The sequence below is a fragment of the Streptomyces sp. NPDC018610 genome (assembly GCF_044391765.1).
Classification (GTDB): domain Bacteria; phylum Actinomycetota; class Actinomycetes; order Streptomycetales; family Streptomycetaceae; genus Streptomyces.
This window is the reverse complement of sequence record NZ_JBISAL010000002.1, coordinates 65928-181270: the sequence shown is the minus strand read 5'-3', so window position 1 is coordinate 181270 and position 115343 is coordinate 65928. Positions and strand designations below refer to the sequence as shown.

Sequence of the window (115343 nt, the reverse complement as noted above, 5' to 3'; positions counted from 1 at the left end):
GGATGGACGCCGCGAGCGTCAACCTCACGGAGAAGGACGGCAAGCCCTCGTACAACATCGCGGCCGTACCCCACGCCATGCGCCTGACCGACTCGGGCACGTTCATCCACGGCAACTACTGGGGCGCCGACTCGGTCTTCGGCAAGCTCAACACCAGCCACGGCTGTGTGGGCCTGAAGGACGCCAGGAACGGCGGCGACAGCAAGCAGCCCGCCGCGTGGTTCTTCGACCACTCGCTGATCGGTGACGTCGTGATCGTCAAGAACTCCGACGACACCACCAAGCTGGCCCCGGACAACGGGCTCAGCGACTGGAACATGCCGTGGAGCCAGTGGGTCGCGGGCAGCGCCACCGGCTGACGCCGGGCCGCCTCCCTCGCACCTGACCGCGAACCCCTCCCGTCGGGCGGCGGCCGACACCACGTCGGCCGCCGCCCGGCGCGTCGGGGTGCCCGGGCGGTCCCGGCCCGGGAATCTGCCGCTGTCCCGGGTGCCGCTCGCTTCGCCCGGTGACCGGGCGCAGCGGTGACTTCGGCGCCTGGGCCCCTGAGCCTGGAACTCCCCGCGTTGGCGGCTGTCGCCGGGGCACGATCCGTACACGCGCCGGCGGCCTGTCACGGCCGCCGGCGAACCGGAGACTCTTCGGCCCGCAACCCGCGTGACCGTCGGTGACGGCCGTGATGTCGGGGCCGAGCGGATGCCCCACTATGCGTATCCCACGGCGTGACGCAGCGCTGGACAACTCGGCTGGCGGGGCGAGCTGTTACTGGTACGGACCTGTTGACGCTGCATACCGGTGATGATTCACTCCGTCTCTGAGAGCGCTCTCTCGCGGTTGGGGACCAGCCGCGGTCCCGTATGCCCACCATGTTCAGGGAGAGCCGTGTCCGTGATTCCCTCTCGTCGTGCCATGCTCCGCGGGGCGGCTGCCGCTGCCGCAGCGGTGCCGCTGGCCGGCGCCACCGCAGGATCCGCCTTCGCGTCGCCCCCCGCCTCCGCCGCCGGCCCGGGCGGCCACGGCGGCGCCGGCCACGGGACGGCCGGTCTGGGACGGAACGTCCTGGTCTTCGACCCGTCGATGGGCGACGCGGCGATCCAGGCGCGGATCGACGCCGTGTTCGCCGTCCAGGAGTCCAACCAGTTCGGCACCGAGCGCTACGCCCTGGCGTTCAAGCCGGGCACGTACAACGTCGAGATCAACGTCGGCTTCTACACCCACGTACTGGGGCTCGGCGCGAGCCCCGAGGACGTCGTGATCAACGGTCATGTGACCGTCGACGCCCAGTGGTTCGAGGGAAACGGCACCCAGGACTTCTGGCGGGCCGCCGAGAACCTGACCATCGTGCCGCCGGACGGGCTGGACCGCTGGGCCGTCGCCCAGGCCGCACCGATGCGCCGCGTCCACGTCAAGGGCAACATGATCCTCATGCCGAGCCCGCCCGGAAACGGGTGGTCCAGTGGCGGTTTCCTGGCCGACAGCCTGGTGGACGGCCGGATCGACTCGGGCTCGCAGCAGCAGTGGCTGTCGCGCAACGACACCATCGGCAGCTGGACCGGCTCCAACTGGAACATGGTCTTCGTCGGCGTCCAGGGCGCGCCCGCCACATCCTTCCCGACCCCGCCCTACACGACCGTGGACCGCACCCCGGTCATCCGGGAGAAGCCGTTCCTGACCGTGGACCGCCACGGGGCCTACCACGTCTTCGTCCCCGCGCTGCGCCGCGACAGCACCGGCACCTCCTGGGCCCACGGGCCGGCCGCCGGCCACAGCGTCCCGCTGACCGAGTTCCACGTCGCACAGCCGGGCGACTCCGCCGCGAGCATCAACGCGGCGCTCGCCAGGGGCAAGCACCTGCTGTTCACCCCGGGCGTCTACCCGCTGTCCGCGCCGCTGCGGGTGTCCCGCCCCGGCACCGTCGTCCTCGGCCTCGGCCTGGCCACCCTCCAGGCCGTCAGGAACAACGCGCTCATCGAGGTCGCCGACATCGACGACGTCTCCGTGGCCGGCGTCATCCTGGAAGCCGCCTCCGCCAGTTCCCCCGTGCTGCTGCGCGTCGGCGACGGCCGCAGCCGCAAGAACCATGCGCACCGGCCCACCGCGCTCTTCGACATCTTCCCGCGCATCGGCGGCGCCGTCTCCGGCGGCACCGAGGTCAGCATCCGGATCGACAGCAACGACGTGATCGTCGACCATGTGTGGGCCTGGCGCGCCGACCACGGCCTGGACGGCTCGGTCGGATGGGCGGTCAACCCCGCGGGCGTCGGCTTCCTCGTCAACGGCGACCGGGTCACCGCCTACGGCCTGTTCGTCGAGCACCACCAGAACTACGAGGTGCTCTGGAACGGCAACCACGGCCGCACCTACTTCTTCCAGAACGAGCACCCGTACGACGTCCCGACGCAGTCGGCCTGGCGACACGGCGCCACCAACGGTTTCGCCGCCTACAAGGTCGCCGACCACGTCACCGAGCACCACGCCTGGGGCCTGGGCAGCTACGCCTTCTTCAACCTGGAGGCGAACATCTACACCGACCGCGCCTACGAGGTCCCCGACACCCCCGGCGTCGTCCTCACCTCGCTGATGGACGTCTGCCTCAACGGCGCGGGCGGCGGCGGCATCCGACACTGCGTCAACAACACGGGCGACCCCGTCGAGAACGGCTTCGGAACCTACAGCATGAAGTCGTACTCGAACGGGGTCGGCACGGTCTGACCCGCGCCTTGCGGGCACCGTTGCCTACGAGGCGCACTCCGCCCACACCGTCTTGCCGGGTCCGCCGTCGGCGCGGGGACTCCAGCCCCAGCGCTCGGCCAGGGCCTCGACGAACAGGAGGCCGCGCCAGCCGTCGCGCGGGCCGGCCTCCGGGGTGTGGGCGGACAGGTGAGGGAGGCGTTCGCCGCGGGTGTCGGGTGCATATGGCCGCGTGCGGCTCTACACGCAAGGGGTCGTCGTCCGGGGCCGCCGCTGCTATCGGGAGCCTTCTGCGGAGCATTCGACAGCGGATCACCTGCTGGCCCGACCCTGGGGGACCACCGTCCCTCACCGAGGACAGGCAGGTATTCTTGATCACATCGTCATAGCGGCCCGACGGGCTTCCGCTCCGCCTCGGTGGAGTCTCGAAGGACATGCCCCCACCCGCACGAGCTACTTCGTGCTGCCTGGGGGAAGTCCTTGCTGTTCCGCGAGTCCGCACACACGATCGCTGCCCGGGCGCTGGACAGCTCGCTGTACCTCCACCTCACCGAGCAGTTCGTCCACATGCACGGATATCGCCCCGGCACCTCCGAGGTCCGTTCCTGGGAGCGGAGCATCCCCGCACTGGCGGGTGTACTCAACGACGCGGGACTCGGTGAGGTGGAGGTGATGCTCGAGTACGCGCTCCCGCTCAACAGCAAGCGCGCCGACGCCGTGCTGGCGGGAGTGCACCCCGTCACGGGCGAGCCGTCGTACGTCGTCGTCGAACTGAAGCAGTGGAGCCAGGCCGAGCCGGACGAGGACGACCCGGCCCTCTGCCGGATCGATGCCTACGCGCATCCCGTCCTCAACCCCATCGAGCAGGTGCGCCGTTACTGCGAGTACCTCGTCAACTTCAACGGTGCCGTGGCCGAGCACCCGAGCCGGGTCAGTGGCGTGGCGTATCTGCACAACGCGACCGAATTCGGTGTGGGCGCCCTTCGGGCGGTGGAACTCGACGACCGTGGTCAGCTGTTCACGGGGGAGCGGCGTGGTGAGTTCATCGACCATCTCCGCTCCAGGCTCAGCGACAAGGTGCCGGGGGCACGCCCGGCCGACGAACTGCAAGCGGGCAGGACGGTGCCGTCCAAGCAGCTGATGTCGGTCGCGGCCCAGGAGGTGCGTGAGCGCGAGCAGTTCGTGCTGCTGGATGAGCAGCAGGTCGCATATCGCATGGTGCTCAACGCCGTCCGCAAGGCCAAGCAGTCCGACCACAAGGAGGTAGTGGTCGTCACCGGAGGCCCCGGCACCGGCAAGAGCGTCATCGCGCTCTCTTTGCTCGGGGAGCTGTACCGGCAGGGGGTCCCCGCCCTGCACGCGACCGGCTCCCAGTCCTTCACCAAGACGATGCGCAAGGTCGCCGGCACGCGCAAGCGCGAGGTGCAGGACCTGTTCAAGTACTTCAACAGCTTCATGACGGCCGAGAAGAACGCCCTCGACGTCCTGATCTGCGACGAGGCCCACCGGGTCCGCGAGACCTCGGCCAACCGCTACACACCGGCGGCTCACCGAACCGGCAAGCGGCAGATCGACGAACTCATCGACGTCGCCCGTGTCCCCGTCTTCCTCCTCGACGAGCACCAGGTGGTGCGCCCCGGTGAGATGGGCACCGTCGAGGAGATCGAGGCGGCTGCGGCCGGGAAGGGTCTCGAGTGTCATGTGGTGCCGCTGGAGAGCCAGTTCCGTTGCGGCGGAAGCGACGCCTACCTGCGTTGGGTGGTGCGCCTCCTGGATCTCCTGCCGGGCGGGCCGGTGATATGGGAACCCGACGACCGCATGCAACTGCTCGTCGCCGGCAGCCCGCGGGAGCTGGAGGAGTTCTTGGAAGCGCGCCGGGCTCAGGGATACGGCGCACGCATGTCCGCCGGCTACTGCTGGCCTTGGTCCCCGGAGCCCAAGCCGGGTGACCCGCTACCGGCCGATGTGGTCATCGGTGACTGGGCCCGTCCTTGGAACCTCCGCGGCGAACGCTCCGTCTCCGGCGCGCCACCGTCCGCCCTGTGGGCCACCGACCCGGCCGGCTTCGGCCAGGTCGGCTGCGTCTACACCGCCCAGGGCTTCGAGTACGACTGGTCCGGCGTCATCATCGGCCCCGACCTGGTCTGGCGCGGCGACCGCTGGGTCACGGACCGAACGGCGTCCAAGGATCCTGTCTTCAAGAGGTCGACCTCGGATGCCGACGTCGACCGTCTTATCCGCAACACGTACAAGGTGCTGCTGACACGGGGCATGATCGGCACGATCGTCTACTCGACGGACCCGGAGACGCGGGAGAAGTTGCGTCAACTCGTGGGAGGTTCGAAGCGGGACCTGGCTTTGGCCTGACCGCTCCCGTCCATAGGGCCGGGTCCTCCCGCGCATGGCGTGATCAAGCCGCTCACTCTGCCTGAACGGACTGATTTCCGCTCCTGGTTACCGGGCCGAGCCGGTGCGTGCATAAGATCCCCGATACCGGTTGCGGCCCGACGGGCTTCCTGCATGGACACGCCCCCACCCGCACGAGTCACTCGTGCTCTGGGGGATCCTCCTGGTGTCCATGCTCCTGCTGCGATTGGCGGCACGGGACCTGCTCGCTCTGAACGCACGGCGCCGCCTGGTGCCCCACCTCGCGGCCCGCTGGGTGCACTTCCAACGAGGTGAGTCCTCCGTCGGTGAGCGCTCGGCGTGGGCGCGCAGCCTCGTCTCGCTGGCGGAAGACCTGGTCGCTGCCGGACGCGGCAACGTCGAGATGATCGTCGAGTGTTCGCCCACCGTGGACGCCGCCCACGGGTCAGCGACAACACACGGCCAGATCGATGTGGTCCTCGTGGGCAGGCACCCCGCGGAAGGAACCCTCTCCGTGCAGCTCGTCGAGCTGAAGCAGTGGTCGTCGGTGACAAGGGTGGAGGCCGCGACGGCTGATCTCGTCCATGTGCCGGGGATCGAGGAACCCGTCCCTCATCCTGCTCTTCAGCTCGGTCAGTACCACGCGCTGTTCACCGGTCCTGATGGTCCGCTGAACGGATTGCAGTTCGAATGCGGCGGATTCGCCTACCTGCACAACGCGACGGACGAGTCCGTCCGGCCACTGCTGGGTGTCGACGCACCCACGGGGCCTTGTGCCCGCACGTACACGAGCGACAGTCGGGTCAGACTTCTCAAGGATCTGCGGTGCCACTTCACCGAAGAGGACGACTGCTCGGCGGCCGAGTACATCCTGCACCGGATGAACCTCCGGAACACGCCGCTGCTCGACGCCATGGTCAAGTCGAACGGTGAGGACACGGTCTTCACTCTGAGAGGTCGGCAGAAGAAGGTCGCCGACGAGGTGCTCGAGGCTTCGGAACTGATTCTGGACGCCCCGGGCCGGGAGGCGTTGGTCCCTCGTCCGCAGCGTGCGGTCTTCCTGGTCACCGGTGGAGCCGGCACCGGCAAGAGCGCCATCGGACTGCAACTACGAGCCGATTTCGAAGCCGCCGGCCGAACGGTGAGGTACGCGAGCGGATCGCGGGCCTTCAACGCCGCGATCAAGGAGAACGTCGGGTACACCGAGACCGAGTTCCGTGAGCGCTTCGCGTACTTCAGCAACTTCGTGAACCCGCCGGAGCCACCCTTGGACGCGCTGATCTGCGATGAGGCGCACCGGCTGCGGGACAGGACCACGCACTGGCGGCTGCCCGCGGAGAAGCGGGGTACCAAGCCGCAGGTGGACGAACTCATCGAGGCGTCCCGCCTGACCGTGTTCTTCCTCGACGGGGCTCAGACCGTGCGCCCGTACGAGGTGGGCACGGCAGAACTCATCGAGGACGCCGCGCGACGGCATGGTGCCGTCTTCCGCCACTACCGTCTGGTGGAGCAGTACAGGTGCGGAGGCAGTGACGCCTACATCCGCTGGGTCCGTGCGCTGCTTGGTGTCTCACCGCAGGAGGCGTACGAGTGGGTCCCGGACGGCCTCATGCACATCGAGGTCGTCGACACGCCCGGCGAGCTGGAGCACATCGTCCGCACCGAGTTCGATGCCGGTGCGACCGCCCGGATGGTGGCGGGATATTGCTGGCCCTGGAGCAAACCGGACAGGGACAAGAACCTCGAGAACGACGTGCGCATCGGTGACTGGCACCGCCCGTGGAACTCCTCGAGCGAGTCCTTCTGCGCCAACGGCGAGCCGCCGTCGAGGATCTGGCCCGTGCATGACGCCGGTATCGGACAGATCGGCTGTGTCTACACCGCTCAGGGGCTCGAGTGGGACTGGTGCGGGGTGATCATGGGCGACGACATGGTCTGGCGCACCGACCGGTGGGTGTTCCAGAGAGGAAGGCAGCGCAAGGACCCGGATGCCGGGGTGATGCGGGTGTCGAAACCGGGATCGCTCGATCCGAAGGTGCGCACGAGCACCCTCGACGACGACGCCTTCGCCCGCTGCGTTCGCAACGCTTACCACGTCCTGCTGACCAGAGCGAGCCGGGCGACCGTGCTTTACTCCACCGACGAGGAGACCCGGCGGCACCTCAGGGAACTGGTCGGGGAGACCGATGTGCACGGGCTCCGACCGACCCAGGAGTCCATCCCGCCCGATCTGAGGATCGCCCGGCACGTCGGGGGTGGGCGGGGCCGCAGGGCGCGGCGGGCGCGGAACAGGGAGAAGCGGAAGAACGAGATGATGTTGTTCTGAGCCCTCGGATCGCTGTGGAGTGGCGGGCCCCCCGGGAGCCCGCCACTGGCCTGCCTCAGAAGAGCAGGTGTGCTGCCGACATCATGGCCGCCACCAACAGGTTGGCGACCACATTGATGGCGACGTCCGCCAGGATCTTGCGGAACCGGGCGTGACGCGCAGGCTGGTACTCGACAGGAGCCATGGGTGACCACTCCTTGGTGGTGAGCAGGAATGGTGGGGGGACGGCCCACCGGGCATCCGCTCACACACCGCACGCACGCGTACGGCGATTCACCACCACTGCTCACATGCCGCAGAGAGGCACATGAACTCCGCACTCGTACCCCTCCGGGAGGATGCGCAGCACATGTCACTCTACTTCACGCACAGTTGTACGGCTCTCTGGTTCGGCGACCAGTACCACTTCGCAGGCGGACGCGGACTTCGCGGAACCGGTGAAACGTGGAGCGGTCGGGACCGAGGGCATCAGCGTCGAACAGCCGAAGGAGCGGTACGGCGAGGAGATCACGAAGCCGACGCCGAACGCCTGTCCGCGCACCAAGGGAAACGGCCAATTCGGGGCGAAGCCCCGAGTTCCACGGCGGAAGGACCGCGAAGCGGGCGCTCGTCCTCGCAGAACTGACCAGCAGTGCCACCTGGCGGGTGCTTTGCCCGCTTTTGTCATCGAACGGGTCCCCCCACCGCCGGTGTCGGTGCGACGTGGAGCAGGCCGTTCCTCTCGTGCGGGACGTATGTCCTATAGTCCCGTCCTTCACCGCCTCTTCTCATGTCCCATGCAACCACTAGGATGCGCAGCGAGGGCCTGACCATGGGTAACGGCGGCCCTCGAGGGACACGAGGAGTGGGGAACAGGCATGCGGGAAGGCCGGTGGGTCACGGTCACCGAGTCCGAGTTCGAGCACGAACGCCGCGGCCTGGAGGCGATCCGGGAGAAACTGCCGGACGCCGACCCCTGGCGTGCCTGGTCGAACTTCACCTTCACCGCCAACACCGGCCACGTCCGCGAGGTCGACCTGCTGGTCGTCGCCCCCGGCGGCCTGTGCATGATCGAGCTGAAGGACTGGCACGGCTCGGTCACCTCCGAGAACGGCACCTGGGTGCAGACCACGCCCGGCGGCTACCGCCGCACGCACGGCAACCCGCTGCACCTGGTCAACCGCAAGGCCAAGGAGCTGGCCGGCCTGCTCGCCCAGACCGGCGCCAAGCGGGTCTGGGTCGCCGAGGCGGTCTGCTTCACCGACAACAGCCTCCGCGTGCGGCTGCCCGCCCACGACCAGAACGGCGTCTACACTGTCGGCGAGCTGGTCGACATGCTCAAGCAGCCCCCTGCCGACGAACGCCGCCGCGTCACCGCGATCGGCTCCCGCGAAGTCGCGGCGGCCCTGAAGAACATCGGCATCCGCAAGAGCGACGCCCAGTACAAGGCCGGCCCGTACGAGCTGGAACGGAAGTCCTTCGACTCCGGAGAGACCTGGGCGGACTACCTCGCCCGCCACAGCGACCTGCCCGAGGCCGCGCGCGTGCGGATCTACCTCAGCGAGCGCGGCTCCGACGCCTCCCTGCGCCAGTCCGTGGAGAACGCCGCCCGGCGCGAGGCCGCGGTGCTGGGCCGGTTCAAGCACCCGGGCGTCGTCCAGCTCAAGCAGTACTTCCCCTCCGGGCACGCCGCCGGCCCCGCGCTGATCTTCGACTACCACCCGGACACCCTGAAGCTGGACGAGTACCTGGTCCGGTACGGCGAGAAACTGGACATCCTCGGCCGAATGGCACTGGTCCGCCAGCTCGCCGAGACGATGCGCTCCGCGCACGCCAGCCGCATCCACCACCGCGCGCTCGCCGCCCGCTCCGTCCACGTCGTCCCCCGGCCACGCGGCCGGAAGGGGCAGGCGGTCGGGGAGGAGGCCGCCTGGCTCACCCCGCAGCTGCAGATCTCCGACTGGCAGATCGCCACCCAGCGCAGCGGTGACTCCTCGCAGGGCCAGGGCATGACACGGTTCGCGCCGACCGCCCTGTCCGCCATGCACCTGTCCGACGACGCCGACGCCTACCTCGCCCCGGAACTCACCGCCCTCCACCCCGACCCCGTCTACCTCGACGTGTACGGGCTAGGCGTCCTCACCTACCTGCTGGTCACCGGCAAGGCCCCGGCCGCCAGCCAGGCCGAGCTGCTGGCCCGCCTGGAGGCGGGCGAGGGCCTGCGCCCCAGCTCCCTGGTCGACGGGCTCTCCGAGGACGTGGACTTCCTGGTGCAGGCCGCCACCGCCTACCGGCCCGGCCAGCGCCTCTCCAGTATCGACGAGTTCCTGGAGCTGCTGGAGGTCGTCGAGGACTCCTTGACCGCCCCCGCCGCTGCCCTCGACGGGCAGGGCGAGGAGGAGACCGGGACGACCGTCGACAAGGACCCGCTGGAGGCCGTCGCCGGTGACGTGTTCGCCGGCCGGTGGGAGGTCCGCCGCCGTCTCGGCACCGGCTCCACCAGTCGCGCCTTCCTCGTGCGCGATCTGGAGGCGGAGACCCGCAGGACGCGCCCGCTGGCCGTGCTGAAGGTCGCCCTGTCCGACAGCCGCGGCGAGATCCTCGTCCGCGAGGCCGAGGCCATGCGCCGCCTGCGCCCCCACTCCGGCATCATCCGCCTCGTCGAGCCCGAGCCGCTGCAGATCGGCGGCCGCACCGTCCTGGCGCTGGAGTACGTCGGCGACGAGCGCGACGACGGCGGCCAGGCGGCCGAGGGCGCGGCCCGCCCGCGCCGCCGCGAGGAGACCGTCGCCCGCCAGCTCCGCGAGCACGGCCGCCTCCAGGTCGACCAGTTGGAGGCGTACGGCGACTACCTCTTCGGCGCCGTCGACTTCCTGGAGGGCGAGGGCGTCTGGCACCGCGACATCAAGCCCGACAACATCGCCGTCCGCGTCCGCCCCAACCGTACCCGCGAACTGGTCCTCATCGACTTCTCGCTGGCCGGCTACCCGGCGAAGAACACCGACGCGGGCACCGAGGGCTACCTCGACCCCTTCGTCGACGTCATCACCCGCGGCTCCTACGACTCGCACGCCGAGCGGTACGCCGTCGCCGTCACCCTGCACCAGATGGCCTCCGGCGAACTGCCCAAGTGGGGCGACGGCAGCGTCCTGCCGCGCATGACCGACCAGAAGGAGTGGCCGCACCCCACCATCGCGGCCGAGGCCTTCGACCCGGCCGTGCGGGACGGGCTAGTCGCCTTCTTCGAGAAGGCCCTGCACCGCGACGCGGGCAAGCGGTTCCCCGAGCTCAAGCCGATGCGGGACGCCTGGCGCAAGGTCTTCCTGGACGCCTCGCAGACCGTCCCCTCCAGCCACCGCGCCCGCCCCGCGGCCGCCGCCGACAGGACCGCACCCGCCGAGGGCGCCGCCGCGGCCATCGCGGACGCCGAGCCGGAGACCGCCGAGCAGCAGCGCGACCGCCTCGCCGCCGAGGTCACCCGCGACACCCCCCTCACCGTCTCCGGCCTCACGCCCACCGCGCAGTCCTTCCTCTACGGCCTGGGCCTCACCACGGTCGGCGAACTCCTCGACTACAGCCGCCGCAAGCTCGTCAACGCCCCCGGCCTCGGCGCCAAGACCCGCAACGAGGTCCAGCAGCGCCAGCGCGAATGGGGCGAGCGGCTGCGCGAGATCCCCGTCTCCCCGCTCACACCGAAGGGACGCGCGGAGGCGAAGGAGGAGCTGGAGCAGCTCACCGCCGCCGAGTCCGCCCTCGTCGGCCGGCTCGCGACAAGCGAGTCGGCGGGCGCGCTGTCCGCCCGCACCCTGCGCTCCGTCAGCCTCGACACCCTCGCCACCGTCTTCGTGCCGGCCGTCAACAACAACGGCTCCAACCGCAACAAGGCGGAGATGGTGCGGCTGCTGCTGCGCCTGCCCGACGAGCACGGCGTCCTGCCCGGCATCGGCGTCTGGCCGAAGCAGAAGGACGTCGCCGACGCGCTCGGCCTCAGTCACGGCCGCATCCCGCAGATGCTCAAGGAGGAGCGCAGGCGCTGGAAGGCGGAGCCCGCCGTCCAGGCACTGCGGGACGAGATCATCGACCTGCTGGAGGGCATGGGGCGCGTCGCCTCCGCCGTGGAGATCGCCGACGCCCTCGCCGTAAGGCGCGGCACGCACCTCGCCGGACGCGAGCAGCGGCGTGCGATGGCACTGGCGGCGGTGCGGGCCGTCGTCGAGATCGAGCAGCTGGTGCCGCAGGAAGCCGAGTTCCAGCACCAGCCGAACCGCAAGGCGACCGACGAGTCCCTGGGCGCCGGCCTGCTCGCCCTCGACGTCCGCGAGAACGACGCCCCGGACACCCCGACCGCGCCCGGCCTGCTCGACTACGCGACCCGCCTCGGCAAGACCGCCGGCCGGCTGGCCGAGCTGGACACCCTGCCGACGGCCGCGACCGTCCTGGCCGAACTGGGCGCGCTGACGGTCCCGCCCGGCGCCGTCGACTGGGACGAGCGGCGCATGGTGGAGCTGGCCGCCGCCGCGTCCGTCAACGCCGCCGCCACCCCGCGCCTGGAGATCTACCCGCGCAACCTGTCCCTCGTCCGGGCGCTGCGCCTCACCCAGGCCGGGCTGAGCCGCAGGATCGACGGGGTTCCGGAGGGCCGGCAGCCCGGTCTGACCGGCGAGGACGTGCACGAGCGGGTCCGCTCCCGCTTCCCCGAGCTGGTCGTCCCGGACGGCCGCGGCGGCACGACCCACGAACTGCCGACCGGCGGCCCGCTCACCAAGGCCCTGCGCGACGCCGGCTTCGAGCTGTCGCTGAGCATGCGCGAGGACACGGGCACGCTGCGCTACCTGCCGACGCGGGTGGACGACGCCTCCAGCTACCTCACGGCGGGCGCGTGGCGGCAGTCGACGCGCACCGGCACGGTGACCCGGTACGCGGACGACCCGCAGCTCGCGGAGGCGGTGCGCGCGGAGGAACGCCTCCTCGCCTCGGCCCGCCGGGACGGGTACCGGGTGCTGACCGTACGGCAGCAGCTCGTGCGGGACGCCGTACGGGAACTGGGGGCCGAACGGCTGGGCGCACAGGCCCTGTCGGTGACCGAGCTGTTCCTGGAAGCCCTGCACGGCCAGGTCACTCCGGGCACCAAGCCGACCTGGGAGACCCTGCTCAAGGCGGACGCCGCCGAGCCGGGCTCGAAGGGCGCGGTGCGGTTCGCGGAGTACGCGCGCACGGCGTGGGGCTCGGTCGAGCCCAGGATCGTGGAGCTGCTGGGCGACGGTGGCGGCGGTGCGGGTCCGGTCCTGCTGACGGAGGCCGGGGTGTTCGCCCGGTACGACGCGATGGGCGTCCTGCACCGGCTGGCGTCGGCGGCCCGGCGGGGTGGGCGGGGGCTGTGGCTCCTGGTCCCGCAGAGCGACCCCTCGCGTGAGCCGAGGCTCGGGCAGGTGGCCGTGCCGTACCAGGCCGGCCTGGGGGAGTGGATCCAGCTTCCGGACGCATGGGTGGGCAACGAACACCGCGGGTCCGGCAAGGTTGTGGCAAGTGGTGTCGAGGGAGACGCGAAGTGATCGACCGCAAGGCTCTGTTGGACGACCTGAAGCAGCAGGTCAAGGCGGTCGAGGCCGACCTCGGCAAGCAGGTGAAGGCCCTCGGTGAGGTCGGCGCGCGGCTGCGGGCCGAGTACGACCAGGCGCGCAAGCTGGGGCGTACGGCGGCGACGTGGAACTCGTGGCTGGACGAGCGGGTCACGCAGGTCGCGGTGGCGTGGGTGCTGGGGTCCGTTTTCGTACGGTTCTGCGAGGACAACCGGCTGATCCCCGAGCCGTACCTGACGGGGCCGGACGGCGACCGGCGCGAGCTGGCGGAGTCGCGGTACGACGCGTACGTGGAGTCGGACGACAACCCGACGTACCGCGGCTGGCTGGAGAAGGCGTTCGACGAGCTGGGTCAGGGCCAGGCGGGCCGGCTCCTCTTCGACAAGCGGCACAACCCGCTGTACCAGGTCCCGTTGTCGCACGACGGTGCGCGGGAGCTGGTCGAGTTCTGGCGCCAGCGCGACGAGGCGGGTGTCCTCGTCCATGACTTCACGGACCCGCTGAACGAGGACGGCACGGAGGGCTGGGACACGCGGTTCCTGGGCGACCTGTACCAGGACCTGAGCGAGGCCGCCCGGAAGACGTACGCGCTGCTCCAGACGCCAGAGTTCGTGGAGGAGTTCATCCTCGACCGGACGATGAACCCGGCGGTACGGGAGTTCGGGTACGAGGAACTGAAGATGATCGACCCTACGTGCGGGTCGGGGCACTTCGTGCTGGGGGCGTTTCGGCGGTTGGTGCGGCTGTGGGCGGAGGGGCAGCCGGGGAAGGACGTGCACGAGCGGGTGCGGGCCGCGCTGAACTCAGTACATGGTGTGGACATCAACCCGTTTGCGGTGGCTATTGCACGTTTCCGGCTGCTGGTGGCAGCGATGGCGGTGAGCAGCGTGTGGACACTGACGGAAGCCGCAAATTACGAGTGGCCAATTCACTTGGCGTCAGGCGATTCCCTGATTAAGGCCCGACAGCTGGAGTTGACGCTTGGTGGGGATGAGGTCGAATCGGGCGACCCGCTGGCCTCGTTCGCCTACGCCACGGAAGATTTGCAGGATCATCCGGGAATCCTTCAACAAGGCCGCTATCACGTGGTAGTGGGTAACCCTCCCTACATCACGGTCAGCGACAAGAAGTTGAATGCGCTGTATAGAGAGTTGTATGACGCATGTGCAGGCACATACGCTCTCTCTGTCCCGTTTGCGCAACGTTTCTTCGAGCTGGCCAAGCATGGTGATGTCCATGGGCATGGGTATGGTTTTGTTGGGCAGATCACGGCGAACTCTTTCATGAAGCGCGAGTTCGGCAAGAAGCTTGTCGAAGAATTTTTCCGCGATCGAGTTGAACTCATGGAGGTTATTGACACGTCAGGTGCTTACATTCCTGGTCATGGTACGCCAACGGTTATTCTAGTCGGAAAACGACGCAGTGGAGCTGGGCGGTCCAAGACGGTACGTACCGTGCGCAGTGTGCAGGGCGAACCTCAAGCGCCTGAGAGCCCGGAAAATGGCCTGGTTTGGTCTGCAATTGTTAGTCACGTAGATAGGCCAGGCACTGCGACGCCGTGGATCTCGGTCGATGATCTCGATCGGCAGCGTTACTTTGCTCGACAGCCATGGATTTTGGCCGACGGCGGTCTTGAGTTGAACGAGGCAATCAGTCAGCATTCACTCTCCAGCCTAGGGGAGCATGCGAAGAGGCTTGGGTATGTAGGTATGACGGCTGCGGACGAAGTCATGATTCGCGCGCAACGGGCGTGGCCAGCCGAAGTGACGAATTTCTTGAGGACCGTCATTTCTGGGGAGGAGGTGCGAGACTGGAATGCTAAAAGTCAGAACCGCGCCTTCTATCCGTACTCGGAGAGTAGGGTGCTGATCAGCCTGCCTTCCGTGGTGGCGGCATCGTCGGCGCTCTGGCCTTATCGAACCGAACTGGGAGGGCGAGCAACCTTCTCCGGGGTAAGCTACTACACCGCTGGGCGGCCTTGGTGGGAGTGGCATCAGCTTCCAAAAGACGAGGGCACTCACAAGTGGCTCATCTCCTTTGCGCGTGACTCTTCGCATGGCCAGTTCTGTCTTGATCGTGGACAATCTCTCTTCAAGCAGACTGCTCCGGTCATAAAATTGCCTGCGAATGCTACCGAAGCGCAACACCTTGACTATCTGGGGGTACTTAATAGTTCCACCGCTACATTCTGGCTCAAGCAAGTGAGTTATCCCAAGGGTGGTGACCCGGTCGGGGGTGAAGGGGCTCGTGTTAGCGCTCATCCCTGGTCTGATCGCTATGAGTTTACGGGCACTAATGTGGCGAAATTGCCGCTTCCGGTGAAATTTCCGCTAAAGCTCGCTACCAGGCTAGATAGCCTTGCTAAGGAGCTTGCTGCTAAGAGTCCTGTAGCTGTGAGCTGTGGGGAAGATCTTTCTGTCGGTGTTCTCCGCAAAGCCCGCAAGACCTGGGAGTCGACCCGCGCTCGCATGATTTCCATGCAAGAGGAGCTGGACTGGCAGGTCTACTCTCTCTATAACCTCCACTCCGAAGACCTGCGCGTCTCCGAGGACCCCGACGACCCCAACATCCCCGAACTCGCCCTCGGTGAGCGCGCCTTCGAGATCGTGCTCGCACGCCGTGTTGCCGCAGGCGAAGCCAGTGACGAGTGGTTCAAGCGGCACAACTCCACCCCCATCACGGAGATCCCCGCCCACTGGCCCGCCCCCTACCGCGAAATCGTCCAGAAGCGCATCGACGCCATCGAGTCGAATCGTGCCATCGGCATGGTCGAGCGCCCCGAGTACAAGCGCCGCTGGGCCACCGAGGGTTGGGACGCGCTCCAGGAGAAGGCCCTGCGCTCCTGGCTGCTCGACCGGATGGAGACCCGCGACCTCTGGTTCGACGAGGGCGGTCAGCCCACCATCCTCACCCTGGCCCGCCTCACCGACGAGCTCTCTCGCGACGAGGACTTCGTCTCCGTGGCCAAGCTCTACGCGCCTCACAAGGAACTGGCGAAGGTCGTCGCTGAGCTGATCACTGACGAGCACGTGCCGTTCCTCTCAGCGCTGCGCTACAAGCCCTCCGGACTGAAGAAGCGCGCGGACTGGGAAGAGGTGTGGGACCTCCAGCGCAAGGAGGACGCCGCTCCCGACGAGCTGGCCAAGCGGAAGATCCGTGACTCCATCCCCGTGCCGCCGAAGTACACCTCAGCCGACTTCCTCCGCCCGTCCTACTGGAAGGCACGCGGCAAGCTGGACGTGCCCAAGGAGCGGTTCATCTCCTACGGGCAGACCAACGCCGCCACCCCCGAGCTGTACGGCTGGGCCGGCTGGGACCACCGCGAGCAGGCGCAGGCCCTGGCGACGTACTTCACCAACACCGCGCTGACCACCGAGGAGATCACCCCGTTCCTCGCCGGCCTGCTGGAGCTGCAGCCGTGGCTGTCCCAGTGGCACAACGAGTTCGACATGCTCTACAGCGGCTCCCCGGCGGACTTCTTCGCCAGCTACCGCCAGCAGAAGCAGGGCGAGCATGGACTTACCGACGACGACCTCCGTGGCTGGCGTCCTCCGGCTGCGACTCGTGGGCGTCGCGCAGCAACGAAGAAGTAGCCAGAAGTAGATCGGCATCCGTCGGTTCAGGGGCCACCCGGTGCGTGAGCGGGTGGCCCTTTGCCTGCACGTGCAGCTCCGCCCACACGGTCTTGCCCGGGGCTGCTGGGCGAGGGCTGACGCCCCAGTCGTCCGAGAGGGCGGCGACGAGGAGCATGCCCCGGCCGGACTCGGAAAGGGAGTCGGCCGCCGGGGGACTGGCCGGGGGCCGCTTCTCGGCGCGAGTGTCGGTCACCTCGATGCGGAAGGTGTCCTCCACCAAGGTGAGTTGGACGTGAAAGTCCCGGCCGGGGACGTGGCCGTGGCGTACGGCGTTGGCGGTGAGTTCCGCGGTGATGAGGGTGAGCGTCTCGTTGACCGGGCTCGCGTAGGGGTGGCCCCAGTCGTCCAGGCGGTGCGAGACGAGTCGGCGGGCGAGGCGGGCACCGCGCGGCGTCGAGGTGAAGCGCATGGTGAACTCGCGTTCGGGCGTGGGGTGCTGCGGCATATGCCCATTCGGGGGAGTTGCTGACTTCATGGAGTTAACCGTGAAGGACTCTGCGTAGCGTTGACCAGGAGCGATGAGCTGACGGGTGGGGGCTGTACACGCGGGCGGTTCGCTTGTACGTGGTGTTGGGCGTGACCGATCCCCGGGCCCCGAGTTGGCTGACTGGGCGGGTGTGCGAGAGGAGCTGCGACGTGGACGACGAGGTTCAGCAGCCGGAGTACAAGGTCGGGACGGGCATTCTGTGCTTGTTCGGACGGCAGTTGAAGCTGTTCCGGGAGCGGGCGGGGATGGACCGCGCGAGGTTCGGGTCGCTAACCGGGTACTCGGCCTCGACGATCGCGTCGTTCGAGCAGGGCAGACGTATCCCGCCGCCGAGGTTCATCGACCAGGCGGATGAAGTGCTCGGGGCAGGCGGGGTGTTGAGCGCTGGCAAGGAGGAGGTGGCTCGGGCTCAGTATCCGGCGTTCTTCCGGGACGCGGCCAGGTTGGAGGCCGAGGCGGTTGAGCTCCACGTGTATGCCAACCAGGCGGTGCCGGGGCTGTTGCAGACGGAGGAGTACGCGCGGGCCGTCTTCATGATGATGCGGCCACCTATGGATGACGAGCTGATCGAACAGCGAGTGTCCGCACGCCTGGCCCGGCAGGAGATCTTGTCTGGCCGTGACGCGCCGCTCGCCAGCTTTGTCATCGATGAGGCCGTGTTGAAGCGTCCCATCGGAGGGCGGGAAGTCCTGCGTGGCCAGCTCGAGTACATCCTTCTGACGAGGGAGCGGCGCAACGTCGAGATCCAGGTGATGCCACTCGACCGTGAAGAGAACGCTGGTATGGCTGGTCCCTTCACCTTGATCGAGACGAAGGAAGGGCGGAGGATCGCGTACGCCGAGGTACAGAACGTGAGCCGCCTGCAGACGGAGCGGGAACGCGTCCGTGCGCTGGAGGCCAAGTACGGGATCATCCGGGCCCAGGCCTTGACCCCTCGTGAATCAGTGGCGTACGTAGAGAAGTTGCTGGGAGAGCCATGAACACGCACGTACATCAGCCGCCCATAGAGCAGTTGACGTGGCGCAGGAGCAGCTACAGCAGCGAAGAAGGCGGCGAATGCGTAGAGGTAGCCGCCACCCCCGCCAGGATCCACGTCCGCGACTCGAAGGACACGACCCGAGCCGCACTGGCCGTGGACCCCACGGCCTGGACCGAGTTCGTCGTCTTCGCGGCACTCTGAACAGACGCGGGGCCCTCGGCAAGTGCACCGCTTGCCGAGGGCCCCGCGCACGTCCGCTCCCGCGACACCTTCAGCCCTGAGCGGCCCTGGCCGAAGTCGTGGAGTCCTGCCGGGTGAACCCGGTCTGCGCACCCTTCGGTGCGACGAAATGATCGCGTCCATCCCGCCCGCCGCGTGATGGACGGGTGGCTCAGCCGGTCACCGAGTACCGGGAAGACCCATCTGAGGCGGGCAGTACAGCCCTACCCTTTGCCCACCTTGATGAGAAATTTGCCACCCCTTGACCCGGATCGCGAGGGCGAACCGGCTTGGTGAACTACCGTCTTCGGGCCGGTCAGCCGACTCAGGGGGAGCAGAAGACGCCATGGGCGACCACAGCGACGGCAAGATACTCGACATCAAGATCGCCGATCTGAAGGCGACGGCCCCGCAGTTCCACACGCACAGCTCCGACCTGGCCAAGGCGCTGACCAAGCTCAAGACCGCTCTGGCGGCGGCCGGCTCGCCGTGGGGTGACGACGAACAGGGACGGAAGTTCCACGAGTCCTACGGTCCGCACGTCAAGAGGATGGAGACCGCCGCCGGGATTCTCGCGCTCGGCCTGGCCAGCATCGAAGCGGCCATGACCGACATGGCCGACGGTCACATCGACAACGAACTGCTGGTCCGCTCGATGTTCAGCAAGATCCAGCCCGCCCCGCACGACGGCAAGGGGAACACGCGGTGAGCGCGGCCGACAAGGCCAAGGAGATCGTCCAGGACCTGACCGGCATGTGGTGGCCGGATGCCGACGAAGGGGGGTTGCGCGACGCGGCCAAGGCCTGGCGGGACTTCGCCGACGACCTCGAAGACGTGACGGCCGCCGCGAACAAGTCGGCGCGCGGCATCATCGAGCACAACAAGGGCGAGGCGATATCCGCCTTCGACGACCCGTTCTGGCGCCGCTACTACTACGGCGGCCACGGCTGGCTCCAGGACATGATCGATGGCGCCCGCGACATGGCCAAGGCCCTCGACCAGTACGCCGACGTCGTCCACAAGGCCGTCAAGCATCTGGAACACGAGCTGGAGATCGTCGGTGCCACCATCGTCGCCGGCACAGCCCTCGCGGTCTTCACGCTCGGTATCTCCGAAGGCGCCGCGGCAGCCGCCACCGCCTCGATCCTGGAGCTGTCCGCCACGCTCGGCGTGACCGTGTCCACCGAGATCGCCACCATCGCCGGCACCACCCTGGCCACGGCCGCCATCGGTGGACTCGAGTCGATCACCGTCGACCTCGCCGTCACCCAGCCCGTCGCCATCGCCACCGGCGAGAGCAAGGGCCTCAGCCTCGACGAGGTGAGCAACTCCGCCCTCTACGGCATGGAGTACGGCGGCGCCTTCGGAGCTGGCGGCAGCACAGCCCGAATCGTCGCCGAGAACGGCGGAATGGAGGGCCTGTTCAACGGCTTCCGACTGAACAGCGCGGCCCTCGACGAGATGGGCAAGTCCCGTACCTGGAAGCTGATCCAATCCCCGGACTCGAAGATTCCCGCCGCCCCGGCGCGGGCCGGCGACTACGAGCTGGTCTCGGGCGACCCGGTCTATTACGGAAAGAACACCACGACGGTCGGCTACGACAACGCCACCCTGAACAACCTCGAACGCGTCCGCCGCATACCCGGAGTGCACGACGTGATCGTGCACGGTACCGACAGGGGTGTCTTCGCTGCCGGCCGTCTGAACGCCGCCGGGAAGAACCTGACCGACTTCGAGGTCAACCCGCACCACATCGTGGACGCGATCCGCAGTAACCCCGAATACAGGGCTGGCCAGCCGGTACGCCTGGTCTCCTGCCACTCCGGTGCCGACGCCCGGCCGCCGGAAATCCCACTCGCCCAGACCGTGGCCGACGAGCTCGGCGTCCCCGTGACAGCGCCCACGGACAAGGTCGGCACCTCGCCCGACCTTGGGCTCAACCAGACCCCCACCATCGGCAACAATGGCTACTGGCGTACCTACCTGCCGACGATTCAGCACTAGGTGGCAGGCATGACTGGAGACACCATGATCGAGCAGGCGGGGTTCTACCGAGAACTCGGCGGAGCCGACGACGGAGCGGCCGCCCCCTCCCTTCGGGACGCCGCGCGCAGCACCGGCGAGCGGGACGAAGAACGACTGCTCGCCTACCTCGAAGCAAGCCACGAGATTTACACGGTCATGGGCGCCGAGCGCGACGTCATCGCCGACGACGTCTGGATCACCGGCGCCGGCTCCCTGATCACGGACGGCACCTACGTGTGGCCCACCGAACTCGCCTACTACGTACGGCGACACCACGTCGCTTTGCTCCCCGAGTTCGCCGCCCACATCCGGGCGAGGAACTACGTCAGCCCCCCGGTCCCCCGCGAACAGGCCCTGGCGATCTTCGAAGAGTGCCTCGGCGAGAATGCCAGAGCCACCGCGGCGGCCGACGCAGCCACGGCCAAGGGCTTCTTCATCTGGTATCGGACCGCCCTTACCCGCGCTTCCGCTCAGAACCTGATCGACCAGCTGGCGACCTCGGGGCTCTTCGTCCAGCACCCGCTCACGGGCAATCTCTTCGGCTTCCGCGACACGGTCCAGGGCAAGCGAGAGCCGCTGGTGGGCGGGGTCCACACCCTTCTCTCAGCGCTGACCTCGGACGAGTACCGAAATGTCGAGTTCCAGGGCTGGATGGGGCGCGACGAGTCCCTTGCCGTGACCGTGCAGTGCCTGGACGGCAATATCCAGAAGCTCGTCTTCCAGATCAGCGATATCCCTGCTCCTGACCGCGAGGACGCAGTCGCCACCCTGGTGCGCACGCTCGACCAGGACGCGGCCGACTGCCGCGGGTTCGTCATCGACCGAGCCGGCGTATCCGTTTCCCAGGACTGGGACCGCGTCCTCGTCGGCGACGGAGGGCACTTCACCGTGTGGCCCGACACCGTCGGCATCCTCCGGGACCGCGTGGGCGACCATCCCGAGCTGGCCGACAGCAAGCCGACTGCTTACGGCCCGCTCGACGTCTTCCACCGTCCGTGAACCGTCCGCCGACAGGACCCGCTCGGCGCCTCGCTCTGTGCCCCTTGGTACTCCTTCCACGTCACGTCGAAGCGCACGGAGCCGGCGCCGGCACTCAGGCCCACCCACGTGTCACCGGCCGAGCAGCCCATCGCCACCCTCAAGCCCTGGTGGCTGCTGCGCGCGAACTACGGTGCTCGACCACCCGGATCACCAGCCTCGTCCAGGCGGCCCTCATCCTTCATCCGGCCGGCTCGGAGCGGGGATGGAGAACGCTCAGTGCATGCCGGCCCTTGGAGCGCGGAGCTCCTGTAAGTTCCTGCCATGAAGCAGGGTAAAGAGGTCGAGAACCCCGAGTCGCGTTTCTTCACGGTGCTGTTGGCGGCGGCGAAGCTTCCGGGCGTGCGTATCCACAGGGAGGCGTACCTCCGAAGCGCGCTGGCTCGCCACTGCTCCGAGGAGGAGATCCGACGAGCTGTAGAAGAGACTCCCGCCGCGGCGGGCATCACCGTCGAGCTCCTCGACAAGATCGCCAACGACTCCATCCGCTACGAGACCGCCAAAGTCAGCGCTCTCTCGGCCGCCGCCGGGATACCCGGCATCCTCGCCCTTCCCGCCACGGTGCCCGCCGACGTGGCCCAGTACGTCGGCCACATGCTGCGCATCGCGCAGAAGCTCGCCTATCTCTACAGCTGGCCCGATCTGTTCTCCGACGAGGGCGACGACGTCGATGACGCGACCATGGGGGTGCTCACGCTGTTCTTCGGCGTAATGTTCGGCACCCAGTCGGCGAACGTTGCCGTGGGGAAGGTCGCCGGGATGATGTCGAAGCAGGTCGCGAAGAAGCTGCCCCAGAAGGCGCTCACCAAGGGTGTCATCTACCCGCTCGTGAAGAAGTCCGCGGCTTACCTCGGCGTTCAGATGACCAAGCAGTCCTTCGCGAAGACCGTCTCCAAGGCCATCCCCCTCGTAGGGGCCGCCGTCTCCGGCGGGCTCACCTTCGCGACCTACCTGCCGATGGCCAAAAGACTCAAGAAGCACCTCGCCGGCCTGCCACTGGCGGACCCGTCGCGCCGAGTGACGGAGGAGGACGTCGTGGACGGCGAAGTCGTGGAGGAGTACGAGTCCTTCGCCTCGGCGGACGCCGAACCGCACGGCGCGGACACCACTGCCGTCAAGCTGGAGGAGCCCAGGTCCTGATGCGCGAGTGCCCTCCTGGCTGCCCGAGGCTCCGGCCTTCCGTCTTCGACGGAGGTGCGGGCCCGGGGTCGCCGGCGCTACGCCTGTTCGCGATGCGCGTGTCCCGGACGTACGCACGCAACGCCATCACCGTGGGTTCAGGGATCGGTGGGCCGAGACGATGACGTTGTGGGCGTCAACCCCGTACACCGCCGACTCGCCGAGGGTCTTCCGGACCTTTCCGTAGAGCGCGCTGTTGTCGGCGTCGTCCAGGCACAGCCCGGCGTGCCGGTCCTCGGCGACGACCAGGCGGTCGTCGAGCACCCAGAAGCCGTTGGCAGGAACGATCTTGACGGGCGCCGCGGAGGGGATGACGCCCAGCCCGACCGTGGCCATGCCGATCATGCCGTTGAGACGGTCGAGTCGGCTCGCCGGCACCGAGGGCGGGCAGTCCAGCGATCCGGCGCCGGGGGCGGCGCACGACAGGTCGAAACCCCGGCCCCCTGGCCGACGGGCCCACCCGAAGTGGTTCAATTCTCATGAACATGTAAGTTCATGTGGCATCCATCCGCTCCACTCCGTCTCCATGTCTCTCGGGGGGACGATCTCCGTGCTTCACCGGAAATACTTCGGCGCGCTGGGCGCTGCCGCCCTCTCCCTGGCGCTTGCCGCGTGCGGCGGCGCCGCCACGCCCACGGCTGCGCAGCCTGCCACGCCCAGCAGCTCCGCCGCGGCCGGCCCGGAATCCTCTTCCCCGACTCCCCACGCGGCGCTCCTCACCAAAGCCCAGCTCACCTCCGCTCTGCTGCCGTTGTCGCAGATGCCCGCCGGCTGGTCGACCGACGGCGACTCCGGCTCGGGCGACAAGACGTTCTGCGACTACCACCAGCCGCACAAGGCGCGGATTCAGGTCTCCCGCAGCTTCCAGAAGGGCGGAGGGCTGACCGCCACGGTGGCGACCGTGGGCATCCGGCAGTACGCGAGTGCGAGCGACGCCGCCGAGTCGTTCACCGCGATGGAGAAGGCGCTCGAGACCTGCCACCAGGAGACCTATCAGGGGTCCGTGCTGAAGTACTCGCCGATGAGCGTGGACAAGCTCGGCGACCGGTCCTTGGGCGTACGCATCGACAGCGACGGCACCACGCTGCTCCAGCAGTTCACCCTCGACGGGCCCGCCCTGATCAACGCCGGCGCCGGCGGCCTCACGAACACGGATGCCGACACGGCCACCAAGCTCCTGCGTGACCAGGTCGACCGGTACGAGGCCGCGGCCCGCAAGTAGGCCGGGCTGCGAGAGCCGCACATCGCCGAGCGATGACGGGTGGACGGACGGTCACACCGAGGACCGGGGCGGTCGCGTTGAGGAGGGAATCGAGCTGATGACCGTGTCGTCGCGCGGCGGGAACGCGGCCTGGGTTCCGAGCATCCCTTCACGGTCGTGGGCCGTCGGCTGCTCGACGAGTACCGATCGGGGCGACGGCGCCCGCCGCGACCGCCCGGCGGATGACGGCGGGGGCGTGACGAGGTTCAGCGACCGGAGTGCGGAGCCGGTCGTACTGGCGCAATGTCCCCGCCGGCACCTCGGCGACAGCCTGGCGTCCCCGGTGCCGGCCCGTGCGCCCGGCGCTTGTCAACCCGCTCACGCGGGGTCGGCCCGCGGTGACCGTCGGCGTTCGGGCGTCCGTAGGATGGGGCAGGCCGTGGGTGCCGCTGCCCTCCCCGTACCGGGAGGGCGGACACTCCGGGGAAGCGAAGTACGAAGGGGGACGGTCCGTGTTCGGCTCAGAGCTTCACGACCAGGACGCGGTCGGCGCACAGCTTGCGCATGTCGTCCTCGTCCGACGTGAACACGGTGACCGGGCCGCTGTGCCGCAGGGCGACGGCGGCCAGGGCCGCGTCGATGGCGTGCTTGTGGCCGTGCAGGCCCGCCTCCGTCAAGAGCCCGGTCGCTTTCTTGGCGATCTCCTCCGTCACCGGCTCGATACGGATCTTGGAGAGAGCCCAGTGCCACTTCGGCAGGTGGCGCGTCGGGTCGTATGCCTCGATGAGAGTCATGGAGGTGGTGACGACCGGGATACCCGCATCGTCGGCGTGCCTCAGGTAGGCACCCATGCGACGCCCTCCGCGCATCCACTGGGAAAGCCCTTCGCTGTCGAGTACGTAGATCCGGTTCCCGGTCATGCGGCATCCCGCTTCTGCCCGTGCCGTTGCTCACCGGCTTCGTGGGCCCCGGTCCGCTCGGTGTGCCGCCGCTCCAGGTCGCGGTGCTCGGCCTCCACCTCGGCCAGTTCCGCCTCGGTGATCTCCCCGTACTCGGACTCCCACCACTGCACCGCCTCGTGCAGACGCTCCTGCTCCCGCTGGCGCTCTATGGCGTGCGTGACATAGCGGCTGAAACCGCCGGGGCCGACCTCGGCGCGGATGGCCTCGGCCAGCTCTTCGGGGAGCGTCACGGTGTACTTCTTGGTTGCCATACCATCGACCATACCGACGGTTCCGAAGAGGCTGCCAGCCCGGACGGACAGCTTCACACCATCGAGTGCGCCGCTGAGTGCGCGTAGAGGACCTCCACAGAAGGAGAGCGAGACACCCCATGGCCCAGCAGCCGCTCCTCCGCGATGTCATCGACATCAAGGAGTCCATCTCCACCTCGGACTTCGTGCTGTCCCTCGCCGAGGCGACGACACCCGAGGGCGCCCAGCACGCGCTCAAGGACTACGTCGTCACCGAACGGCTGCTGGAGAACTTCGACGAGGCGCTGAAGCTCATCAAGTCCGCGCTGGACGGGCACCGCTCGAAGGCGGCGTATCTCCACGGCTCGTTCGGTTCCGGTAAGTCGCACTTCATGGCCGTGCTGTACGCGCTGCTCAGCGGCAACCCGGCCGCCCGCGCCCGCACCGAGTTCGACCCGGTGCTGACCAGGCACGACTGGCTGAGCACCGACGGCAAGAAGTTCCTGCTCGTGCCGTACCACATGCTCGGCGCGAAGGCCCTGGAACAGCGGGTGCTCGGCGGGTACGTGCACCACGTCAAGAAGCTCCACCCGCAGGCGCCGACCCCGCAGGTGTACCGGACCGACTCCCTCTTCGACGACATCCGCGCGCTGCGCGCCAGCACGGGCGACGAGGCCGTCATCCGCGGCCTGGGCGGCAGCGGCGCGGGCGACGACGACGAGGACGAGTGGGGCGAGGGCTTCGCCTGGACCCCGCAGCTCCTGGACATCGCGCTCGCCGCCGAGGAGAACCACGAGGCGGGCGTCCCGCTCAACCTCACCAATCCCTCCACCCCGGCCGAGCTGCGCGCCAAGCTGGTCAACGACGCCGGCACCAACCTCCTGCCCGGCTTCACCAAGAACGCCGCCGAGGACGAGCACGGCTTCATCTCCCTGGACGCCGGTCTGTCCGTCATCGCCGAGCACGCCAAGTCGCTCGGCTACGACGGCCTGATCCTGTTCATGGACGAGCTGATCCTGTGGCTGGCCACCCTCATCCACAACGAGAAGTTCGTGGCGCGCGAGGCCAGCAAGATCACGAACTTCGTGGAGGGCGGCGACGCCCGCCGCGCCATCCCCGTCGTGTCGTTCATCGCCCGCCAGCGTGACCTGCGCGAGCTGGTCGGCGAGGAGGTGTCCGGCGCGGCGGAGTCGTCCATCCAGGACACGCTGAACCTGGCCTCCGGCCGGTTCGACAAGATCACCCTGGAGGACCGCAACCTTCCGCAGATCGCCCACGCCCGCCTCCTCAGGCCCAAGGACGACGAGGCGGCCAAGCTGGTCGTCGCGGCCTTCGAGCAGACCAAGCGGGTCGGTCCGCAGGTCTGGGACACCCTGCTCGGCTCGGAGAAGGGCACCACCGGCGCGGACGCGGAGTCGTTCCGGCTGACGTACCCGTTCTCGCCGGCGTTCATGGACACCCTCGTCCACATCTCGTCCGCGCTCCAGCGCTCCCGCACCGGTCTGAAGCTGATGGGCCAGCTCCTCGCCGACCACCGCGACGAGATCCGCCTCGGCCAGCTCGTCCCCGTCGGCGACCTCTACCCGGTGATCGCACAGGGCGGCGACAAGCCGTTCACCGACAGCCTGAAGGTCGTCTTCGAGGCCGCCGACAAGCTCTACCGGACCAAGCTGCGGCCCTACCTGCTCAGCTCGTACGACATCACCGAGGACGACGTCGAGCAGTACCGCAACCGGCCCGAGTCCCTCACCGACCCGAAGAAGCTCAACGGCTGCCGGATGTTCACCGGCGACAACCGGCTCGTGTGCACGCTGCTGCTGTCGGCGCTCGCGCCCAGCGTGCCCGCGCTGTCCGAGCTGACCATCCGGCGGCTCGGCGCGCTCAATCACGGGTCGGTCCTCGCCCCCATCCCGGGCGCCGAGGTCGGCATCATCAAGAACAAGGTCGCCGAGTGGGCGGCCCGGTTCCCCGAGATCAAGGAGACCGGCACCGACGCCAACCCCGGCGTCCGCCTCGAACTCTCCGGCGTCGACGTGGACTCCGTCATCGCCAACGCCCAGGTCAACGACAACCCGGGCAACCGCGTCGCCCTCGCCCGCCGCCTGCTGTCCGAGGAACTGGGCGTCGAGCACGGCCAGTTGAGCGACCAGCTCAGCTTCACCTGGCGCGGTACCGCCCGCACCACCGAAATCGTCTTCGGCAACCTCGCCGACGAGGACGAGCTGCCCGACCACGACCTGATGCCCCAAGAAGAGGGCCGCTGGCGCATCGCCATAGACCTCCCCTTCGACGAGGGGGAGTGGGGTCCGGTCGAGGACGTCAACCGCATCCAGCGGCTGCGCGAACGCCAGCAGGGCGAGCGGTCCCGCACCGTCGGCTGGCTGCCCGCGCACCTGTCCGCGCAGCGTTTCGCCGACTTCCGGCGCCTCGTCGTCATCGACAAGGCCCTCGCCGACGAGCACCGCTTCGACACCCAGTACGCCGGCCACCTCAACGCCGACAACCGCAGCCGCGCCAAGGGCCTCCTCGAAACCCAGCGCGAGGCCCTGCTCAAGCAGGTCAAGGGCGCCTTCAAGCAGGCGTACGGCCTCGCCCAGAAGCAGGCCGCCGACGTCGTGCCCGACTTCGACGACCACCTCGTCGCCCTGCCCGACATCGACAGCCTCACCCTGTCCTTCGGGCAGAACATGCACGACGGCATCCGGCACGTCGCGGGCAAGCTGCTCGCCCACCAGTACCCGGCCCACCCCGACCTCGACCCCGACGCCACCGGCACCGCGGTCAAGCCCGCCGACACCAAGAAGGTGTTCACCCACGTCCGGGCCGCTGCCGAGGCCCGCGACGGGCGGGTGGAGGTCCCGGCCGCCGACCGCAAGCTCATGCAGCGGATCGCCGGGCCGCTGCGCCTCGGACAGCAGAAGGAGGCGTACTTCGAGCTGTCCCGCTACTGGGCCGACCACTTCCGGCAGCTCGCCCGCTCCCAGGGCGTCACCGGGGACCTGTCCCTGATCACGCTCACCGACTGGACGGACAAGCCCGACCCGCGTGGCCTGCCCGACTTCCTCGCCCGGCTCGTCGTCGCCGCCTTCGCCGAGATGGACGACCGGGTGTGGGTGCGCGGCGGCACCGTCCTAGACCCCGCGCCCGAACTGACCGCGATCAAGGACCACGACGCGCTGCGCAGCCAGCCGCTGCCCGCCGAGTCCGACTGGGACACCGCACGGCAGCGCTTCGAGACGATCTTCGGAGCGAAGCCGCCCGCGCTGCGGCGCGGCCGGATGGTCAACCAGTTCGCCCGCCAGATCGTCGAGGCCGCCCGCGCCCACCGGGACCACGCGGCCGACCTGGTGCACCAGCTGGAGGCCCACGCCACCTTCCTCGGCCTCGACCAGACCGCCGACACCGGACGGCTCGCCCTCGCCCGCCGCTCCCTGGAACTGCTGGACGCGCTCACGGCGGAGGCCGGCAAGGGCGCGGCCGGAGCGAAGAAGACGGTGGAAGCCCTCGCCTCCTTCGACCTGGGCGAGGCCGGCGCCGACCGGTACGGCACCTCCGTCAAGAAGGCCCGCGCCGTCGCCGAGGCCGTCGCCTCCGCCCCCTGGTCCACCCTGGAACTCGCCGCCGGACTCGGCCCCGAGGGCGAGGCACTGCTCGACTCGCTGCGCAACGTGGCCCGTGACGACCAGCGCACCGCCGACCTGCGCGACGCCCTCGCCCGCACCCAGCGCGAGGTCGTCGCCCTGATCAAGCGCACCCAGGCCGCCGCCACCCCGCCGCCCGCGCCCGTCGCACCGCAGCCGACGGCCGGTGACCTGTCCCTGGACACGCCCACCAGCGATCCGCGCATCCCGTACACCCCGTCGAAGGAGACGCCGCCCTCCCCGGCGAGCGCCGACGGCACCGCGCGGAAGTCCGGACGCCGCAGCACGATCGTGTCGCGGGCCGCCGCCGACCTCCAGGCGGAGCTGGCCGAACTGGCCGCCCGCCACCCGAACGCGACCATCGAGATCACTTGGCAGGTCATCGAATGACGGACACCGCCGCCGCCGCGCCGGGCGCGGTCCGGCTGAACACCGCGACCGTCACCCAGTACCTGTCCTCGCAGTCGTCCCTCGCCACCTCCCTGACGGGAGAGGAGCAGGGGCGGCGCCGGATCGTGCTGCTGCGGTCCGCGCCGCAGTGGGACGGCCCCGCCGAACCCGTCTGGGGCGACGGCCGCACGGCCGGCGTCGTGGTGGCGCCCTCCCCGCTCGCCGTCCACGAACTCGTCCTCGATCACCTGGCGGGTCGCCGCCCCGGCCCCGCCGTCCTGGTCGTCCTCACCGACCGCGAGCAGTACGAACTCGACCCGGCGATCATCGCCCGCGTCCACAAGCTGCGCATCGACACGGTCGACAGCTGGGACGTGGTCCGTGAAGCGTTCGGCGCCCGGCAGATAGACCCCCGGCTCAAGGACGTCAACTGGGCCGCCGAGGCCCTGCTCGACGCCACCCCGCCCGGTGGCTGGTCGGCCGTGCCCGGCGGCTGGCTGTCCCGCCAGTACGCCCTCACCGCGCTCGCCCAGCGCCGCCTGCGCCTGGGCCGCTACGACACCGAGGGCGGCACGCGCCGCCCCGGCGACGACCGGCTCGACGCCCAGGCCCTGCTGCACTGGTCGACCCGGCCCGGTGCCCCCGAACGGTTCCTGACCCTGCGCGGCCCCGAACGAGCCGGACTGGCCGCCTTCCTCGGCGAGGAGGACCAGGCGGGCCTCGCCGGACGCGCCCTGCTCGCCCTCCTCGACGCCGAACGCGGAGCGGACGCCGCCGCCTTCGGCCTGGTGTGCGCGGCTCTGTGGCAGCACGCCGAACCCGCCCCGGAGACCTACCGGGCCAGGGGCCGCGCCGAACGCTACTTCGGCGACCAGCCCCCGGCGACCGGCGACCAGCTCGACACCCTGGTGACCGTCTTCGGACGGGCCGCCGAGGAGCACGTGACCACGCTTCTGGCGAGCGGACACCGCACCGGCGGCACCGGCGCCGACCAGGCCCGCGAGGCACGTCGCACCGTCGGCATCGTGCTCGACCGGGCGTCCGCGCTGGCCCGCCAGTTCGGCGCGGAGCAGGCCGTGGAGGCGAGCCCCGTCCTGCGCGGCGGGCTCGAGGCACGCTTCACCGCCGTGGGCCGAGCCCTCGCGGCGGGCGACCCGGCCGCGGTGTCGGACGCCGTCCGCCGTCTGGAGGACCACCGGCTCGCCGCCGAGCCCGACGAGTCCGCGCGCATCGAACGCGCCCGCATGGGCCGGCGCCTCGCCCGCTGGCTGGCCACTGACCCGCCCGCCGACGCGCCCACCGTCGCCGACGCCATACGGCGACACGTCGCCGAGACCGGCTGGGCGGACCTCGCCCTGGAGCACATCGAGGCCGGCGGCGACCCGGACCCCGTTCTCAAGGCCGCCTACGACACCCTCGGCACCCGCGTCAGGGACCGGCGCCGGCAGATCGACGCGTCCTTCGCCCGTTCCCTGGCCGCCTGGACGCAGGCCGGCACCCAGCCCGGCTCCATGCTCACCGTCGAGACCTTCCTCGACCGCGTCGTCGGCCCGGTCGTCCGGCGCGGGGAGGAACGGCGGGTGCTGCTGCTCGTCCTCGACGGCATGAGCGCCGCCATCGCCAACGAACTCGGTGAGGAACTTCGCCGCTCGTGGGCCGAGTTCGACCCGCTGCCCGAGGGCGACACGCCACACCGGCGGGCGATGGCCGCCGCCCTGCCCACCGTGACGGCCGTGTCCCGCACCTCCCTCTTCGCGGGTGCCCTGATGAAGGGCGTCCAGGCCGACGAGAAGCGGCTCTTCCCCGCACTGAAGCTGTGGGGCGGGGCCCCGGCCGCCGTGTTCCACAAGGACGACCTGCGCACCGAGACCGCGGGCGACACCTTCGGCCCGGCGCTCACCGAGGCACTCGGCGACGGAAGGACCCATGTCGCCGTCGTCCTCAACGCCATCGACGACCGGCTCGCCAAGGAGCAGAAGCTCGGCGACGGCGCCTGGCGGATCGACGACGTGCCCGGCCTGCGCGACCTGCTTCGGGTGGCGGCCACCCAGGGCATGGCGGTCGTCCTCACCAGCGACCACGGCCATGTCGTCGACCGGCACGGCACGAAGGTCGACATCACATCGGAACCCGCGTCCGCCCGCCACCGCCTGCCCGGCGATGGACCGCTCGCCGAACGGGAGATCGCGCTGTCCGGACCGCGGGTGGTCTGGCCCGGCCCAGGTGCGTCCGTCGTCGCCCTGTGGGACGCCGACTCCCGCTACACCGCTCTCAAGGCCGGCTACCACGGCGGGGCCTCACTCGCCGAGGTCACCATCCCGGTGCTCGCCTTCCTGCCGTTCGGTGCGGAACCCCCCAAGGGGTGGCGGGAACTGGGCGACCAGCGGCCGGACTGGTGGGCCCTGGAGGAGACCGGAAGGACGCCGTCGGCGAGTGAGCCCACCATCCGGCCTGCGGCCGGAACGGGCTCCGCTCCCAAGAAGCCGACCGGGAAGGTGAAGAAGGAACAAGCGGAGGTCGCCCGGACCCACGACGCGCTCTTCGATGTCGCGCTGACCACCGGGGGAGACGACGCCCTGCTCACCCCGACCGTGGTCTCTAGAACCGAGACGCTGGTGACGGCGCTGCTGGACTCGGAGACGTACCAGGCGCAGCTCGGCGGACTGGCCCGCAAGCCGCAGCAGGAGCAGGTCCACAAGGCGCTCGCCGCCCTGCTGGACGCGGGCGGCACCCTGCCCGTGACCGCGCTCGCCCAGCGCGCCGGCATGCCCGTCACCCGGGGCGACGGCTTCGCAGCCGTCCTGCGGCAGCTCCTCAACTACGACGGCGTACAGGTCCTGGAGACCCTGCCGGACGGCCGCACCCTACGGCTCCACGAGGCGCTGCTGTGCGAACAGTTCGCCCTCGGAGCGGGCTGACGAATGGCTCGGGGCGCCTCCGCCATGGAGGCACCCCGAGTGCGGTCCGTCGTCAGACGGCGGTCTCACCCGCGCAGGAGGTGAACGCGGGCACCGAACAGCCCTCGCCACCGAGCCCGCTCCCTTGAAACGGGCTCGGGACGAGGGCTGCTCCTGGTGTCGGGGTACGCGGAACGCCGGGGCTGCGAGGTGCGGGACACCCGCACGAAGACGGCGCGGGCCGAGATCGCGTGCCCGCCGTGGGGAGCGGCCACGCCCCGCTACCTCACGACGCGAACGCCCGCAGCACTTCCGCGAAGGTCGTCAGCTCGCCGATCATCTCCGGCGGAAGCGGCTTCTCGTCGAAGTGGGCGATCCGGTTGCGGATGTCCTTCACCCGCTTCAGCAGGCCGATGAACTGCTCCCGGGGCATGTTGTGCCACTTCAGCGCCTCCCAGTTGCGGTCGGCCCGCTCGGCGAGGGACTGTTTCGTCTGGTCGCCGTCCAGGAGCCGCAGGTAGTCGCCGAACATCAGGTCCGACACCTGCCCCGTGCGCTGCTCCGGTTTCTTGTTCGTCTGGACCGCCTTGATGGTCTCCGCGTCCAGTGCCGCGCCCAGGCAGCGGCGCAGCAGCGACTCGATCTCGCCCACGATGAAGAAGGGGCGCGCGGCCCCCTCGAAGCGTTCCGTGACGTCCGTGGCGGTGACGATGCCCGAGAGGCAGCCGTCGTCGCCGCGGACGAGCAGGTAGCCGTGCTCGCGGATGACCGGAAGGACGGCGAAGAACTCCTGGCGGGCGTCGAAGACGGGCAGTGAGTCCTTCTCCATCGCGTTGTTGAGGGTGGCCGGCTTCCCCGCCTCGTACATCTTGGCCACGGAACCCCAGGTGACGACCCCGTGGACCTGCGCCATGCCGGTGGTCACCGGGATCTGGGAGAGGCCCTTGGTGCGCATGAGGAAGGTCGTCTGGGACAGGGGAGTGCCGGGACCCACGGACACCAGACCGCGCCGAGCGGACGGGATGTCGCCGAGCAGCAGCCGCTGCGGCAGGGCGTGCGACGGCAGGGCCTCGTCCGTCGCGTCGGCCTCGTCGTCCGCGTCGGCCGGCGTGCGCTGTGCGGGAACGGCCGCCAGCGGCACGACGTCGACGGTGCTGCGCAGACCGCAGACGGCGAAGTCCGGCAGCGTGGTCAGCCCGGCGTCCGTCAGGGCCTGCGAGATCCGGTGCACCGTCCGGTGGTCGCGGACCCTGACCTGGAACAGGTCGAGGATCTCCTGCACGGACACGGTCCTGCCCTTGAGCGAGGTGACGTCCTGCTCGTGAGGCCTGGTCGTCATCGGGCGTCGTCCTCCGGCAGGTCGCGGAGCATCGTCTTCTTGCCCATGACGGAGTGCACTAGGTCCTGCAACTGCTTGGAACGGTCACGGTAGAAGCGCTCGTAGTCGTTCTCCCGCAGCGCGTCCGGATCGATCAGGTGGGTGGTCAGGACGTCGTCGAACCACTCGGGACGCATGTCGGACGCAGCGATCAGCGTGGACAGGTACGACGACGGCGCCCCCGTCATGTCCATCGCCGCGCGGTAGGACAAGGGGGTCTTGTTCACGATTGAACTCGTGGGCAGGCCATGGCTGTTACCCCGCCGGAACCACGTCTTGGGGAAGATCTGCCGAATGTCCACGCTGTACTCGTCCAGCCGACCGGGACTGAGCGGAGCGTCCGTGTGGTGCCAGTCCACCGCCCCCTGCTTGATCAGCAGGGCGTAGATTCCCTTGTAGGCGGCGCTGTTGCGAGTGGTCAGGCTGTCGAGGCGGTCGGCGAAGAAGAAGGCCTCCGTGACCGTCTCGGGCGCTTTCTCGTCCTGCGCGATCCAGGGGACGAGCTGCTCGACGTCCTTGGTGAAGCGCGTCTCCGTGGAGCCGCCGTACATCTCCCCGAGCACCCCGCACCAGTACCACTGTTCGATCCTCTCCTCCGCCCCCAGACCGTCCGTCGCCGTGTCGAGGATGGCGCGGACGGCCGCGAGGGGGACGAGCTGCGTCTTGTACGGCAGGTCGGCAGGGCGGACGATGCACTGCCGCTCCAGGAAGTCGCCCACCCAGGCGAAGGCGTCGGCGAGCTTGGGCGCCAAGCGCACGAAGTCGACCAGGGGAAGGTCCAGCAGGTCGCGGCGCTTGCAGGACACCGTTGCCCCGAGTCCCTGCTGCTTCCGCTCCCAGGTGCGCACCAGCGCGATGGCCTGCAGGAAGTCGATGCTGCTCAGCCCGTTCTCGAGGCCGCTCTCCAGGCGGCCGAAGACGGGGAACTTGCTCGCCAGCGCCTGCTTGATCTCCCGCCAGACCTCGGGAAGCTGGTAGTAGTCCCCGGTGCGTTCGACGTAGTCGCGGTCCCCGGCGTAGGTCGCGGTGAGCAGCTCGAAGACGTTCAGGGGCACACCGCCCGTGTTGACCCGCTCGAACACCGCGCAGACGGCGTCCATGGAGGTGGAGGCGGCCAGCCGGATCATCGGGACCTGGAAGGCGCGGACCTGCTGGAGGACCGCCTCGTCGAACTGGCCCCACAGGTCCCAGTTCCGGTCCTCGTCCGCCTTGATGTACGCCTTCTTCCACTCGTTGACGCGCTGGGCGTCGAAGACGAAGTGCAGAGGGAAGAGGCCGGCCGTGCACTCGGCCTCGGTGGTGCTCAGGTCCAGCACCACGGTGCGGTTGAAGTCCGTCCGCAGCACCTTGTCGGCCGGCACGGACACGACGGCCTCGTCACGGTCCGCGGACGGCCCGACGGCCTTCGCGATGTCGACGTAGTACCACCGCTGGATGGGCTTGCCCCGGGCGTCCGCCGTCTCCACCGGGGCGTCGAGCCACAGGGCCTGGAAGAGGGAGGTGAGGCGCTGCTGTCCGTCCAGCAGCAGGAGGTCGGCCGTGGGATCCCCGTCCGGCCGCGCGCCGGTGAGGGTCCGGGACCGGAACCGGGTGGCGCCACCGGTCTGCAGCGTCATCACGACACCGAGCGGATAGTCCAGCGTGACCGTCGCGATGATCGCCCGGATCCGGTCGTCATCCCACTTCCAGTTCCGCTGGAAGTCGGGCAGTTGTAAGGACCCCGAGGCGACGTCCGCCAGTACGTCCTTCAGCTTCACGTTGTCGAGCGCCGCCATGTGACTCCACTTCCCGCCTTGTTGCCTGTACGGAGAGTGATTCCAGCAGCGCTCTGCGGTGACGGTCAAGCCGGTTGACAGAGAAACGAGATCATCGCGAGGGTCATCCGGCAGAGGTGTCAGGACCAAGGCTTCGAAGAGAGCGACAACGGGCGCGCCGCGGCCTGCGGCGAACGAGGCAGCCAGGGGCGGCCCGCCGTCGGCGGATGACACGGCTGCCCATTTTTGACTACCGGATCTCCGTCGATACCGGGTCGAGGAAGAAGAGGCACTGAGCCGCGTTGAATTCGCCCACCTCTGCGACGAAGCGGAACTTGTCGCCCGCGCCGACGGCGGCGGGAACCTTCTTGCCGGTCAGCTTCAGGTCGGAGATGTTGACGTCCTCGTACTTGAAGGCCGGGCCGACTGCCGTGTTCGGCCCCTTGTCGCCCGGGCCCAAGAGGATGTCGAAGCGGGTGTCGTAGTCACCGTGGTGCGCCATGTTGACGATCGAGCCGTTGAACGCGACCGTCTGGCCCTTGTGCCTGGTCGCGAAGTCCATGTTCGCGTCGTCGCAGTGATCCGTCTTCAGCAGCGCTGCGAACTCCAGGTCGTTCTGAGGGGTGATCACCTCAGCGGTGGCCGACTCGGCCACGGTCGGAGTCGGAGCAGCGACAGGCTTCTCGCTTGCAGTGGCCGTCGAATTGTCCGACTCGTCCTTCTTCTTGCCTCCGCCGCTGAGTGCGGAGGCGACGCCGATGACGACGGCCAGCACCACGAGGACGGCGGCCACCGTGCCGATCAGGAGCCGCGGCAGCGGCTTTTTCGGCCGACGGAAGTTGAGGGTGGAGCGAAGCGGGCCCTGGGCCTCTTCCACGAGCTCCCAGCCGTCCTTCTGCATCTTCGAGATCACCAAGCCGCCGGTGCCGCGAACTGCCCGCACGGTCTTGTACTCGTACTTGATCTCGTCGGCCATGCGACTCCACGCCCCAGGATGAACTGTCCGTACCAGCTGCCTCCCGAGCATATGTGGCTCTGGGCGCGGCCGTCGTCCCCGCGATCTTCAGAAGGGTGTTCCTCCCGTTGCCTGCGAACCGGGCATCGTGACCGTCGCGGAAGCCCTGGTGCACAGGGGGATGGGACACTGGTCCCCGTGAGTACCACCGGATCCAAACGCCCCGCACAGGTCAGCGCGGCCCGCCGCCGTACCGTCATCGACGCCCTACGCCGTGGGGCCGTACCCGAGAGCGGGCTCGACCTGCTCGCCACGGGGCTCGACCGGTTCGAGGCGGCCCTCGACGCGGAACTGGACGCCGTCGCGTCGGGCGGGTCCGTGTTCAAGGCCGTGCGCGGTGAGTACGGTTCCGGCAAGACGTTCTTCACCCGCTGGCTGGGGGAGCGGGCCAAGCGGCGCAACTTCGCCGTGGCCGAGATCCAGATCTCGGAGAACGAGACGCCGCTGCACAGGCTGGAGACCGTCTACCGGCGACTCACCGAACGCCTCACCACCTCCAGCTTCCCGCCCAGCGCCCTGCGCCCGGTGGTCGACGCCTGGTTCTACGCCCTGGAGGAGGACGCCCTCGCCGCCGGCGCGACAGAGGAGGAGCTGCCCGGCGAGGTGGAGAAGCTGCTCGTGGCGCGGCTCGCCGAGGTGTCCCGGCACGCACCGTCCTTCGCCACCGCCCTGCGCGGCTACCGGGCCGCGCTCGCCGAGGGCGACGAGGCCACCGCCGCGGCCGTACTCGCGTGGCTCGGTGGCCAGCCGCACGTCGCCGCCTCCGCCCGGAGGTCCGCAGGGGTGCGCGGCGACCTCGACCACTTCGGGGCGCTCGGCTTCCTGCAGGGCCTGCTCACCGTGCTGCGCGACTCCGGGCACACCGGACTCTTCGTCGTCCTCGACGAGGTCGAGACGCTCCAGCGGGTCCGCTCCGACGCCCGCGACAAGGCACTCAACGCGCTGCGGCAGCTCATCGACGAGGTGCACTCCGGCCGTTTCCCCGGTCTGTACCTCGTCATCACCGGCACACCGGCCTTCTACGACGGTCAGCAGGGCGTCCAGCGACTGGCCCCGCTCGCTCAGCGGCTCGCCACCGACTTCACCACCGATCCGCGTTTCGACAACCCCCGCGCCGTCCAGATCCGCCTGCCCGGCTTCACCCAGGAGTCCCTGGTCGGCCTGGGCATCACCATCCGAGACCTGTACGCGGATGCGGCCACGTCACCCGAGCGCGTGCGGACGGTCGTCGACGACGTCTACGTCGCGGACCTAGCACGGGCCGTCGGTGGAGCGCTGGGCGGAAAGGTCGGAGTGGCGCCCCGGCTGTTCCTCAAGAAGCTCGTCGGCGATGTCCTCGACCGGGTGGACCAGTTCGACGACTTCGACCCCCGTCGGCACTACAAGCTGACCGTCGCGAGCAGCGAGCTCACCGACGTGGAGCGGAACCTGGCCGCCGCGGTCACCGGCGGTTCCGCGTCCGCCGACGACATCGACCTGGAGCTGTGATGACGGACGCCGCCGGCCCCGCCGGGACAGGACCGGCCGAGGGAGAGGCCGACGTACTCGACCGGCTCGACCCCGTCGTCCTGCACCACATTGTCAACACCCTCGGCTGGCCCGACCTGCGCCCCCTCCAGCGGGCGGCGATCACCCCGCTCATGGACGGCGAGGACGCCGTCCTCCTGGCGCCGACGGCGGGCGGCAAGACGGAGGCGGCCTGCTTCCCCCTGCTGTCGGCGATGGCCGAACAGAGGTGGACCGGCACCTCGGTGCTGTACCTGTGTCCGCTCAAGGCACTCCTCAACAACCTGGTCGGCCGTGTCGACACCTACGCTCAGTGGCTGGGGCGGCGCGCCGCCCTCTGGCACGGTGACACCAAGGAATCGCAGCGCCGGCGCATCCGCACCGACGCACCGGACATCCTGCTCACCACGCCCGAGTCGCTCGAGGCGATGCTCATCGGCGTCAAGACCGACCATGCGAGGCTGCTGGGCGGCGTACGGGCCGTCGTCGTCGACGAGGTGCACGCCTTCGCGGGCGACGACCGCGGCTGGCACCTGCTGGCCGTACTGGAACGGCTCGAACGCGTCACCGGGCAGCCCATCCAGCGCATCGGCCTGTCCGCGACCGTCGGCAACCCGGAGCAGTTGCTGCAGTGGCTGCAAGGGGCCGGAACGGAGAGCCGTACCGGGCAGGTCGTGGCCCCCGGGGTCGTACTGCCCGCGCCCGGCGGGACGGACAGCGGCGACGAGGCCACCGCGGAGCAGCCGCCCAGGCCGGCCGGCGAGGTGGAACTCGACTACGTGGGCTCCCTGGACAACGCCGCCAAACTCATCGCGGCCCTGCACCGGGGCGAGAAACGGCTCGTCTTCTGCGACTCGCGCCGACAGGTCGAGGAACTGGGCGCCGCTCTGCGCGCCCGCGAGGTGACCGTCTTCCTGTCTCACGCCTCCCTCTCCGTCGACGAACGGACCCGTTCCGAACAGGCCTTCGCCGAGGCCCGCGACTGCGTCATCGTCTCCACCTCCACCCTCGAACTCGGCATCGACGTCGGCGATCTGGACCGTGTCATCCAAATCGACTCACCGGGCACCGTCGCCTCTTTCCTGCAACGCATCGGACGCACTGGCCGGCGCGCGGGCACCGTGCGCAACTGCCTGTTCCTCACCACCCGCAAGGACACCTTGCTGCAGGCGGCCGGGCTGCTCCTGCTGTGGGCACGCGGCTGGGTGGAGCCGGTCCTCCCGCCGCCCGAGCCGCGCCACCTCGTGGCCCAGCAACTGCTCGCCGTCACCCTGCAACAGCACAAACTGGGCGACCAGTTGTGGGACCAGCAGTGGAACGGCCTCGCCCCCTTCGACCACTCCGCCGCGCCGATCCTGCGCCACCTCACCGACGAGGGCTTCCTGGACACCGACGGCGGCATGCTGTTCGTCGGGCCGGAGGCGGAACGACGCTTCGGCAAGCGGCACTTCATCGAACTCACGGCGTCTTTCACCGCCCCCCCACAGTTCACCGTCCTTTCCGGCCGCACCGAGATCGGCCGTACCGACCCGAGCGTCCTCACCGAGGAACGGCCAGGGCCCCGGCGACTGCTGCTCGGCGGACGCAGCTGGCAGGTCACCTACATCGACTGGACGCGCAAACGCGTCTTCGTCGAACCCGCCGACGGCGGCGGCATCGCCAAGTGGATGAACGGCGGCATCGCCGGCCTCTCCTACGCCCTCACCCGCGCCATGCGCGAGGTACTGCTGGGCGAGGACCCGCCCGTGTCCCTCACCCGCCGCGCCGGAGCATGCCTGGCCGAGCAACGCGAGAGCGACGCACCCGACACCGTGCGCGCGGGCGGCACCCTCGTCACCCGCGCCGGCACCGACGTCCGCTGGTGGACCTGGGCCGGCTACCGCGCCAACGCCACCCTCGCCGCCACCCTGCAATCGGTCACCGATCCCCTGCAACGCCCCACCGACTGCTGGCTGCGCCTGCGCGAGGACCTCACCCCTGCCGACTGGCGCGCGGCCCGCGAGAACGTCGACGGGAACCTGGTCCTGCCGGACGTCGACCGGCGCGCCGTACGCGGCCTGAAGTTCTCCGCCGCCCTCCCCGAACACCTCGCCGTCACCACGGTCGCGGCCCGCCTGGCCGACTTCGAGGGCGCCCGCGCGGTATTGGCGGAGCACGTGCGTCTCATTGCTTTCGGCGGTTCCGCCTGAGGCCTCGGGAACATGTCTCCCGAGGGGCTGTGAAGCGGGCCTTGTCCGGCCGTAGCCGGCCTGGAACCGCGCCCGCCATACGGGCTTCGTCTTACGATCCGGAACGGAAGGGTCGAGCCCGCTGCAGTGGGCTCGACCCTCGCCCGCTCACCTGCTCGGCGCCTCCACGCGTGCGGTGACGCCAAGGTCACGGCGCATCTCGTCACGCAGGTCGGTCAGCCGGTCCCACAGGCCGTCCATCCGGCGGCTCAGTTCCTGGAGGCCCTCCTCCTGCTCCGACCGATCCGCGTCCAGACGCTTGACCAGTCCGTAGATCTGCCGCAGCGAACCGTTGACGGCTCCCAGAAGCGGCAGCACAGCATCGGACACGATCATGTGGGACTCCGCGTGCTGGATGACGTAGGCACTCCAGCGTTCCTCCAGGTCCGCCCTTTGCGTATTGTCAAGGGAGCCGGTCTGGCGAAAACCGTGCATGCACCCCGCCAGAGCGTCCCGAGCCGCTCGCGCCGTGGCGTTCAACCGCGTGTAAGCGGCCCGCCGGTCCTCCAGTAACCGGCTGTCCCACGCGCGGATCCGGTCTTCCTCACGATGCCGCTCCACCCGCTCGTGGTCACGAGTCCATACACGTTCTGTGCCACGCTGCGCGAGGAACACCGAAGCCAGGGAAACCCCGCCCCCGATCACCGCGGCCGCGAGCGCCAATAAAGCCGCACCCATTACTCGTCCCCCTCACCCACCGACTGCACGACATTCTTGCCGACATCCCCGCCCCGCTATGGGTTTCACTGTCATTGACGGCTGGCGGTCGTCCCAGCAGCACATCGAGCGGCGGGGCGTCACCCGACGGTGTCGTCCGCCGGCACGAGTCCAGACGGGCCCGTGATGACCAGCCCGCAAGCAATCAGCTCCTTGATGTCTGCTTCGAACGCGGCCCGTATGTCGGTCCCGAGTCGCAGCCATCCGAAGAACCGGGCGGTTTCCCTGGCGAGTTCCTCACGACGTAGCCCGGGAGACTCGGACAGCATGCCCAGCAAGGCCACCTGCCGCTCGGCCGGGGGAACGTGCGAGACCTTCTTGCGGTCGAAGTCCGCGCTCGGCGTACGGGCCGTCGTCACCTTACGGTCCGGCAGGTTCCACGCCGTTCCCACCCGCACCGCCAGTTTCTTGCTGCCCAGCCGCGTCAGTGCCTTTCGCACACTGGCCTGCACGATCTGCCCGGCCCGGTCCAGGTCCCAGGCCTCCCGCATCCTGCCGATCAGCACCTCCTCCTCGACGGGGCCCTCGACCGAGACGATGTGACGGGCCACCTCCGCCACCAGGCCGAGCGCCTGGGACTCGCGGAGATCGATGTCGCCGAGCCCCATCTGCATGCCCAGGACACGCCGCAGTTCGTACAGTTCCTCCCGCCGCAGGGCACGGTACGGCCGGCTCCACGTCGAGCGGTCCGACTCCTCGACGGGAACGATCGCGACCTCCGCCGTCGCCGGCTCGGCCGCCGCGGCCGGTTCCGGCTCCGGGTCCGACTGGTGAGGATCGACGGCACACGCGGCCTCGACCGCTTCGCGCAGCCGTCGCTGTGCTTCCTTGCGGTTGCGGTACCAGTCGGTCCCCCAGATCCGGTGAAGACTCCATCCCAGACCGCGGAGAACCTCCTCCCGCAGCCGGTCACGGTCGCGGGCCGCGCGTGAGGAGTGGTACATGGCGCCGTCGCACTCGATACCGAGCGCGTACGAGCCGGGAGCCCCCGGGTGCCGGACCGCCATGTCGATCCGGAAGCCCGCCACACCCACCTGCGGCTGCACGTCGTAGCCCCAGTCGCGCAGCGTGTCGAGCACGTCCTCCTCGAACGGGCTCTCCGGCGCGGCGTCGGCGTCCGGTGCGGCCATCGCCAGGACCGCGGGGCCCTGCTCGGCGTACTGCAGGTACCGCTTGAGGTGCTGCACGCTCTTGTTCGTGCTGTCCGGCAGGTCCGAACCGTGGAAGGACGCCACGACCTCCACCCGGTGACGGGCGCGGGTCACGGCCACGTTCAGACGCCGCCAGCCGCCCTCGCGGTTGATCGGGCCGAACGTGGAGCGCAGCTTGCCCTGAGCGTCAGGGCCGTATCCGACCGACAGGACGATCACATCGCGTTCGTCACCCTGCACCGTTTCCAGGTTCTTCACGAAGAAGCCGCCGAGACGGTCCTCGGTGAAGTACGGGTCGAGATCGGGCCGACCTTGACGCGCCTTGTTGACGGCCTCCTCGACGGCGTCCGCCTGCGCCTTGGAGAGGGTCACGACCCCCAAGGTCAGCCGGGGCCGCGTCGAGAAGTGGTGGATGACCCGTTCAGCCACCAGCTCGGCCTCACGGACGTTGTCACGCCGGTTGCTGCGGTCGTACACGCCGTCGGCCTTGTGGAACGCGACTCCCACGTCGTGGCCGTCCGTCACCGCGCCCGGGAACACGACCATGGAGTTGTCGTAGAACTCGTGGTTGCTGAAGGCGATCAGGTTTTCGTGCCGACTCCGATAGTGCCAGCGCAACGACAGCTCGCGCAGCACTCCGCTGGCCTTGCAGGCGTCCAGGATGGACTCGAAGGAGTCCGGCGTCTCCTCGTCCCACTCGTCGTCCTCGTCGGAGTCGCCTCCGGCGCTGAAGAACGACGTGGGAGGAAGCTGGCGCGGGTCGCCGGCCACGATCAGGGCATCGCCTCGGTAGACCGCGTTCACGGCGTCCTGCGGCAGCACCTGGGAGGCCTCGTCGAAGATCACCACGTCGAAGCGGAAGTCCGCCGGAAGGTATTGACTGACCGTCAACGGGCTCATCATGAAGCACGGCTTGAGTCGCTGCACGACGTCCCGTGTCTCGTCCAGCAGCCGTCGAACCGGCTTGTGCCGCCGCTGCAGCTTCGCCTGACGACTCAGGACGGCCGCCTGTCCAGTCGTCGCCCGGCGGGGGCGCCGGGCGTTGCACGCGGTGATCACCGTGGCGTGGGCGGCCTCCACCAGCCCTCGGTCCAGCCGGCGGTACCGCTCCACCAGCTGATCCCGTTCACTGGCCCGCACCACCGCGAGCCGGCTGTCGGCCGCCATCTGGTGCTCCACCCAGGCGCGCAGCACGGTGCGTTCCACGGCGGCGGGAAACGCGGACGCCGGGATGTCGCGATCCGCCAACTGCGCCGGCAACTCCGCCAGCCCGTAACCGCTGAGGACGTCGTGGGCCTGGGCCGAACGGATCCAGGCGTCCGGTCCGTAGGGATCGTCGGACATACGCCTCAAGAGTGCCTGGGCAGCGGCGAATCCGGCTTCCAGTTCGGCACGGATCTCGGCCGCCCGGGCCGGTTCGAAGCGGCTGGTGAGCACCTCCGTGCGCTCCAGCCAGTCGCGGTGGCGGCGCTCCACCGACGAGTCGGGCTCCGCGCGCAGCAACAGGCGGCCGGCCGCAGGGGGCAGGGGAGCCGCGGAACCCGTGCCGGAGGCGGTGCGCCTGGCCCGGAGGGCCCAGTCCAGGGCGCCGAGGACGGTTTCCTGGGAGGTGCGGACGCCGTCGTAGAGCTCGCCGAGCAGGCGGCGATGTTCCGCCTCGCCGTTCAGGAAGTCCTCCTCGGCGGCGCGCGCCGTCACCACCGCCGCCACCGAGGACCGGGCAGCGCCCAGTGACAGCCGGTCCGCTCCTTCCGTCGGGGAGCCGGTGGCCCGAGCCACCGAGTGGATCAGGGAAGCGGCGTCCTCCAGGGGATCGAGGTGGGCGCGCAGCCAGGTCATGCCCTCGGGAAGGGAGCGGGCCCGCAGCCCGGCGGCGGCAGGGGAGAGGGCGGGACCCTCGGTGAAGGCCTCCCAGTCGGCGCACTGCCTACGCAGACGGCCGGCCGTTTCCAGCAGGCCCGGAACGACGGACCGTCCGGCGCAGAGGGCACGGGCGACACCGCCGCGCCGTCCCGGCTCCGCCAGGACCGGTCCGGCCAGACGGTGGGCGTCGGACGCGGCGGTGAGCGCCGTCGCCAGGGCGGCCGTGCGGGGGCGGCCGCCGGGGGCGTACTCGCCCAGGAGGGCGACCGCTTCCGGAGCGGTCGGCTCCGGACCGGTCCCGCCGTCCGCGACCGACAACCGCACGGCCCGGTGCAGCAGATCCTCCTCCGCCGTTTCGGAGCCGTCGGTGGCCGGCCGGTGATCGAGACGGGTGTCCAGACCGGCGTACCAGGAACACAGGAGTTCCCGGTCATGGGCTTCCTCGGACATGAAAGCGATGTGCTCCCGTTGCGCCGCGTGTGCCGCGCTCACGGCGGCGCGCGCCGAGGCGAGGGTGTGCCCCGCGCCCTTGGCGAACTCCCGGCCCCCGACGTCCTGGACGACGTCGATGTACCGGACGGCGGCTTCCAGGGCCGGCACATGGGCACGCAGCCAAGCGGCGGCTGCTGTCGGCCCGAGCCGGCCGAGAGCCGTGCCGTGCTCGCGCAGCCGCGGTTCCCGCAGCGCCGCCGACCAAGCGCTCAGATCGTTCTCCAACTGCTCGCCCCACTCGGCGAGGGCGCCGTCGGGAACGGATCCGTCAGCCAGTTGTGCGGCGAGACGACGGCGGCGGTCGGGGTCGGCCACCACGGCAGGGGCGAGCCGGTGGGCGTCCTCGGCCTGACGCAGCGCGCCGTCCAGTGCCTCGAGGTCGGGCAGGCCGTCGCCGGCATGGGGACCGAGCAGTTCCGCGTGCTCGGCCACCGCCGCACGCACGGCCCGGTGCGCTTGCCACCAGGCCACCGCCTTGGGCATCTCCTGCTGCAGACCGCTGTTCCAGGAACCTCCGGTGCTGATCCCACCGATGAGCTTCCGGTCGGCCCGAACCTGGGAGGACAACCCGGCCGCGAAGCGGCGGCCGTTTTCCGACAGACGGCGCACCGCGTCGGTCAGGCCGGCGGTGTGAGGCGTGTCGGGACCGAACGCGTCGTGCGCCTCCTGCCGGGCACTGTCGAGGGCGCCCATGAGACGGCGCAGTTCGTCCACGGCGCGGCGCGCCTGCGGCAGCACCGCCGGATCGAACCAGGCGTCCGGGGCTCGGTGCGCGGTGGTCGCCAGCGCGATCAGATCCGCCACGATCCGCGTCCCGGACGCGGTGTCCGGCAGTTCGCAGCCCAGCAGATCCGCTGCCGACGCCGCGCGCTCGGCCGTGCCCAACAGCATGTCCGCGAGGCGTTCGCAGCGAGAGGCGAGCGAGGCGGCCTCGTCCCTGCCGAAGATGGTGACATCGACACCGGGCGGTTCCAGAGCACCGAGTGCGAGTTCCGCCGCCTCCGGCTGTCGGGGCAGGTGGGGCGGCATGTCAGCCCATCCCGGACCGGCATGCTCCTGCGCGATCGTCCGCGCTGCGACCGTGCGGTCACGACGGATGACGAACTCCTCCACCGCGGCAGCCACGATCACGGAAGCCGCCTGCTGCGCGGCGGTGAAACCCTCCGGAGCGAACCAGCGCTCCAGCGGGCGATGCGGGACACCGGACAGTTCCGCCAGATCGCACAGGGCTGTCGCCTCGGCCAGTGAGCCCGGCTCCGCGACACCGAGGGCCCGGGCGAGCTCGCGGGCCGAGACGACGGCGTTCTCCAGCAGGTCCGCGGCGGCCGCTGTGTCCCGTCCGAGATCCTCGGCCTGCCGCTCGGTCAGTCCGGTCAACTCCAGTCCCCGTGGTTCCAGGGAGAGCAGAGCCCGCTCCGCGGCAGGCGGCTCCGGCCGAAGACGTGGAGACACCTCCTGCCAATGGTCACCCACCAGGTCCTGAGCCGACTGCTGGGCACGCCGCACTCGGCGCAGTGCGGTGAGGAAGGACTCGACCGGATCGGTCACGGCGTGCGCGACGTCGACATCGGTGAGCCACCACTCGGGCACGGGCTGCCGTTCGCCCAGCAGGCCGAGCAGCAGGATGAGTCGCTCGACCTGGGCAGACGTCGTGAACGGCGCGCCGTCGGCGTTGAGCGCCTCGTAACCGTCCAGGGCGGACAGAAGTCCGCTCAGGGCCGAGCGAGCTTCCTCCAGCACAGGTCCGGGGTGAGCCTGGTCCGTGCGCAGGCCCCGCCACGGAAAGCCCGGGTCGGCCACGGCCTGCCAGGCGTCCTTGACGGCGTCGGCGGCGCTGAGCACGCATTCCAGATCGGCTGCGGAGAGGGAAGAAGCGTCGAACCGCGCGGGCGTACCGTCACCGGAGGCGGAGAGGTAGGCGACAGGAGCGTCATCGAGACGCCCCACCTGGCCGATGACATCGTGCAGCGTGCGGCCCAGAGGCTGGCGAGTCTCGTTCATCGCGGTGGCGTACGCGGACAGGGCTTCGCGGTCGAGGCGCGCCTGAGCCCTCTCCTGAGCGGGGAGCTCCGAGGCCTGGGGCTGCTCGGAGAGGGCCCGGCCCAGTTCCTGTGCTACGGCCTTACGGCTGGTGTTGCGGCTGTGCAGGGCGAAGGCATAGGAGTCCAGCCCCACCGACTTCAGACGCTGCAGCACGACGTCCAGTGCCGCCGCCTTCTCACTGACGAACAGCACACTGCGACCGGCGTGCATCAGTCCGGCGATGATGTTGGTGATGGTCTGGCTCTTGCCTGTCCCCGGGGGGCCGTCGAGGACGAAGGACCGGCCCGCCACGGCAGCCGCGACGGCCTGCCGCTGCGAGGTGTCCGCGTTCAGGACCAGCGGAGTGTCCTCCGGAGGCGCCAGTTCGTCGACCCGTTCCGCCGGCACTTCCTCGAAGTCGAAGCGGTCGGAGGCGAGGGCCACGCCCGGCCCGATCGCGATCGCGCGCACGAGGTCGCTCGCCAGGAGCCGGTCCTCGTTCTCGAGCAGATCCCGGTACATCGACTCCTTGTGGGAGGCGAAGAGCGCCATGACGACCCGCTCCTCCACCTCCCACTGCGACTTGCCTGACACGGCCTTGCGCACGGCCTCGATCACCGCGGTCACGTCACGGCACTCGGTCTCCGCGACGGGCGCCCAGTCGATGCCGAACTGTTCCAGTTTGATCGGCAGCGCGGGGTTGAGCTGCGGTTCCTCGTCGCTGTTCGCCTGGAGGAGCACCTGACCGGTGGGCGTCCGTACCAGTTCCACGGGGAAGAGGACCAGCGGCGCCTGACTGCTGGTGGCGGCTCCGTCCTCGCGCCAGTGCAGGACGCCGACACCCAGATGCAGGGTCCACAGACCATAGTCGTTGAACACCTGTGTCGCCTTGGAACGCAAGGACCGCAGCGCCCTCTGCAGAGCGGGAGCCGTGGTCTTCGTCGTGACGACGTCGTTCTCACCGGGAGGGGGGAGTTCCGACTCCTCCCCTTCCGCGAGGATTTCGTCCGGAAGTGCCGCGAAGTGCAGGGCGTGGTTCTCCAGCAGGGCCACCAGGGCCGACGGCGAGGGAGCCGTCAACTCCAGCGTGGAAGTGCGGGTGTGTCTGAAGTTCAGCAGGCGGTTGCGTCCGCTGAGGTCCACGAGCGACGTTCGCCAACCCGCGAGGATCGCCTTGAGGCGCTCCAAGTCGCTGTCGCCCCCGAATGCTCCCGGATTGGTCGTCACGGTGTCCCTGCTCTCACGTTGCACTGCTCAGGTCCGGAGAGGGGGACGTGGATTTCCGAGAAGTGTGCGGCAACGCGGGTGGGCCCGACGTTCTCCGACTGATCCCCTCCACGTGCGACATATTCGCCTTGTCGCACGCGCCCCACGGACGGACGGATTCTATGGCGATGTTGTAAAAATCAGAAGTGAGCTTTGGGGTTTTCGCCGCTCAGGTGTTTCATCACCACCTGATGAGCCCGCCACCCGTCCGGGAACTTGGGCGGTACGTCCAGGTACACCGGGCTGCTGCGCGGATGCCGGTCCAGCAGGTCGGTGATGCCCGCGCGGGCGACCACGACGCAGGCGAAGCGGTGGCGGGAGAGGAGGACGCACAGGCGGCCGGTCTCCAGGTGGAAGGCGGAGGCGTCCTGACGGCCGGAGAGCGGGTGCCAGACGAGGGTGACGTCGAACTCGCGGCCCTGCAGACGGTTTGCCGTGTCCACCGTGATCCGCAGCAGGCCGCGCGCCGCGAGCCGGGACCGTACTTCCTCCGCCTGCACCGTGCGTGCCGTGCCGATCGCGATGCGGGACTCGTCGAGCGGCTCGCCGTTCACCAGGGCGCCGCGTTCCAGGAGACGGGCCGCCGTTGCCGCGAGGGCCTCGGCGACCTCCGGGTCGTCGTCCAGGGTGTGCCGGGCCGGCAGCTCCAGCAGGCCCCAGCCCGACTCCGCCGCGCGGGCCAGGACGGCGTCCTCGGGGGTCGCGCGGTGTGCCCGGCTGCCGTAGGCGAGGACGCGGTCCGCGGCCTTCGTGCCCGAGGCGAACGGATAGAAGGGGTAGAACGCCTTCTCCACCAGCGGCGCCGCCATCTCCGGGAGGCGCCAGGACACTGGCAGCTGGTGGCGCTCCAAGTTCTCGTTGTGGGCGAGGGTGACATCGACCGCGTTGCGCAGCGGGTCCCAGCTCAGTCCCTGCCAGCGGTCGGTGTCCACCGTGGCGAACGGGTCCAACTGGCCCGGGTCGCCCACGAACAGGACCCGGGAGTCCTCCGGCCCGAACAGGGGCGCCGTGGCGAGCAGGGCGTCCGACCGCATCTGGTACGCCTCGTCGACGATCGCCCAGCGCCACGGGTCGCACTTGTCGGTGCTCACGTACGACCACTTCTTCGCGGTGGAGACGACTACCGGGAGGTCACGCAGGTCCGTGATCTCCTTGCTGCCGGTCACGTTGGCGTGCCGGCGGACGCGCTCGGGGAGCGTGAAGGTGCTCGCGTGCAGACGGCCGAGGGCCAGGTCCGGATACTCCCGGGCGATGTTGTCGACCAGGTCGTCGACCTGTTCGTTGGTCTGCGCGACGATCATCAACTGGTGTCCGGCCGCCGTGAGGTGACCGGTGGCGCGCTTGACCAGCGTCGACTTGCCCGCGCCGGGCGGGGAGTCGACGACCACGCCCCGGCCGGTAGCCGTGTCCAGGCTTGACAGGATGCCCGCGACCGCCCGGTCGGCGAGTTGGCCCGGCGTGGCCGGGGGTACGGTCCGAAGGGCGGCCGTCATTCCCAGGTCTCCTCTGCGTCCTCGTCGGTCGGTTCGTACGGCTCGGGCGGGCCGCCGTGGGTCCACGGAGTGTCCTCCTCGGAGGGCAGGACGGACGGCATGGCCTTGGGATCGACGGAGGTGTACGTGACCGTCTCGCCGACCTCGGCCAGGGCCCCCGGCAGGGCCGGGGGCTTGCGCGCCCGGTTGAAGCCGCCGTTCAGCTGAATCGTCACCGTGCTGCCGTCACTGTCCGGGACCACCTCCACGATCTCCGCCGGCTGCCCGGGGCGCGAGGGGCACTTGACCTTCGTCCGCGGGGCGACGCGCACCGGCAGCTCGCTGCGTACGGTGATCGTCGGCCGCCATACCGGAGCGCGCGCTCCCGGGACGAAACGGTCCTCGTCCCGGGCCGTGACCACCCCGGTGAAGGCCTCGCCCGCCAGCTCGTACTCCGCCATCACCAACGGGTCGTCGAACGCCCGCTCCGCGTCGTACCGCGCCATGGCCTCCTCCATGCGCGCGAGGCGGCGGGCCGCGCCCACGGCGTGGTCACGGCGGGCCTGAGGACGGCCGTCGTTGTCGAGGTAGGTCGCGTACTCGGTGAACTGCCGCCGGTCGTACGTCCACCGTTCGGCCACGTGCGCGCCCACGGGCAGCTCGCGCAGCAGATCCACCCCGCGCCACACCAGCTCCCAGGTCGGCAGCATCTGGCCGCGCAGCTCGCGGTCGATCTGGCGGCCCACGGCCTCCCTGCCGCGGTCGTCACCTGCCTCGTCGTAACGGGACATCAGGTCGTGCAGCGTCCGGTCGAAAACGGGATCCGTCGCCGGTCCGGCCGGCGGGAAGCGCAGCGGTTCCTCCGCCTCCCGGGCGGCCTGCGCGCCGGTCTGTCCGTCGGGCGGGGCGATCCAGGCGAGCAGCGAGGCGAGATGGGAGTCCTCGGCCGGGCTCTGGCCGGTCGCCCAGTGCGAGGAGAGCAGCCGGGTCATGGCCTGCAGCAGACAGGAACCGGGGAACTCCGCTCGGTCCGCGAACCAGGTCAGCCACTTGCCGAGGGCGGGCACGGACAGGTCCACGGCGTACGGTCCCTCGACGGCGCGCAGCCGCGTCAGCCGGCCCAGCAGCCGGACGTACGCGATGCCCTCGCCGCTCGGCACCAGGAGCTGGGGCGCGCGCAGGAAGCGTCGGCGCTCCTCCTTGTCGGCGCCGCGGCCCACGGTGTACGTCTCCGTCTCCGCCGTACGGCACTCCTCGATGTACGGCAGCAGCAGCGCGGCGAGGCGCTCGACGAAACGGAACCGCTCTGCCCGGTCCCGCGGCTGACGTACCGTCAGCAGGACCGGCCGCTGCGGATCGGTGCCGGCGAGGGCGGCGAGCGGGGCGCACGCTTCCCCGGCGAGGGTGAGCGGGATCAGGACGAAGGGGCGCTCGTCCAGATGTGCGTGGCGTACCGTCGTCAGCCGCTCGGCGCGGCCCGTCTCGGTGGCCCGGAGCGAGGCCACGGCGGCGAGTGCGCTCATGCGACATCACCCCGGCGCAGACGGCGCAGTCGCTCGGCGGCGCGCAGCCGGCCGATGGCCGCGGCCTCGGCGGAGCCCGGCGCGTGCACGCCGTCCAGGTAGGCGAGGGCGGTGCGGGTGGAGTCGACGCCCGGGAGCGCGCTGCGCACGGTACCGCCCAGCCGGGTGGGGGAGGCGCACGCGGTGGCCTCGTCGCGGCAGTAGCGGGCCATTTCGCAGAAGGACAGGCAGTCGGGCGTGTAGGAGGCGTCCAACGTGCCCACCGAGGAGCCCAGTTCGTCCGTGTCACGGTCGGTGTCGAGGGTCGCGGAGGGCGGCAGCGCCTGCGCCAGGTCGTCGGCGCGACGCAGCCGGGTCAACTGAAAGCGCAGGGCGTCGAGTTCCTGACGCAGGTCCACCATGCGGCCGTAGGGACGGTTGGAGAAGTCCTTGGGGCAGATGAGGAGGAACTCGTGGGCGATCTGTCCGGCGTCGAGACCGAGGGCCTCGAAGGCGCGGTGCAGGGCGAGGACGGACACGGCCGCCTGCTTGGCGGTCTGTGCGACGGCCGTCGGGTTCGCCTGCCCGTCGATCGCGGGGAAGGAACGGATCTCGACGACGTAGAACTTCCCGCCGACGCGGTGGGTCAGGGCCTGCGGCTCCAGATAGGCCGTCTGGCCGGCGACCTCCAGGGTCAGCACGGGCCGGTCGAGGATCAGCCGTTCGTCGCCGCCGGAGGCCAGGCGGGCCAGCAGGCTCCGGGTCTCCTTCGCCCGCCGGGCCAGGGAGACGTCGCCGCCCACCTCGTTCAGATCGGTGACGCCGGCCTCCTCCACGGGCACGTCGAGCTGTTCGCGCAGCAGTCGGATGAGTTCGGCGTAGCCGCCCCACTTCACCAGAGCTTCGAACGCCTGCTCCCGCGCTATGGCGAAGGGTGACTGACCGAAGCGCGGCTCGTAGCCCATGCGCTGGGCGAGCAGGGCCTTGTCGACTCCGGCCGCGTCCAGCACGGCGCGGCGGGAGCACGCCGGGTTGGCGGTCAGGGCGGTGATCTTGCGTGCGGTGTACGGCTGCGGGGGGCGCGGCCCGCGCAGGGCGGCGAGCCGGCCGCCGGAAGGCTCAACGGGGTGCTGCGGAGACATTTTCTCTTCTTACGCGGTGGACACGGTCTTCTGGCACGGTGCTGTGCGATGCGGCCCCGGTGGTCCCGTGAGGCCGCTCCGGGCTCCTTCCGCCGGGTGTCAGCGGCTCGCGCCGCCCGCGTCGCGCAGGGCATTGTGCAGTGGCGCGGCGCCGAACAACTGCTGGGTGTCGCTGAGGCGGGTGCGTGCGCGGTCCGCGGCGGCACCCCGCTCGGCGTCGTCGGACTCCTGGTGGACCGCGGCCTCGGTGTGCGCCGCGGAGATCACCCGGGCCGGATCGAGGTCGTCGTTGTCGTACGCGCCGGGGATGTTGAGCGCGAAACGGCGCAGCAGTTGCCAGGCGGCGTCGGACGGCGGGTGGCCGGCCCCGGTGAGCCGCTGGATCTGCTCGGCGGTGCCGATGGCATGGGTGAGGAAGTCGACGCGCGGGCTGAGCGGGCCGATCACGCGCCGCTCCAGGGGCCAGACCGACACGGCCAGCAGTCCGCGCGCGGGAGTGAGCCGGTCGTGGGTGAGGGCCGCGCAGATGTAGTACGGACGGGCGTACCCCTGCGCGCTGAAGGACCGTTCCTCGTCGCGGCGGAGCGAGGCGAGCTTGGTGGCGACGAGGGGTTCGCTGAAGAAAGCCTCGTAAACGGAGGAAATGAGTTTGGGGGCGGCCGGTGCGCCGAGCAGGGTGAGTGACTGGTGCACCTGCTCACGGACGGGGACGGCTCCATGAAGGGAGCGCTTCTCGCGTGTGGCCGACCGCGAGGGCGGTGCCGCGGGGGCCCTCCGGGGAGGGGCTGCGAGGGGCGGGACCCGCTGCTCGCCGGCTGCGGTCTCGGTCGCTTCCTCGGCGTCCAACGCCTTCTCCCAGGCGGCCTCCGCCTCGCGCAGTTCACCGCGGATACGGGACACGGCGGCCGCGTCACGGGCGCGGCGTGCCTCACGCAGCCGGGCACGCAACTCCGACAGCCGCTCTTCCAGATCCTCCAGCGATGCGGTCATGCGGGCAGCGTACCGTCTCGGCCATTCAATTCCAAGATGCTCCAACCTTTTCCAAAGTTGTGCGCTATGCTCGGTCACCCGGCGCATCCGAAGCCTCGGTTGGGCCGACTCGGCCGTGCGCTTCGGCCGACGGGGGGAGGGATCGGCGGACGCCACCGCAGGGTGCGGTGGCCGCATCACCGACACGACCCGCCACTCGGCCTCCGGTACCGGACGCGGGATCCGCGACCACCGGACAGCGCCGCACAGCCACGGAACCTCACGACGGCGACAGGCCGCCGACCGCCGGACGGCCGTCCCGTCGGGCAGCGACTCGTCTCAGGCGCCACGCGTCAGCCACCACCTGGCGCGCACCACGGAAACGGAGCACACCATGACCTTCCAGCAGCCCGTCCCGCAGTCCGACAACGGCGCCCAGGGCCCGTTCGGCCTCGGCACGCCCACCGGCCCCGTACAGCCGGCCCGCAGCCGTAAGCAGTGGCTGAAGTACGGCGCGGTCGCCCTGGTCTCCCTGTTCATCGGAGTCGGCATCGGCAACAGCGGCGGCTCGGCGGGGGCGGCGGACGAGGAATCCGCCGACGCGAAGGCCGCGCCCCGGCCGACGGTCACCGTCACCGAGACCGCCAAGGCGGGCAAGGGCGACACCGCCCCCGCGCCCACCGTCACCAGGACGGTGACCGCCAAGCCTCAGAAGACGGAGGAGTCCGGCCCGGCGACCAGCTTCTCGGGCGAGGGGGAGTACGTGATCGGCGAGGACATCAAGGCCGGCACCTACAAGACCGCCGGCCCCGACAACCAGTTCGGCTGCTACTGGGAACGGGCCAAGGACGCCAGCGGCGAGTTCTCCTCGATCATCGCCAACAACAACCTCCAGGGGCCCGGGCGGGTCACGCTGAACAAGGGCGAGTACTTCAAGACCAACGGGTGCGAGAAGTGGAAGAAGGTGGGTTGAGCGCTCGGGCAGGGCGCTCCCGCTCCGCGCGGCCGCGAACCCACGACCGGCGGGACGTCCCCTGGATGTGTGTGGTCGAGGTGAGGGCTAGGTGATGTTCATGTGGACGGTTAACCTGTCGGGGTGTACGACATGACCGATCCGGTCGCCGCCCGCCGAGCGGCGATAGCCGCCGAGAGAGAACGCCTGGCGCGCGAACGTGAGCGACGACGCAGCCGCACTCCGGGCGGCACGAGCGGGTTCGCGCAGCGCAAGTGGCGATGGCTCGGAGTCAACGGCGGTGAAGCGGTCCAGACCGTAGTGGAACTGCTGAAGGACGTCGAGCCGCTGGCCACCCTGACGGATGACCAGCGCGCCACCGTCCAACAGGCCCTGGCGGGCACACCGGACCGGGAAACCCTGCTTCCGGCAGTCCGCGCCGGGCTCGTCGAACTCGCGCCCGAAGCCGTGCTCCAGCACCTGCGGAGCCTCTGGGCGGCGGATGTGCACTGGCTCAACGAGGCGGGTCTCGCCCGGTGTCGCGTCCTGTGCTCGACCGCACCCGGGCTGCAGCTGATCGGCACGAGGACTCGCGCGGTCTCGGGTGGTCCGGCGTTCTCCCTGTTCGTCACCGCCGCGACGCGTGGCGCGATCCCTTTGCCCAACGCTGTTCTGGCGGACGTCCTCCCCTGGTCGCCGCTGTCCGTCATCGACGACCTCGTGGACCACGGCGGTCTGCTGCCGGAGGACGAACCCTGGGAAGCGCGCGGCGAGGAGGAAGCGCTGTACCTGAGGGCCCGGCTCGCTCCCAGGACGGTCCAGCCGCAGGAAGCCGAGCGCCTCGGCTGGGAGGGCTTTCTGCGCCGCCGCGCCTTCCTCAGCGGCGAGACCATCGTGCGGCAGGAGCCCGAGGACGTCTGGGATCTGCTGTACGACGTCGTGCGTGACGTCCACCTGCCGTCACTGGACGCCTTGGACGCGGCTCTGCCACGCGCCCAGCAGATCCAACTGCGGGACCTGAAGTCAGGTGCGACGCACGGCCAGTGGAGCGCCGAGACGGTTCGGGACAGGGGCCTGTGGAAGCTGATGGCCGCCCTGTGGCGGCCGAGCGAAGCCGTCGAGCCGTGGCGCAGCGACTTCTACGCCCTGGTCGCCCTCAACCGGGCCTACGACCTGCTGAGATCCGGTCACCTGGACAAGGCCGGGCGCCAGGCCAAGTCGTTCCTGCAGAAGCAGGGGCAGGGCCCGCTGTCGGCGGAAGTGATGTGCGAGGCGTACACCATCGCCGCCTATGTCGCCGCCGCCACGTCCGTCAGCGCGGAGACCGACCGGGCCGCCCGGGAAAGGCTCGCGCTGGCGGAGGAGTACGCGGTCAAGGCCGCGGAGAACGGTGGCCCCGCGGCGGAACGCAATCTCGCGCACGTCCGCACCTGGAAGGCGACCCCGAAAAACAACCGGGGACCGTTGACGAACCCGTTCCTGGAAGTCGGCCTGGACCATGGGGCGGAGGGCTGGGAAGCGCACTGCCGGGCCTTGTACCGGCACTACGAGGAGCAGGGCGATCAAGCGGGCCAAATGCGGCTCAACGCGGCGCAGGACCGTCTGGACGAGGCCCTTCGCCACGAGTCCGCATTCGACGTCTTCTTCCAGGTACCCCTCGACAGGTCCCGGTACGTGCTGCCGGACGCCGTCCCGAGGCAGTTGGTGCCGGCGCTGGAGCCGTTGGCCCGGCGGACGCCGCTCACCAGCGGCGCGGAACTCGAGTCCATCCGGGTCCGGGCCGCCGTCGAACTCCTCGACGACTTCCGCAGCACCGCACCGCACCTCGACCGTCACGGGCCCCGCTCCTGACGGCCGATTCCACCGACGACGCACGATCCGAGCGAGGCAGAACCAGCTCATGGCTCACCAAGGGCAGACCGCGGCCCAGCGCGGCAAGAAGAAGATCGCAACGGTTCCCAAGAATCGGCGAGCGGGGCGTATCTGCCCGCACTGTGGGCAGATACAGCCGGGCGAAGGGCCTGCGGTCGCCCCGCACAAGCCCGGGGGACTGAGTCGCCGCAGGGCGAAGGTGAGGGAAACGGGACAGGCGCCCACTGGGGCGGCGCAACGCCCTGCCCCCGAACCCGTCGACGCCAAGACCATCATCCAGGGAGTCGTCGAACGCGTCCCCGCGGTACTGCGAGCGGAGAACCTGGCCGAGGAGGCGCCGGCCACCGCCCTGAACATGGCCGTGCGCAAGGCGGTGCTCGACGAGTTCCGCACCCGCGCCCAGTTCGCCGGACGCCTCGCCGAGACGGACGCGCTGGTGTGGGCGCAGGCGGACCACGGGGGTGACCTGCTCGGCGGGGCGCTGCGGGAACACCTGCGGGAACTGCGGATCCTGAGAGTGACCGAACCGCAGGCGGGAGACCGCTTCGTCGTCACGGAGGGCGAGGGAGAGGCGTTCGAGGTGCTACGCCCCGCATACGTGGACGAGCTGACCGGCAAGGTGATTCTCGCCGGGCATCTGCGGCGCGTGCCGGCACCCGACATGGCAGTGGGGGAGGACAGGTGACGACCGGCATCGACTTCGGCACCACCAACTCTGTGGTGGCCCAGTGGAACGGCGAGTACGTCGAAGTCCTGGAACTCGGCGCTCAGGGACTCGACGCGGACTGGGAGCGTCCGGGCTTCGAGAAGCTGTACCCGTCCGTGGTGGGCACCAGTTCCCTGCGCGCGGGAGCACTGTTCGGCTGGGAGGCCAAGCTCCGGTCCGAGGAGGCCGTCGAGGCGTGCAAGCGGCTGCTGCGCGAAGAGCCCCTCGTGACGGTCGGAGGGCGGCGGTTCGCCGCGACCACCGCTGCCGCCGGCGTCTTCAGGTCCATGGCCCGGGCCGCCGAGGAGGAGGCGGCGACCGAAGTCCGGGAAGCCGTGATCACGGTGCCCGCCAACGCCACCGGAGCGGCCCGCTTCCGTACCCGGGAAGCGGCCCGAGCGGCCGGCATCAAGGTCAAGACGCTGCTCAACGAACCCACGGCCGCCGCCATCGCGTACGCGCACGCCCTTGAGGAGGACGGCGAGTTCCTCGTCTTCGACTGGGGCGGCGGAACGATGGACGCCACGCTGCTGCTGCACGACGGCGGCTTCTTCGACGAGAAGGCCAGCCGGGGCGTGAACCGGCTCGGCGGGCTGGAGATCGACGCGCGGCTGCGCAAGATGGTCCTGGACCGGGCGCCGGCGCGCAGGAACTGGACGGAGTCCGAGAAGCGCAAGTTCAACCTCGACATCGAGCGCAGCAAGATCCGGCTGTCCACCGAGGAGTCCGTGCGCATCCCGACTCCCGACGGACAGGCCGTGGAGATCGGCCAGGACGAGTTCTCCGCCGCGATCCAGGACCTGATCAGCCGCTGCCTCGATCCCGTGGAGGAGTGCCTGGAGCAGGCCCGCATCGATCCGGGCGACCTCACGGCCGTGCTGATGATCGGCGGAAGCAGCCAGATCCCGGCCGTGCGCGAAGCCGTGTCCGAGGCGCTCGACTGCGAACTGGTCGCCCCGGCCCTGTGCGATCCGATGACGGCGGTGGCCGAGGGCGCCGCGATCGCCGCCGCTGCCATGGACGGCGAACTGCGGAGCATCATCCGCGTCGTCAACACTCACGCGCTGGGCACCGTCACCAAGGACCGTCAGGGCAAGCGGGCGTTCAGCGCCCTGATCGACCGCAACCAGCGGCTGCCGCAGCAGCGGGTCAAGTCCTACCAGCCCTCCAGGGACGGGGTGTCCAGACTGACCGTCGAGGTGTGGGAAGGGGACCCCGACCGGCCCGTCGACCACCCCGACAACGTCAAACTCACCGAGCTCGTGCTCGCCTACCCGCGGCGGTCCCAGGCGCAGGACGGTGTCTTCGACCTGGAGTACACCTACAGCAAGGAAGGGCTGCTTTCGGTCAAGGCCACCCTGCAGAAGACGGGAGAGGTCATCCTCGACGACGAGGTGAAGGTCTTCGGCGACAGCACGGTCCCTCCGGAGATCGAGAAGGAGCTCGACGAGCTCTTCGAGCTGCGCACGACCGGCCGGGAGGCATCCCGGCCCTCCCGCCCCCAGCACGCCGCGAACACATCGTCACCCGTGGTGCAGCGAACGGACGGAACGGGGCGGGCCCCCGCTCCCAGCCCCGCCGCTATGGCGAAGGCGGCCGCGGCGCGCGGGAAACCCGCTCCGCCCCTGGTCGTGGACGGCTCCAACCTCGCGTGGAACGGGCGCCCGCCCCGTGCTGCCGGGGGCCGGCCCAGCTTCCAGGCGCTTCAGGCCGCCGTCAAGTCGCTGCGGTACAAGAACCCCGACCGGGACATCCACGTCGTCGTTGACGCCACACTCCGGCACGATGTCGTGCCCGAAGAGCGCCACTTGGTCGAGGAGGCGATCGCCGCGAACTCCGTTGTGCAGCCACCCGCGGGCACGGAGGGCCGAGGGGACGCGCTCGTGATCAGCATCGCGGGCGAGGTCGACGGAGTGATCGTCTCCAACGACAACTTCGCTCCCTTCCAGAAGGCCAACCCGTGGCTCCTCGACGACGGGCGCGTGCTGGGAGCCACCTATTCGCAGGGGCTCTGGTTCTTCAACCCGCGCAGGCCGAACGCGGCGGCACCGATCGGGCCGCGCCGCTGAGGGTGTGAGCTCGGCCGGAAGGCACCGTATCGCCGGCCCGAGGTCTTGCGCCGGGTCTCTCAGGCCTCGACCAGGGCCCCTGAGAAGAGCTGTTCGGCCGCGTTGCCGTGTCGTGGTCGCTGCACGAAGGAAAATCCGTGGCTCTTCGACAGCGCTTTTCGTACTGTCGACACGGCATCGCGCGCACCGCCTCGGTGCGGTACGTGACTTCGTGACAGGAGAAGGGGAACGACGATGTGCATCACCGCCGCCGTCGTCCCCCCGTCGCGGTTCGAGGTGATCCTGGTGTCTTCGTTTCTCCGGTGCCCGCTGCGCGGCCGGCACCGGAGAAACGTGTCGAGCGGATCCTCTACGCCACCGGCACCACGCACAAGCGGGGCGAGGTGCATGAGGGGACGACCGTCACCGACTTCGACCCCCAGGAGCGCGAGCGCGGGATCACCATCTTCTCGGCCTGCCGTCAGCTGCACCTGGGACGGGCACCGGATCAACCTCATCGACACCCCGGGGCACGTCGACTTCACCGACGAGGTGGAGCGGTCGCTGCGGGTGCTTGACGGCGCGGTGGCCGTGTTCGACGCCGTCGCCGGTGTGGAGCCGCAGAGCGAGTCGGTGTGGCGGCAGGCGGACCGGCACGGCGTGCCCCGGATCGCGTTCGTCAACAAGATGGACCGGGCCGGGGCGGATCTGGACTCCGCCGTGGCGTCCATCCGGGAGCGGCTGCACCCGGCCCCGCTGGCCGTGCAGTCGCCCATCGGGGCGGAGGACGGCTTCCGCGGTGTCGTGGACCTCGTGCACATGCGCGCCCTCGTCTGGGACGACGACGGCGGTGCCGCGGACGTCGGTCCCGTGCCGGACGCCCTCCGCGAGGAGACCGCGTACCGGCGGCGGGCTCTCGAAGAGGCGGTCGCCGAACTGCATCCCGGCGCGCTGGAGGAGTTCTGCGCGACGGAGACGCTCAGCGACGCCACCCTCTCCGGCGCGCTGCGTGAGCTGACCCGGACCGGTGACGGCGTCGTCGTGCTGTGCGGCTCCGCCTACCGCAACCGCGGGATCGAGCCGTTGCTCGACGCCGTCGTGGCCTTCCTGCCCTCGCCACTCGACGTGCCCCCCGTGCGGGGCGCGTACGGCGACGGGGGCGACGAATCGAGGCGCGAGGAGCGGACCGCCGATCCCGGCGTCCCGTTCGCCGCGCTCGCCTTCAAGGTGAACGTGACGCCCACGGGGCGGCTGACCTACCTCCGTGTGTACTCGGGGACGATCGGAAAGGGAGACACCGTGTGGGACGCCACCGCGCGGCGCACCGAGCGCATCGGGCGGATCCTGCGCGTCCACGCCGACCGTCGGACGCCGCTCGAACGCGCGCTCGCCGGCGACATCGTCGCCGTGGTCGGGCTGAAATCCGCCCGGGCCGGCTCGACCCTGTGTGACCCCGCCGCCCCGCTCGCCCTCGAACCGCCCGGCACGGCCGAGCCGGTGGTGTCGGTCGCCGTCGAGGCTCGCCGGAGCGCCGACATCGACCGGCTGGCCCCGGCCCTCGTCCGGCTCGCCGAGGAGGATCCCTCGCTGGTCGTGCGCACCGACCCCGAGACCGGGCAGAACGTGCTCTCGGGGATGCGCGAACTGCACCTGGAGGTGGCCGTGGAGACGTTGCGCCGCACGCACGGGCTCGACGTCCAGGTCGGCAGGCCGCGGGTGGCGTTGCGCGAGACCGTCGTCGGCGGGGTGTCGGGTCTCGTCTTCCGGCACGTCAAACAGGACGGCGGGGCGGGGCAGTTCGCCCACGTCGTGCTCGACGTCGAGCCCCTCGGACCGGCCGACCATGTCGATGCGGAGCGGTCGTCGTCGGCGGGCGGGTGCCGCGCGAGTACGTCCGGGCGGTCGAGGCCGGGTGCCGCGACGCGCTGACCGAGGGGCCGCTCGGCGGTCATCCGGTGACCGGTGTGCGGGTGACCCTGACCGACGGCGCGACCCATGTGAAGGACTCCTCGGAGACGGCCTTCCGCGCGGCGGGGCGGCTCGGTCTGCGGCAGGCGCTGCGTGCCTGCGCGATGCGCCTGCTGGAGCCGGTCGCCGAGGTGACGGTGACGGTGCCCGAGGACGCCGTGGGCGGTGTGCTCGGCGATCTCGCCGCACGGCGCGGCCGGATCTCCGGCCACGTCGCGCGGACCGGTACGGCGGTGATCACCGCCACCGTGCCGCCGGCCGAACTCTTCGGCTACGCGACCCGGTTGCGCGGCCGGACCCAGGGCCGGGGCACCTTCACGACCCGTCCGGCGGGCTACGCCCCCGCGCCGGTCCCGGCGTCCGGCTTCGCGTCGGCGTCGGGGTCGGCGTCCGGGTCGGGGACGGCGTCCGGGTCCGCCTCCGCGTCCGGGTCCGCGTCGGCGTAGGCCCGGCTCGGCCCCGGCTCGGTCCCGCCTCCGGCCGGAGAGCCGATCCCCGGACCAGCCGCCCTCCAAGTGCCCTCAGGCCGGGTCCTCTCCTGCGCGGGAGGGCCCGGCCCCACCTTCCCCACTCCCCGCCCCATCCGCGCCCCAACATCTCCGCCAGGTTCAGGAATTGAACGATCCCCCTCTTGAGAGCGCTCTCTCACCCGTGACATCCTCCTCCGCGTGAAGGGAGTGTCAGGAGAGGTGGTGCGAGTCGCGTCACGAGCTGATGATCGAATCGCGGTCCCCGGTCGTCGTCGGCGAGTCGGGACGGCTCACCTCCGGGCCCTCGTGCGGGCCGTCGATACCCAACCGTTGCACTGGCACCCGGTCGTTGTTCCGTCGCAGGTCAGACGCGTCGAGTGGCCCGTATGTCCCCGGCACGGGGGCCTCCGTCCGTGTCGCGGGCCGATTCACCGCTGCCGCATCCCTTGACGGACCTGCTTCGGAAGGTTTAACTCACGTCCTAAATTAAGCCATGAGGTGCTTCGGAAGTCGAACGGGGACACACGCTCCCCTCAGCGTCCCGGGGTGCCCTCGGGTCTTTCGACTCCCGGAAAGGGACACCAGGAGCCATGCGCAGCATCCGAGCCGCGGCCGTAGGCGCCGTCACCATGTCTCTCGCCCTTGCCGCCTCGGCCTGCGGAGGCGGTTCGTCGACCGGCGGCGGGTCCAACGACAAGCCGAAGACGCTCACTTACTGGGCCTCCAACCAGGGCACCAGCATCGCGGTCGACAAGCAGGTCCTCCAGCCCGAGCTCGACAAGTTCGAGAAGCAGACGGGCATCAAGGTCAAGCTGGAGGTCGTGCCCTGGTCGGATCTGCTGAACCGGATCCTGACCGCGACCACGTCGGGTCAGGGCCCCGACGTCCTGAACATCGGCAACACCTGGAGCGCCTCCCTGCAGGCCACCGGGGCGCTGCTGCCGTGGGACGCGAAGAACTTCGACAAGATCGGCGGCAAGGACCGCTTCGTCGACTCGGCCCTCGGCTCCACCGGGGTCCAGGGCAAGGACCCGGCCGCCGTACCGCTGTACTCGATGGCGTACGCGCTCTACTACAACAAGAAGATCTTCGCCGACGCCGGCATCGCCAAGCCGCCCGCCACCTGGGACGAGCTGGTCGCCGACGGCAAGAAGATCCAGGCCAAGGGCAAGCAGGTCCTCGGCGCCGAGGGCGCCAACGTCTCGGAGAACATCCACCACGTCTTCGTCTTCGCCAAGCAGCACGGCGCCGACTTCTTCAGCGCCGACGGCAAGCCCGACTTCGCCAACGACGGCGCGGTCGCGGCGGTCGAGCAGTACGTCGACCTGATGGCCAAGGACAAGGCCATCCCGCAGGGCAACGCCGAGTACGCGCAGAACCAGTCCGTCAGCGACTTCGCCAAGGGCCGGACGGCGATGCTGCTGTGGCAGTCGGCCTCCGCCAACCTCAAGAACCAGGGCATGAGCGACGACGCCTACGGCATCGCACCGGTGCCCGTTCAGTCCGGAGCCCCCGGCGCCGGCGCCCAGGTGAACTCGATGGTGGCCGGCATCAACATGGCGGTCTTCAACAACACCCACAACATCGACGGCGCGACGAAGTTCGTGAAGTTCATGACCAGCGACGCCGAGCAGAAGATCCTCAACAAGGCGTACAGCACCATCCCGCCGGTCAAGGGAGCCCAGTCGGACCCGGCCTTCAACACCCCGGCCAACGCGGTCCTGAAGAGCACCCTCGCCACCAGCGCCGCCGCGCTGCCCCAGGTGGCCACCGAGTCCCAGTTCGAGACGACGGTCGGCACGGCCGTCAAGGAACTCTTCGCCGACGCCGCCGCCGGCCGCGCGGTGACCACCGAGTCGGTGAAGGCGAAGCTCCTCAAGGCCCAGCAGCAGATGCCGGCGAAGTGAGCGAGATGACCACCACCGTTCCCACGGACACGGGGGCGAAGGCGCGGTCCGCACGCAAGGTCCCCGGTGGGGCGGCGCGCGGCCCGCGCCGCCCCACCGGCCGGCTGCGCCGCGTGTCGCTGCCGTACCTGCTCCTGCTGCCCGCCCTGCTCCTCGAACTCCTCGTCCACCTCGTGCCGATGGTGATCGGCGTCGTGGTGAGCTTCAAGGAGCTCACCCAGTTCTACATCCGCGACTGGAGCACCGCGCCCTGGAGCGGCCTCGACAACTACCGCATGTCGGTGGACTTCGACGCGCCCGTCGGGGAGGCGCTGCTCCACTCCTTCTTCGTCACCGTCGCCTTCACCCTGCTCTCGGTCGGCCTGTGCTGGCTCATCGGCACCGCGGCGGCGATCTTCATGCAGGACGCCTTCCGGGGCCGCGGCCTGCTGCGCGCGCTGTTCCTGGTGCCGTACGCGCTGCCCGTCTACGCCGCCGTCATCACCTGGGTGTTCATGTTCCAGCACGACAACGGCCTGGTGAACCACGTCCTGCACGACCAGCTGCACCTCACCGACAAGCCGTCCTTCTGGCTGATCGGCGACAACAGCTTCGTCGCGCTGCTCGTGGTGTCGGTGTGGAAGGGCTGGCCGTTCGCCTTCCTCATCGTCACGGCCGGACTGCAGAACATCCCGCGCGAGCTGTACGAGGCCGCCGCGCTCGACGGCGCCGGCGTCCGGCAGCAGATCCGCCGGATCACCCTGCCCTCGCTGCGCCCGGTCAACCAGGTGCTGGTGCTGGTGCTGTTCCTGTGGACGTTCAACGACTTCAACACGCCGTACGTCCTGTTCGGCCGGTCCGCCCCGGAGGCCGCGGACCTGATCTCGGTCCACATCTACCAGGCGTCCTTCGTCAGCTGGAACTTCGGCACCGGCTCGGCCATGTCGGTCCTGCTGCTGCTGTTCCTGCTGGTGGTGACGGGCGGCTATCTGCTGGTGACCTCCCGGGGAAGGAAGACGGCCGATGTCTAGCGCCACGACGTCCGGCCGGAGGGCCGTCCCCCGCTCGCCGATGGCGACACCGCGCTCGTTCCTGTGGGCCCGGCGGATCTTCCTGACCCTGCTGGCCGGCTTCGTCCTCGTCCCGGTCTACGTCATGGTCTCCAGCTCGCTGAAGCCGTTGCAGGACGTGTCGGGCAAGTTCCGCTGGCTGCCCAGCCGTCTGACCTTCCGGCCGTACATCGACATCTGGTCGACGGTGCCGCTCGCGAAGTACTTCGTGAACTCGCTGATCGTGGCGGGCGCGGCCACCGTCTGCTCGGTGGTGATCGCGGTGTTCGCGGCGTACGCCGTCAGCCGCTACTCCTTCCGCGGCAAACGTGTCTTCACGGTCACCGTCCTGTCGACGCAGATGTTCCCCGGCATCCTCTTCCTCCTCCCGCTGTTCCTCCTCTACGTCAACATCGGCAACGCCACCGGCATCGCCCTGTTCGGCTCCCGCGGCGGCCTCATCCTGACGTACCTCACCTTCTCCCTGCCGTTCTCCATCTGGATGCTGATCGGCTACTTCGACTCGGTGCCGCGCGATCTGGACGAGGCGGCCATGGTCGACGGCTGCGGCCCGCTCGGCGCGCTGCTGCGCGTCGTCGTGCCGGCCGCGGTCCCCGGCATCGTCGCGGTCGCCGTCTACGCCTTCATGACCGCCTGGGGCGAAGTGCTCTTCGCCTCCGTCATGACCAACGACGACACCCGCACCCTCGCCGTGGGCCTGCAGGGCTACTCCACGCTCAACGACGTGTACTGGAACCAGATCATGGCCGCCTCGCTCGTCGTCAGCGTGCCCGTGGTCGCCGGCTTCCTGCTGCTCCAGCGCTATCTCGTCGCCGGGCTGACGGCGGGCGCCGTCAAGTGACCGGCCTTCCCGATCCCGAAGGGACTCCTGTGACCATCGACCTCGCCGCCCTCCCGCACGACTTCCTGTGGGGCACGGCCACCTCGGCCTACCAGATCGAGGGCGCCGTCGCCGAGGACGGCCGCTCGCCGTCCATCTGGGACACCTTCTCCCACACTCCCGGAAAGATCGACAACGACGACCACGGCGACACCGCCTGCGACCACTACCACCGCTGGCGCGAGGACATCGGCCTGATGCGGCGACTGGGCGCCAACGCCTACCGGTTGTCCATCGCCTGGCCGCGCGTGCTGCCCGGGGGCGACGGACCGGTGAACCCCAAGGGCCTCGCCTTCTACGACGAGTTGGTCGACGGTCTGCTGGCGGCCGGCATCACCCCGTCCGTCACGCTCTACCACTGGGACCTCCCGCAGGTCCTCCAGGACCGGGGCGGCTGGCCCGAGCGGGACACCGCCGAGCGCTTCGCCGACTACGCCGCGGTCGTCGCCGACCGCCTGGGCGACCGGGTAACCCACTGGACCACCCTCAACGAGCCGTCCTGCTCGGCCTGGATCGGCCACCTCGAGGGCAAGATGGCGCCCGGCCTCACCGACCTCACCGCGGCCGTCCGCGCCTCCTACCACCTGCTGCTGGGCCACGGCCTGGCGGTCCGGGCGATCCGCGCCGCCGCGCCGAACGCCAAGGTCGGCATCGTCAACAACCTCTCCACCGTCTTCCCCGCCACCGACCGGCCGGAGGACGTCGCGGCGGCGCGCCGGCACGACGGCCACGTCAACCGCTGGTGGCTGGACCCCGTCCACGGCCGCGGCTTCCCCGCCGACATGCGCGAGGTCTACGGCGTCGAACTCCCCGAGCGCGCGGGCGACCTGGAGACCATCGCCGCCCCGCTCGACTGGCTGGGCCTGAACTACTATTTCCCCGCCCACATCGCCGACGACCCCACCGGCCCCGCCCCGTACGTGCGCGCCGTGCGCCGCCCGGACGTGCCGCGCAGCGGGATGGACTGGGAGATCGACGCCGACGGCATCGAGACGCTGCTGCTGCGCCTGACCGACGAGTACGGCGCCCGGAAGCTGTACGTCACCGAGAACGGCTCCGCCTTCCCGGACGTCGTCCGCCCCGACGGCGCCGTCGACGACCCCGAGCGCCAGGACTACCTGGTCAAGCACCTGGCCGCCTGCGCCTCCGCCGCCCGCAAGGGCGCCCCGCTGGCCGGCTACTTCGCCTGGTCGCTGCTGGACAACTTCGAGTGGGCGTACGGCTACGACAAGCGCTTCGGCCTCGTCCACGTCGACTACTCGACCCAGGCCCGCACCATCAAGGGCAGCGGACACCGGTACGCGGAGATCGTGCGCGCGCACCGGGAGGGGGAGCGGAAGGCGGCGTAGTCGGGCCGCCGACGCCGGCGCCCCGGTGGGCGGGTGCGCAGCGCCCCGCCCACCGGTGACCGGCACGTCGTCACGTCGGCGCCACCGTGCGCGCCGGGCGCGCGTTGCCGTCCGGCGCCTTCGCCGGGACGGGCCCGGCGGAGGGGGAGCGGTCAGCGGTCCTTGCGGGCCACGCCCCCGTAGATGCCGATGGGCGGGGCGCCGCGCTCCAGGGGTTCGTCCGGGCGCCAGTCCGTGACCTTGACCAAGCCGGGGTCGACGAGCGTGAAGTCGCCGAAGAGGTCGGCGACTTCGGCGTGCGTCCGCAGGTTCAGGGTGGCGGTGGCCTTGTTGTAGACGGCGGCGGCGTCCTCGCGCCGGTCGTCGTGGACGTCGCCCGTGGCGTGCGAGAGCACGAGGTAGGACCCGGTGGGCAGCGCGTCGCGCAGGGTGGCGACGACGCCCGCCGGGTCGTCCGCCTCGGAGAGGAAGTGCACGACGGCCACCAGCAGCAGCGCCACCGGCCGGTCGAAGTCGATGACCCGCCGCACCTCGGGGTGTTCGAGGACCGCGCGGGGGTCCCGCAGGTCGACCAGGACGACGGAGGTGCCGCCGGCGCCGTCCAGCAGCGCCATCGAATGGGTGCTGACGATCGGGTCGTTGTCGACGTAGGCGATGCGGGTGTCGGGGGCGACGGCCTGCGCGACCTGGTGCACATTGGGCTCGGTGGGCAGACCCGTGCCCACGTCCAGGATCTGCCGGACGCCCCCCTCGGCCACGACGTGCCGCACGGCGCGGTGCATGAAACGCCGGTTGGCGAGCACCCCCGCCCGCACTTCGGGCGCCACCTTCATGAACTGCTCGGCGGCCAGCTGGTCGACCTCGTAGTTGTCCTTCCCGCCGAGGAAGTAGTCGTACATCCGGGCAGGGTGCGGTTTGCTCGTGTCGATCGCGTACGGCTGGGCGGCGCCGCTTTCACCGCTGCTGAGGGAGGTCATGGATGCCTGGCTCCGTCGTGAACTCGCGTCCCGCCGCCGGTCGCACGGGGGGTGAGGGGCTGTCAGGGCATCATCTTCGCATCCCCCGGAGCCCGCCGGGTGATCTTCCGCGCCGTCGGGCCGCGGCCTTCCGAGGGTGTCGTCCTTTTCTGACCACAAACATCCCGCAAACGGCTGGTCACTCCCTTGACGGTGTGCAATAGTGCGCTCCACGTCGATTGCACCGGGGGGTGACGAGAGTGCGAGTGCCGACCGCAGGACCGGCCAGATACGAACTCCGTGAGCAGCTCTCCGGGGGCATGGCGGACGTCTGGAAGGCCCGGGACCTGCTGCTGAACCGCACGGTCGTCATCAAGTCCCTCCAGGTCCGCGAGCCGGGTGACGCGCTCGCCCGGCGCTTCGTGCGGGAGGCCAAGGTCCTCGCGGCCATCGACGACCCGCGGATCGTCAAGATCTACGACGTGGGCACCGAACCCTCCGGCCGGGGACACCGCCTCTACCTGATCACCCAGTTCCTCGACGGCCTCTCCCTCCAGGAGTACCTCACCGCGCGCCCCCGCGTCTCGGTGCCCGAAGCGGTGTCGCTGACCCGGCAGTTGTGCGAGGCGGTCGCCATGGTGCACGCGCAGGGCCTGGTGCATCGCGACCTCAAGCCGGCCAACCTCATGCTGTGCCCCGAGGTCTCCGTACCGGGCGGCACCCGCTCACGGCTGGTCCTGATCGACTTCGGCATCGCCCGCCCCCTCTCCTCACGCGAGTCCGGCTTCACCGAGACGGGGCTCACCCGGCACGGCCACTTCGTGGGCACCCCCGCCTACACCCCTCCGGAGCTGTTCATCGGCGGGGTCCCCGGCGTCGCGTCCGACCTGTACTCCATCGGCTGCGTTCTCTTCGAGGCGATCGCCGGCCGAAGGCTGTTCCCGGACGCCGTCGACTTCACGGACTACTGGAACTCCCACCAGGAGGCGCCCGTACCTCCACTGCGCGGCGAACGTCCCGAAGTGCCCGCCGCTCTTGACGAGTTGGTGCGGGATCTGCTCGCCAAGTCCCCGGCCGACCGTCCCACCGGCACGGCCGAGGTGCTCGCCCGCCTCCACGAGGTCGACTCCGCCGCCTCCGTGCGGCCACCGCGCCGCCGCCCCGTCGGCGATCAGGCCGCAGCCGTGCACCGCGTCGAGGCCGCGTTCCACAGCGCCATGTCCGCGGCAGGCCCCCGGCAGCGCGTCGACCGGCTGGAAGAGGTCTTCCAGGACGCCATCGACGCGCTCTCCGCCGACCACCGCGTCACCTGGCTCGTCGCGCTGAACCTCGGGCAGGCCCTGCGGGAGGCGCGCCTGCCCGAGCAGGCGGTGTCCCTGCTGACACTGCTGCGAGCCCAGTTGACGACCCGCCTGCCCGTCACCGACCCTATCGCCGTCGTCTGCCGGCTCAACCTCGCCCGCTGCACCGGCGAGTGCGGGCGTCCGGCCGAAGCGGCCGCCCAGCTGGGCGAGTTGCTCGCGGCGGTGGGAGGCGCGAGCGGCGCGCTCGACGGGACCCTCCTGGAAGCGCGCTTCGACCAGGCGCACTGGAGTTACGGCGCGGGCGACATCGCCGCCGCACGGCGGCTGTTCGACGCGCTGCTCGCCGACCACGTCACGGCCTTCGGCCCCGACGGGAGCCATACCAGGGCCCTGCGCGACAGCCTCGTCGGATATCCGGCCCTGCACGCCTGACCGGCCACGCCGCTCCGCCGCGCGGAGTCCGGAACCGGTCCCGTCCCCACATCGATCCCCCTCAGCGGAAGGCGACTCGTCCATGGCAGACCTGTACGACCTCAACGCCGTGCGTGACAGCTTCTTCGCGAGCCAGCGACGCAGCTCCGAAGCGCCCACCGTCCCCGACGAGCAGGTGTACGTGGACCGGACCGGCCGGGTCCGTCTGGGCACCGGCACCGAGCGGGACGCACCGCTGTCCAAGGTCCCGCACGGCACCTTCGCCGCGCTGGGCAAGGCGGAGCGCCTCGCGGAGGAGCGGCGCGTCGCACGGCGGAAGCTGCCTGAGAACGCCTACTACGAGGACACCCCCGGCGCCGAGGGGTGGGTCTACAGCATCACGACGGAGTTCGGGAACACCTATGTGATGTGCGCGGGCTTCAACGGAACGCAGTACGACGTACGGCTGCTGGAACCGGCACTGGAGGACGTCCCGAAGCTCGACCAGCACGGCACCCACCTGTACCACAGCGGCAAGATCTGCCTGAGCAGCAGCCTCGGCAGCGGCGTGCCCGACCTGGAGACGGCGTACTCGCGTTCGGCGGTCTGGGCGCTCGGCGTCGACTTCGTGCGGCTGGGGCATTCGTTCCCCTTCAACTACAACCAGTGACGGTCCCGCTTCCCGCCCGCCGCTGACGGCACGGCCGAAGCCGCCGGGGCCCGCGGCGTTCTTGGAGCACGGCCTCGAGGACGTCCGGCAGCCCGTGATCACGGGCTGCCGGAGTCCGCCCGTGCTTTCCCCTGATCCGGTGAGGAGACCCCGGCATGCTGGCTGTTCGCATCTTCGACTTCGTTCTCGACGCGTTGGACGGCACCCTCGGGGCCGTGGAGCCCGAGCAGGGAGGCGCACTGCTCGGGCTGCGGGGCCAGGACGTGGTGACCTCGTTCATCCACGATCCCACCGCCCGGGTGACCCGCGTCGAGTACCAGAACTCCGAGTGGCTGCTGGAGGAGATCACCCGCCGGGAACAGTCCGGGGCCCAGCGGTTCAAGGGCATCGTGCACTCCCATCCGGCCCGCACGCCCCAGCCCTCCCACCAGGACCGGTACGAGTTCGCCACGGCCCTGGAGGCCAATCCGCAGCTCGGCCGGTACATCGCGCCGATCGTCACGCACGACGCCGGCAGCCCGCTCTCCCCGCACGAGCTGCGCACCAGCCCGGGCGTCCGGATGTCCTTCTTCTGCGGCACGTTCGACGGGCCCCGGTTCACCCTGGAGCGGATGCGCCCGATCCGCGTCCCGCTGCGCGAGGCCGTCGAACGGGCGGGGCTGCCCTTCCCGGGAAGCTCGGTGCAGGTGCTCGACGACGTCCACGGGGTGAGCGTGCCGCTGCCGGACGACCTGTTCGGGCCGGGTCGGCACCTCTTCGCGACGGCGCACTTCCCCTTCGCCGCACCCGTCCTGTACGGCGTCGACGGCAGCGGCGGGGCAGATGTGCGCAGTGTGCCGTGGGACCTGGCGTCCGCCCCCGCCGACCGTCTGGCACACGCGCTCCGGTCCATGCTCGGCACGGCGGGTACGGCGGGCACGGCGGGCACGGCGGGTACGGCGGGCGAGGCGGGCGGCGCGCACACGACGTCGTCGGCGCTCGGTTCGCGAGGGGACGGTACGTCGACGGCGCCGCGCACGCCGGACGAGGGCGACCCGCCGGCACGGACGGCGCGGCAGGCGGTCGCGGCGACGGGCAACCATCCGGGGCAGGCACCGGCAGGGCAGGCACCGGCAGGGCAGGCCGGGCCGGGCGCCGCGGGGCCCGCGGTCTCCCGCCCGGCGGCGCCGGCGTCCGACGTCACCGCGCTGCCGGGTCCCGCGCCCGTACCCGCCGGCCCGGCCGGCTCCCGCCCGGCGCGCAGGCTCGGCGGCTGGTTCGGACCGACCCGCCGCAGGGCCGTGGGGCGCGCGCTGTTCGCCCGTACCGGCGGTCTGCTGTCACCGGCGCTGGCCGGCCGTCACGTCCTGCTGGTGGGCGCGGGCTCGGTCGGTTCCTACCTCGCCGACGTGCTGGTGCGCTCCGGCGTCGGCCGGATCACGGTGGTGGACCCCGATCACGTGGAGGCCGCCAACATCGGCCGTTCCCTGTTCACCGCCAAGGACATCGGCGCACCGAAGGCGAAGGCCACCGCGCGCCACCTGCGGAGGGTCCATCCGGGCAGCAGGACCAGGGCCGTGGTGGCGAGCGTCGCCGGTATCGAGGCCGAGCGGTGGGGGAAGATCCTGCCGCAGGTCGATCTGGTCGTCGCCGCGACCGACGACAACGCCGCCCAGCAACGCCTCAACCACCTCGCCTACTGGTTCGGCAAGCCCGCCGTGTTCGTCGGGCTCTACCAGGGGGCGGCCGGCGGTGAGATCGTCTTCTCCAGGCCCCCGCTGCCGTGCTGGGCGTGCTCGACGGGCGGCGTCCGCGAGTCCCTGGGGAACCTCGGGATGCGGCCGGAGACGGACTACGGCACCGGTCGCAGCTTCGCGGTCCCCGGGCTGCTGCCCGACATCCAGCACGTCGCCTCGTCCGGCGCGAAGATCGCCCTGGCACTGCTGCACGCGGACGACGGCCAGGACCGGATCGCCCGCTTCCTGGCGAAGCCGCTGGCGGAGCACCTGCCCATGGTGCTGATGGCCATGGAGCCGGATCACTGGTTCTTTCCGCAGGTCCTGGGCGAGGCGCCCGGCCAGCATGCCTTCCAGAGCATCTGGGTCCGTACCGGACGGCGCTCGGACTGCCCGGTCTGCGGTGACGAGCGCCGCCGCGTCGACCCGCTGGAGTACCGCGGCGAGACCATGGACGCGTCGACGACGGAGCAGATGCAGCAGGCCCTTCTCGCCCGCCGGGAGGTCTCCCGCCCCGGCCCCCGGTAGGCCGCCGCCCAGCGACGCGGCCGCATGGGCCGCCGATGCCGCCGGCCCCGCCCGGCCCCCGCGGCCGGTCACGCCGGCCCCTGTGACCCGACGGACGACACGGAGTACCGCACGACATGGGAGACGACAAGACCGAGCGCATGCGCCAGGCACGCCGACGACGCCTCGCGCAGCAGGCCGCGACGCCGTCGGTACCGCGCCCCCGGCCCGCGCCGCGTCCGGCCCCGGAACCGGCCCCGAGACCCACCCCGCGACCAGCCCCGAAGCGGGCGCCGTCGACATCGCGCGGCAACGCGTCGCCCGTGCGGCGCACCCCGTCCGCCGAGACCGACGCGTTCAGTCGTCTGGGCCATGTCGCCGCCCTGAGCTCACTGCTGTGGACGGTGCTCCTGGTCACGGGCTGGCAGCTTCCCCTCAGGCTCGCCGGTGACCTCCCGTTCGAGTGGGAATGGACCGTGAAGCTGGCGATCCGGGAGCGGACCGCTCCCTGGTTCTTCCCCTTCTTCCACGACGTGCTGGGCAGCGGACCCGCCGAGGGGAGGCTGTGGCTCTACCCCGCCCTCGCCGTCGCCGCGGCGCTCGTGGTGCGGTGGTCCGCGGCGCCGCCCCCCGCGGTCCGCGCGCTGCTGGAGTGGCCGGCCGCTCTGTACGGCTTCGCCGCGCTGACGGCCCTGGGCCCGTGGGCGCTCACAGTGTGGCCCGTCACGGTGGTAATGGTCCTGCTGTCGCTGGTGGTGCTGCCCCGGCGGCACCGGTGAGATCCAGGCGCGGAGGGCGCGGGTCCGGGCCCGGCGCCTTCCGCGCCCTCCGGCTTCTCGAAGCGTCGCCCCTCGCCGGGGCGTCAGACCGCCCGCGCCGCCTCCAGCACCTCTTCGGCTCGGTCCTCGACGCCGGGGAGGGCGGGCTTCGGGAAGGCGACTCGGGCGGGCTCGGGGAAGGCGACCGGCTCCCGCGCCCCCTCGCTCCCGGTGACCGCACGCACCGGCGAGGTCCGCCACAGCCACAGCACGTCCCGCCCGAACGACCACACCAGCAGCGCCAGCGCCAGCAGCACCACGCAGAGGGCTGCCGGGCGGGGGAGGAGACGCGCGTCCGCCAGGAGCAGGAGGACGCCCTGGAAGGCGGCCACCGTCTTGCGGGCGGTGCTCGGCGGCAGCGGTGCGTTCAGCCAGGGCAGGACGCGGGCGGCGGCGACGAAGGCGTAGCGCATGCCGCCGATCAGCAGCACCCACGGGCCGAGGTCCATGGACACGTGCACGCTGAGCACCAGGATCAGGAACGCGTCGACCTCCATGTCGAAACGGGCGCCCAGCGCCGTGGACGTGCCGGTGCGGCGGGCCACCTTGCCGTCGACGCCGTCCAGGACCAGCGCCACCGCGGTCAGACCGACCAGCAGCGACACCGGAGGGGAGCTTTCGAAGGAGTCCGCGACCAGTGCCGTCACAGCGCCGACGAGCGTGGCCCGCCCCAGCGTCACCCGGTTGGCAGGGCCGAACGAGGCGAGCCGGGAGCGGAGCACGGCCCTGGACAGCACGGCCCAGGTGCCGACCGCGAAGACGAGGCCGGTCACCCAGCCCGCCGGCCCCATGCCGATCGCCGTGCCGAGCAGGACCAGCAGCAGGATCTGCACACCCGCTCCCACAGCGGTCTCCTGCTGGACCGGCCTCGCGTCGTACGTGTTGTTCAGGGCCACCGCACACCCTCCGACAGAGTGACAGAGTCGATCGACGCCGCGTACGTTGTGCGCGGCCTGTGCACACCTCGGTACGTCGACCACTTCCCGATCGTTCAGGAGCACGCTCGATGAACAGTTCCGCCCGCGCCTTCTGGCTCGCCTCGCCCGGCCGCGGCGAGATACGTGACGAGGTGCTCCCGGAGCCCGGCGCGGACGAGGTCGTCGTCCGGACGCTGTACTCCGGGGTCAGCCGGGGGACGGAGACGCTGGTGTTCCGCGGCGGGGTGCCCGTCAGCCAGCACGCGGCGATGCGGGCCCCGTTCCAGGAGGGCGACTTCCCGGGGCCGGTGAAGTACGGCTACCTCAGCGTGGGAGTGGTGGAGGAGGGGCCGGCGGCGCTGTCCGGGCGCACCGTCTTCTGCCTGTACCCGCACCAGACCCGCTACGTCGTCCCGGCGAGCGCGGTGACCGTGGTGCCGGAGAGCGTGCCCGCCGGGCGGGCCGTCCTGGCGGGCACCGTCGAGACCGCGGTGAACGCCCTGTGGGACGCGGCGCCCCTGGTCGGCGACCGGATCGCGGTGGTCGGCGGCGGCATGGTCGGCTGCTCGGTGGCCGCGTTGCTGGCCCGGTTCCCCGGTGCGCGCGTGCAGTTGGTGGACGCCGATCCCGCGCGGGCCGCCGTCGCCGACGCGCTCGGCGTCGGCTTCGCCGCCCCCGGGGACGCCCTGGACGGCTGCGACCTCGTCGTGCACGCCAGCGCCACCCAGCAGGGCCTGACCCGCGCGCTCGAACTGCTGACCCCCGAGGGCACCGTCCTCGAACTGAGCTGGTACGGCGACCGCGAGGTCTCCCTCCCGCTCGGCGAGGCCTTCCACTCGCGCCGGCTCGTCATCCGCAGCAGCCAGGTCGGCACCGTCTCCCCCCGCCGCGGCAACCGCACCTACGCCGACCGGCTCGCCCTCGCGCTGGACCTGCTCGCCGACCCGGCGCTGGACGCCCTGATCACGGGCGAGAGCACGTTCGAGGAACTGCCCCACGTCATGCCGAAGCTCGCCTCCGGCGGAATTCCGGCCCTGTGCCACCGGGTCCGGTACGACACGAGCGCCTGACCTCAGAAAAGGGTGCGCGACGGCTGAACAAGGGGAAGCGTGGAGCCGTACTACACGGCATCCCCCGGCAGGTACCGGCGGGGGACCAGACGCGCCGCACCTGGAGGGTCGTCCGTTGTTCAGCATCACCGTCCGCGATCACATCATGATCGCCCACAGCTTCCACGGCGAGGTGTTCGGGCCCGCGCAGCGGCTGCACGGAGCCACGTTCCTCGTGGACGCCACCTTCCGGCGCGAGCAGCTGGACGACGACAACATCGTCGTCGACATCGGACTGGCCACCCAGGAGCTGGGCGCCGTGGTCAGCGAGCTGAACTACCGCAACCTCGACAACGAACCCGACTTCGCCGGGATCAACACCTCCACCGAGTTCCTCGCGAAGGTCGTCGCCGACCGGCTCGCCGAACGGATCCACAAGGGAGCCCTGGGCGAGGGCGCCAGGGGACTCGCCGGACTCACCGTCACCCTGCACGAGTCGCACGTCGCCTGGGCGAGTTACGAGCGTGCGCTGTGAGCGACACGACCACCCGCCGCACCCCGTCCCTCGGTTACGTCCCCGCGCAGCGCGCGGGCCTGGACAACGTCGGGATCATCCCCATGTCGCTGCGCACCGTGCACTTCGTCCTGCCGGGCGGCGTCGACGACCCGGCCACACCGAGCGGCGGCAACGCCTACGACCGCCGCGTCAGCCTCGACCTGCCCGGCTTCGGCTGGCAGGTCCGGCCGCACCCCGTGCCCGGCGACTGGCCCCGGCCCGGCGACCGCGCCCGCGCGGAACTCGCCCGGGTGCTGCGCGAGTTGCCGGACGGCTCCATCGTCCTCCTGGACGGGCTGGTCGCCTGCGGCGTCCCGGAGACCGTCGTGCCCGAGAGCGGACGGCTGCGTCTGGCCGTCCTCGTCCACCTCCCGCTCGGCGACGAGACCGGGCTCGAGGCGGCCGTCGCCGCCGAACTCGACGCCAGGGAGCGCGAGGTGCTGCGGGCGGTCCCCGCCGTCGTCGCCACCAGCGACTGGGCGGTCCGCCGGCTCGTCGCCCACCACGGCCTCGCCCCCGACCGGGTGCACAGGGCCGCCCCCGGCGCCGACATCGCGCCGCTCGCCCCCGGCACCGACGGCGTCTCCCACCTCCTGTGCGTCGCCGCCGTGACCCCGCGCAAGGGACAGCACCGGCTGGTGGAGGCCCTGGCCACGGTCACCGACCTGCCGTGGGAGTGCGTGTGCGTCGGCGCCCTGACCCAGGACCCGGCCTATGTCGCCCGGCTGCGCGAGCTGATCGGCGAGCACGGCCTGCAAGGCCGCTTCCACCTGGCCGGACCGCGCACCGGCGCGGACCTCGACGCCGCCTACGCCGCCGCCGACCTGATGGTCCTCGCCTCCTACGCGGAGACGTACGGCATGGCGGTCACCGAGGCGCTGGCACGCGGCGTCCCGGTCCTGGCCACGGACGTCGGCGGCGTGCCCGAGGCGGTCGGCCGGGCCCCCGACGGGGGCGTCCCCGGCATCCTCGTCCCGCCGGAGGACCCCGCCGCCCTCGCCGCCGAACTGCGCGGCTGGTTCGGCGAGGCCGACGTGCGCCGCCGGCTCAAGGCCGCCGCCCGGGGCCGGCGCGCCGCCCTCGACGGCTGGGCCATGACCGCCCGCAGCCTCGCCGGCGTACTGGGCCGGCTCCCGCGCGAACCCAGGAGGGCGGCATGAGGAGGACGACGGCCCCCGCACGGACCGGTCCCGCCCCGGTGATCGCCGGCGCCGGTCCCGTCGCCGCCCCCGGCGAGCGCGCCACCGTGCGGCTCAGGGCGGACGCGCCCGAGGAACCGCCCCGGTACGCGCCCGAGTGGCTGCGGCTGAGGGAGCCGGCCGACGCGGCGGCGCGGGCCGAGGGCCTCCTCGGACCGCTGGGCGAACGGCTCGCCGGACCGGCGGGCCGGCAGGGCGGGTTCGTCGTCCACGACCTGGGCTGCGGCACCGGCTCGATGGGCCGCTGGCTCGCCCCCCGGCTGGCCGGCGCACAGCACTGGATCCTGCACGACCGCGACCCCTACCTGCTGCACTTCGCCGCCGTCTCCGCCGCGCGCGCCGCGGCCGACGGCAGCCGCGTCACCGTGGAGACGCGGCGCGGCGACGTGGCCCGGCTGACTCCCGACGTCCTGACCGGAGCCGGTCTGGTGACGGCGTCCGCCCTGCTGGACGTGCTCACCCGCGAGGAGGTCGGCGCCCTCGCCGCCGCCTGCGCCGGAGCCGGCTGCCCGGCCCTGCTGACCCTGTCCGTGGCCGGCCGTGTCGAACTCACCCCGGCCGACCCGCTCGACGCCGAACTCACCGACGCCTTCAACGCCCACCAGCGCCGCACCGGCCTGCTCGGCCCCGACGCGGTGACGGCCGCGCGCGAGGCGTTCGCCGGGCACGGCGCCACCGTCACCGTGCGCCCGAGCCCCTGGCGGCTCGGCCCCGGCGAACGCGAACTGACCGCCCAGTGGCTGCGCGGCTGGGTCGGCGCGGCCGTCGAACAGCGCCCCGCCCTCGAGCCGCGCGCCGACCGCTACCTCGCCGAGCGCCTGGCGGCCTGCGCCGCCGGCGAACTGCGGGCGGTCGTGCACCACGACGACCTGCTGGCCCTGCCCGGCGGCACGGGCGGTGGCGTGTGAGCGTGCAGACCATGGACGTGCCGAGGGCACGGACGGACGCCGTCCTCACCGGCCCCGACCCGTCACCTCCCGTCGTCCGAAGCGCCCGCGGGCTCCTGACCCGGCTCGACTCCCGCGCGCTGCGCGCCCACCTCGGCACCGTCACGGGCGCCCTCATCCTCGCCGTGCTGCTGTGGCGGCTGGGCACCGGGGTCTTCCTGGACGGGCTGCGGCGGATCGACGCCCCCGGGCTCGTCGCGGCGGTCGGGATCGGCGCCGTCACCACCGTGTTCAGCGCGTGGCGCTGGCAGTTGGTGGCCCGGGGCCTGCGCGTCAGGCTGCCGCTGGGCGCGGCCGTCGCCGACTACTACCGCGCGCTGTTCCTGAACGCGGCGCTGCCCGGCGGTGTGCTGGGCGACGTGCACCGTGCCGTGCGGCACGGGCGCAGCGCCGGGGACGTCGGCCGCGGCGTGCGGACCGTCGTCCTGGAGCGGGTCGCCGGGCAGATCGCCCTCGCCGTCACCGCCGTGGCGGTGCTGCCGGTCCTGCCCTCCCCGGTCCGCTCGCAGGCCCGCCACCTCGGACCGCTCGTGGCCCTCGCCGTGGTGGGCGCGCTGGCCGTCGGACTCGCGCTGCGCATGAACCGGACCGCGTCCGGCCGCCGGGGCCGCGCCCTGCGCCGTGCCCTCGGCGAGTCACGCGAGGGGCTGCTGTCCCGCCGCAACGGGCCGGGCGTCGCGCTGTCCTCCGCCGTCGTGCTCGCCGGGCACCTCGCGACGTTCGTGCTCGCCGCCCGGATCGCCGGCTGCGCCGCCTCCGTCGCCGTGCTGCTGCCGCTCGCCGTGCTCGCGCTCGTCGCCATGGGACTGCCGCTGAACGTCGGCGGGTTCGGCCCCCGGGAGGGCGCCACCGCGTGGGCGTTCGGCGCCGCCGGTCTCGGCGCGAGCACCGGACTCGCGGTCGCCGTGGTCTACGGGGTGCTGAGCTTCGCGGCGAGCCTGCCGGGGGCGCTCGTCCTGGTCGCCCGCCGGCGCACCGGCAGTGGCTCCGGCGCGTCGGCCGGCCCCCCGGGCGCCGGCCACGGCACCGGCACGTCGGCGGGGCTCCGGGCCACGGGGCGCGACCCGGGGCCCGGCACCGGAGTTCAGGACGACGTCAGCAGCGAGAAATACGGCCGGAAGGAATCGGCGAGGCTGGCCAGCAGTTCCTTCCCCTTTTCCGCGGAACCCAGGGAAGGACGGCCGATGACGCCCGATTCGGTATAGGCGGACATTCCGGTGGTGAGGAGATGGCGCCGGTCGTCCGCGACGAAGTCCGCTTTCTCGTAGCCGTCTTTGACGAATTCGGGGTGAGCGTGCAGAAGAATGGAGGTCTCGATCTCCCCGGCGTGCATGTCGGTGAGCAGCGAGGTGCGCACGCCGGCCCGCTCCCGGGCCGTCTCCCAGTCCTCCGCGGCGGGGAACAGCGCGATGTGCTCGCCCCGTGCGGAGGACTCCTGGACCACGTTGCCCAGTACGTAGTTGCCGCCGTGGCCGTTGACCACCACCAGGGCCTCGACGCCGGAGCGGCGGAGCGAGTCCGCGATGTCCCGCACCACCGAGTGGAGGGTCACGGAGGAGATGCTGACCGTCCCCGGCCAGGCCGCGTGCTCGTGCGAGCAGGAGATCGTCACCGGCGGGAGCAGGTGCACCGGGTACGCGCCGGCGATCTGCCGGGCGACGGCGCAGGCGATCAGGGTGTCGGTCGCCAACGGCAGGAAGGGGCCGTGCTGTTCGAAACTCCCCACCGGCAGGACGGCCACCTGCCGCGACCGGCCCGCTCCCCGGTCCCGTACGTCCTCCGTCGTGTCCGCCGGCAACAGGCCGTCCGGGCCGAACACCGCCGGCCGCGTTCCTGAACCACTCATAGTTTTCCGGCCTTTCGTCTTCGCTTAGGACCAGATCATGACAGAAAACATCGGCGTACTCGGCAAGAAGTCCTCCCGGCGCACGGGTGTGGAACGCGTCGTGAATGCCCCGCTGCCCACTGTCCACGGGAAATTCCAGGCGATCGGCTACCTGGACCACGACCGCGGTGACGAACAAGTGGCCCTGGTCCACGGCGACATCGGCGCCGAACGCGTCCTGGTCCGGCTGCATTCCGAATGCCTGACCGGCGACGCCTTCGGCTCCCAGCACTGCGAGTGCGGCGACCAGCTCACCGCCGCCCTGCGCGCCGTGGTCGCCGAAGGCAGCGGCGTCGTCGTCTACTTGCGGGGCCACGAGGGCCGGGGGATAGGGCTGCTGGCCAAGCTGCGGGCGATGGCCCTGCAGGCGGAGGGCCTGGACACGGTCGAGGCCAACCTCGCCCTGGGCCTGCCCGTCGACGCCCGCGACTACGGCGTCGCCGCCGGGATGCTGCACGACCTGGGGGTCCGCTCGGTGCGCCTGATGTCCAACAACCCCCGCAAGCGCGAGGCGTTGGTGCGGCACGGCGTCGAGGTGGCCGAGCAGGTCCCGCTGCTGATCCCGCCGTGCGAGAACAACATCACCTATCTGCGCACCAAGCGGGAGCGCCTCGACCACCACCTGCCGCATCTGGACGCGGTCGCTCACCTGTCCTGAGACAGCACCGCCCCGCCCGTCCCGGTCGCCGTGTCCGCCGCCGCGTCCGGGGCGTCCGCCCCGCCGGCCGCGGCGCGGTCGGGCCCCGGCAGCATCCGGCCCGCCACCGCGCCCGCCCCGGCCACCGCGGCGAGCACCACCAGGGCCGACCCCGCGCCGCCGTCCGTGCGCAGCGCGGTCGCCGCGGCCACGCCCAGGGCCGGACCCACGTTCATCGCGGTCTGCTGGAGGCCCCCGGCGACACCGGCGGAGCCGACGGCCGCCTCCCGTACGACGACGTGTGTCGCCGCCACCATCACCGTGCCGAACCCGGCGCCCAGCAAAGCGCATCCGGTACACAGGGCGGCGGTGCCCGACGCACGGGCGAGCACCAGCACGCCCAGCGCGAGCAGGACCATCGCCGTCGTCGTCGTACGACGGGCTCCGAGGCGGCGCAGCAGCACCGGGGAGGCGGACGCCGCGAGCACCATCAGCAGCGCCAGCGGCAGGCAGCGCAGGGCGCTCTGGAAGGGATCGAGACCCAGGGTGTCCTGCAGGACGTAGGTGAGGACGAAGAGCGTGCCCGACAGGGCCGCCGACGCGGCCACCAGCATCGCCAGCGCCGAGCCGACGGCCGCCGACCCGATGACGTCGGGCGGCAGCAGCGGGTCGGCGGTACGGCGCTCGTGCCGGACGAAGGCGGCCGCTGCCACCACGGCCGCCACCGCGACGACGGCGACGTCCGGGCCCGGGCCGCCGGGATCCGCCGACGCGACCAGGGTACGCACCGCGCAGCCGAGGGCCACGGCGAGCAGCAGCGCGCCCGCCAGGTCGAGCCGGGCGGCCGTCGACGGGGCACGCCCCGCCTGTGCGGCCCCTCCGTCCGGCTCGGTGTGCTCGGTCTTCCCGGTCCCGTACGGCGTGAGCGCGAGCAGTCCGAACAGCAGCGCGGGCCCGACGTTCAGGAAGAACACCGCCCGCCAGCCGGGCCCCGCCACCAGCGCGCCGCCCACCACCGGCCCGGCAGCCGCCGCCACGCCGATGGCGCTCGTCCGCACCGCCAGGGGCATGCTGAGCCGGTCGGGCGGGAAGACGGCGCGGAGCATCCCCAGCGTGGCCGGCTGCGCCAACGCCCCGAACACCCCCTGGGCGACGCGCAGGGCGATCACCCAGCCGATCGAGGGCGCGCACCCGATGCCCGCCGACGTCGCCCCGAAGCCCAGCATCCCGAAGGCGAACAGCCGGCGGTGCCCGAGGGGGCGCCCTCTGCGGGTCAGGCCGCGGGGCAGGTCGCCGAGCCGACCGGCGAACACCAGCAGGCTCGCCACCGCGATCAGGTACCCGGTGCTCGTCCACTGGACCTGCGCGTACGAGGCGTGCAGATCGTGTTGCAGCCTGGGCTGGGCGACGGTGAGGACCGTGCCGTCCAGGGCGACGATCACCGCCCCGGCCACACTGCTGGTGAGGGTCACCACCCGCTGACGCCGGCTCACCGGCCCTCCTCCGGCCCGAGGTGCGCGTCGAGGGCCGCCCGGAGCAGGGGCGCGATGTCGTCGGCCCCGGCGGCGAGTCGCAGGCTGCCCCAGCTCCAGAGCTGGGCGATGCCGTGCAGGTTGGCCCACAGGGCGCCGGCCGTCACACGGGCGTCGCGGTCCGGATGGGCCCGCCCGACCAGGTCCACGAAGACGCCGAAGAGCGGGAGGCTGGTGTCCCGCAGTCCCATGTGACCGCTCGCCAGCAGGTCGTGACGGAACATCAGCTCGTACATTCCGCGCTCGGTCGTCGAGAACTCCAGGTAGGCCCGCCCCAGCGCGGTCAGCTGGGCGCGCGGGCTCGCCGTGCCGTCGCCGATCGCGGCCGTGGTCCGCTCGCCGAGCTCGGCGAAGCCGCGGCGGGCGATGGCGGACAGCAGTTCCAGGTGGGTGGGGAAGTGACGGCGCGGAGCCCCGTGCGAGACGCCCGCCCGGCGGGCGATCTCCCGCAGGGTCAGCGCCTGGACGCCTTCCACGGCCACCAGCCGCGCGCCCACGTCGACCAGCCGGTCGCGCAGTGCTTTCGAACTCTCGTCCGACTCTGTCATGCGTCCTGTCTACCAGGGCGCGTAGACACTGTCTACGCCTGGCGGCCGAGGGCCCCGAGGGCGGCGCCGACGGGAATGCCCGGCGCGGCCGGAGGGGTTGACCCGGGTATGACTCAGGACACGACGCGCGACCCCGCCACCGAAGCCCTGCTCGCCCTGCTCGCCGAGGGTCACGGCGGGGTGCTGGTCACCCTCAAGCGCGACGGCCGGCCCCAGCTGTCGAACGTCAGTCACGCCTACGATCCCGAGGAGCGCGTCGTGCGGGTCTCGATCACCGACGACCGCGCCAAGACCCGCAACCTGCGCCGGGACCCGCGGGCCTCGTACCACGTCACCAGCTCCGACCGCTGGGCCTACACGGTCGCCGAGGGCACGGCCGAGCTGTCTCCCGTCGCCGCGGACCCGCACGACGAGACCGTCGAGGAACTGATCCGCCTGTACCGCGACGTCCTCGGGGAGCACTCAGACTGGGACGAGTACCGCGCCGCGATGGTCCGCGACCGGCGGCTCGTCCTGCGGCTGAGGGTGGAGCGGGCGTACGGCATTCCCCAGGGCGCGAACGAGGGCTGAACCCGCTGCCGGGGCCGGTCAGGCCCGGGCAGCGGTGCGCGCCTCCAGAGCCCGCAGGACCGCCACCATGTCCTCGCCGCCGTGCCCGAGCGAGACCGTCTCCCGGAACAGCGTGTGGCACACGTCGAGCAGGGGCGAGGCGATGCCGCACGCGCGGGCGGCCTCGGCGATAAGCCGGTTGTTCTTGAGCACGTCGAGCGCCGCCGCCTGCACCGCGAAGTCGCCCGCCAGGAGCTTCGGCGCCTTCATCAGCGAGACCGGGCTGGCCATCGGGCCGGCGCCCAGGACCTCCAGGAACAGCCCTGCGTCGAGTCCCTGCCGCCCGGCGAAGTGGAAGGCCTCGGCGAGCCCGGTCACCAGGGTGATCAGGAACAGGTTCACCGACAGCTTCATCAGCAGCGCGGCGGGCGCGGGACCGCACACGAACACCTCGCCGCACAGGGGCGCGAGCAGCGGGCGCACCGACTCGACGGCCCGGTCCTCCCCGGCCAGCATCGCCACCAGCCGCCCTTCCTCCGCCGGGACGCGGGACCCGGAGACGGGCGCCTCCACATAGCTTCCGCCCGCCGTCCGGACGTCGGTCTCCAGGCCGCGCGAGTACTCGGGCGCGGTGGTGCCCATGTGGACGACCACCCGCCCCGCGACACGGGCCGCGAACTCCGCCGTGCCGCGGCCCAGGACCGCGTCCGTCGCCGCCTCGTCGGCCAGCATCAGGATCACCGCGTCCGAGCGGGCGAACACCTCGCCGGGGCCGGCCGCGACCTCGGCGCCGGCGGCGCGCAGCACGTCGGCGCGGGCGGCCGTGCGGTTCCAGACGAGCAGGGGGGTGCCGGAGCGGGCCAGCCTGAGCGCCATGGGCCGGCCCATGACTCCGAGACCGATGAAGCCGACGTTCATGGGAGACCGTCCTGAGGCCGGGCCGTTATGACGACGGTCATAGTAGCGGCGATTATGACGGCGGTCATAGGGTGATGGCCGAACAGCCGGTCACGACGTCGGGGGGATCGAGGATGACGACCAAGGCGCGGGACGGCGGGCGGGGGCCGCGCGAGCGGCTGGTCTTCAGCGCGGCCCAGCTCATCCGTCGCGACGGGGTGGGCGCCACGGGCATGCGGGACGTGGCCGCCCACGCGGACGCGCCGCGCGGGTCGCTCCAGCACTATTTCCCCGGCGGCAAGGAGCAACTGGTCAACGAGGCGGTGGCCTGGGCCGGGCGCTACGCCGGCCGGCGCGTCGCCCGTTTCCTGGCGGACCTGGCCGAACCGACGCCGAGCGGTCTGTTCGCCGCGATGGTGCGGCAGTGGACCGACGAGTACGAGAGGGCCGGCGCCGTCGGCGGCTGTCCGGTGGCCGCGGCGACCGTCGACCACGCCTCCTGCGGCCCGTCCACCCGTCAGGCGACCGCCGCCGCCTTCGCGGCCTGGCGGGGCCCGGTGGCCGAGGCGCTGACGGACATGGGGGTGCCGGCCGGGCGGGCCGAGTCGCTGGCCACGCTGATGATCAGCAGCCTGGAGGGGGCGATCCTGATGGCCCGGGCCGAATGCGGCGTACGGCCCCTGACGACCGTCGCCCGTGAACTGGCCCCACTCCTGGACGCGGCCGTACCGCCGGACCGCGACGGCACCTCACCCTCCTGAGACGGGCCCCTCACGGGAGCGGGGTCCCGGCGCTCCCGCCGGGACCCCGCTCACCTCACCGTCTCCCCGAGTGGGTCAGGCCTTCTTCACCGCTTCCACGGCGTGCCCGCCGAACTGGTTGCGCAGCGCGGCGACCATCTTCATCTGCGGCGAGTCCTCCTGGCGGGAGGCGAACCGGGCGAAGAGGGAGGCCGTGATCGTCGGCAGCGGCACGGCGTTGTCGATGGCCGCCTCCACCGTCCAGCGGCCCTCGCCGGAGTCCTCCGCGTAGCCGCGCAGCTTGTCCAGGTGGTGGTCCTCGTCGAGCGCGTTGACGGCGAGGTCGAGCAGCCAGGAGCGGATGACGGTGCCCTCCTGCCAGGACCGGAAGACCTCGCGGACGTTGTCCACGGAGTCCACCTTCTCCAGCAGCTCCCAGCCCTCGGCGTAGGCCTGCATCATCGCGTACTCGATGCCGTTGTGGACCATCTTCGCGAAGTGGCCGGCGCCCACCTTGCCCGCGTGGACGTACCCGTACGGGCCCTCGGGCTTGAGCGCGTCGAAGATCGGCTTCAGGTGGTCGACGCACTCCTTCTCGCCGCCGACCATGAGCGCGTAGCCGTTCTTCAGGCCCCACACGCCGCCGGAGACGCCGGCGTCGACGAAGCCGATACCCCGCGCGTGCAGCTGCTTGGCGTGCTTCTCGTCGTCCGTCCAGCGGGAGTTGCCGCCGTCCACGACCACGTCGCCCGGCTTGAGCAAGGTGGCGAGCTGGTCGATGACGTGCTGGGTGGGACCGCCGGCCGGGACCATCACCCACACCGTGCGCGGGGCGTCGAGCGCGTCGACGAGGTCGACCATGCTCTCCACGTCAGTGACTTCGGGATTCTGGTCGTAACCGACGACCGTGTGGCCGGCGTTGCGGAGGCGCTCCCGCATGTTGCCGCCCATCTTGCCGAGACCGATCAGTCCGAGCTGCATGTCAGTTCACTTCCTGAGAGTGCGGTAGGCGGCCACGAGGGCGGCGGTGGACGGGTCGAGACCGGGCACGTCGGCGCCCTCGGTCAGGGCGGGTTCGACGCGCTTGGCGAGCACCTTGCCGAGTTCGACGCCCCACTGGTCGAAGGAGTCGATGTTCCACACCGCGCCCTGGACGAACACCTTGTGCTCGTACAGCGCGATCAGCTGGCCGAGGACGGAGGGGGTCAGCTCGGTCGCCAGGACGGTGGTGGTGGGGTGGTCGCCGTGGAAGGTGCGGTGCGCGACCTGCTCCTCGGCCACGCCCTCGGCGCGTACCTCCTCGGCGGTCTTGCCGAAGGCCAGCGCCTGGGTCTGGGCGAAGAAGTTCGCCATCAGCAGGTCGTGCTGGGCCTTGAGTTCGTCGCTCAGCTCGCCGACCGGGTTGGCGAAGCCGATGAAGTCGGCCGGGATCAGCTTGGTGCCCTGGTGGATGAGCTGGTAGTAGGCGTGCTGCCCGTTGGTGCCGGGCGTGCCCCACACCACGGGGCCGGTCTGCCACTGGACCGGTTCGCCGTCGCGCTGCACCGACTTGCCGTTGGACTCCATGTCCAGCTGCTGCAGGTAGGCCGTGAACTTCGACAGGTAGTGCGAGTACGGCAGCACCGCGTGCGTCTGCGCGTCGAAGAAGTTGCCGTACCAGATGCCCAGCAGGCCCAGCAGCAGGGGCGCGTTGGCCTCGGCGGGCGCGTTCTTGAAGTGGTCGTCGACGATGCGGAACCCGTCCAGCATCTCGCGGAACCGGTCCGGCCCGATGGCGATCATCAGGGACAGGCCGATGGCGGAGTCGTAGGAGTAGCGCCCGCCGACCCAGTCCCAGAACTCGAACATGTTGGCCACGTCGATGCCGAAGTCGGCGACCTTCTCGGCGTTCGTGGACAGTGCCACGAAGTGCTTGGCCACCGCCTCCGGACCGGCCTTCAGCTCGCCGAGCAGCCAGTTGCGCGCCGAGGTGGCGTTCGTGATCGTCTCGATCGTGGTGAACGTCTTGGAGGCGACGATGAACAGCGTCTCCTCGGCGTCCAGGTCGCGGGTGGCCTCGTGCAGGTCGGCGCCGTCGACGTTGGACACGAACCGGACCGTCAGGCCGCGGTCGGTGAAGGCGCGCAGCGCCTCGTACGCCATCGCGGGGCCGAGGTCGGAGCCGCCGATGCCGATGTTGACGACGTTCCTGATGCGCCGGCCGGTGTGCCCGGTCCACTCACCCGAGCGGACCCGCCCGGCGAAGTCGGCCATCTTGTCGAGGACTTCGTGCACCTGGGGCACGACGTTCTCGCCGTCGACCTCGATCACCGCGTCCCCGGGGGCGCGCAGCGCGGTGTGCAGCACGGCCCGCTTTTCGGTGACGTTGATCTTCTCGCCGCGGAACATCGCGTCGCGCAGGCCGAACACGTCGGTGGCCGTGGCCAGTTCCTGGAGCAGGCCCAGGGTCTCGTCCGTGATCAGGTGCTTGGAGTAGTCGATGCGCAGATCGCCGACGCGCACCGTGTAGCGCTCGGCGCGGGAGGGGTCCTGCGCGAACAGCTCCCGCAGGTGCGACGTCCACTGGTCGCGGTGGTCCGCCAGGGCGGTCCACTCGGGCCGCCGGGTGAGCTTGGGGGTGTCGGTCATGTCAGACGGTCTCCTTGATGCCGTCGCCGCGCAGGGCGATGGCGTACATCTCGTCGGCGTCGAGTCGGCGCAGTTCCTCGGCGATCAGCTCCGAGGTGGGACGGACCTTGAGGGCCAGCGTGCGCGAGGGCTGACCCGGCAGGGTCAGGGTGGCCAGCGGCCCGGCGGGCCGGTCGATGACGATCTCGCCGTCCGCCGTGCCGAGCCGTACGGCGGTGACGAACGGGCCGGCGCTGCCCACGCGTTCGACCCGCACGCCCAGCCGGGCCTCCAGCCAGCGGGCCAGCAGCTCCGCGCTCGGGTTGTCCGCCTCGGCCTCCACGGCCGCGGACGTCACCTCCGTCCGCGCCTGGTCGAGGGCGGCGGCGAGCATCGAACGCCACAGGGTCAGCCGGGTCCAGGCGAGGTCGGTGTCGCCGGGGGCGTAGTGCCGCGCCCGGTTGTCCAGGACCTCCAGCGGGCGGTCGAAGGCGTACAGGTCGGTGATCCTGCGCTGGGCCAGCGCGCCCAGCGGGTCATCGGCCAGGTTCTCCGGCGCGTCCACCGGCCACCACACCACGACCGGCGCGTCCGGCAGCAGCAGCGGCAGCACCACCGAGTCGGCGTGGTCGGACACGTCGCCGTAGGTGCGCAGCACCACCGTCTCGCCGGTGCCGGCCTCGGAGCCGACCCGGATCTCCGCGTCCAGCCGGGAGTGGGTGCGGTCGCGCAGCGTGCGGGCCTGCCGCTTGATCACGACCAGGGTGCGCGAGGGGTGTTCGCGCGAGGCGTCCTCGGCCGCCTTGATCGAGTCGTAGGCGTTCTCCTCGTCCGTGACGATGATCATCGTCAGGACCATGCCCACGGCCGGGGTGCCGATCGCGCGGCGGCCCTGCACCAACGCCTTGTTGATCTTGCTTGCCGTGGTGTCGGTCAGGTCGATCTTCATGGCCTGCGCCAGCTCCGTCCGTCTCGTGCGAGCATCTCGTCGGCTTCCCGCGGACCCCACGTTCCCGACCGGTACTGGGCGGGCCTGCCGTTCTCGTCCCAGTAGGCCTCGATCGGGTCGAGGATCTTCCAGGACTCTTCCACTTCCTGGTGCCGGGGGAACAGGTTGGCGTCACCGAGCAGCACGTCCAGGATGAGGCGTTCGTACGCCTCCGGGCTGGACTCCGTGAAGGACTCGCCGTAGGCGAAGTCCATCGACACGTCCCGGATCTCCATCGACGTGCCGGGCACCTTGGAGCCGAACCGTACCGTCATGCCCTCGTCCGGCTGGACGCGGATCACGATGGCGTTCTCGCCCAGCTCCTCGGTGGCCGTGGAGTCGAACGGGGAGTGCGGGGCCCGCTTGAAGACCACCGCGATCTCCGTCACCCGGCGGCCGAGCCGCTTGCCCGTGCGCAGGTAGAACGGGATGCCGGCCCAGCGGCGGTTGTCGATCTCCAGCTTGACCGCCGCGTAGGTGTCGGTCTTCGACCTGGGGTCGATGCCCTCCTCCTGGAGGTAGCCGACGACCTTCTCGCCGCCCTGCCAGCCCTCGGCGTACTGGCCGCGCACGGTGTGGGCGCCCAGGTCGTCGGGCAGCCGCACCGACTTGAGGACCTTCAGCTTCTCGGTGAGCAGCGCCTCCGCGTCGAAGGCGATGGGTTCCTCCATCGCGGTGAGGGCCATCAGCTGGAGCAGGTGGTTCTGGATGACGTCGCGGGCCGCGCCGATGCCGTCGTAGTAGCCGGCGCGGCCGCCGATGCCGATGTCCTCGGCCATGGTGATCTGGACGTGGTCGACGTAGGAGCGGTTCCAGATCGGCTCGTACATCTGGTTGGCGAAGCGCAGCGCCAGGATGTTCTGGACGGTCTCCTTGCCCAGGTAGTGGTCGATGCGGAAGACCTGCTCCGGGTCGAACACCTCGTGCACGATCCGGTTCAGCTCGCAGGCGCTGTCCAGATCGTGGCCGAACGGCTTCTCGATGACGGCGCGCCGCCAGGAGCCCCGCGGTCCCTCGGCCAGACCGTGCTTCTTCAGCTGCTCGACGACCTTGGGGAAGAACTTCGGCGGCACCGACAGGTAGAAGGCGTAGTTGCCGGCCGTGCCCCGGGAGGAGTCCAGCTCGTCCACGGCGGCGCGCAGCTGTTCGAAGGCCGTGTCGTCGTCGAAGTCTCCGGGGATGAAGCGCATCCCCTCGGCGAGCTGCTGCCAGACCTCCTCGCGGAACGGCGTGCGCGCGTGCTCCTTGACCGCGTCGTGCACCACCTGCGCGAAGTCCTGGTCCTCCCAGTCCCGGCGGGCGAAGCCGACCAGCGAGAAGCCCGGCGGCAGCAGACCCCGGTTGGCCAGGTCGTAGACGGCCGGCATCAGCTTCTTGCGGGACAGGTCGCCGGTGACGCCGAAGATGACGAGCCCGGACGGGCCCGCGATCCTCGGCAGCCGGCGGTCGCGGGCGTCACGCAGCGGATTCACCCAGTCGGCGGTGGACGTGGGCGCCGTCCGCGTCTCTGACGGTGCGGAGCCGGAGCCGGAGCCGGAGTCGGCTCCGGGGGCGGCGGCGTCGGACGCGGCCGCGGCGCTCCGGCGGCGCGCCTGTTCGACGGCCGGCTCGCCGGCCTGCATGGCCTTGGGACCCGGCCCCTCCGGAACCGCGGCGGCCTGCGCCGACGGCTCCTTCGCCGCGTCCGCTCCCGGCGTCGCCGGTTCGGCGGGCTTCTTGCTCATTCCGCGTCAACTCCCTTGCTGTTCAAGGACTTCGCGACCGCGTCCAGCAGGTCCTGCCAGGCCGTCTCGAACTTGGCGACGCCCTCGTCCTCCAGCTGCTGCACGACCTCGTCGTAGGAGATCCCCAGCCGCTCGACCGCCGCCAGGTCGGCACGGGCCCGCTCGTAGCCGCCGGTCACCGTGTCACCGGTGACGACGCCGTGATCGGCGGCGGCGTCCAGCGTGGCCTCCGGCATGGTGTTCACCGTGCCCGGCGCGACCAGCTCGTCCACATACAGGGTGTCCTTGTACGCGGGATCCTTCACCCCGGTCGACGCCCACAGCGGACGCTGCTCGTTCGCGCCGGCGCCCTTGAGGGCGGCGAAGCGCTCGCCGGCCGGCGTCGAACCGTCGGCGGAGCCGAACACCTGCTCGTACGCCTCGTAGGCCAGCCGCGCGTTCGCCAGGGCCGCCCGGCCCTTCAGCGCCAGGGACTCCTCGGTGCCCAGCAGGGTCAGCCGCTTGTCGATCTCGGAGTCGACCCGGGAGACGAAGAAGGAGGCGACGGAGTGGACCGGCGACAGGTCCCGGCCCGCGGCACGCGCCTTCTCCAGACCGGCGAGGTAGGCGTCCATCACCTCGCGGTAGCGCTCCAGGGAGAAGATCAGCGTCACGTTCACACTGATACCCGCTCCGACGACCTCGGTGATCGCCGGCAGGCCCGCCCGGGTGGCGGGGATCTTGATCATCACGTTGGGGCGGTCCACCAGCCAGGCCAGCTGACGGGCCTCGGCGACGGTCGCCACCGTGTCGTGGGCGAGCCGCGGGTCCACCTCGATGGAGACCCGGCCGTCGCGGCCGCCGGTCGCGTCGTACACCGGCCGCAGCACGTCGGCGGCGGCCCGCACGTCGGCGGTGGTCATCATGCGCACGGCCTCGTCGACGGTGACGCCGCGCACCGCCAGGTCGGCGAGCTGCGCCTCGTAGCCCTCCCCGGAGCCGATGGCGGCCTGGAAGATCGAGGGGTTGGTGGTCACGCCCACCACGTGCTTGCTCTCGACGAGACCGGCCAGGTCGCCCGAGTCGATCCGCGGCCGCGACAGGTCGTCCAGCCAGATCGACACGCCCTCGGCGGACAGGCGCTCGAGCGCTCCGGCGGTCGCGGTTGCTTCGGTCACAGTGATCATCTTCCTTGTTGCGTTCGGATCATGCGCGCGCGGCGGCCAGCGATTCGCGGGCCGCGGCGACGACGTTCTCGGGGGTGAAGCCGTACTCGGCGAAAAGGATCCCGGCGTCGGCCGAGGCGCCGAAGTGCTCCAGGGAGACGATGCGCCCCGCATCACCCACATAGCGGTACCAGGTCAGCCCGATGCCGGCCTCCACCGCGACCCGCGCCCGCACCGACGGCGGCAGCACGCGCTCGCGGTACTCGCGGGGCTGCTCCTCGAACCACTCCACCGACGGCATCGACACCACCCGGGTGCCGATGCCCTCCGCCTCCAGGCTCTCGCGGGCGGCCACGGCGAGCTGCACCTCGGAGCCGGTGGCGATGAGGACCACGTCGGGGGTGCCGGTGGACGCCTCCCGGAGGACGTACCCGCCCTTGGCCGCGTCGTCGTTCGGCGCGTACGTCGGCACGCCCTGGCGGGTCAGCGCCAGACCGTGCGGGGCCGGGTCGGTGGAGTGCCGCCGCAGGATCTCCGCCCAGGCGACGGCGGTCTCGTTGGCGTCGGCGGGACGGACCACGTTCAGGCCGGGGATGGCGCGCAGCGAGGCCAGGTGCTCGACGGGCTGGTGGGTCGGGCCGTCCTCGCCCAGGCCGATGGAGTCGTGCGTCCACACGTAGGTCACCGGCAGCTGCATCAGCGCGGCCAGGCGCACCGCGTTGCGCATGTAGTCGGAGAAGACCAGGAACGTGCCGCCGTAGATGCGGGTGTTGCCGTGCAGGGCGATGCCGTTCATCTCCGCGGCCATGGAGAACTCGCGGATGCCGAAGTGGACGGTGCGCCCGTAGGGGTCGGCGCCCGGCAGCGGGTTGCCCTTCGGCAGGAACGAGGACGTCTTGTCGATCGTCGTGTTGTTGGAGCCGGCCAGGTCGGCGGAGCCGCCCCACAGCTCGGGCAGGACCGCGCCGAGCGCCTGGAGCACCTTGCCGGAGGCGGCGCGGGTGGCGACCGCCTTGCCCTCCTCGAAGACCGGCAGCGCGTCCTGCCAGCCGTCGGGGAGCTGGCCGGCCACGATCCGGTCGAGCAGCTTCGCGCGCTCGGGCTGGGCGCCGCGCCACTCGTCGAGCCGCTTGTCCCAGGCGGCGTGCTCCTCGGCGCCGCGGTCCAGGGCCTGCCGGGTGTGTGCGAGGACGTCCTCCTCGACCTGGAAGGTGCGCTCCGCGTCGAAGCCGAGCAGGCGCTTGGTGGCGGCGATCTCCTCCTCGCCGAGCGCCGAGCCGTGTGCGGCCTCGGTGTTCCGCGCGTGGGGGGCCGGCCAGGCGATGATCGTGCGCATGGCGATGATCGAGGGGCGCCCGGTCTCGGCCTTCGCCGCCGTCAGCGCCGTGTACAGCGCGGCCACGTCGACGTCGCCGTCCTCGGTCGGCTCGACGCGCTGGGTGTGCCAGCCGTAGGCCTCGTAGCGCTTGAGCACGTCCTCGGAGAAGGCGGTGGCGGTGTCGCCCTCGATGGAGATGTGGTTGTCGTCGTAGAGGAAGACCAGGTTCCCGAGCTTCTGGTGCCCGGCCAGCGAGGAGGCCTCGGCGGAGACGCCCTCCTCCAGGTCGCCGTCGGAGACGATCGCCCAGACGGTGTGGTCGAAGGGGGAGGCGCCCTCGGGCGCCTCCGGGTCGAACAGACCGCGCTCGTAGCGGGCGGCCATCGCCATGCCCACCGCCATCGCGACGCCCTGACCGAGCGGCCCGGTCGTCGTCTCCACGCCCGCGGTGTGCCCGTACTCAGGGTGACCGGGCGTCTTCGAACCGTAGGTGCGGAACGCCTTCAGGTCGTCCAGCTCCAGCTCGTACCCGGCGAGGTAGAGCTGCGTGTAGAGGGTCAGCGAGGTGTGGCCGGGGGAGAGGACGAAGCGGTCCCGGCCGGTCCACTCCGGGTCGGCCGGGTCGTGCCGCATCACCTTCTGAAAGATCGTGTACGCGGCCGGGGCCAGGCTCATCGCGGTGCCGGGGTGGCCGTTGCCGACCTTCTGCACGGCGTCGGCCGCCAGCAGGCGGGCGGTGTCGACGGCACGCCGGTCGAGGTCGGTCCACTCGAAGCGGTCGGTTGTCTGCTCGCTCATCTTCAAGAAGTCCTCGGAAGAAGCGGAAATGGTGCCGGACGTGTTCGAACTTAAAAGTCAGACTTTTTCGCCGGAAGGTCTTCGTGTGTCAGCCTGTGGTGAAAATGGGACACCCCGCGACGAACGATCCGGACGGCGGGCGGTCAAGGCGGTACGAGAGGGACATGGCGGACGCAATCACCCAGCACGGAGCGGGCGCCCGGGGCGGCGACGGCGACGGGATCAGGACCTTCCCCTTCCCGGTCGACCTCAGCCTCGGCGGCGTCGGGCTCCAGATAGGCCCCATGGGCGGCGGGCGCACCTGGCACGCCGAGGCCCCTCTGCATCGCGTCCACCGCATCGACTTCCACGTGGTCATGCTCTTCGGTGACGGCCCCGTGCGGCACATGGTCGACTTCGCCGAGTACGAGATCGAGGCGCACGACGTGCTGTGGGTCCGCCCCGGACAGGTCCATCGTTTCTCCGGTACCGACGAGTACCGCGGAACCGTGCTGACCATGCAGCCCGGCTTCCTGCCCCGCGCCACCGTCGAGGCGACCGGCCTGTACCGCTACGACCTGCCGCCCCTGCTCCACCCCGACGACGCCCAGCGGGAGGCGCTGGAGGCCGCCCTCGGCCAGCTGCGCCGCGAGTACGAGGACACCGAGACCCTTCCCCTGAGCCTGCACACCGCGGTGCTGCGCCACTCGCTGACCGCGTTCCTGCTGCGTCTGGCCCATCTGGCGGCGAGCTCGGCGGAAGCCACCCGGCGGCAGGCCGACACCACCTTCACCCTGTTCCGCGACGCGGTCGAGAAGGGCTTCACCACCAACCACAGCGTCAGCGCCTACGCCGACGCCCTCGGCTACTCCCGCCGCACCCTCGTACGAGCGGTCCGCGCCGCCACCGGCGAGACCCCCAAGGGCTTCATCGACAAGCGCGTGGTGCTGGAGGCCAAGCGGCTGCTCGCCCACACCGGCCTGCCGATCGGCCGGGTCGGCGCGGCCGTCGGCTTCCCCGACGCGGCCAACTTCTCCAAGTTCTTCCAACTCCACACCGGCCAGACCCCGGTGGCCTTCCGGGCGGAACTGCGCTGAACGCGCGACGGCCCCGCGCCGGTGCGCGGGGCCGTCGGACGACCGGGGGCCTGCGGGAGGCGGTACGGGCGGGCGTCCGGCCGGAGCCGGTACGGCGTCCGGCGTCCCTACCGGAGTCGGTACGAGTGGACGGTCGTCGCCACCTTGCACACGCTCGGCGGGACCACCTCGGCGCGCAGGACGCCTCGGGCGGCGTCGTAGTCCACGCCCTCCGCCTCGAACGTCCCCGAGCACACGCTGCGCTGGGGCAGCGCGAACAGGCTCGTCACATGCCCGGTGACCGGCGAGCCGTCCAGCGCGTGGTCCAGGTCCACCTGGAGCAGCGGCCGGTCCTCGGGGAAGAGCGACCTCGAGCCGTCGTCCGACGCGCACAGCAGCCGCGTGCCGTCGACGAAGTCGCAGCCCTGGATGTCGCGCACGGGCTTGTCGAGGGTGATCTGCGGGGCCTGCGCCAGTGTGCCGCCCGCGGCGGGGGTGGCCGGGTTGAGCAGGGGAGCGGGGAAGACCTGGAGCCGGCCCTGGTCGCCCCACTCGCCCGACACCAGCCACTGGGCGTCGGGGGAGACGGCGGCGAAGGAGTTGTTCACCTTCTCGCCGGCGTCGAGCGGATGGACGTACTCGTAGCGCTTGCCGGCCGGGGTGGTCACCGCGTACATCTTCGACGTCGCGTCGTCCGCGCCCTGGTAGGCGTCGAAGACGTAGTCCCGGGCGACGTCCGGGTCGCCGACGTGGTTCCAGCCCTTGACGCGCAGGTCCAGCGGGATCGAGGCGAGCCCCCGGTACAGCAGGGACCCGTCCGCGCGGCTCGCCAGGCCCTGGCTGCCGCTCAGCGAGTCGACGTACGCGGTGCCGGTCTCCTGCCAGACCGGCACGGCCGCCACGGCGGAGGCGGCCGTGGCGAGGGCGACGGCCGCCGACAGGGTCACGACGGCGAACAGTTGACGTCTCATACGAACCTGCCATGTCCATGAGGGGTGGTGGGTTCGCATCGAACCATGTGCCAGCCCGTCAGGTCACCGCCTGAGGCGGGCGCGTCCGGATCGCGTCCCCGCCTCCCTCGCGCACCGGCCGCCCCGCACTCCGGTGCGCGGGCAGGGGCGCGCCCGACGAGTAGGGTTCATGGCGGGCCGGCGCCGGCCGGACGCCGTGGCGGGAAGGTGCGAGGGTGAGGCTGACGATTCTGGGCGGCGGCGGATTCCGGGTGCCGCTCGTGTACGGGGCACTGCTGACGGACCGCGCCGAGGGCCGGGTCACCGAGGTCGTCCTGCACGACGTCGACGCCGGACGGCTCTCCGCGGTGACCCGGGTGCTGGCCGAACAGGCCGCCGGAGTGCCGGACGCCCCCGCCGTGCGGGCCACCACCGGCCTCGACGAGGCGCTGCGCGGCGCCGACTTCGTGTTCTCCGCTATCCGCGTCGGCGGCCTGGAAGGTCGCGCGCAGGACGAACGGGTCGCCCTCGCCGAGGGCGTGCTCGGCCAGGAGACGGTCGGCGCGGGCGGCATCGCCTACGGGCTGCGCACCGTGCCCGTCGCCGCCGACATCGCCCGGCGGGTGGCCCGCCTCGCGCCCGACGCCTGGGTCATCAACTTCACCAACCCGGCCGGACTGGTCACCGAGGCCATGTCCCGCCACCTCGGCGACCGCGTCATCGGCATCTGCGACTCACCGGTCGGCCTCGGCCGCCGCATCGCCCGGGTGCTCGGAGTCGCTCCGCAGGAGGCGTGGATCGACTACGTCGGCCTCAACCACCTCGGCTGGGTGCGGGGGCTGCGGGTCGCCGGACGCGACCGACTCCCGCGCCTGCTGGGCGATCCGGAGCTGCTCGGCTCCTTCGAGGAGGGTCGGCTCTTCGGCCCCGACTGGCTGCGCTCCCTCGGCGCGATCCCGAACGAGTACCTGCACTACTACTACTTCAACCGTGAGGCCGTCGAGGCCTACCAGCGCGCCGAGAAGACCCGAGGCGCCTTCCTGCGCGACCAGCAGGCGGCGTTCTACGAGCGGTTGGGCGACCCGCGCGCCCCCGCGCTGGAGACGTGGAACCGCACCCGCGCCGAGCGCGAGGCCACCTACATGGCCGAGAACCGGGAGGCTGCCGGGGCGGGGGAGCGGGAGGAGGACGACCTCTCGGGCGGCTACGAGAAGGTGGCCCTCGCCCTGATGCGGGCCATCGCCCGCGACGAACGCGCCACGCTGATCCTCAACGTCCGCAACCGCACCACGCTTTCGGTGCTGGACGCGGACGCCGTCATCGAAGTGCCCTGCCTGGTCGACGCGGGCGGCGCCCACCCGGTCTCCGTCGATCCGCTGCCGGGCCACGCCACCGGCCTGGTCTGCGCGGTCAAGGCGGTCGAGCGCGAGGTGCTCGCCGCGGCCGAGTCGCACTCCCGTGAGGCGGCGGTCAAGGCCTTCGCGCTGCACCCGCTGGTCGACTCCGTCGACGTCGCCCGCAGGCTGGTCGAGGGATACACACGGGTCCACCCCGGGCTGGCGTATCTCGCCTGAATGCCGGGGGAACTGCGTCGCGGCGGCCGGCCGCCCCCCGTACCGCGACCGGCCGCCCCGAGCCCCCGTTCCCCCGTGTCCCCCGTTCCCGTCCCCCGTCTTCTCCGCATCCCCACCCATGAGAGTCGGTGGCGGCGCTCCTGATACACCCCGGAAGAGAAGAATCCGCGGAAGACCGCCGGCGGAGCCGGAGCGTGCGTTCGCGAGCGCGGACGCGGGAGGGCGATCAGGAGGCGTGGGCCCGGGAGCAGGGATCCGGGCGGACGGTTTCGGGCAGAAGGTTTCGGCCACGCGGCCGGGCCGGTGGCCGGGGATTCCCCTTGTCCGGGTGTCCGCCCGTGTGTTCTTGTGGTGCCCGACGGGCGTGTGACGGGGGGCGAGGGTGATGGCGACGGCGGACGGTGGCGGACGGCTGCTGGCCGTCAGCGACCTGCACATCGGATACCGCGAGAACCGCGATCTGGTGGAACGGATGGAACCGGACTCGCCGGACGACTGGCTGCTGGTCGCCGGGGACGTCGCCGAGACCGTCACCGACATCCGCTGGGCGCTGAAGACGCTGGCGAGCCGCTTCCGCAAGGTCGTCTGGGCACCCGGCAACCACGAACTGTGGACCCACCCGAAGGACACCGTCGCCCTGCGCGGCGTCGCCCGCTACGAGCACCTGGTCGAACTCTGCCGCGACCTCGGCGTCACGACGCCCGAGGACCCCTACCCCGTCTGGGAAGGACCCGGCGGACCGGTGGCCGTGGCCCCGCTGTTCCTGCTCTACGACTACTCGTTCCTGCCGGCCGGCTGCACCACCAAGGACGAGGGGCTGGCCTACGCGCACGGAACCGGGATCGTCTGCAACGACGAGTTCCTGCTGCACCCCGACCCCTACCCGAGCCGGGAGGCGTGGTGCCGGGCCCGGGTCGCCGAAACCGGGCGCAGACTCGCGAGGCTCCCCGCCGACCTGCCGACCGTGCTCGTCAACCACTACCCGCTGGACCGGCACCCCATGGACGTGCTGTGGCACCCCGAGTTCGCCATGTGGTGCGGCACCCGGCTGACCGCCGACTGGCACCGCAGGTTCCGCGTCGCCGCCATGGTCTACGGTCACCTCCACATCCCCCGCACCACCTGGCACGAGGGCGTCCGCTTCGAGGAGGTGTCGGTGGGATACCCCCGCGAGTGGCGCAAGCGGCCGGGACCGCCGGGCGGACTGCGCCGGATACTGCCGATGGAGGATCGAACCGTTGATCGATGAGCTGCTCCCGGCCTCGGTGGTGGCCGTGGAGGCGTACGGCGACGAGCAGGGCGCCCTGCCCCCGCTGTTTCCCGAGGAGGAGGCGGTCGTGGCGCGCGCCGTCGACAAGCGCCGCCGCGAGTTCGCCGTCGTACGGGGCTGCGCCCGGCGCGCCATGGAGAAACTGGGCGTCCAGCCGCAGCCCCTCGTGCCGGCGGACCGCGGGGCGCCCGTCTGGCCGCTGGGCCTGACGGGCAGCATGACCCACTGCGAGGGGTACTGCGCCGCGGCCCTGGTGCGCGCCGCCGACCTGGCCTCCCTCGGCATCGACGCGGAGCCGCACGAGCCCCTCCCGGACGGAGTGCTCGACGCCGTCGCCCTGCCCGGCGAGACGCGGCGGCTGGCCGCCCTGGCGGCCCGGGACACCGCGGTCCACTGGGACCGGCTGCTGTTCAGCGCCAAGGAGTCCGTGTACAAGGCGTGGTTCCCGCTGACCGGGAAGTGGCTCGACTTCTCGGAGGCGGACATCGAGGTGTACCCGGACCCCGGCACGCCCCGCCGCGGTCGTTTCCGCGCCGCGCTGCTCGTCCCGGGCCCCGTGGTCGGCGGCCGCCGCCTCACCGGCTTCGAGGGCCGGTGGACCGTCGGCGGCGACCTGGTCGCCACCGCGGTCACCGTCCCGCACTCCTGACCAGGCCCGCACGCTCGGCCCGGTCCGGACTCCTCGGGCCCGGGCCGGACCCTTCGGACCTGGCCCGGGCCGCCGTGCCCGGGCCGGGCACGGCGGCGGTCCGTCAGGAGGTGCGCGACCAGGTGTCGAGCAGGTCGAAGAAGGCCTCCTCGTTGCCCGTCAGGCCGGCCCGGTCGAGGGCCCGTTCCGCCTCCGCGAGGACGGAGGGCGGGACGAGCGCCGGCCGGCCGGCGGCCGGCGGGGCGTCGAAGGCGGCGCGCACGGTGTGCAGCAGCCGCAGATAGGCCTGGACGGCGGTGCGCTCGTGGTCGGTCAGTACGGCGGTCGGCATGGGTGGCTCTCCCCGGTTTCGGCGTCACACTCTCCCGCGCCCGGTCGTGCGCGGGGCGCGGTGCCACACCAGCTTGCCGCCCACCACTGACAACGCCCCCGCGTCGCGCTCCGGTTCGCCCGCCGGACGCGGGGACGGCGCTGGTCCAGGGCCTGTCTGTCGATTCCCGCCGGGCCCGCGACGCCTGGCGCCGTTCCCCCGAGCTCTTCGAGCAGGGGGTGCCCCCGGCCGCGCTGTCGGGCACGCCCCGGTACACCCGGTACGAGGACGACCCTCCGCCTTGCGATGTTCCCCCACTGCCTGAACGGCGTGGGAGGTGCCCCCATCACCAGACCGCCGCGGGCTGATCCGACGCGAACGGTCAGACGCCCTAGGGGCGGTCCCGGGGCGGGAGGTCGCCTTCCGCTTCCACGCGCCGGCCCAGGTAACCGAGCGACGCCTCGATCCGCCCCGCCAGATGATCGCGCTGCACCGGCCCGCGCAGCGAGGAACCGGCCAGCCACGTACGGCACTTGCTGGCGAGCAGCAGGCCGAAGCTCTCCGCTTCCTCCTCCTGGGCCAGGTCGAACCGGCTGCGCGCGGCCACCTTGCGGACGGTCGCCCGGAGATCGGCGCCCTCGTCGAGCAGCCGCGCGGCCACCGACGCCCCCTCGACGTGGTGGCTGTGGTGCCCGGCCTGCATGTGCCACAGCTCGTGGCCGAGGATCACCAACTGGTGGTCGGGGGCGGTGCGTTCCTCGACGAGCAGCAGGTCCTGGTCGCTCATGTCCAGCCACAGCCCGCTGGCCGTCCCGGGCGGGAAGGCGGCCGTACGAAAGCGCACCGGCCGTCCGCGCCGCCTGCTCATCGCCTCGCACAGGCCGGCCAGCAGATCGGCGGGCGGGGCGGGCGCGGTCAGGGCGAGCTCGCCCACCAGCGCACCGCACAGCCGGCGCATGTCCCTGCCGATGCCCGCGCCCCTGCCCAGCATCACGACTCGGGCCGCTTGACGCTCTCCAGGAGCATGTCCAGCCACTCGGCGACCTTGTCCCGGTGCTGGTCGGTGGGCAGCTGCGCGGCCCGCCAGGCGATCCCGCGGACGCCGTGGTTCTGCAGCAGCCGCTCCAGCGGGTCGTCGGCTGCGGCCGCCGCCTCCCGCTCCCGGTCCGCGAGCCGTTGCAGCAGTTCCTGCTCGGTGCGCTGCAGGGCGCCCGCGAGCGCCTCCGGGTCCTCGGCGGTCAGGAAGCCCGCGTGCACCCGGAAGAACCGCTGGATGGCGTCGCAGTGCTCCATGGTGGGGCGCCGGTCGCCGTTGATGAGGGCCCCCGCCTGCTGGCGCGACATCCCCGCGCCGTCGGCGATCTCCTGCTGCGTGTAGCGCCGCCGGTTGGGCTTGAGCCGGGTGCGGCGCAGCAGGTCCAGCCGCTGCAGGAAGCGGGCCTGCACATCCGGTTCGCCCGCGGGCCGGCCGCTCAGCAGTGCTTTGATCACGGGCTCGGGCACGCCGCAGGCCACGGACAGGCGGGCGACGTCGAAGACCTCCGCCTGGGGTACGCCCAGCCGTTCGGCGAGCGTGGTGACACGTGCGACGACCGCCGACAGGACAGCCGACGCCACGGTACCCGGATCCTCGATGCCATCCGTCACCGACAGATCTCCTACGTCTCTCTCAGACTTCTCACAGGGCAGGGTGCCGTGAACCTCCCGGAGAGTAGCCCGTTGTTCGAACTCACATCCAGGTCTCGCCACAACTGTGGCCAATTTCAGCCGTCGAGCGGCATGAAATGCCACGATAGTTGACACGGCCCCGTCCGAACAGCAGGATCAAGGCGCCGCGTGAAGGCCGCAGAGGCAAGAGGGGTGACCTCCCGATGGCATTTCAGGCAGGAGGACAACGGCCGGTGCCGCGGTCCGCTCCCGTCAGTCCCGAGGCGCAGGCCTACCTGCAGGACTACGCCATGCTTCTGGAGGCCGTCTCCTTCCCGTCCTTCGTCGTCGACCACCGGTGGGACGTCGTTCTGACCAACGGCGCCTTCACGTCGCTCTTCGGCGGCGTCGGCCCGTACCCGACGGCCATGCCCGGCGAGAACTTCCTGCGCTTCGTGCTGTTCCACCCGGAGGCCGGGTCCGTCCTCGGCGACCACGAGTCCCGCTGGTGCCTGCCGATGCTGGCCCAGTTCGCGGCGACCACGGAGCGTCTGGGCCACGATCCCGGTCTGCAGGCCATCCGCCGGGACATCGCCCAGGACCCGATCATGGAGGCCGCCTACCGGCACGGCCTGCCGCACTGGATCCGGGCGGTCGGCCCGGCGGCCGCCGAGCCCGACGGCGCGGTCCGTCCGCTGCTGCACCCCGATCCTCGCTGGGGCGCCACCGACTGCCGGGTCGTCGAGGAGACCCCGGCCACCCTGCGGGAGCTGGGCTACACCCGGCTGACCCTGGTCCTGCGCGAGCCGCCCCGGCCCGCCCGGCCCCGGCACCGGCCGCGCCGTGCCCGCCGCCCGGCCGGCCACCTCAGCGTGGTTCCCGCACCCGAGGCCTGACGCCCGGCACCGCCGGCGTTCAGGTCGCCGACGGCGCCGGGCGTCAGACCCGGCCCGGCAGGGCTCCGCACGGCCACCGAAGGAACGGCTCAGCGGGCCCCCGGACGGCTCCGAGGAGCCTGGTCCGGGCGAGCTCGGGGAGGTCGTTCCCGGCCACCGGGCGGGGGCGGGCCGCCGCCCGCACCCGGGTCCGCCTGTACGGGCCGGACGGCGCGTCATGCCCTCCGGAGCCGGGTACGTTCGCGCCCGGCGCCCTTGCCCGACGCCCTTGCCCGGCGCTCTCGCCCGCGGCCCCCGCCCCGAGCCGGTCCGGGACCGGGGTGTCCCCGAGGCATCCCCCTGCATCCGGCCCCGCGCGCGGGAGGCACGCCGGACGCGACGAGTCCACCCCCGCGTTACGCAAGTTGCTTGCGCTTCTTGCGCTAGGCTTGCGTGCATGACGCGACGACTTGCGGAAGTGGCGAAGAAGGTCGGAGTCAGCGAGGCAACGGTCAGCCGGGTGCTCAACGGCAAGCCAGGCGTCTCCGCTGCCACCCGGCAGGCGGTGCTGTCCGCGCTGGACGTCCTCGGTTACGAGCGGCCCACGCAGCTGCGCGGCGAGCGGGCCCGGCTGGTCGGCCTGGTCCTGCCGGAGCTGCAGAACCCCATCTTCCCGGCGTTCGCCGAGGTGATCGGCGGAGCGCTGGCCCAGCTGGGGCTCACGCCCGTGCTGTGCACGCAGACCAAGGGCGGGGTGTCCGAGGCGGACTACGTGGAGCTGCTGCTGCAGCAGCAGGTCTCCGGCGTGGTCTTCGCCGGCGGCCTCTACGCGCAGGCGGACGCGCCGCACGACCACTACCGGCTGCTGGCCGAGCGCAACATCCCCGTGGTGCTGGTCAACGCGGGGATCGAGCGCCTGGGCTTTCCCGGGGTGTCCTGCGACGACGCGGTCGCCGTGGAGCAGGCCTGGCGGCACCTGGTCTCCCTGGGGCACGAGCGGATCGGCCTCGTCCTCGGCCCGGGCGACCACGTGCCCTCCGCGCGGAAGCTGGCGGCGGCCCGCGCGCTCGGCGCCGAACTGCCCGACGAGTTCGTCGCCCGCGCCATCTTCTCCATCGAGGGCGGCCACGCGGCGGCGACCAAGCTCATCGACCGGGGCGTCACCGGGTTCATCTGCGCCAGCGACCCGCTCGCGCTCGGCGTCGTACGGGCCGCCCGGCGCCGCGGCCTCGACGTCCCGTCGCGCGTCTCCGTCGTCGGCTACGACGACTCGGCGCTGATGAACTGCACGGAACCGCCGCTGACCACCGTGCGCCAGCCCATCGAGTCCATGGGCAAGGCCGCCGTCGAGCTGCTCAACGCGCAGATCGCCGGCAGCGCCGTACCGGCCGACGAGCTGCTGTTCGAACCAGAACTGGTCGTACGCGGCTCCACCGCGCAGGCCCCGCGCGACTGACGCGCCCAGGGCTCCGGGGCCGGCCCGACCGGACCCCGGGCCCCAGGCGGCCGAGCCCGGACCGACCGGGCCCCACGCCCAGGCCGCCCGCGCTCCACGGGCCACCCGGGCCCCACGCCCAAGCCACCCGGGCCCTGCGCCCAGCCCGCCCGGCCCCGCGACCGACTGGCACGTCCTCCACCCACGCACCCGCGTACGCCCCGGCGCCCGCGCCCGCCTCCGCCCCCGCCCAGGCCCGTGACGACTCGTCACGGGCCTGCAATCGCTTTCTCCGCCTTCGTGCGGACCCGCTACACCCCCAGCAAATTCCCGTCTCAAAGATCCTGTCAGCTGTCAAATAATTGCGGATTCTGCGCGAGATCTTGCGCCCAGCCCTCTCCGGTGCTTGAGTGTGCGGCGCCCACCGCTCCTGCCCAGAGGGGTCCACCGATGAGAAGCACCGGGTTCCGACACGCCGTCGCCGCGATCGGCGTCTGTTCCCTCGCCCTCGCCGTGACGTCGTGCGGTTCGAACGACGACGACACGGCGAGCGGCAAGACCCGCATCACGGTCAACTGCGAGCCGCCCAAGAGCGCCAAGGTCGACCGGAAGTTCTTCGACGAGGACACGGCGTCCTTCGAGAAGCAGAACCCGGACATCGACGTCGTCACGCACGACGCGTTCCCCTGCGAGGACCCCAAGACGTTCGACGCCAAGCTGGCCGGCGGCCAGATGGAGGACGTCTTCTACACGTACTTCACCGACGTCAAGCACGTCGTCGACACCGGCCAGGCCGCCGACCTCACCCCGTACGTCAAGGAGTTGAAGAGCTACGGCACCCTCCAGAAGCAGCTGCGTGACATCTACACCGTCGACGGCAAGGTCTACGGCATCCCGCGCACCGGCTACTCGATGGGCCTGATCTACAACAAGAAGCTCTTCCAGAAGGCCGGCCTCGACCCCGAGAAGCCGCCGACCACCTGGGAAGAGGTCCGCGCCGACGCCAGGAAGATCGCCGCGCTCGGCGGCGGCACCGTCGGCTACGCCGACTACAGCGCCCAGAACCAGGGCGGCTGGCACTTCACCGCCGAGATGTACTCCCAGGGCGGTGACATCGTCAGCGCCGACGGCAAGAAGGCCATCATCGACACCCCCGAGGGCCGGGCCGTCCTGCAGAACCTGCACGACATGCGCTGGACCGACGACTCCATGGGCAGCAAGCAGCTCCTCGTCATCAACGACGTCCAGCTGCTCATGGGCACGGGCAAGCTCGGCATGTACCTGGCCGCCCCCGACAACATCCCGATCCTGGTCAAGGAGAAGGGCGGCAACTACACGGACCTCGCCCTCGCCCCGATGCCCGGCGGCAAGGGCACCCTCGTCGGCGGTGACGGCTACATGTTCAACAAGAAGGACACGCCCGCCCAGATCCGCGCCGGCCTGAAGTACCTCGACCATATGTTCCTCACCCCCGGCAAGGGCTTCCTCGGCGACTACGCCCGCGCCAAGAAGAACAACGCGCCCGTCGGCCTGCCCGAGCCGCGTCTGTTCACCGGCGCCGCCGACGCCACCGACCAGCAGGTCAAGAAGGCCAACGCCAACGTCCCGGTGGAGAACTACCAGCCCTTCCTGGACGGCAACCAGAACATCCAGCTGAAGGTCGAGCCGCCGAACGCGCAGCAGATCTACTCCGTCCTCGACGGCGTCGTCTCCGCCGTCCTCACCAAGAAGGACGCCGACATCGACCGACTGATCAAGGACGCCTCCGGCAAGATCGACGGCATCCTGGCCCGGAGCTGACCGACGATGACGAAAACGGCCGAGCGGCGGCCCGCCGAGGCGATGGCCGTCCACCCGGTACAGGCGCCGCCCCGGGCAGGGGACCGGAGGCGGCGCCGCCTCGCCGAACAGGCCCGCGCCTACGCCTTCCTCCTCGGCGGTCTGATCTGCTTCGCCCTGTTCTCCTGGTACCCGGCGATCCGCGCCGTCGTGATCGCCTTCCAGAAGTACACGCCGGGCAACCCGCCCGAGTGGGTCGGCACCGACAACTTCACCCACGTCCTGCACGACCCCGAGTTCGGCGCCGCCTGGCGCAACACCCTCACCTTCACCCTGCTCGCCCTGCTGATCGGCTTCGCCGTCCCGTTCGTCCTGGCCCTCGTCCTGAACGAACTCCGGCACGCGAAGGCCTTCTTCCGCGTCGTCGTCTACCTGCCGGTGATGATCCCGCCGGTGGTCAGCGCCCTGCTGTGGAAGTGGTTCTACGACCCCGGCGCCGGCCTCGCCAACGAGACGCTGCGCGCCCTGCACCTGCCCACCTCGAACTGGACCAACGGCACCGACACGGCGCTGGTCTCCCTGGTCCTCGTGGCGACCTGGGCCAACCTCGGCGGCACCGTCCTCATCTACCTCGCCGCCCTGCAGTCGATCCCCGGCGAACTGTACGAGGCCGCCGAACTGGACGGCGCGAACATCCTCCAGCGCGTCCGCCACGTCACGATCCCGCAGACCCGTTTCGTGATCCTGATGCTGATGCTGCTCCAGGTCATCGCCACCATGCAGGTGTTCACCGAACCGTTCGTGATCACGGGCGGCGGCCCGGAGAGCGCCACGGTCACCGTCCTCTACCTCATCTACAAGTACGCCTTCCTCTACAACGACTTCGGCGGCGCCTGCGCGCTGAGCGTCATGCTGCTGGTGCTGCTCGGCGTCTTCTCCGCGATCTATCTCCGGCTCACCCGGTCCGGCTCCGGTGAGGAGTACGCATGAGCAGCGCGACCCGCACCCTCGTCTCCCCGGCCACCCTGGCCCGCCCGCGCGGCAAGGCCCTGTACTGGACCGTGTTCGGCGCGGTCGTGGCCCTGTTCACGCTGGCCTTCCTCTTCCCCGTCTACTGGATGGTGACCGGCGCGACCAAGTCGCCCGACGAGGTGGCCCGGACGCCGCCCACCCTGGTCCCCGAGCACTGGCACGCGGGAGCCTTCACCGACGCCTGGGACCTGATGCAGCTGCCGCAGCACCTGTGGAACACCGTCGTCCAGGCCGCCGGCGCCTGGGCCTTCCAGCTGGTGTTCTGCACGGCCGCCGCCTACGCCCTGTCCAAGCTGAGACCGGCCTTCGGCAAGGTGATCCTGGGCGGCATCCTCGCCACCCTGATGGTTCCGGCCCAGGCCCTGGTCGTGCCGAAGTACCTCACCGTCGCCGACCTCCCCCTCATCCACACCAGCCTGCTCGACGACCCCCTCGCGATCTGGCTGCCGGCCGTCGCCAACGCCTTCAACCTCTACCTGCTCAAACGGTTCTTCGACCAGATCCCGCGCGACGTGCTGGAGGCCGCGGAGATCGACGGCGCGGGCAAGCTGCGCATCCTGTGGTCGATCGTGCTGCCGATCTCCCGGCCGGTGCTCGGCGTCGTGTCGATCTTCGCGCTGGTCGCGGTCTGGCAGGACTTCCTGTGGCCGCTGATGGTCTTCTCCGACACCGGCAAGCAGCCCATCAGCGTCGCCCTGGTGCAGCTGTCGCAGAACATCCAGCTGACCGTGCTCATCGCCGCCATGGTGATCGCCAGCATCCCGATGGTCGCCCTCTTCCTCGTCTTCCAGCGGCACATCATCGCCGGGATCAGCGCGGGCAGCACGAAGGGCTGACACCGCCCCTTCGCACCGACACAGAAAGGCAGGCACAGTGGGACAGCCCACCCATGCCCGAAACGGCCGCGACGACGCCGACTGGTGGCGCGACGCCGTCCTCTACCAGGTCTACGTCCGCAGCTTCGCCGACGGCGACGGCGACGGCACCGGCGACCTCGCGGGCGTCCGCTCCCGGCTCCCGTACCTCGCCGAACTCGGCGTGGACGCGCTCTGGTTCAGCCCCTGGTATCTCTCCCCGATGAAGGACGGCGGCTACGACGTCGCCGACTACCGCGCCATCGACCCCGCCTTCGGCACCCTCGCCGAGGCGGAGAAGGTGATCGCCGAGGCCCGTGAGCTCGGCATCCGCACCATCGTCGACATCGTGCCCAACCACGTCTCCGACCAGCACCCGTGGTTCCGTGCCGCCCGCGCCGCCGCCCCCGGCGCGCCCGAGCGGGAGCTGTTCCACTTCCGGCCCGGAAGAGGCGAGCACGGCGAACTCCCGCCCAACAACTGGACATCCGAGTTCGGCGGCCCGGCCTGGAGCCGGCTCCCGGACGGCGACTGGTACCTGCACCTCTTCGCCCCCGAGCAGCCCGACGTCAACTGGGCCCACCCGGCGGTCCGCCAGGAGCACGAGGACATCCTCCGCTTCTGGTTCGAGCGCCAAGTGGCCGGAGTGCGCATCGACTCGGCCGCGCTGCTCGTCAAGGACCCCGCGCTGCCCGACTTCACCGAGGGCCGGGGCCCGCATCCGTACGTCGACCGGGACGACCTGCACGACGTCTACCGTTCCTGGCGCCGGCTCGCGGACGAGTACGGCGGTGTCTTCGTCGGCGAGGTGTGGCTGCCCGACAGCGAGCGCTTCGCCCGTTACCTGCGCCCCGACGAGCTGCACAGCGCCTTCAACTTCGCCTTCATGTCCTGTCCCTGGGACGCGGAGAGGTTGCGCACGTCCATCGACGAGACCCTGGCCGAGCACGCCCCCGTGGGCGCCCCCGCCACCTGGGTGCTCTGCAACCACGACATCACCCGCACCGTCACCCGCTACGGCCGCGCCGACACCGGGTTCGACTTCGCCGCCAAGGCGTTCGGCACCCCCACCGACCTCGCCCTGGGCACCCGCCGGGCGCGCGCCGCCGCCCTGCTCTCCCTCGCGCTGCCCGGCGCGGTCTACGTCTACCAGGGCGAGGAACTCGGGCTGCCCGAGGCCGACATCCCCGTCGACCGCATCCAGGACCCGATGCACTTCCGCTCCGGAGGCACCGACCCGGGCCGCGACGGCTGCCGCGTCCCGCTGCCCTGGACCGCCGACGCGCCGCACGCGGGCTTCGGCTCCCGCGAGGAGCCGTGGCTTCCCCAGCCGGCCGACTGGGTCTCGTACGCCGTGGACCGCCAGGCGGGCGACCCCGACTCGATGCTCGCCCTCTACCGCCGGGCGATCCGTCTGCGCCCGGCGTTCGGCGGCGCCCCCCTGACCTGGCTGCCCGCCCCCGACGGCGTCCTCGCCTTCAGCCGTGCCGAGGGGACGGTCTGCGTGGTCAACCTCTCCGCCGAGCCCGCCGAACTGCCGGACCACTCGCGGATCCTGCTGGCCAGCGGCCCGCTGGACACGGCCGGCCGGCTTCCCCAGGACACAGCGGTCTGGCTGCGTTCCTGACCGCGCGGCCGGAGGGCCGTACCACCCCGCACAGCGCTATCCCCGCACCCCCACTCGAAGGGATCAGCACATGCACGGCACCCGCACGTCCGAAGCCGCCCGGCGCCTGCCGGCCGTCTGCGTCACCGTCGCCCTCGCCGCCGGCATGCTCGGCACCCTCACGGCCCCCGCCGCCCACGCGGCGGCGGGCGCCGCCCTCCCCTTCACCTCGGTCGAGGCCGAGTCCGCCACCACCAACGGCACCCGGATCGGGCCCGACCACACCCAGGGCACCCTCGCCTCGGAGGCCTCCGGCCGCCAGGTCGTGCGCCTGTCCGCCGGACAGCGCGTCGAGTTCACCGCACCCCGCGCGGCCAACGCCGTGAACGTCTCCTACAACGTCCCCGACGGCCAGTCCGGCACGCTGAACGTCTACGTCAACGGCGTCCGGCTGGACAAGACCATCGCCGTCACCTCCAAGTACTCCTACGTCGACACCGGCTGGATCGCCGGCGCCAGGACGCACCACTTCTACGACAACGCCCGCCTGTTGCTCGGCCGCGACGTCCAGGCCGGCGACAAGATCGCCGTGGAGGCGGCGAACGTCCAGGTCACGGTGGACGTCGCCGACTTCGAACAGGTGGCCGCCGCGGCCACGCAGCCCGCCGGATCGGTCTCCGTCACGGCCAAGGGCGCCGACCCCAGCGGCCGGGGCGACTCCACCCAGGCCTTCCGCGACGCCGTCAACGCCGCCCAGGGCGGGGTGGTGTGGATCCCACCCGGCGACTACCGGCTGACCTCCTCGCTCGGCGGCGTGCAGAACGTCACGCTCCAGGGCGCGGGCAGCTGGTACTCCGTCGTGCACAGCTCCAGCTTCGTCAACCAGGGCAGCTCGGCGGGCAACGTCCACCTCAAGGACTTCGCGGTCATCGGCGAGGTCACCGAGCGCAACGACTCCAGCCCCGACAACTTCGTCAACGGCTCCCTCGGCCCGAACTCCTCCGTCTCCGGCATGTGGATCCAGCACCTGAAGTGCGGCCTGTGGCTGACCGGGACCAACGACAACCTGGTCGTCGAGAACAACCGCATCCTCGACACCACGGCCGACGGCCTCAACCTCAACGGCAACGCCAAGGGCGTCAAGGTGCGCGGGAACTTCCTGCGCAACCAGGGCGACGACTCGCTCGCCATGTGGTCCCTCAACGCCCCGGACACCGGCAGCAGCTTCGAGAACAACACCATCAGCCAGCCCAACCTGGCCAACGGCATCGCGATCTACGGCGGCACCGACATCGCCGTCAGGAACAACCTGATCTCCGACACCAACGCCCTCGGCAGCGGCATCGCGATCTCCAACCAGAAGTTCGCCGACCCCTTCAACCCGCTCGCCGGCACCATCACCGTCGACGGCAACACCCTCGTGCGCACCGGCGCGATCAACCCCAACTGGGGCCACCCGATGGGCGCGCTGCGCGTCGACTCCTACGACAGCGCCATCGACGCCACGGTGAACATCACCAACACCACGATCACCGACAGCCCCTACAGCGCCTTCGAGTTCGTCTCGGGCGGCGGCACCGGCAACCCGGTCCGCAACGTCACCGTGAACGGCGCGACCGTGAGGAACACCGGCACGGTCGTCGTCCAGGCCGAGACACCGGGCGCCGCCACCTTCCGCAACGTGACCGCGACCGGCGTCGGCGCCGCCGGGATCTACAACTGCCCCTACCCGGCGAGCTCGGGCGGCTTCGCGCTCACCGACGGCGGCGGCAACTCCGGCTGGAACACCACCTGGTCGAGCTGCTCCAGCTGGCCGCAGCCGGGCCAGGGCAACCCGGACCCCGACCCGAACCGCGACCTCGCCAAGGGCCGCCCGGCCACCGCCACCGGCTCCCAGGACGTCTACACACCCGGCAAGGCCGTCGACGGTGACGCGAACAGCTACTGGGAGTCCGCCAACAACGCCTTCCCGCAGTCCCTCACCGTCGACCTCGGCTCCAGCCAGAGCGTGCGCCGGCTGGTGCTGAAGCTGCCGCCGTCCCCGGCGTGGGGCGCCCGCACCCAGACCGTCGCCGTGCTCGGCAGCGGTGACGGATCGGCGTACTCGACGGTGGCCGGCGCACAGGGCTACCGCTTCGATCCGGCGACCGGCAACACCGTCACCGTGAACCTCCCCAGCGGCACCAGCCTGCGCTATCTGCGGCTGACGGTCACCGGCAACACGGGCTGGCCGGCGGGCCAGTTCAGCGAGGTGGAGGCCTACTCCGCACCGTGACCGCGGCCGGCCGGGCCCCCGCGGGCCCGGCCCCGCGCGCCCTTCGGCCGGGCGCCGCCCCTCCACCGCCGGGAGGGCCGGCGCCCGGCCGAAACCCGTCGCCGCACGTACCTCTCACCGTCACACGGACGACACCGCACCCTTCCCCCGCGTTCGGTGCTCTTGGAACACTCGCTGCGCACAGCACCGATTCCGTACCGGCCGTCCGTGCGCCAGGATGAGAGGTCCTTCCCCCATGCCGTCACCCACGCCCGAAGTCAACCGGCGCCGCTTCCTGCAGATCGCGGGCGCGACCACCGCGTTCACCGCGCTCTCCGGAAGCATCCAGCAGGCCGCCGCCCTGCCCGCCAACCGTCGCACGGGGTCGATCGAGGACGTCGAGCACATCGTCGTCCTCATGCAGGAGAACCGCTCCTTCGACCACTACTTCGGCACCCTCAAGGGCGTACGCGGCTTCGGCGACCCGCGCCCGGTCGCCCTGCCCGGCGGCAAGAGCGTCTGGTACCAGACGAACGCCGCCGGCAAGGAGATACCGCCCTTCCACCCCGACGCCGACGATCTGGGCCTGGCCTTCATCCAGGACCTCCCGCACGGCTGGAACGACGGCCACGCCGCCTTCGACGGCGGCCGCTACGACAAGTGGGTGCCGTCCAAGGGCAGTACGACGATGGCGTACCTGACCCGCGACGACATCCCCTTCCACTACGCGCTCGCCGACGCCTTCACCGTCTGCGACGCCTACCACTGCTCGTTCATCGGCTCCACCGACCCCAACCGCTACTACATGTGGTCCGGTTACGTCGGCAACGACGGCCAGGGCGGCGGCCCCGTCCTCGGCAACGACGAGGCCGGCTACGGCTGGACGACGTACCCCGAGCGGCTGGAGAAGGCGGGCGTCTCCTGGAGGATCTACCAGGACGTCGGCGACGACCTCGACGCGGCCGGCGGCTGGGGCTGGATCGATGACGCCTACCGCGGCAACTACGGCGACAACTCCCTGCTCTACTTCGACCAGTACCGCGACGCCAAGCCCGGCGACCCGCTCTACGACAAGGCCCGCACCGGCACCGACGCCCGCAAGGGGGAGGGCTACTTCGACCGGCTGAAGGCCGACGTCCAGGGCGGCAAGCTGCCCCAGGTGTCCTGGATCGTCGCCCCCGAGGCCTTCACCGAGCACCCCAACTGGCCCGCCAACTACGGCGCCTGGTACGTGTCCCAGGTCCTCGACGCGCTGACCTCCGACCCCCAGGTGTGGGCGAAGACCGCGCTGTTCATCACCTACGACGAGAACGACGGCTTCTTCGACCACCTCGTCCCGCCCTTCGCGCCGGCCTCCGCCGACCGGGGCCTGTCCACGGTCGACGTCACCCAGGACGTCTTCAAGGGCGACGCCGGCCACGTCGCCGGGCCGTACGGGCTCGGCCAGCGCGTGCCCATGCTCGTCGTCTCGCCGTGGAGCAAGGGCGGATACGTCTGCTCCGAGACGTTCGACCACACCTCGATCATCCGCTTCATCGAGCGCCGCTTCGGCGTGCACGAGCCGAACATCTCGCCCTGGCGGCGCGCGATCTGCGGCGACCTGACCGCCGCCTTCGACTTCGCCGGGGCCGACACCCGGCCGGCCGCCCTCCCGGACACCGCCGGCTACCGGCCGCCGGACAAGAACCGCCACCCCGACTACGTGCCGGTCCCGCCCGCCCAGGGCGCCCTGCCGAAGCAGGAGCGCGGCGGGCGCCCCACCCGGCCGCTGAAGTACGCGCCCGTGGTCGACGGCACGGCGGACACGACGACCGGCAGGTTCGCGCTGACCTTCTCCTCTGGGGCCGGTGCGGGCGCCGCGTTCCTCGTCACCTCCGCCAACCGCACCGACGGCCCCTGGACCTACACCACCGAGGCCGGCAAGACCGTCGCCGACACCTGGAACTCGGTCTACTCCGGCGGCGCTCATGACCTGACCGTGCACGGCCCCAACGGCTTCCTGCGCGCCTTCCGCAACCCCGGCAAGGCCGTCGGCCCCGAGGTGATCGCCCGGTACGCCGGCGACGACATCGAGCTGACCTTCACCAACAAGGGCGGCTCGACGGTGACGTTGAAGGTGGCGAACGGCTACGGCGGGCAGGTCGCCGCCGTCCGGGTCGGCCCCGGCGCCACGGTGCGCCGCCGCTTCTCCCTCGCGGCGAGCGGACGCTGGTACGACCTGACCGTCACCTCCGAGACCGACGGGGGCTTCTTGCGGCGGTTCGCCGGACATGTCGAGAACGGCCGTCCCGGCGTGAGCGATCCGGCGATCGCGACGCGCTGACCTGGGATCGCGGGGGCGCACTGGCGGGAGCGGGAGGGCGGTTGCTTTCCGGCCGGCTCGCGGTAGTGTGCCCCGGTGACCACGCATTCGAACACCCCTGCAGGCTGGTACCCCGATCCGCACGGCGCGGCCCAGACGCTGCGTTACTGGGACGGCTCGCAATGGACCGAGCACACCCACGCCGGCCAACAGGCCCCCGCGGGGCAGCAGGTACCGCCGCAGGTGCCGGCCCAGCCGGCCGCCCCCGACGCGCGCGTGCAGCACCAGGTGCGGCAGCAGGCCGGTGTCGCCGGCGCCGGCGCGGGCGGCGGCACGCTGTTCAGCGAGCCGGTGCTCGTGGTGAACCAGAAGGCCAAGCTGATCGAGCTGACCAACGAGTACAAGGTCTTCGACCAGAACGGCAATCAGATCGGCGCGGTCACCGAGATCGGGCAGAACGCGCTGAAGAAGATCCTCCGGTTCGTCTCCAGCCTCGACCAGTTCATGACGCACAAGCTGGAGATCCGGGACGGATACGGTCAGCCGCAACTGGTCCTCACCCGGCCCGCGAAGATCTTCAAGTCCCGGGTCATCGTCTCCCGTCCGGACGGCACGCAGGTCGGCGAGATCGTCCAGCGGAACGTCTTCGGCAAGATCAACTTTGCGATGAACGCGGGCGGCCAGCAGGTCGGCGCGATCAAGGCGGAGAACTGGCGCGCCTGGAACTTCGCGATCGTCGACCACGCCGACAACGAGGTCGCCCGGATCACGAAGACCTGGGAGGGCCTGGCCAAGACCATGTTCACCACCGCGGACAACTACGTCCTGCAGATCCACTACCAGCTGCCCGAGCCGCTGCTGAGCCTGGTCGTGGCGACGGCGCTGACCGTCGACACCGCCCTCAAGCAGGACTCCCGCGGCCTCGGCTGACGCGGCCGGCCGGCAAGCCCGCGCGCCCCGGTGACGGTCACGACGAGGTGACCGTCACCGGGGCGCGGTCGTCACAGCGGGGTGAGGTGCTCCGGTCCGGACCGCCGCCGCCGGGGCAGCAGCGCCGGCTCTCGGGACGCCGACCGGGGTTCCAGCGCCAGGACCGCGGCCACGGGGTGCGCCTCGTCGCCGTCGTCCTCGGCGGGGCCGGGGGGTCCGGGCTCCGGGTCCGCGGTGCCGGCGTCCGCGGTGCGCGGCGCCGCCCGTGAGAGCGCGACCACGCCCCAGGAGGCCAGCGCCGCCCCGGCCAGCGCGAACAGCACGCCCCGTACGCCCCCGTGCAGCCCCTGGCCGAGCAGCGTCAGGCCGATCACGGCGGCCGCCACCGGGTTGGCCAGCGTCACCACCGCGAGCGGGGCGCCGAGGCCCCCGCGGTAGGCGGTCTGCGACAGCAGCAGCCCGCCGGCCGCGAAGGCCGCGACCAGCAGCGCCACGATGATCACACGCGCGCTGAGCAGAGGTCCGGTGTGGTCCGTGGCGGCCACCGTGACCGTCTGGGTGAGCGCCGAGGCCACGCCCGAGGCCAGTCCGGAGGCGGTCGCGTGACGCAGCCCCGGCCGCGCCCCGGGCCGGGACAGCGCGCCGATGAGGACGGCCGTCGCACCGGCGACGGCCAGCGCCTCGGCCGGACTCAGCACCCGGTGGGGCGCCGGTCCGGACGCCGCGAGGAGCAGCGCGCCGAGTCCGAGCAGGGTGAGGACGGTGCCCCGCCACTCGGCCGCCACGACCCGTCGTCCCGCCAGCCGCGCCCCCATCGGCACGGCCGCCACCAGGGTGAGCGCGCCGAGCGGCTGGACCACGGTCAGCGGGCCGTACTTGAGGGCCACCACGTGCAGCAGGGCCGCGGACCCGTTCAGCGCGACGGAGCACCACCAGGCGCCCGAGCGCAGCAGCCGGAGCGCGCCGGTGCCCGCGGTGCGCGAGGCGAGCCGTTCCTGGGCGACGGCCGCGGCCGCGTAGGCGACGGCCGAGACCAGCGACAGGAGCACCGCGAGCAGGGCGGCGCTCATCGGGCCGCTCCCACGAGGACGTTCTCCCCGGCCGGTGCGGCCTGGGCCGGGATCCGGCCGGCGGCCGCTGCGCGGCGCGGCCGCGGTATCGCCACCAGGGCGAGGGCGAGCAGCGCGGTGGCCGCCAGGGCGTCGAGCCAGTAGTGGTTCGCGGTGCCCACGATCACCAGCAGGGTGAACAGCGGGTGCAGCAGCCACAGCCGGCGCCATCGCGACCGGGTGGCGGCGATCAGCGCGAGGGCCACCATCAGGGCCCAGCCGAAGTGCAGCGAGGGCATCGCCGCGAACTGGTTCGAGAGGTGGTCGGTCTTGGGCGGCCCGTACACCGAGGGCCCGTAGACCCGCGCGGTGTCCACCAGGTGGGCCGCGCCGAGCATCCGCGGCGGGGCCAGCGGGAAGGTGAGATGCAGCACCAGGGCCGCCGCGGTCACCGCGGCGAGCACCCGCCGGGTCCAGACGTAGTGCGCCGGGCGGCGCAGGTAGAGCCACACCAGCAGGCCCACGGTGGCGGGGAAGTGCACGGTCGCGTAGTAGGTGTTCGCGAGGTGCACCAGGGTGTCGCCGTGCAGCAGCAGGGACTGGACCCGGCCCTCGTCGGGCAGGTGGGCCCAGCGCTCCAGGTCCCACACGTCCCGGGCGTTGTGGAAGGCCTCGCCGGTGTGGTCGGCGGCCAGTTGTCTGCCGACCTTGTAGACCAGGAACAGCCCGGCCACGAGCAGGAGTTCGCGTACGAGTGCGGGCCGTGCGGGCCGTGCGGGCCTGCCGGGCTCCGCTGCGGCGGCCTCGTCCAGGAGTGTCATGCCCCGGCCCCTTCGCTGGCGTGGTGCGTGTGCGTGCTCGCCGGTCCTGCCGGGCGGCGGGCTCGGACGATCTCATCGATACGGTACCGTACCGATACGGCAGTGTACCGATACGTCGCGGTACCGGTACACTGACGTATCGATCAATGTGCGTCACACGGCACGCGCCACACTGGACAGTGGCCGGACCCGGATCACGATCACGAGTGAGGAGAAGAGCGATGACATCGCAGGCCGCGGACGGACCGGACACGGTTGTCGCCTCGCGCCGCTCCAAGATCACGCCCGAGCGTGAGCAGGAGTTCTTCGATGCCGTGCTCGAACAGATCCGCGAGTGCGGGTACGACGCCGTCACCATGGAGGGCGTCGCCGCCACCACCCGGTGCAGCAAGTCCACGCTCTACCGGCAGTGGAAGAACAAGCCGCAGTTCGTCGTGGCGGCGCTGCGGGCCAACCGCCGGGCACGGTTCACGGGGATCGACACCGGGTCGCTCGCCGAGGACCTGAGACTGGTCGCGCGGACCGCGGGCGAGTGGTCGGGCAAGGACACCCGGCTCCTCCAGGCGCTCGGCCACGCGATCACGCAGGACCCCGAACTGAAGCGGGCGTTGCGCGAGACGCTGGTCGAGCCGGAGGTCGCCGCGCTGCGCGAGATCCTGCGGCGCGGGGTCGAGCGGGGCGAGGTCCGCGCCGGCGAACCGGCGCTGGAGTACGTGCCCGCGCAGATGTTCGGCGTGCTGCGCATCCGACCCGTTCTCGACGGGGAGTACGCCGACCCGGACTACATGGTCCGGTTCGTGGAGGCCGCGGTGCTGCCCGCGCTCGGCCTCGATTGAAGACTCAGGCCGCCGTCCGAGGGATGACTGGACGGCGACCTGCTCGCGCCGCACCGTGGGGACGGGGGCGGCGCGCACCCCGGCCGGGGGGGGGGGGGCGGGGGGGGGGGGGGGGGCGCCCCCCCCCCCCCCCGCCCCCCCCCGGGGGGGGGGGGGGCCCCGGGGGCGCCCCCCCCCCCCCCCCCCCCCCCCGTA

At 71.3% G+C, this 115343-nt stretch carries 80 protein-coding genes and 5 pseudogenes (1 of these 85 only partly in view); 53 read left to right on the top strand and 32 right to left on the bottom strand.

Annotation, left to right across the window (positions count from 1 at the left end; genetic code table 11):
• From ACH5A8_RS06250 to ACH5A8_RS06235, 4 genes are all read left to right on the top strand, one after another.
• On the top strand, positions 1-359 hold the final stretch of the coding sequence (locus ACH5A8_RS06250) for an Ig-like domain-containing protein (protein WP_398998546.1). Its footprint begins 952 nt before the window's first position; the window shows 359 of its 1311 coding nt (coding positions 953-1311); its start codon lies beyond the left edge, outside the window; its stop codon occupies positions 357-359.
• 550 nt (positions 360-909) lie between these two features.
• Positions 910-2712, top strand: a complete 1803-nt coding sequence (locus ACH5A8_RS06245; protein WP_398998545.1) for an adenylyl cyclase — start codon at positions 910-912, stop codon at positions 2710-2712.
• Between the two features lie 459 nt (positions 2713-3171).
• A complete protein-coding gene (locus ACH5A8_RS06240; RefSeq protein WP_398998543.1) occupies positions 3172-5058 on the top strand; it encodes a DNA/RNA helicase domain-containing protein in 1887 nt (628 codons plus the stop codon).
• A 184-nt stretch (positions 5059-5242) separates the two neighbouring features.
• Positions 5243-7384 carry a DUF2075 domain-containing protein gene (locus ACH5A8_RS06235; protein WP_398998541.1) on the top strand — a complete coding sequence of 714 codons (2142 nt, stop codon included), beginning with the start codon at positions 5243-5245 and terminating at the stop codon, positions 7382-7384.
• Between the two features lie 55 nt (positions 7385-7439).
• Here the strand turns inward: ACH5A8_RS06235 and ACH5A8_RS06230 are convergent, their stop codons facing one another.
• Positions 7440-7568, bottom strand: coding sequence for a DUF6408 family protein (locus ACH5A8_RS06230; RefSeq protein WP_398998539.1), 129 nt, complete (start codon positions 7566-7568; stop codon positions 7440-7442).
• 673 nt (positions 7569-8241) lie between these two features.
• Here ACH5A8_RS06230 and pglW point away from each other — a divergent pair.
• Positions 8242-12915, top strand: coding sequence for a BREX system serine/threonine kinase PglW (gene pglW / locus ACH5A8_RS06225; RefSeq protein ID WP_398998537.1), 4674 nt, complete (start codon positions 8242-8244; stop codon positions 12913-12915).
• Complete coding sequence (gene pglX, locus ACH5A8_RS06220; protein WP_398998535.1) at positions 12912-16535, top strand: BREX-2 system adenine-specific DNA-methyltransferase PglX; 3624 nt, start codon at positions 12912-12914, stop codon at positions 16533-16535. The genes pglW and pglX overlap by 4 nt, the downstream gene beginning before the upstream one ends.
• Here pglX and ACH5A8_RS06215 read toward each other — a convergent pair.
• Positions 16462-17022 carry an ATP-binding protein gene (locus tag ACH5A8_RS06215; RefSeq protein ID WP_398998533.1) on the bottom strand — a complete coding sequence of 187 codons (561 nt, stop codon included), beginning with the start codon at positions 17020-17022 and terminating at the stop codon, positions 16462-16464. The two genes, pglX and ACH5A8_RS06215, sit on opposite strands and share 74 nt — an antisense overlap.
• Before the next feature lie 191 nt (positions 17023-17213).
• On the opposite strand from ACH5A8_RS06215, the gene ACH5A8_RS06210 reads away from it, so the two are divergent.
• The 7 genes and pseudogenes from ACH5A8_RS06210 (at position 17214) to ACH5A8_RS06180 (ending at position 22465) form a co-directional block, all read left to right on the top strand.
• Positions 17214-18044, top strand: a complete 831-nt coding sequence (locus ACH5A8_RS06210) for a helix-turn-helix domain-containing protein (RefSeq protein WP_398998531.1) — start codon at positions 17214-17216, stop codon at positions 18042-18044.
• Positions 18041-18244, top strand: a complete 204-nt coding sequence (locus ACH5A8_RS06205; protein ID WP_398998530.1) for a DUF397 domain-containing protein — start codon at positions 18041-18043, stop codon at positions 18242-18244. Before ACH5A8_RS06210 ends, ACH5A8_RS06205 begins: the two co-directional genes overlap by 4 nt.
• 364 nt (positions 18245-18608) lie before the next feature.
• Entirely contained in the window at positions 18609-18971 is a 363-nt protein-coding gene (locus ACH5A8_RS06200; protein ID WP_398998528.1) for a hypothetical protein, read from the top strand.
• Complete coding sequence (locus tag ACH5A8_RS06195) at positions 18968-20266, top strand: hypothetical protein (protein WP_398998526.1); 1299 nt, start codon at positions 18968-18970, stop codon at positions 20264-20266. Before ACH5A8_RS06200 ends, ACH5A8_RS06195 begins: the two co-directional genes overlap by 4 nt.
• 9 nt (positions 20267-20275) lie before the next feature.
• Positions 20276-21286 carry a hypothetical protein gene (locus ACH5A8_RS06190; protein ID WP_398998524.1) on the top strand — a complete coding sequence of 337 codons (1011 nt, stop codon included), beginning with the start codon at positions 20276-20278 and terminating at the stop codon, positions 21284-21286.
• 120 nt (positions 21287-21406) lie between these two features.
• A pseudogene (locus ACH5A8_RS06185) lies at positions 21407-21528 on the top strand (IS5/IS1182 family transposase); the annotation flags it as partial.
• A 61-nt stretch (positions 21529-21589) separates the two neighbouring features.
• Positions 21590-22465, top strand: a complete 876-nt coding sequence (locus ACH5A8_RS06180) for a hypothetical protein (protein ID WP_398998522.1) — start codon at positions 21590-21592, stop codon at positions 22463-22465.
• Between the two features lie 126 nt (positions 22466-22591).
• Here the strand turns inward: ACH5A8_RS06180 and ACH5A8_RS06175 are convergent.
• Positions 22592-22963 (bottom strand): annotated as a pseudogene (locus ACH5A8_RS06175) (transcriptional regulator); the annotation flags it as partial.
• A gap of 91 nt (positions 22964-23054) precedes the next feature.
• On the opposite strand from ACH5A8_RS06175, the gene ACH5A8_RS06170 reads away from it, so the two are divergent.
• A complete protein-coding gene (locus ACH5A8_RS06170) occupies positions 23055-23726 on the top strand; it encodes a hypothetical protein (RefSeq protein ID WP_398998520.1) in 672 nt (223 codons plus the stop codon).
• Between the two features lie 500 nt (positions 23727-24226).
• Here ACH5A8_RS06170 and ACH5A8_RS06165 read toward each other — a convergent pair whose 3' ends face one another.
• Both ACH5A8_RS06165 and ACH5A8_RS06160 read right to left on the bottom strand, forming a co-directional pair.
• Positions 24227-24556, bottom strand: coding sequence for a PIN domain-containing protein (locus tag ACH5A8_RS06165; RefSeq protein ID WP_398998518.1), 330 nt, complete (start codon positions 24554-24556; stop codon positions 24227-24229).
• 65 nt (positions 24557-24621) lie between these two features.
• Positions 24622-24918 carry a hypothetical protein gene (locus ACH5A8_RS06160; protein WP_398998516.1) on the bottom strand — a complete coding sequence of 99 codons (297 nt, stop codon included), beginning with the start codon at positions 24916-24918 and terminating at the stop codon, positions 24622-24624.
• 119 nt (positions 24919-25037) lie between these two features.
• Between ACH5A8_RS06160 and ACH5A8_RS06155 the strand changes: the two genes are divergently transcribed.
• Both ACH5A8_RS06155 and pglZ read left to right on the top strand, forming a co-directional pair.
• Positions 25038-28928, top strand: a complete 3891-nt coding sequence (locus ACH5A8_RS06155) for a phage resistance protein (RefSeq protein ID WP_398998514.1) — start codon at positions 25038-25040, stop codon at positions 28926-28928.
• Positions 28925-31846: a BREX-2 system phosphatase PglZ gene (pglZ, locus tag ACH5A8_RS06150; protein ID WP_398998512.1), complete on the top strand. Its 2922-nt coding sequence runs from the start codon at positions 28925-28927 to the stop codon at positions 31844-31846. Before ACH5A8_RS06155 ends, pglZ begins: the two co-directional genes overlap by 4 nt.
• Before the next feature lie 265 nt (positions 31847-32111).
• On the opposite strand, the gene ACH5A8_RS06145 is transcribed toward pglZ, so the two are convergent.
• From ACH5A8_RS06145 to ACH5A8_RS06135, 3 genes are all read right to left on the bottom strand, one after another.
• Positions 32112-33164, bottom strand: coding sequence for a CBS domain-containing protein (locus tag ACH5A8_RS06145; protein ID WP_398998510.1), 1053 nt, complete (start codon positions 33162-33164; stop codon positions 32112-32114).
• The gene (locus tag ACH5A8_RS06140) at positions 33161-34978 is read right to left on the bottom strand and encodes a DUF262 domain-containing protein (RefSeq protein ID WP_398998508.1); all 1818 of its coding nucleotides are present in this window, start codon (positions 34976-34978) and stop codon (positions 33161-33163) included. The genes ACH5A8_RS06145 and ACH5A8_RS06140 overlap by 4 nt, the downstream gene beginning before the upstream one ends.
• 229 nt (positions 34979-35207) lie before the next feature.
• On the bottom strand, positions 35208-35933 hold the full coding sequence (locus ACH5A8_RS06135; protein ID WP_398998506.1) for a DUF4839 domain-containing protein: 726 nt from the start codon (positions 35931-35933) through the stop codon (positions 35208-35210).
• A 177-nt stretch (positions 35934-36110) separates the two neighbouring features.
• Here ACH5A8_RS06135 and brxD point away from each other — a divergent pair, with 177 nt between their 5' ends.
• Entirely contained in the window at positions 36111-37460 is a 1350-nt protein-coding gene (gene brxD / locus ACH5A8_RS06130; RefSeq protein ID WP_398998504.1) for a BREX system ATP-binding protein BrxD, read from the top strand.
• The gene (locus tag ACH5A8_RS06125) at positions 37460-39667 is read left to right on the top strand and encodes a DEAD/DEAH box helicase (RefSeq protein ID WP_398998502.1); all 2208 of its coding nucleotides are present in this window, start codon (positions 37460-37462) and stop codon (positions 39665-39667) included. Before brxD ends, ACH5A8_RS06125 begins: the two co-directional genes overlap by 1 nt.
• Before the next feature lie 147 nt (positions 39668-39814).
• Here ACH5A8_RS06125 and ACH5A8_RS06120 read toward each other — a convergent pair whose 3' ends face one another.
• The 6 genes from ACH5A8_RS06120 to ACH5A8_RS06095 form a co-directional block, all read right to left on the bottom strand.
• Entirely contained in the window at positions 39815-40384 is a 570-nt protein-coding gene (locus ACH5A8_RS06120) for a hypothetical protein (protein WP_398998500.1), read from the bottom strand.
• 119 nt (positions 40385-40503) lie between these two features.
• A complete protein-coding gene (locus tag ACH5A8_RS06115) occupies positions 40504-47178 on the bottom strand; it encodes a DUF3320 domain-containing protein (protein WP_398998499.1) in 6675 nt (2224 codons plus the stop codon).
• Positions 47179-47357: 179 nt separating this feature from the next.
• Entirely contained in the window at positions 47358-48710 is a 1353-nt protein-coding gene (locus tag ACH5A8_RS06110) for an AAA family ATPase (protein ID WP_398998497.1), read from the bottom strand.
• The gene (locus tag ACH5A8_RS06105) at positions 48707-50212 is read right to left on the bottom strand and encodes a hypothetical protein (RefSeq protein ID WP_398998495.1); all 1506 of its coding nucleotides are present in this window, start codon (positions 50210-50212) and stop codon (positions 48707-48709) included. Before ACH5A8_RS06105 ends, ACH5A8_RS06110 begins: the two co-directional genes overlap by 4 nt.
• Positions 50209-51333 (bottom strand): hypothetical protein, encoded by a 1125-nt coding sequence (locus ACH5A8_RS06100; protein WP_398998493.1) that lies wholly within the window; start codon positions 51331-51333, stop codon positions 50209-50211. The genes ACH5A8_RS06105 and ACH5A8_RS06100 overlap by 4 nt, the downstream gene beginning before the upstream one ends.
• Before the next feature lie 99 nt (positions 51334-51432).
• Complete coding sequence (locus ACH5A8_RS06095) at positions 51433-52323, bottom strand: hypothetical protein (RefSeq protein ID WP_398998490.1); 891 nt, start codon at positions 52321-52323, stop codon at positions 51433-51435.
• 373 nt (positions 52324-52696) lie between these two features.
• Between ACH5A8_RS06095 and ACH5A8_RS06090 the strand changes: the two genes are divergently transcribed.
• From ACH5A8_RS06090 to ACH5A8_RS06050, 9 genes and pseudogenes are all read left to right on the top strand, one after another.
• On the top strand, positions 52697-53275 hold the full coding sequence (locus tag ACH5A8_RS06090) for a hypothetical protein (protein WP_398998488.1): 579 nt from the start codon (positions 52697-52699) through the stop codon (positions 53273-53275).
• Between the two features lie 132 nt (positions 53276-53407).
• Positions 53408-55105: a hypothetical protein gene (locus tag ACH5A8_RS06085; protein ID WP_398999750.1), complete on the top strand. Its 1698-nt coding sequence runs from the start codon at positions 53408-53410 to the stop codon at positions 55103-55105.
• A 220-nt stretch (positions 55106-55325) separates the two neighbouring features.
• On the top strand, positions 55326-55811 hold the full coding sequence (locus ACH5A8_RS06080) for a hypothetical protein (RefSeq protein ID WP_398998486.1): 486 nt from the start codon (positions 55326-55328) through the stop codon (positions 55809-55811).
• Entirely contained in the window at positions 55808-57901 is a 2094-nt protein-coding gene (locus ACH5A8_RS06075; RefSeq protein ID WP_398998484.1) for an Hsp70 family protein, read from the top strand. Before ACH5A8_RS06080 ends, ACH5A8_RS06075 begins: the two co-directional genes overlap by 4 nt.
• 338 nt (positions 57902-58239) lie before the next feature.
• Positions 58240-60294, top strand: a pseudogene (fusA, locus tag ACH5A8_RS06070) (elongation factor G); the annotation flags it as partial.
• Between the two features lie 614 nt (positions 60295-60908).
• A complete protein-coding gene (locus ACH5A8_RS06065; RefSeq protein ID WP_398998482.1) occupies positions 60909-62225 on the top strand; it encodes an ABC transporter substrate-binding protein in 1317 nt (438 codons plus the stop codon).
• A 5-nt stretch (positions 62226-62230) separates the two neighbouring features.
• The gene (locus tag ACH5A8_RS06060) at positions 62231-63235 is read left to right on the top strand and encodes a carbohydrate ABC transporter permease (protein WP_398998480.1); all 1005 of its coding nucleotides are present in this window, start codon (positions 62231-62233) and stop codon (positions 63233-63235) included.
• Entirely contained in the window at positions 63228-64115 is an 888-nt protein-coding gene (locus ACH5A8_RS06055; protein ID WP_398998478.1) for a carbohydrate ABC transporter permease, read from the top strand. Before ACH5A8_RS06060 ends, ACH5A8_RS06055 begins: the two co-directional genes overlap by 8 nt.
• A gap of 29 nt (positions 64116-64144) precedes the next feature.
• On the top strand, positions 64145-65503 hold the full coding sequence (locus tag ACH5A8_RS06050; protein ID WP_398998476.1) for a GH1 family beta-glucosidase: 1359 nt from the start codon (positions 64145-64147) through the stop codon (positions 65501-65503).
• Between the two features lie 152 nt (positions 65504-65655).
• Here the strand turns inward: ACH5A8_RS06050 and ACH5A8_RS06045 are convergent, their stop codons facing one another.
• Positions 65656-66480 carry an SAM-dependent methyltransferase gene (locus tag ACH5A8_RS06045; protein ID WP_398998474.1) on the bottom strand — a complete coding sequence of 275 codons (825 nt, stop codon included), beginning with the start codon at positions 66478-66480 and terminating at the stop codon, positions 65656-65658.
• Between the two features lie 245 nt (positions 66481-66725).
• Between ACH5A8_RS06045 and ACH5A8_RS06040 the strand changes: the two genes are divergently transcribed.
• The 4 genes from ACH5A8_RS06040 to ACH5A8_RS06025 all read left to right on the top strand — a co-directional run bounded on the left by ACH5A8_RS06040 (position 66726) and on the right by ACH5A8_RS06025 (position 71845).
• Complete coding sequence (locus ACH5A8_RS06040) at positions 66726-68195, top strand: protein kinase (RefSeq protein ID WP_398998472.1); 1470 nt, start codon at positions 66726-66728, stop codon at positions 68193-68195.
• An 82-nt stretch (positions 68196-68277) separates the two neighbouring features.
• Entirely contained in the window at positions 68278-68844 is a 567-nt protein-coding gene (locus ACH5A8_RS06035; protein ID WP_398998471.1) for a hypothetical protein, read from the top strand.
• A gap of 155 nt (positions 68845-68999) precedes the next feature.
• On the top strand, positions 69000-71087 hold the full coding sequence (locus ACH5A8_RS06030) for a ThiF family adenylyltransferase (RefSeq protein ID WP_398998469.1): 2088 nt from the start codon (positions 69000-69002) through the stop codon (positions 71085-71087).
• A 302-nt stretch (positions 71088-71389) separates the two neighbouring features.
• Complete coding sequence (locus ACH5A8_RS06025; protein WP_398998467.1) at positions 71390-71845, top strand: hypothetical protein; 456 nt, start codon at positions 71390-71392, stop codon at positions 71843-71845.
• Between the two features lie 83 nt (positions 71846-71928).
• On the opposite strand, the gene ACH5A8_RS06020 is transcribed toward ACH5A8_RS06025, so the two are convergent.
• Positions 71929-72780, bottom strand: a complete 852-nt coding sequence (locus tag ACH5A8_RS06020) for a CDP-alcohol phosphatidyltransferase family protein (protein ID WP_398998465.1) — start codon at positions 72778-72780, stop codon at positions 71929-71931.
• A gap of 110 nt (positions 72781-72890) precedes the next feature.
• On the opposite strand from ACH5A8_RS06020, the gene ACH5A8_RS06015 reads away from it, so the two are divergent.
• The 5 genes and pseudogenes from ACH5A8_RS06015 to ACH5A8_RS05995 form a co-directional block, all read left to right on the top strand.
• Positions 72891-73871, top strand: a complete 981-nt coding sequence (locus ACH5A8_RS06015) for a zinc-binding alcohol dehydrogenase (protein WP_398998463.1) — start codon at positions 72891-72893, stop codon at positions 73869-73871.
• 115 nt (positions 73872-73986) lie between these two features.
• Positions 73987-74385 (top strand): 6-carboxytetrahydropterin synthase, encoded by a 399-nt coding sequence (locus ACH5A8_RS06010; RefSeq protein ID WP_351314971.1) that lies wholly within the window; start codon positions 73987-73989, stop codon positions 74383-74385.
• Positions 74382-75566, top strand: a complete 1185-nt coding sequence (locus tag ACH5A8_RS06005) for a glycosyltransferase family 4 protein (RefSeq protein WP_398998461.1) — start codon at positions 74382-74384, stop codon at positions 75564-75566. Before ACH5A8_RS06010 ends, ACH5A8_RS06005 begins: the two co-directional genes overlap by 4 nt.
• Positions 75563-76513 carry an SAM-dependent methyltransferase gene (locus ACH5A8_RS06000; RefSeq protein WP_398998459.1) on the top strand — a complete coding sequence of 317 codons (951 nt, stop codon included), beginning with the start codon at positions 75563-75565 and terminating at the stop codon, positions 76511-76513. Before ACH5A8_RS06005 ends, ACH5A8_RS06000 begins: the two co-directional genes overlap by 4 nt.
• A gap of 11 nt (positions 76514-76524) precedes the next feature.
• Positions 76525-77433: pseudogene (locus ACH5A8_RS05995) on the top strand (lysylphosphatidylglycerol synthase transmembrane domain-containing protein); the annotation flags it as partial.
• Between the two features lie 203 nt (positions 77434-77636).
• Here the strand turns inward: ACH5A8_RS05995 and ACH5A8_RS05990 are convergent.
• Entirely contained in the window at positions 77637-78398 is a 762-nt protein-coding gene (locus ACH5A8_RS05990; RefSeq protein ID WP_398998457.1) for a creatininase family protein, read from the bottom strand.
• Positions 78399-78435: 37 nt separating this feature from the next.
• Between ACH5A8_RS05990 and ribA the strand changes: the two genes are divergently transcribed.
• Positions 78436-79095 (top strand): GTP cyclohydrolase II, encoded by a 660-nt coding sequence (gene ribA, locus ACH5A8_RS05985; protein WP_398998455.1) that lies wholly within the window; start codon positions 78436-78438, stop codon positions 79093-79095.
• On the opposite strand, the gene ACH5A8_RS05980 is transcribed toward ribA, so the two are convergent.
• Together ACH5A8_RS05980 and ACH5A8_RS05975 are read right to left on the bottom strand one after the other, a co-directional pair.
• Complete coding sequence (locus ACH5A8_RS05980) at positions 79083-80567, bottom strand: MFS transporter (protein WP_398998453.1); 1485 nt, start codon at positions 80565-80567, stop codon at positions 79083-79085. The two genes, ribA and ACH5A8_RS05980, sit on opposite strands and share 13 nt — an antisense overlap.
• The gene (locus ACH5A8_RS05975; protein WP_398998451.1) at positions 80564-81154 is read right to left on the bottom strand and encodes a TetR/AcrR family transcriptional regulator; all 591 of its coding nucleotides are present in this window, start codon (positions 81152-81154) and stop codon (positions 80564-80566) included. The genes ACH5A8_RS05980 and ACH5A8_RS05975 overlap by 4 nt, the downstream gene beginning before the upstream one ends.
• Before the next feature lie 108 nt (positions 81155-81262).
• On the opposite strand from ACH5A8_RS05975, the gene ACH5A8_RS05970 reads away from it, so the two are divergent.
• A complete protein-coding gene (locus tag ACH5A8_RS05970; RefSeq protein WP_398998448.1) occupies positions 81263-81724 on the top strand; it encodes a PPOX class F420-dependent oxidoreductase in 462 nt (153 codons plus the stop codon).
• 18 nt (positions 81725-81742) lie between these two features.
• Here ACH5A8_RS05970 and ACH5A8_RS05965 read toward each other — a convergent pair.
• Positions 81743-82672 (bottom strand): annotated as a pseudogene (locus ACH5A8_RS05965) (NAD(P)-dependent oxidoreductase); the annotation flags it as partial.
• 62 nt (positions 82673-82734) lie between these two features.
• On the opposite strand from ACH5A8_RS05965, the gene ACH5A8_RS05960 reads away from it, so the two are divergent.
• The gene (locus tag ACH5A8_RS05960; protein WP_398998446.1) at positions 82735-83361 is read left to right on the top strand and encodes a TetR/AcrR family transcriptional regulator; all 627 of its coding nucleotides are present in this window, start codon (positions 82735-82737) and stop codon (positions 83359-83361) included.
• A gap of 75 nt (positions 83362-83436) precedes the next feature.
• Here ACH5A8_RS05960 and gnd read toward each other — a convergent pair whose 3' ends face one another.
• From gnd to tkt, 6 genes are all read right to left on the bottom strand, one after another.
• Positions 83437-84321, bottom strand: coding sequence for a phosphogluconate dehydrogenase (NAD(+)-dependent, decarboxylating) (gnd, locus tag ACH5A8_RS05955; protein ID WP_398998444.1), 885 nt, complete (start codon positions 84319-84321; stop codon positions 83437-83439).
• 6 nt (positions 84322-84327) lie between these two features.
• The gene (gene pgi / locus ACH5A8_RS05950; protein ID WP_398998442.1) at positions 84328-85968 is read right to left on the bottom strand and encodes a glucose-6-phosphate isomerase; all 1641 of its coding nucleotides are present in this window, start codon (positions 85966-85968) and stop codon (positions 84328-84330) included.
• A 1-nt stretch (position 85969) separates the two neighbouring features.
• Positions 85970-86896 carry a glucose-6-phosphate dehydrogenase assembly protein OpcA gene (gene opcA, locus ACH5A8_RS05945; RefSeq protein WP_398998440.1) on the bottom strand — a complete coding sequence of 309 codons (927 nt, stop codon included), beginning with the start codon at positions 86894-86896 and terminating at the stop codon, positions 85970-85972.
• The gene (gene zwf / locus ACH5A8_RS05940; protein ID WP_398999748.1) at positions 86893-88557 is read right to left on the bottom strand and encodes a glucose-6-phosphate dehydrogenase; all 1665 of its coding nucleotides are present in this window, start codon (positions 88555-88557) and stop codon (positions 86893-86895) included. Before zwf ends, opcA begins: the two co-directional genes overlap by 4 nt.
• 98 nt (positions 88558-88655) lie before the next feature.
• A complete protein-coding gene (gene tal / locus ACH5A8_RS05935; RefSeq protein WP_398998438.1) occupies positions 88656-89825 on the bottom strand; it encodes a transaldolase in 1170 nt (389 codons plus the stop codon).
• Between the two features lie 19 nt (positions 89826-89844).
• Positions 89845-91920, bottom strand: a complete 2076-nt coding sequence (gene tkt / locus ACH5A8_RS05930) for a transketolase (protein WP_398998436.1) — start codon at positions 91918-91920, stop codon at positions 89845-89847.
• A gap of 164 nt (positions 91921-92084) precedes the next feature.
• On the opposite strand from tkt, the gene ACH5A8_RS05925 reads away from it, so the two are divergent.
• Positions 92085-92996 carry a helix-turn-helix domain-containing protein gene (locus ACH5A8_RS05925; RefSeq protein ID WP_398998434.1) on the top strand — a complete coding sequence of 304 codons (912 nt, stop codon included), beginning with the start codon at positions 92085-92087 and terminating at the stop codon, positions 92994-92996.
• 107 nt (positions 92997-93103) lie between these two features.
• On the opposite strand, the gene ACH5A8_RS05920 is transcribed toward ACH5A8_RS05925, so the two are convergent.
• Positions 93104-93946 (bottom strand): hypothetical protein, encoded by an 843-nt coding sequence (locus tag ACH5A8_RS05920; RefSeq protein ID WP_398998432.1) that lies wholly within the window; start codon positions 93944-93946, stop codon positions 93104-93106.
• Positions 93947-94161: 215 nt separating this feature from the next.
• On the opposite strand from ACH5A8_RS05920, the gene ACH5A8_RS05915 reads away from it, so the two are divergent.
• The 3 genes from ACH5A8_RS05915 to ACH5A8_RS05905 all read left to right on the top strand — a co-directional run bounded on the left by ACH5A8_RS05915 (position 94162) and on the right by ACH5A8_RS05905 (position 97418).
• Positions 94162-95499 (top strand): 6-phospho-beta-glucosidase, encoded by a 1338-nt coding sequence (locus tag ACH5A8_RS05915; protein ID WP_398998430.1) that lies wholly within the window; start codon positions 94162-94164, stop codon positions 95497-95499.
• Positions 95500-95884: 385 nt separating this feature from the next.
• Positions 95885-96748, top strand: coding sequence for a metallophosphoesterase family protein (locus ACH5A8_RS05910; RefSeq protein WP_398998428.1), 864 nt, complete (start codon positions 95885-95887; stop codon positions 96746-96748).
• Entirely contained in the window at positions 96738-97418 is a 681-nt protein-coding gene (locus ACH5A8_RS05905) for a 4'-phosphopantetheinyl transferase (RefSeq protein ID WP_398998426.1), read from the top strand. The genes ACH5A8_RS05910 and ACH5A8_RS05905 overlap by 11 nt, the downstream gene beginning before the upstream one ends.
• Before the next feature lie 103 nt (positions 97419-97521).
• On the opposite strand, the gene ACH5A8_RS05900 is transcribed toward ACH5A8_RS05905, so the two are convergent.
• From ACH5A8_RS05900 to ACH5A8_RS05890, 3 genes are all read right to left on the bottom strand, one after another.
• A complete protein-coding gene (locus ACH5A8_RS05900; RefSeq protein WP_398998424.1) occupies positions 97522-97749 on the bottom strand; it encodes a hypothetical protein in 228 nt (75 codons plus the stop codon).
• A gap of 370 nt (positions 97750-98119) precedes the next feature.
• Complete coding sequence (locus ACH5A8_RS05895) at positions 98120-98686, bottom strand: toxin-antitoxin system, toxin component (RefSeq protein ID WP_398999747.1); 567 nt, start codon at positions 98684-98686, stop codon at positions 98120-98122.
• A 32-nt stretch (positions 98687-98718) separates the two neighbouring features.
• Positions 98719-99375 (bottom strand): helix-turn-helix domain-containing protein, encoded by a 657-nt coding sequence (locus tag ACH5A8_RS05890; protein WP_398998422.1) that lies wholly within the window; start codon positions 99373-99375, stop codon positions 98719-98721.
• Between the two features lie 224 nt (positions 99376-99599).
• Here ACH5A8_RS05890 and ACH5A8_RS05885 point away from each other — a divergent pair, with 224 nt between their 5' ends.
• From ACH5A8_RS05885 to ACH5A8_RS05845, 9 genes are all read left to right on the top strand, one after another.
• On the top strand, positions 99600-100271 hold the full coding sequence (locus ACH5A8_RS05885; RefSeq protein ID WP_398998420.1) for a hypothetical protein: 672 nt from the start codon (positions 99600-99602) through the stop codon (positions 100269-100271).
• Between the two features lie 436 nt (positions 100272-100707).
• Positions 100708-101706, top strand: coding sequence for a LacI family DNA-binding transcriptional regulator (locus tag ACH5A8_RS05880; protein ID WP_398998418.1), 999 nt, complete (start codon positions 100708-100710; stop codon positions 101704-101706).
• A gap of 429 nt (positions 101707-102135) precedes the next feature.
• Positions 102136-103485 (top strand): ABC transporter substrate-binding protein, encoded by a 1350-nt coding sequence (locus ACH5A8_RS05875; RefSeq protein WP_398998416.1) that lies wholly within the window; start codon positions 102136-102138, stop codon positions 103483-103485.
• A 6-nt stretch (positions 103486-103491) separates the two neighbouring features.
• Positions 103492-104454: a carbohydrate ABC transporter permease gene (locus ACH5A8_RS05870; RefSeq protein ID WP_398998414.1), complete on the top strand. Its 963-nt coding sequence runs from the start codon at positions 103492-103494 to the stop codon at positions 104452-104454.
• Positions 104451-105332 (top strand): carbohydrate ABC transporter permease, encoded by an 882-nt coding sequence (locus ACH5A8_RS05865; protein ID WP_398998412.1) that lies wholly within the window; start codon positions 104451-104453, stop codon positions 105330-105332. Before ACH5A8_RS05870 ends, ACH5A8_RS05865 begins: the two co-directional genes overlap by 4 nt.
• Positions 105333-105369: 37 nt before the next feature.
• Positions 105370-106977, top strand: a complete 1608-nt coding sequence (locus ACH5A8_RS05860) for a glycoside hydrolase family 13 protein (protein ID WP_398998410.1) — start codon at positions 105370-105372, stop codon at positions 106975-106977.
• Positions 106978-107047: 70 nt separating this feature from the next.
• Positions 107048-109231 carry a discoidin domain-containing protein gene (locus tag ACH5A8_RS05855; protein ID WP_398998407.1) on the top strand — a complete coding sequence of 728 codons (2184 nt, stop codon included), beginning with the start codon at positions 107048-107050 and terminating at the stop codon, positions 109229-109231.
• A 235-nt stretch (positions 109232-109466) separates the two neighbouring features.
• Positions 109467-111533, top strand: a complete 2067-nt coding sequence (locus ACH5A8_RS05850; protein ID WP_398998405.1) for a phosphocholine-specific phospholipase C — start codon at positions 109467-109469, stop codon at positions 111531-111533.
• A gap of 75 nt (positions 111534-111608) precedes the next feature.
• Complete coding sequence (locus ACH5A8_RS05845) at positions 111609-112442, top strand: phospholipid scramblase-related protein (protein WP_398998403.1); 834 nt, start codon at positions 111609-111611, stop codon at positions 112440-112442.
• Positions 112443-112513: 71 nt separating this feature from the next.
• On the opposite strand, the gene ACH5A8_RS05840 is transcribed toward ACH5A8_RS05845, so the two are convergent.
• Positions 112514-113512, bottom strand: coding sequence for a hypothetical protein (locus ACH5A8_RS05840; protein ID WP_398998401.1), 999 nt, complete (start codon positions 113510-113512; stop codon positions 112514-112516).
• Positions 113509-114312 carry a phosphatase PAP2 family protein gene (locus ACH5A8_RS05835; protein WP_398998399.1) on the bottom strand — a complete coding sequence of 268 codons (804 nt, stop codon included), beginning with the start codon at positions 114310-114312 and terminating at the stop codon, positions 113509-113511. The genes ACH5A8_RS05840 and ACH5A8_RS05835 overlap by 4 nt, the downstream gene beginning before the upstream one ends.
• Before the next feature lie 221 nt (positions 114313-114533).
• On the opposite strand from ACH5A8_RS05835, the gene ACH5A8_RS05830 reads away from it, so the two are divergent.
• Entirely contained in the window at positions 114534-115148 is a 615-nt protein-coding gene (locus ACH5A8_RS05830; RefSeq protein WP_398998397.1) for a TetR/AcrR family transcriptional regulator, read from the top strand.
• Positions 115149-115343: the final 195 nt, after the last annotated feature.

What these genes read in the sequence shown, in the direction of transcription:
- ACH5A8_RS05900 (WP_398998424.1), bottom strand. Translation starts at nt 97,749, where the DNA reads ATGCCGACCGCCGTACTGACCGACCACGAGCGCACCGCCGTCCAGGCC.
- ACH5A8_RS05885 (WP_398998420.1), top strand. Translation starts at nt 99,600, where the DNA reads ATGGCATTTCAGGCAGGAGGACAACGGCCGGTGCCGCGGTCCGCTCCC.
- ACH5A8_RS05925 (WP_398998434.1), top strand. Translation starts at nt 92,085, where the DNA reads ATGGCGGACGCAATCACCCAGCACGGAGCGGGCGCCCGGGGCGGCGAC.
- ACH5A8_RS06165 (WP_398998518.1), bottom strand. Translation starts at nt 24,556, where the DNA reads ATGGGTGCCTACCTGAGGCACGCCGACGATGCGGGTATCCCGGTCGTC.
- ACH5A8_RS06125 (WP_398998502.1), top strand. Translation starts at nt 37,460, where the DNA reads ATGACGGACGCCGCCGGCCCCGCCGGGACAGGACCGGCCGAGGGAGAG.
- ACH5A8_RS06155 (WP_398998514.1), top strand. Translation starts at nt 25,038, where the DNA reads ATGGCCCAGCAGCCGCTCCTCCGCGATGTCATCGACATCAAGGAGTCC.
- opcA (WP_398998440.1), bottom strand. Translation starts at nt 86,896, where the DNA reads ATGAAGATCGACCTGACCGACACCACGGCAAGCAAGATCAACAAGGCG.
- tkt (WP_398998436.1), bottom strand. Translation starts at nt 91,920, where the DNA reads ATGAGCGAGCAGACAACCGACCGCTTCGAGTGGACCGACCTCGACCGG.
- tal (WP_398998438.1), bottom strand. Translation starts at nt 89,825, where the DNA reads ATGATCACTGTGACCGAAGCAACCGCGACCGCCGGAGCGCTCGAGCGC.
- ACH5A8_RS06085 (WP_398999750.1), top strand. Translation starts at nt 53,408, where the DNA reads ATGACCGATCCGGTCGCCGCCCGCCGAGCGGCGATAGCCGCCGAGAGA.
- ACH5A8_RS06105 (WP_398998495.1), bottom strand. Translation starts at nt 50,212, where the DNA reads ATGAGCGCACTCGCCGCCGTGGCCTCGCTCCGGGCCACCGAGACGGGC.
- ACH5A8_RS05975 (WP_398998451.1), bottom strand. Translation starts at nt 81,154, where the DNA reads ATGACAGAGTCGGACGAGAGTTCGAAAGCACTGCGCGACCGGCTGGTC.
- ribA (WP_398998455.1), top strand. Translation starts at nt 78,436, where the DNA reads ATGACAGAAAACATCGGCGTACTCGGCAAGAAGTCCTCCCGGCGCACG.
- ACH5A8_RS05895 (WP_398999747.1), bottom strand. Translation starts at nt 98,686, where the DNA reads ATGCGCCGGCTGTGCGGTGCGCTGGTGGGCGAGCTCGCCCTGACCGCG.
- ACH5A8_RS06100 (WP_398998493.1), bottom strand. Translation starts at nt 51,333, where the DNA reads ATGTCTCCGCAGCACCCCGTTGAGCCTTCCGGCGGCCGGCTCGCCGCC.
- ACH5A8_RS06015 (WP_398998463.1), top strand. Translation starts at nt 72,891, where the DNA reads ATGAACAGTTCCGCCCGCGCCTTCTGGCTCGCCTCGCCCGGCCGCGGC.
- ACH5A8_RS06205 (WP_398998530.1), top strand. Translation starts at nt 18,041, where the DNA reads ATGAACACGCACGTACATCAGCCGCCCATAGAGCAGTTGACGTGGCGC.
- ACH5A8_RS05970 (WP_398998448.1), top strand. Translation starts at nt 81,263, where the DNA reads ATGACTCAGGACACGACGCGCGACCCCGCCACCGAAGCCCTGCTCGCC.
- ACH5A8_RS06140 (WP_398998508.1), bottom strand. Translation starts at nt 34,978, where the DNA reads ATGGCGGCGCTCGACAACGTGAAGCTGAAGGACGTACTGGCGGACGTC.
- ACH5A8_RS06120 (WP_398998500.1), bottom strand. Translation starts at nt 40,384, where the DNA reads ATGGGTGCGGCTTTATTGGCGCTCGCGGCCGCGGTGATCGGGGGCGGG.
- ACH5A8_RS05835 (WP_398998399.1), bottom strand. Translation starts at nt 114,312, where the DNA reads ATGACACTCCTGGACGAGGCCGCCGCAGCGGAGCCCGGCAGGCCCGCA.
- pglW (WP_398998537.1), top strand. Translation starts at nt 8,242, where the DNA reads ATGCGGGAAGGCCGGTGGGTCACGGTCACCGAGTCCGAGTTCGAGCAC.
- ACH5A8_RS06000 (WP_398998459.1), top strand. Translation starts at nt 75,563, where the DNA reads ATGAGGAGGACGACGGCCCCCGCACGGACCGGTCCCGCCCCGGTGATC.
- ACH5A8_RS05960 (WP_398998446.1), top strand. Translation starts at nt 82,735, where the DNA reads ATGACGACCAAGGCGCGGGACGGCGGGCGGGGGCCGCGCGAGCGGCTG.
- pglZ (WP_398998512.1), top strand. Translation starts at nt 28,925, where the DNA reads ATGACGGACACCGCCGCCGCCGCGCCGGGCGCGGTCCGGCTGAACACC.
- ACH5A8_RS06230 (WP_398998539.1), bottom strand. Translation starts at nt 7,568, where the DNA reads ATGGCTCCTGTCGAGTACCAGCCTGCGCGTCACGCCCGGTTCCGCAAG.
- ACH5A8_RS05910 (WP_398998428.1), top strand. Translation starts at nt 95,885, where the DNA reads ATGGCGACGGCGGACGGTGGCGGACGGCTGCTGGCCGTCAGCGACCTG.
- ACH5A8_RS05865 (WP_398998412.1), top strand. Translation starts at nt 104,451, where the DNA reads ATGAGCAGCGCGACCCGCACCCTCGTCTCCCCGGCCACCCTGGCCCGC.
- pgi (WP_398998442.1), bottom strand. Translation starts at nt 85,968, where the DNA reads ATGACCGACACCCCCAAGCTCACCCGGCGGCCCGAGTGGACCGCCCTG.
- ACH5A8_RS06180 (WP_398998522.1), top strand. Translation starts at nt 21,590, where the DNA reads ATGAAGCAGGGTAAAGAGGTCGAGAACCCCGAGTCGCGTTTCTTCACG.
- ACH5A8_RS06095 (WP_398998490.1), bottom strand. Translation starts at nt 52,323, where the DNA reads ATGACCGCATCGCTGGAGGATCTGGAAGAGCGGCTGTCGGAGTTGCGT.
- ACH5A8_RS06135 (WP_398998506.1), bottom strand. Translation starts at nt 35,933, where the DNA reads ATGGCCGACGAGATCAAGTACGAGTACAAGACCGTGCGGGCAGTTCGC.
- ACH5A8_RS06245 (WP_398998545.1), top strand. Translation starts at nt 910, where the DNA reads ATGCTCCGCGGGGCGGCTGCCGCTGCCGCAGCGGTGCCGCTGGCCGGC.
- ACH5A8_RS06160 (WP_398998516.1), bottom strand. Translation starts at nt 24,918, where the DNA reads ATGGCAACCAAGAAGTACACCGTGACGCTCCCCGAAGAGCTGGCCGAG.
- ACH5A8_RS06055 (WP_398998478.1), top strand. Translation starts at nt 63,228, where the DNA reads ATGTCTAGCGCCACGACGTCCGGCCGGAGGGCCGTCCCCCGCTCGCCG.
- ACH5A8_RS05830 (WP_398998397.1), top strand. Translation starts at nt 114,534, where the DNA reads ATGACATCGCAGGCCGCGGACGGACCGGACACGGTTGTCGCCTCGCGC.
- ACH5A8_RS06145 (WP_398998510.1), bottom strand. Translation starts at nt 33,164, where the DNA reads ATGACGACCAGGCCTCACGAGCAGGACGTCACCTCGCTCAAGGGCAGG.
- ACH5A8_RS05875 (WP_398998416.1), top strand. Translation starts at nt 102,136, where the DNA reads ATGAGAAGCACCGGGTTCCGACACGCCGTCGCCGCGATCGGCGTCTGT.
- ACH5A8_RS05840 (WP_398998401.1), bottom strand. Translation starts at nt 113,512, where the DNA reads ATGAGCGCCGCCCTGCTCGCGGTGCTCCTGTCGCTGGTCTCGGCCGTC.
- ACH5A8_RS06030 (WP_398998469.1), top strand. Translation starts at nt 69,000, where the DNA reads ATGCTGGCTGTTCGCATCTTCGACTTCGTTCTCGACGCGTTGGACGGC.
- ACH5A8_RS06110 (WP_398998497.1), bottom strand. Translation starts at nt 48,710, where the DNA reads ATGACGGCCGCCCTTCGGACCGTACCCCCGGCCACGCCGGGCCAACTC.
- ACH5A8_RS06035 (WP_398998471.1), top strand. Translation starts at nt 68,278, where the DNA reads ATGGCAGACCTGTACGACCTCAACGCCGTGCGTGACAGCTTCTTCGCG.
- ACH5A8_RS06065 (WP_398998482.1), top strand. Translation starts at nt 60,909, where the DNA reads ATGCGCAGCATCCGAGCCGCGGCCGTAGGCGCCGTCACCATGTCTCTC.
- ACH5A8_RS06200 (WP_398998528.1), top strand. Translation starts at nt 18,609, where the DNA reads ATGGGCGACCACAGCGACGGCAAGATACTCGACATCAAGATCGCCGAT.
- zwf (WP_398999748.1), bottom strand. Translation starts at nt 88,557, where the DNA reads ATGCAGGCCGGCGAGCCGGCCGTCGAACAGGCGCGCCGCCGGAGCGCC.
- ACH5A8_RS06060 (WP_398998480.1), top strand. Translation starts at nt 62,231, where the DNA reads ATGACCACCACCGTTCCCACGGACACGGGGGCGAAGGCGCGGTCCGCA.
- ACH5A8_RS05870 (WP_398998414.1), top strand. Translation starts at nt 103,492, where the DNA reads ATGACGAAAACGGCCGAGCGGCGGCCCGCCGAGGCGATGGCCGTCCAC.
- ACH5A8_RS06215 (WP_398998533.1), bottom strand. Translation starts at nt 17,022, where the DNA reads ATGCCGCAGCACCCCACGCCCGAACGCGAGTTCACCATGCGCTTCACC.
- ACH5A8_RS05920 (WP_398998432.1), bottom strand. Translation starts at nt 93,946, where the DNA reads ATGAGACGTCAACTGTTCGCCGTCGTGACCCTGTCGGCGGCCGTCGCC.
- ACH5A8_RS05850 (WP_398998405.1), top strand. Translation starts at nt 109,467, where the DNA reads ATGCCGTCACCCACGCCCGAAGTCAACCGGCGCCGCTTCCTGCAGATC.
- gnd (WP_398998444.1), bottom strand. Translation starts at nt 84,321, where the DNA reads ATGCAGCTCGGACTGATCGGTCTCGGCAAGATGGGCGGCAACATGCGG.
- ACH5A8_RS05880 (WP_398998418.1), top strand. Translation starts at nt 100,708, where the DNA reads ATGACGCGACGACTTGCGGAAGTGGCGAAGAAGGTCGGAGTCAGCGAG.
- ACH5A8_RS06190 (WP_398998524.1), top strand. Translation starts at nt 20,276, where the DNA reads ATGACTGGAGACACCATGATCGAGCAGGCGGGGTTCTACCGAGAACTC.
- ACH5A8_RS05855 (WP_398998407.1), top strand. Translation starts at nt 107,048, where the DNA reads ATGCACGGCACCCGCACGTCCGAAGCCGCCCGGCGCCTGCCGGCCGTC.
- ACH5A8_RS06090 (WP_398998488.1), top strand. Translation starts at nt 52,697, where the DNA reads ATGACCTTCCAGCAGCCCGTCCCGCAGTCCGACAACGGCGCCCAGGGC.
- ACH5A8_RS05990 (WP_398998457.1), bottom strand. Translation starts at nt 78,398, where the DNA reads ATGAGTGGTTCAGGAACGCGGCCGGCGGTGTTCGGCCCGGACGGCCTG.
- ACH5A8_RS06045 (WP_398998474.1), bottom strand. Translation starts at nt 66,480, where the DNA reads ATGACCTCCCTCAGCAGCGGTGAAAGCGGCGCCGCCCAGCCGTACGCG.